General features: G+C 55.8%; 95 protein-coding genes, 5 tRNA genes and 2 rRNA genes. 81 read left to right on the top strand and 21 right to left on the bottom strand.

The features are described from left to right. The 4 genes from CE168_RS08670 to CE168_RS08645 all read left to right on the top strand — a co-directional run. A 23S ribosomal RNA gene (locus CE168_RS08670) occupies positions 1 to 230 on the top strand; the annotation flags it as partial. A gap of 200 nt (positions 231 to 430) precedes the next feature. Then, positions 431 to 548: ribosomal RNA gene (rrf, locus tag CE168_RS08665) — 5S ribosomal RNA — on the top strand. A gap of 820 nt (positions 549 to 1,368) precedes the next feature. Next, positions 1,369 to 1,456 (top strand) — tRNA-Ser (locus tag CE168_RS08650). Between the two features lie 232 nt (positions 1,457 to 1,688). Then, positions 1,689 to 2,051, top strand: a complete 363-nt coding sequence (locus CE168_RS08645; protein ID WP_099571992.1) for a hypothetical protein — start codon at positions 1,689 to 1,691, stop codon at positions 2,049 to 2,051. Between the two features lie 118 nt (positions 2,052 to 2,169). On the opposite strand, the gene CE168_RS08640 is transcribed toward CE168_RS08645, so the two are convergent. Then, on the bottom strand, positions 2,170 to 3,867 hold the full coding sequence (locus CE168_RS08640) for a sialate O-acetylesterase (RefSeq protein ID WP_180753766.1): 1,698 nt from the start codon (positions 3,865 to 3,867) through the stop codon (positions 2,170 to 2,172). A 433-nt stretch (positions 3,868 to 4,300) separates the two neighbouring features. Next, entirely contained in the window at positions 4,301 to 5,008 is a 708-nt protein-coding gene (locus tag CE168_RS08635; RefSeq protein ID WP_099571991.1) for a hypothetical protein, read from the bottom strand. A gap of 302 nt (positions 5,009 to 5,310) precedes the next feature. On the opposite strand from CE168_RS08635, the gene CE168_RS08630 reads away from it, so the two are divergent. From CE168_RS08630 to CE168_RS08570, 13 genes are all read left to right on the top strand, one after another. Next, complete coding sequence (locus CE168_RS08630) at positions 5,311 to 6,696, top strand: ATP-binding protein (protein ID WP_236824378.1); 1,386 nt, start codon at positions 5,311 to 5,313, stop codon at positions 6,694 to 6,696. Positions 6,697 to 6,927: 231 nt separating this feature from the next. Beyond that, on the top strand, positions 6,928 to 9,267 hold the full coding sequence (locus CE168_RS08625; protein WP_099571990.1) for a GH25 family lysozyme: 2,340 nt from the start codon (positions 6,928 to 6,930) through the stop codon (positions 9,265 to 9,267). Positions 9,268 to 9,346: 79 nt separating this feature from the next. Next, complete coding sequence (locus tag CE168_RS08620) at positions 9,347 to 10,945, top strand: NAD(P)/FAD-dependent oxidoreductase (RefSeq protein WP_229067291.1); 1,599 nt, start codon at positions 9,347 to 9,349, stop codon at positions 10,943 to 10,945. Between the two features lie 76 nt (positions 10,946 to 11,021). Further along, the gene (locus CE168_RS08615; RefSeq protein WP_143433425.1) at positions 11,022 to 12,710 is read left to right on the top strand and encodes a DUF6020 family protein; all 1,689 of its coding nucleotides are present in this window, start codon (positions 11,022 to 11,024) and stop codon (positions 12,708 to 12,710) included. Between the two features lie 61 nt (positions 12,711 to 12,771). Beyond that, complete coding sequence (locus tag CE168_RS08610) at positions 12,772 to 13,881, top strand: acyltransferase family protein (protein ID WP_099571988.1); 1,110 nt, start codon at positions 12,772 to 12,774, stop codon at positions 13,879 to 13,881. A gap of 92 nt (positions 13,882 to 13,973) precedes the next feature. Then, positions 13,974 to 14,996 (top strand): dTDP-glucose 4,6-dehydratase, encoded by a 1,023-nt coding sequence (gene rfbB / locus CE168_RS08605; protein ID WP_099571987.1) that lies wholly within the window; start codon positions 13,974 to 13,976, stop codon positions 14,994 to 14,996. 79 nt (positions 14,997 to 15,075) lie between these two features. Beyond that, positions 15,076 to 16,524 carry a sugar nucleotide-binding protein gene (locus tag CE168_RS08600; protein ID WP_099571986.1) on the top strand — a complete coding sequence of 483 codons (1,449 nt, stop codon included), beginning with the start codon at positions 15,076 to 15,078 and terminating at the stop codon, positions 16,522 to 16,524. 132 nt (positions 16,525 to 16,656) lie between these two features. Beyond that, positions 16,657 to 17,550 carry a glucose-1-phosphate thymidylyltransferase RfbA gene (rfbA, locus tag CE168_RS08595; RefSeq protein ID WP_099571985.1) on the top strand — a complete coding sequence of 298 codons (894 nt, stop codon included), beginning with the start codon at positions 16,657 to 16,659 and terminating at the stop codon, positions 17,548 to 17,550. Between the two features lie 79 nt (positions 17,551 to 17,629). Further along, a complete protein-coding gene (locus CE168_RS08590) occupies positions 17,630 to 18,433 on the top strand; it encodes an ABC transporter permease (protein WP_099571984.1) in 804 nt (267 codons plus the stop codon). A gap of 9 nt (positions 18,434 to 18,442) precedes the next feature. Then, the gene (locus CE168_RS08585) at positions 18,443 to 19,672 is read left to right on the top strand and encodes an ABC transporter ATP-binding protein (RefSeq protein ID WP_099572000.1); all 1,230 of its coding nucleotides are present in this window, start codon (positions 18,443 to 18,445) and stop codon (positions 19,670 to 19,672) included. A 1-nt stretch (position 19,673) separates the two neighbouring features. Then, positions 19,674 to 20,861, top strand: a complete 1,188-nt coding sequence (locus CE168_RS08580; RefSeq protein ID WP_099571983.1) for a polysaccharide pyruvyl transferase family protein — start codon at positions 19,674 to 19,676, stop codon at positions 20,859 to 20,861. Beyond that, the gene (locus tag CE168_RS08575) at positions 20,858 to 22,111 is read left to right on the top strand and encodes a rhamnosyltransferase WsaF family glycosyltransferase (RefSeq protein WP_099571982.1); all 1,254 of its coding nucleotides are present in this window, start codon (positions 20,858 to 20,860) and stop codon (positions 22,109 to 22,111) included. The genes CE168_RS08580 and CE168_RS08575 overlap by 4 nt, the downstream gene beginning before the upstream one ends. Beyond that, positions 22,098 to 23,081 carry a glycosyltransferase family 2 protein gene (locus tag CE168_RS08570; RefSeq protein ID WP_099571981.1) on the top strand — a complete coding sequence of 328 codons (984 nt, stop codon included), beginning with the start codon at positions 22,098 to 22,100 and terminating at the stop codon, positions 23,079 to 23,081. Before CE168_RS08575 ends, CE168_RS08570 begins: the two co-directional genes overlap by 14 nt. A gap of 32 nt (positions 23,082 to 23,113) precedes the next feature. Here the strand turns inward: CE168_RS08570 and CE168_RS08565 are convergent, their stop codons facing one another. Both CE168_RS08565 and CE168_RS08560 read right to left on the bottom strand, forming a co-directional pair. Further along, positions 23,114 to 24,136: a glycosyltransferase family 2 protein gene (locus tag CE168_RS08565; RefSeq protein WP_099571980.1), complete on the bottom strand. Its 1,023-nt coding sequence runs from the start codon at positions 24,134 to 24,136 to the stop codon at positions 23,114 to 23,116. A gap of 41 nt (positions 24,137 to 24,177) precedes the next feature. Then, complete coding sequence (locus CE168_RS08560) at positions 24,178 to 26,805, bottom strand: LTA synthase family protein (protein ID WP_236824377.1); 2,628 nt, start codon at positions 26,803 to 26,805, stop codon at positions 24,178 to 24,180. 437 nt (positions 26,806 to 27,242) lie between these two features. Between CE168_RS08560 and CE168_RS08555 the strand changes: the two genes are divergently transcribed. Next, a complete protein-coding gene (locus tag CE168_RS08555) occupies positions 27,243 to 27,434 on the top strand; it encodes a hypothetical protein (RefSeq protein WP_180753765.1) in 192 nt (63 codons plus the stop codon). A 466-nt stretch (positions 27,435 to 27,900) separates the two neighbouring features. After that, a complete protein-coding gene (gene rfbB, locus CE168_RS08550; protein ID WP_180753768.1) occupies positions 27,901 to 28,950 on the top strand; it encodes a dTDP-glucose 4,6-dehydratase in 1,050 nt (349 codons plus the stop codon). 235 nt (positions 28,951 to 29,185) lie between these two features. Here rfbB (CE168_RS08550) and CE168_RS08545 read toward each other — a convergent pair whose 3' ends face one another. From CE168_RS08545 to CE168_RS08535, 3 genes are all read right to left on the bottom strand, one after another. After that, positions 29,186 to 29,494, bottom strand: coding sequence for a type II toxin-antitoxin system RelE/ParE family toxin (locus CE168_RS08545; protein ID WP_226669216.1), 309 nt, complete (start codon positions 29,492 to 29,494; stop codon positions 29,186 to 29,188). Between the two features lie 14 nt (positions 29,495 to 29,508). Continuing rightward, the gene (locus CE168_RS08540) at positions 29,509 to 29,799 is read right to left on the bottom strand and encodes a type II toxin-antitoxin system RelB/DinJ family antitoxin (protein ID WP_034879801.1); all 291 of its coding nucleotides are present in this window, start codon (positions 29,797 to 29,799) and stop codon (positions 29,509 to 29,511) included. Positions 29,800 to 30,197: 398 nt separating this feature from the next. Beyond that, positions 30,198 to 30,671, bottom strand: a complete 474-nt coding sequence (locus CE168_RS08535) for a hypothetical protein (RefSeq protein WP_065438237.1) — start codon at positions 30,669 to 30,671, stop codon at positions 30,198 to 30,200. A gap of 200 nt (positions 30,672 to 30,871) precedes the next feature. On the opposite strand from CE168_RS08535, the gene CE168_RS08530 reads away from it, so the two are divergent. The 4 genes from CE168_RS08530 to CE168_RS08515 all read left to right on the top strand — a co-directional run bounded on the left by CE168_RS08530 (position 30,872) and on the right by CE168_RS08515 (position 35,786). Next, positions 30,872 to 31,930, top strand: coding sequence for a LacI family DNA-binding transcriptional regulator (locus CE168_RS08530; protein WP_099571977.1), 1,059 nt, complete (start codon positions 30,872 to 30,874; stop codon positions 31,928 to 31,930). Between the two features lie 270 nt (positions 31,931 to 32,200). Further along, on the top strand, positions 32,201 to 33,157 hold the full coding sequence (locus tag CE168_RS08525) for a nucleoside hydrolase (RefSeq protein WP_065439609.1): 957 nt from the start codon (positions 32,201 to 32,203) through the stop codon (positions 33,155 to 33,157). A 79-nt stretch (positions 33,158 to 33,236) separates the two neighbouring features. After that, on the top strand, positions 33,237 to 34,688 hold the full coding sequence (locus tag CE168_RS08520) for an MFS transporter (protein ID WP_099571976.1): 1,452 nt from the start codon (positions 33,237 to 33,239) through the stop codon (positions 34,686 to 34,688). Between the two features lie 120 nt (positions 34,689 to 34,808). Continuing rightward, positions 34,809 to 35,786 (top strand): ribokinase, encoded by a 978-nt coding sequence (locus CE168_RS08515; RefSeq protein ID WP_055063702.1) that lies wholly within the window; start codon positions 34,809 to 34,811, stop codon positions 35,784 to 35,786. A gap of 169 nt (positions 35,787 to 35,955) precedes the next feature. On the opposite strand, the gene CE168_RS08510 is transcribed toward CE168_RS08515, so the two are convergent. Then, entirely contained in the window at positions 35,956 to 36,969 is a 1,014-nt protein-coding gene (locus CE168_RS08510) for a ribose-phosphate diphosphokinase (RefSeq protein ID WP_099571975.1), read from the bottom strand. A 264-nt stretch (positions 36,970 to 37,233) separates the two neighbouring features. On the opposite strand from CE168_RS08510, the gene rpsF reads away from it, so the two are divergent. The 6 genes from rpsF to CE168_RS08480 all read left to right on the top strand — a co-directional run bounded on the left by rpsF (position 37,234) and on the right by CE168_RS08480 (position 40,612). Continuing rightward, positions 37,234 to 37,521: a 30S ribosomal protein S6 gene (gene rpsF / locus CE168_RS08505; RefSeq protein ID WP_003810120.1), complete on the top strand. Its 288-nt coding sequence runs from the start codon at positions 37,234 to 37,236 to the stop codon at positions 37,519 to 37,521. 56 nt (positions 37,522 to 37,577) lie between these two features. Beyond that, positions 37,578 to 38,237: a single-stranded DNA-binding protein gene (locus CE168_RS08500; RefSeq protein WP_099571974.1), complete on the top strand. Its 660-nt coding sequence runs from the start codon at positions 37,578 to 37,580 to the stop codon at positions 38,235 to 38,237. 70 nt (positions 38,238 to 38,307) lie between these two features. Beyond that, complete coding sequence (rpsR, locus tag CE168_RS08495; protein ID WP_003833963.1) at positions 38,308 to 38,556, top strand: 30S ribosomal protein S18; 249 nt, start codon at positions 38,308 to 38,310, stop codon at positions 38,554 to 38,556. Between the two features lie 19 nt (positions 38,557 to 38,575). After that, on the top strand, positions 38,576 to 39,022 hold the full coding sequence (gene rplI / locus CE168_RS08490) for a 50S ribosomal protein L9 (RefSeq protein WP_099571973.1): 447 nt from the start codon (positions 38,576 to 38,578) through the stop codon (positions 39,020 to 39,022). Between the two features lie 586 nt (positions 39,023 to 39,608). Continuing rightward, positions 39,609 to 39,682 (top strand) — tRNA-Lys (locus tag CE168_RS08485). Positions 39,683 to 39,883: 201 nt separating this feature from the next. Beyond that, positions 39,884 to 40,612: an MIP/aquaporin family protein gene (locus tag CE168_RS08480; RefSeq protein WP_099571972.1), complete on the top strand. Its 729-nt coding sequence runs from the start codon at positions 39,884 to 39,886 to the stop codon at positions 40,610 to 40,612. Between the two features lie 233 nt (positions 40,613 to 40,845). On the opposite strand, the gene CE168_RS08475 is transcribed toward CE168_RS08480, so the two are convergent. Beyond that, the gene (locus tag CE168_RS08475; RefSeq protein ID WP_099571971.1) at positions 40,846 to 41,949 is read right to left on the bottom strand and encodes a glutamyl-Q tRNA(Asp) synthetase; all 1,104 of its coding nucleotides are present in this window, start codon (positions 41,947 to 41,949) and stop codon (positions 40,846 to 40,848) included. Between the two features lie 208 nt (positions 41,950 to 42,157). Between CE168_RS08475 and CE168_RS08470 the strand changes: the two genes are divergently transcribed. From CE168_RS08470 to clpB, 4 genes are all read left to right on the top strand, one after another. Next, complete coding sequence (locus tag CE168_RS08470) at positions 42,158 to 42,565, top strand: HTH domain-containing protein (protein WP_033501456.1); 408 nt, start codon at positions 42,158 to 42,160, stop codon at positions 42,563 to 42,565. A 220-nt stretch (positions 42,566 to 42,785) separates the two neighbouring features. Next, a complete protein-coding gene (locus tag CE168_RS08465) occupies positions 42,786 to 43,628 on the top strand; it encodes a YggS family pyridoxal phosphate-dependent enzyme (RefSeq protein ID WP_033501455.1) in 843 nt (280 codons plus the stop codon). A 128-nt stretch (positions 43,629 to 43,756) separates the two neighbouring features. Continuing rightward, positions 43,757 to 44,578 carry a fumarylacetoacetate hydrolase family protein gene (locus CE168_RS08460; protein ID WP_099571998.1) on the top strand — a complete coding sequence of 274 codons (822 nt, stop codon included), beginning with the start codon at positions 43,757 to 43,759 and terminating at the stop codon, positions 44,576 to 44,578. Between the two features lie 225 nt (positions 44,579 to 44,803). After that, positions 44,804 to 47,509, top strand: a complete 2,706-nt coding sequence (clpB, locus tag CE168_RS08455; RefSeq protein WP_099571997.1) for an ATP-dependent chaperone ClpB — start codon at positions 44,804 to 44,806, stop codon at positions 47,507 to 47,509. Positions 47,510 to 47,659: 150 nt separating this feature from the next. Here clpB and CE168_RS08450 read toward each other — a convergent pair whose 3' ends face one another. After that, entirely contained in the window at positions 47,660 to 48,553 is an 894-nt protein-coding gene (locus CE168_RS08450) for a copper-transporting ATPase (protein WP_099571970.1), read from the bottom strand. 172 nt (positions 48,554 to 48,725) lie between these two features. Here CE168_RS08450 and rmuC point away from each other — a divergent pair, with 172 nt between their 5' ends. From rmuC to CE168_RS08385, 13 genes are all read left to right on the top strand, one after another. Further along, positions 48,726 to 50,060 carry a DNA recombination protein RmuC gene (gene rmuC, locus CE168_RS08445; RefSeq protein ID WP_099571969.1) on the top strand — a complete coding sequence of 445 codons (1,335 nt, stop codon included), beginning with the start codon at positions 48,726 to 48,728 and terminating at the stop codon, positions 50,058 to 50,060. A gap of 63 nt (positions 50,061 to 50,123) precedes the next feature. Next, positions 50,124 to 50,774, top strand: a complete 651-nt coding sequence (locus tag CE168_RS08440) for an orotate phosphoribosyltransferase (RefSeq protein ID WP_099571968.1) — start codon at positions 50,124 to 50,126, stop codon at positions 50,772 to 50,774. Between the two features lie 140 nt (positions 50,775 to 50,914). Then, complete coding sequence (locus tag CE168_RS08435) at positions 50,915 to 51,865, top strand: TrmH family RNA methyltransferase (protein WP_099571967.1); 951 nt, start codon at positions 50,915 to 50,917, stop codon at positions 51,863 to 51,865. Between the two features lie 680 nt (positions 51,866 to 52,545). Then, complete coding sequence (gene gatC / locus CE168_RS08430; protein WP_003833990.1) at positions 52,546 to 52,842, top strand: Asp-tRNA(Asn)/Glu-tRNA(Gln) amidotransferase subunit GatC; 297 nt, start codon at positions 52,546 to 52,548, stop codon at positions 52,840 to 52,842. 1 nt (position 52,843) lies between these two features. Then, a complete protein-coding gene (gene gatA, locus CE168_RS08425; protein WP_099571966.1) occupies positions 52,844 to 54,373 on the top strand; it encodes an Asp-tRNA(Asn)/Glu-tRNA(Gln) amidotransferase subunit GatA in 1,530 nt (509 codons plus the stop codon). A 25-nt stretch (positions 54,374 to 54,398) separates the two neighbouring features. Beyond that, positions 54,399 to 55,895, top strand: a complete 1,497-nt coding sequence (gatB, locus tag CE168_RS08420) for an Asp-tRNA(Asn)/Glu-tRNA(Gln) amidotransferase subunit GatB (protein ID WP_099571965.1) — start codon at positions 54,399 to 54,401, stop codon at positions 55,893 to 55,895. A 283-nt stretch (positions 55,896 to 56,178) separates the two neighbouring features. Then, on the top strand, positions 56,179 to 57,279 hold the full coding sequence (locus tag CE168_RS08415) for a GNAT family N-acetyltransferase (protein WP_099571964.1): 1,101 nt from the start codon (positions 56,179 to 56,181) through the stop codon (positions 57,277 to 57,279). Beyond that, positions 57,279 to 57,590, top strand: a complete 312-nt coding sequence (locus tag CE168_RS08410; RefSeq protein WP_003833998.1) for a DUF2469 domain-containing protein — start codon at positions 57,279 to 57,281, stop codon at positions 57,588 to 57,590. Before CE168_RS08415 ends, CE168_RS08410 begins: the two co-directional genes overlap by 1 nt. A gap of 188 nt (positions 57,591 to 57,778) precedes the next feature. Continuing rightward, positions 57,779 to 59,368 carry an NAD(P)/FAD-dependent oxidoreductase gene (locus tag CE168_RS08405; protein WP_099571963.1) on the top strand — a complete coding sequence of 530 codons (1,590 nt, stop codon included), beginning with the start codon at positions 57,779 to 57,781 and terminating at the stop codon, positions 59,366 to 59,368. Between the two features lie 337 nt (positions 59,369 to 59,705). Continuing rightward, on the top strand, positions 59,706 to 61,811 hold the full coding sequence (gene rho / locus CE168_RS08400; protein ID WP_099571962.1) for a transcription termination factor Rho: 2,106 nt from the start codon (positions 59,706 to 59,708) through the stop codon (positions 61,809 to 61,811). 380 nt (positions 61,812 to 62,191) lie between these two features. Continuing rightward, a complete protein-coding gene (locus CE168_RS08395; protein ID WP_099571961.1) occupies positions 62,192 to 62,668 on the top strand; it encodes an Lrp/AsnC family transcriptional regulator in 477 nt (158 codons plus the stop codon). A 24-nt stretch (positions 62,669 to 62,692) separates the two neighbouring features. Next, positions 62,693 to 63,106 (top strand): chorismate mutase, encoded by a 414-nt coding sequence (locus CE168_RS08390; protein WP_099571960.1) that lies wholly within the window; start codon positions 62,693 to 62,695, stop codon positions 63,104 to 63,106. Positions 63,107 to 63,212: 106 nt separating this feature from the next. Beyond that, positions 63,213 to 65,147 (top strand): hypothetical protein, encoded by a 1,935-nt coding sequence (locus CE168_RS08385; protein ID WP_236824376.1) that lies wholly within the window; start codon positions 63,213 to 63,215, stop codon positions 65,145 to 65,147. Between the two features lie 390 nt (positions 65,148 to 65,537). Here the strand turns inward: CE168_RS08385 and valS are convergent, their stop codons facing one another. The 4 genes from valS to CE168_RS08365 all read right to left on the bottom strand — a co-directional run bounded on the left by valS (position 65,538) and on the right by CE168_RS08365 (position 71,563). Next, on the bottom strand, positions 65,538 to 68,270 hold the full coding sequence (gene valS / locus CE168_RS08380; protein WP_099571958.1) for a valine--tRNA ligase: 2,733 nt from the start codon (positions 68,268 to 68,270) through the stop codon (positions 65,538 to 65,540). Between the two features lie 80 nt (positions 68,271 to 68,350). After that, entirely contained in the window at positions 68,351 to 69,901 is a 1,551-nt protein-coding gene (locus CE168_RS08375; protein ID WP_099571957.1) for an ABC transporter substrate-binding protein, read from the bottom strand. A 102-nt stretch (positions 69,902 to 70,003) separates the two neighbouring features. Then, on the bottom strand, positions 70,004 to 70,633 hold the full coding sequence (gene nth / locus CE168_RS08370; protein ID WP_099571956.1) for an endonuclease III: 630 nt from the start codon (positions 70,631 to 70,633) through the stop codon (positions 70,004 to 70,006). Between the two features lie 168 nt (positions 70,634 to 70,801). Then, positions 70,802 to 71,563 (bottom strand): winged helix-turn-helix transcriptional regulator, encoded by a 762-nt coding sequence (locus tag CE168_RS08365; RefSeq protein WP_099571955.1) that lies wholly within the window; start codon positions 71,561 to 71,563, stop codon positions 70,802 to 70,804. A gap of 174 nt (positions 71,564 to 71,737) precedes the next feature. On the opposite strand from CE168_RS08365, the gene CE168_RS08360 reads away from it, so the two are divergent. Continuing rightward, positions 71,738 to 72,499, top strand: a complete 762-nt coding sequence (locus CE168_RS08360; protein WP_099571954.1) for a hypothetical protein — start codon at positions 71,738 to 71,740, stop codon at positions 72,497 to 72,499. Positions 72,500 to 72,647: 148 nt separating this feature from the next. Here the strand turns inward: CE168_RS08360 and CE168_RS08355 are convergent, their stop codons facing one another. The 3 genes from CE168_RS08355 to CE168_RS08345 form a co-directional block, all read right to left on the bottom strand. Beyond that, positions 72,648 to 73,214, bottom strand: coding sequence for a manganese efflux pump MntP (locus tag CE168_RS08355; protein WP_099571953.1), 567 nt, complete (start codon positions 73,212 to 73,214; stop codon positions 72,648 to 72,650). A 558-nt stretch (positions 73,215 to 73,772) separates the two neighbouring features. Continuing rightward, on the bottom strand, positions 73,773 to 74,267 hold the full coding sequence (locus tag CE168_RS08350; RefSeq protein WP_099571952.1) for an inorganic diphosphatase: 495 nt from the start codon (positions 74,265 to 74,267) through the stop codon (positions 73,773 to 73,775). Between the two features lie 140 nt (positions 74,268 to 74,407). After that, on the bottom strand, positions 74,408 to 76,675 hold the full coding sequence (locus CE168_RS08345) for a maltotransferase domain-containing protein (protein WP_099571951.1): 2,268 nt from the start codon (positions 76,673 to 76,675) through the stop codon (positions 74,408 to 74,410). A gap of 277 nt (positions 76,676 to 76,952) precedes the next feature. Here CE168_RS08345 and CE168_RS08340 point away from each other — a divergent pair, with 277 nt between their 5' ends. The 3 genes from CE168_RS08340 to CE168_RS08330 all read left to right on the top strand — a co-directional run bounded on the left by CE168_RS08340 (position 76,953) and on the right by CE168_RS08330 (position 81,174). Further along, entirely contained in the window at positions 76,953 to 77,879 is a 927-nt protein-coding gene (locus tag CE168_RS08340) for a hypothetical protein (protein WP_236824375.1), read from the top strand. A 251-nt stretch (positions 77,880 to 78,130) separates the two neighbouring features. Then, on the top strand, positions 78,131 to 79,906 hold the full coding sequence (gene oxc / locus CE168_RS08335) for an oxalyl-CoA decarboxylase (RefSeq protein ID WP_099571996.1): 1,776 nt from the start codon (positions 78,131 to 78,133) through the stop codon (positions 79,904 to 79,906). A gap of 173 nt (positions 79,907 to 80,079) precedes the next feature. Then, complete coding sequence (locus tag CE168_RS08330; protein ID WP_099571949.1) at positions 80,080 to 81,174, top strand: AEC family transporter; 1,095 nt, start codon at positions 80,080 to 80,082, stop codon at positions 81,172 to 81,174. A 225-nt stretch (positions 81,175 to 81,399) separates the two neighbouring features. On the opposite strand, the gene frc is transcribed toward CE168_RS08330, so the two are convergent. The 3 genes from frc to CE168_RS08320 all read right to left on the bottom strand — a co-directional run bounded on the left by frc (position 81,400) and on the right by CE168_RS08320 (position 83,537). Beyond that, on the bottom strand, positions 81,400 to 82,755 hold the full coding sequence (gene frc / locus CE168_RS08325; RefSeq protein WP_099571995.1) for a formyl-CoA transferase: 1,356 nt from the start codon (positions 82,753 to 82,755) through the stop codon (positions 81,400 to 81,402). A gap of 340 nt (positions 82,756 to 83,095) precedes the next feature. Then, positions 83,096 to 83,206 (bottom strand) — tRNA-OTHER (locus CE168_RS09070). After that, positions 83,181 to 83,537, bottom strand: coding sequence for a helix-turn-helix transcriptional regulator (locus CE168_RS08320; protein ID WP_099571948.1), 357 nt, complete (start codon positions 83,535 to 83,537; stop codon positions 83,181 to 83,183). Before CE168_RS08320 ends, CE168_RS09070 begins: the two co-directional genes overlap by 26 nt. Before the next feature lie 105 nt (positions 83,538 to 83,642). Here CE168_RS08320 and CE168_RS08315 point away from each other — a divergent pair, with 105 nt between their 5' ends. Beyond that, entirely contained in the window at positions 83,643 to 83,915 is a 273-nt protein-coding gene (locus tag CE168_RS08315) for a helix-turn-helix domain-containing protein (RefSeq protein ID WP_099571947.1), read from the top strand. Then, entirely contained in the window at positions 83,912 to 84,112 is a 201-nt protein-coding gene (locus CE168_RS08310) for a hypothetical protein (RefSeq protein ID WP_099571946.1), read from the top strand. The genes CE168_RS08315 and CE168_RS08310 overlap by 4 nt, the downstream gene beginning before the upstream one ends. A 5-nt stretch (positions 84,113 to 84,117) precedes the next feature. On the opposite strand, the gene CE168_RS08305 is transcribed toward CE168_RS08310, so the two are convergent. Continuing rightward, complete coding sequence (locus tag CE168_RS08305) at positions 84,118 to 84,741, bottom strand: hypothetical protein (RefSeq protein WP_099571945.1); 624 nt, start codon at positions 84,739 to 84,741, stop codon at positions 84,118 to 84,120. A gap of 29 nt (positions 84,742 to 84,770) precedes the next feature. Here CE168_RS08305 and CE168_RS08300 point away from each other — a divergent pair, with 29 nt between their 5' ends. The 29 genes from CE168_RS08300 to CE168_RS08170 all read left to right on the top strand — a co-directional run bounded on the left by CE168_RS08300 (position 84,771) and on the right by CE168_RS08170 (position 101,197). Next, positions 84,771 to 84,983 (top strand): hypothetical protein, encoded by a 213-nt coding sequence (locus CE168_RS08300; protein WP_099571944.1) that lies wholly within the window; start codon positions 84,771 to 84,773, stop codon positions 84,981 to 84,983. A gap of 261 nt (positions 84,984 to 85,244) precedes the next feature. Beyond that, positions 85,245 to 85,532 (top strand): hypothetical protein, encoded by a 288-nt coding sequence (locus tag CE168_RS08295; RefSeq protein ID WP_099571943.1) that lies wholly within the window; start codon positions 85,245 to 85,247, stop codon positions 85,530 to 85,532. Between the two features lies 1 nt (position 85,533). Further along, positions 85,534 to 86,109, top strand: a complete 576-nt coding sequence (locus tag CE168_RS08290) for a single-stranded DNA-binding protein (RefSeq protein ID WP_099571942.1) — start codon at positions 85,534 to 85,536, stop codon at positions 86,107 to 86,109. A gap of 9 nt (positions 86,110 to 86,118) precedes the next feature. Continuing rightward, the gene (locus tag CE168_RS08285) at positions 86,119 to 86,496 is read left to right on the top strand and encodes a hypothetical protein (protein WP_099571941.1); all 378 of its coding nucleotides are present in this window, start codon (positions 86,119 to 86,121) and stop codon (positions 86,494 to 86,496) included. 23 nt (positions 86,497 to 86,519) lie between these two features. Next, the gene (locus CE168_RS08280) at positions 86,520 to 87,509 is read left to right on the top strand and encodes a hypothetical protein (RefSeq protein WP_099571940.1); all 990 of its coding nucleotides are present in this window, start codon (positions 86,520 to 86,522) and stop codon (positions 87,507 to 87,509) included. Beyond that, positions 87,506 to 88,888, top strand: a complete 1,383-nt coding sequence (locus CE168_RS08275; protein WP_180753764.1) for a ParB/RepB/Spo0J family partition protein — start codon at positions 87,506 to 87,508, stop codon at positions 88,886 to 88,888. Before CE168_RS08280 ends, CE168_RS08275 begins: the two co-directional genes overlap by 4 nt. After that, positions 88,885 to 89,085: a hypothetical protein gene (locus CE168_RS08270; RefSeq protein ID WP_099571938.1), complete on the top strand. Its 201-nt coding sequence runs from the start codon at positions 88,885 to 88,887 to the stop codon at positions 89,083 to 89,085. The genes CE168_RS08275 and CE168_RS08270 overlap by 4 nt, the downstream gene beginning before the upstream one ends. Further along, entirely contained in the window at positions 89,082 to 89,228 is a 147-nt protein-coding gene (locus CE168_RS09065; RefSeq protein WP_180753763.1) for a hypothetical protein, read from the top strand. Before CE168_RS08270 ends, CE168_RS09065 begins: the two co-directional genes overlap by 4 nt. A 238-nt stretch (positions 89,229 to 89,466) precedes the next feature. Beyond that, positions 89,467 to 90,063 carry a hypothetical protein gene (locus CE168_RS08260; RefSeq protein WP_236824372.1) on the top strand — a complete coding sequence of 199 codons (597 nt, stop codon included), beginning with the start codon at positions 89,467 to 89,469 and terminating at the stop codon, positions 90,061 to 90,063. A gap of 102 nt (positions 90,064 to 90,165) precedes the next feature. Beyond that, positions 90,166 to 90,414 (top strand): hypothetical protein, encoded by a 249-nt coding sequence (locus CE168_RS08255; protein WP_099571935.1) that lies wholly within the window; start codon positions 90,166 to 90,168, stop codon positions 90,412 to 90,414. 11 nt (positions 90,415 to 90,425) lie between these two features. After that, positions 90,426 to 90,707 carry a hypothetical protein gene (locus CE168_RS08250; RefSeq protein ID WP_099571934.1) on the top strand — a complete coding sequence of 94 codons (282 nt, stop codon included), beginning with the start codon at positions 90,426 to 90,428 and terminating at the stop codon, positions 90,705 to 90,707. After that, positions 90,704 to 90,955, top strand: a complete 252-nt coding sequence (locus tag CE168_RS08245; RefSeq protein WP_099571933.1) for a hypothetical protein — start codon at positions 90,704 to 90,706, stop codon at positions 90,953 to 90,955. The genes CE168_RS08250 and CE168_RS08245 overlap by 4 nt, the downstream gene beginning before the upstream one ends. 1 nt (position 90,956) lies before the next feature. Next, positions 90,957 to 91,229 carry a hypothetical protein gene (locus tag CE168_RS08240; RefSeq protein WP_099571932.1) on the top strand — a complete coding sequence of 91 codons (273 nt, stop codon included), beginning with the start codon at positions 90,957 to 90,959 and terminating at the stop codon, positions 91,227 to 91,229. After that, a complete protein-coding gene (locus CE168_RS08235; RefSeq protein ID WP_099571931.1) occupies positions 91,226 to 91,504 on the top strand; it encodes a hypothetical protein in 279 nt (92 codons plus the stop codon). The genes CE168_RS08240 and CE168_RS08235 overlap by 4 nt, the downstream gene beginning before the upstream one ends. After that, a complete protein-coding gene (locus CE168_RS09280) occupies positions 91,501 to 91,635 on the top strand; it encodes a hypothetical protein (protein ID WP_272896523.1) in 135 nt (44 codons plus the stop codon). The genes CE168_RS08235 and CE168_RS09280 overlap by 4 nt, the downstream gene beginning before the upstream one ends. Further along, positions 91,632 to 92,081: a hypothetical protein gene (locus CE168_RS08230; protein WP_099571930.1), complete on the top strand. Its 450-nt coding sequence runs from the start codon at positions 91,632 to 91,634 to the stop codon at positions 92,079 to 92,081. The genes CE168_RS09280 and CE168_RS08230 overlap by 4 nt, the downstream gene beginning before the upstream one ends. Further along, entirely contained in the window at positions 92,078 to 92,317 is a 240-nt protein-coding gene (locus CE168_RS08225) for a hypothetical protein (protein WP_143433423.1), read from the top strand. Before CE168_RS08230 ends, CE168_RS08225 begins: the two co-directional genes overlap by 4 nt. Positions 92,318 to 92,523: 206 nt before the next feature. Beyond that, positions 92,524 to 92,997, top strand: coding sequence for a crAss001_48 related protein (locus CE168_RS09200; RefSeq protein ID WP_236824371.1), 474 nt, complete (start codon positions 92,524 to 92,526; stop codon positions 92,995 to 92,997). Between the two features lie 46 nt (positions 92,998 to 93,043). Beyond that, positions 93,044 to 93,346, top strand: a complete 303-nt coding sequence (locus CE168_RS08215) for a hypothetical protein (RefSeq protein WP_099571928.1) — start codon at positions 93,044 to 93,046, stop codon at positions 93,344 to 93,346. Positions 93,347 to 93,484: 138 nt separating this feature from the next. Then, positions 93,485 to 94,180, top strand: coding sequence for a hypothetical protein (locus tag CE168_RS08210; RefSeq protein ID WP_143433421.1), 696 nt, complete (start codon positions 93,485 to 93,487; stop codon positions 94,178 to 94,180). A 56-nt stretch (positions 94,181 to 94,236) separates the two neighbouring features. Continuing rightward, positions 94,237 to 94,309 (top strand) — tRNA-Lys (locus tag CE168_RS08205). Positions 94,310 to 94,401: 92 nt separating this feature from the next. Further along, positions 94,402 to 94,734: a hypothetical protein gene (locus CE168_RS08970; protein WP_143433419.1), complete on the top strand. Its 333-nt coding sequence runs from the start codon at positions 94,402 to 94,404 to the stop codon at positions 94,732 to 94,734. A gap of 118 nt (positions 94,735 to 94,852) precedes the next feature. Beyond that, positions 94,853 to 95,263, top strand: a complete 411-nt coding sequence (locus CE168_RS08195) for a hypothetical protein (protein WP_099571925.1) — start codon at positions 94,853 to 94,855, stop codon at positions 95,261 to 95,263. Then, positions 95,223 to 96,680, top strand: a complete 1,458-nt coding sequence (locus tag CE168_RS08190) for a phage terminase large subunit (protein WP_099571924.1) — start codon at positions 95,223 to 95,225, stop codon at positions 96,678 to 96,680. Before CE168_RS08195 ends, CE168_RS08190 begins: the two co-directional genes overlap by 41 nt. Then, the gene (locus CE168_RS08185) at positions 96,677 to 98,149 is read left to right on the top strand and encodes a phage portal protein (RefSeq protein ID WP_099571923.1); all 1,473 of its coding nucleotides are present in this window, start codon (positions 96,677 to 96,679) and stop codon (positions 98,147 to 98,149) included. The genes CE168_RS08190 and CE168_RS08185 overlap by 4 nt, the downstream gene beginning before the upstream one ends. Next, positions 98,082 to 99,425, top strand: coding sequence for a VG15 protein (locus tag CE168_RS08180; protein ID WP_099571922.1), 1,344 nt, complete (start codon positions 98,082 to 98,084; stop codon positions 99,423 to 99,425). The genes CE168_RS08185 and CE168_RS08180 overlap by 68 nt, the downstream gene beginning before the upstream one ends. Positions 99,426 to 99,489: 64 nt before the next feature. Beyond that, positions 99,490 to 99,575: transfer RNA gene (locus CE168_RS09060), tRNA-Tyr, on the top strand. 59 nt (positions 99,576 to 99,634) lie between these two features. Further along, on the top strand, positions 99,635 to 100,219 hold the full coding sequence (locus tag CE168_RS08175; RefSeq protein ID WP_099571921.1) for a hypothetical protein: 585 nt from the start codon (positions 99,635 to 99,637) through the stop codon (positions 100,217 to 100,219). A 21-nt stretch (positions 100,220 to 100,240) separates the two neighbouring features. Further along, positions 100,241 to 101,197, top strand: coding sequence for a major capsid protein (locus CE168_RS08170; RefSeq protein ID WP_099571920.1), 957 nt, complete (start codon positions 100,241 to 100,243; stop codon positions 101,195 to 101,197). Positions 101,198 to 101,315 lie beyond the last annotated feature (118 nt).

The following is a 101,315-nucleotide window of genomic DNA, read 5'->3' as shown; positions in this document are numbered from 1 at the left end:
TGGACGGACCTCTGGTATGCCGGTTGTCGCGCCAGCGGCATGGCCGGTTGGCTACGTTCGGGAGGGATAACCGCTGAAAGCATCTAAGCGGGAAGCCTGCTCCAAGATTAGGATTCCTTGGCACTTCGGTGCCTGTAGCCCGCATGTGGAACACGTGTTCGATAGGCCGGAGGTGGAAGCCTTGCGAGGGGTGGAGCCGACCGGTACTAACGGGCGATCGCGGCACATCTTTCCAATCCCTGTTGGGTTGGGTCTCGTCCTGTGGTGGTTTCTCGTTGGATGGCAAGGAATGCTGTTTCTTGTGGTCACGACGACGATACTGGTAAGGCGTTTTGCTTGCGTCCGTTGTCCGGTTCCCGGACCGCCACGATCGGAATCGTGGTCGGTTCCGTTGCCGGCCGATCCTTGTGGTTGGCCGTTACATTGGTTTTGCGGTGGTCATGGCCCAGGTGAGACGCCCGGTCCCTTTCCGAACCCGGAAGCTAAGGCCTGGTCGCGGCGATGGTACTGCACTCGAGAGGGTGTGGGAGAGTAGCACGCCGCCGCATTCAACGTCGGGGTTCCCGTCGAGCGTGACGCTCCGGGAACCCCCGTTTTTTTTTATCTTTCAAACGCAAACTCAAGTTGCGCACTCTTCCTTACTGTAATCGTACTTTGTATCACCGGCTGTGTGATGGCGGCCTACACATTGAACTTTCCTATGCGTTGATGACCGCGCGAATTCTGCAAGGCACGGGAACGGGAGTCGCACTGCCGCTGATGTTCAATATCATTCTTGAATAGTCTCCGAAAAGCAAAATCGGCATGCTGATGGTTGCGCAGGCTGGGCACGGTTCGGCCGGAGACACACAATTCGTGACTGCCACCCAATCGGATGCGCACCGGGGCTTTGTGTTCCTCCCAATCGTGATGGCATGCGCCATGCTCGCCACCTACGCGCTTCCGTGTCCAAACACTAACTACATGACACGTAAACGTCCCATTTCCTCCATCCGCTGGATGAAACCGGACAGTAAGGGGGCGTATGTACGTCCAGATTCATCCACTCACTGGATGAATCTGGACGCCGGAAGGCCTGTCAACGTACCGATTCCTCCAGCGGCTGGAGGAATCCGGACTGTGAGAGGCTTGGCAGCGGGTGGATTCATCCAGTGAGTGGAAGATTTGGGACGCTGAGAGGTGAGTTGGCAGGTGAATTGTCCCAGGGGGTGGGGGATCCGGTACGCGGGAAGTCCGCATGTAGGCAGATTCCTCCAGCGGGTGGGTGATTTGAGACGTTGCGACACGCCGATTTGGGTTTTAGGAGAAACTGTTGTATTCTAATTAAGTTGCGTTTCACGGATAGACACTGTGAGATGTTGCATAATTGGAGAATTCGCCTAGTGGTCTATGGCGCACGCTTGGAAAGCGTGTTGGTGTAACAGCCTCACGAGTTCGAATCTCGTATTCTCCGCCAGTAGGGCTTCCGGATGATTCCGGAAGCCTTTTTTTATACCGAAAAACGGTGATTCCCCCAATGGTCTGTTGTGTAGATGTGCGACGAAGAAGTTGCGAAACAGTGGGGGAGTTGCGCATATCGCTGATTTCGTTCGCAGTGGCATGCCGCCTTGCATTACGCTCAGAACGGTGACCGTTACCAGTGGAGAGAGATTACCGGTGGAGATTGCCGGAAAAGAAGGAGGGCGGCGATGGTTGAATCCGACGATGAGCTAGATATTCAGCGTGAACTCGATACCCGCGATTCTCTGGCTTCGATGGCTCGTTATCATGCATCATCTCCGAGCGCCATCACTACGCAAGTGTTGCCGCCAAGCTTCATTCCCACGGCGACTGGGCGTATTCGTCCTGTGACCGGTGCGTTTCCTGCAATCCAGTCGGACGTGCAGGAAAGGCAGTCGCAGCTTGGTCGCTCCGTTCGATCCATACGTTCATTGGCTGCGGGATCGCTTCGTAAATCGCAAGATTCCACTGCGGACGGTAATAACGAAGACAACGGCAATAACGGCGTTACGCCCCGCATAGCATCCAGCGCCCCGCACTACGTCGACTGACCGTCGACATTGCTTCGACTTAAATTTGATAAAACAGGCCTGATTTCAACCTAACTACAGTCCGCTTTATCGATTAGTCATTACCGCCGGATAATGCCCCGACTATCAGTTGGCCGACCTACTCAACAATCGCAATAAATGGGCTTGCCGGCAATCCAAGATCGTTGTACAGCAGACTGGAAATAGCCGGATTTCCGCTCCACCAATAACGCACTTGAGTTACTGCATTAAGATTCGAACTTCCACCAGCGGCACTCAGCACAATCTGATCACCCTTGATTGCAGCCGCTGCCGAACCCCATTTTCCGGAAGTGTCAGCAATTTCAAAACCTTGCAATGATTCGGAAGTCGGTGTTGCAACATTAGCAATACCATCCAAAGGCGTCGCGTTCGAATTGGCTGTGTAGTCAGGTACGGTCGCGCTCGCAGTCTTCGAATAATTGGGTTTTTCCGCCTGCAAACCAGTTGCGGTGCCCTTTTGGAACGACAATACGACCGTACCGTCGGAAGCGTGCTTCGCATGTGCGATAAGAGGTCCGTTGGGAATGGTTTCGCCCTCCGACATTGCCAGATACTGCGCGGCCATGCGCGCGCCAAGAATATCCTTGCCAAGCGGATGTATCAACGTTGAAGTGCCCTTGTCCGTATCTAGCGACACTGTCATTGCAACGTTGGAAGTATTGTGCAATCCGACGTTGTTTAACGTGCTCAACTGTGCGAATCGCACGTTCTGAGTGTACTGATAGCCAGGCCAACGCGCCAACTGCACATACAGGAACGGCAGATCATCCTGGTCGAACACTGCACGATACTGGTTGATCAGCGACGTCATCTGAGATTCGTATGCCAATGCGGTCGCCTCGTTCATGGAATCATCGCACCCCTGATACCACAGCACGCCCGCCACATGGAAGCCCTCCAAAGGCGCAATATGGTTCGCGTAAATATCGCCGCCCTTCACATGGTTTCGAATCGGCGTACCGCCCCATGCGGTTTGAATAATACCGACGGGAACATTCGGATGCGCGGCGCGAAGCTGCATGGCGAACTGCTGTGCCAAATAGCTGAAATGCTGCGAATTGTCGGTGGTTGCCTCAAGCCAGGAATCGGCCTGCTCGTTCACATCGCGTAACGGAAAATCAGTACCTTTCGAGGAATTGGCGCTCGCCACGAAATGCACGTTTTTGTCGGAAAGCTGCTTCGGCAAATCGTCGGTCGTTACCAAACCACCGCCGAAATTATAGGCATTGCCTGAACCCTCGTAGTATTGCGAATAATTCAATTCCATATTCGACTGTCCAGCAGCAACAAATACATCGCCTACATACACGTTTTTCAGAGTCAACAAAGTGGTTTCGTTGTACGAAATCGTTAATGAATATGGCTTAAGACTTGTTTTCTGCTTAGGTAAAGTGCAAGTGAAATCACCGTTTTTGGAAATTTTTGCTTGTGCTGATGATGATTTCTTTCCTTGGGAAATCGTTGTGACCAGCTGTGTTGGGTTAACGGTTTTTCCACGTTGTGAAGTCTGCGCAGTTCCTTTGATTACCAGCGTTTTTCCACGTTGGAAAACCATGTTCTCCATGTAGTAGGAGGGGAGTTGTACCGATGCGCGGGTCGCATAGTTTGCGGACGAATCGTCGCTTGTGCTGGAGGAGCTGGAGTCGCCGGAACTGTTCGAGCTGCTGACGTTACCGGCGTTGGAATTCGCTGAACCGTCGCCCCATTTCGGTCCGCAGCCAACGATGATCGCCACAAGTATCGCCATGGTCACTACGGCGGCAATAATCACGCGTGCCAGTCGTTTCCTGTTCAAAGCAGCCCCTTCCGCATGACGTGGTTAAAGCATGTCTGCATGTCGTAGCCTAGCCATTTTTGCTACGATACGCACGAATATGGTCATCCGATCGTTGTTTGCCTGTTGTATCGTCGGAGTCGTTTTTGCCGATCATTTGACTGAGGGGCGGTTTTCTTTTGGGCCGTCAACGCTTGTTGCGTTTACGAAGTCTTGAGAATGGCGGAATTTCAGCGTTTCTTCTTTTGTCTGCCGTTTGCCTTTCTTTTGATCTTAGGATCAAAAGAAACGTTGAGTGTGTGAAATAACGCGAAAGAGAGTCGGGAGAAACGTAAAGCGGTAAGGCTGATGATAAAGCGGTAAGGCTGATGGCCGGTTTGATTGGTCGCGTTGCGATCAACTGATTTACTGGAGGAATTAATCGTCCAGCGTCGGTTGCGTCGGTCGCGTCGGATTAGTCGGCAGCGCCGTCCGTGGCTGCGGCTCCGTTCGTTCCATCAGCGCCGTCACCGTCATCGGTGGCCTCGGACTCGTCGCTCTTCTGCAAAGCCTGCTTGAACTGCTTGGCCTGTTTGTCGTACTCGGCTTTTGCGGCGTTGGCTTTGCTGATGGTAGCGGAAGTGTCTGCTGCGCAGCTCAGCGTTTTCGGCGCGGTAACTTCCGTCTGGTGCAGTTCGGCAAGCTTGTCGAGATCGTAGGACTCATCGAGGCTGGTGAATGCTTCGGAGATCTTTGCTTTCAGCTGGAACGCCTTCGAATAGGAGGTGTTCATGGCTGTAACGGCTTCCTTGCAGTCGTTCAGCGCGGCCAGACCGCGCATTTGCTGCGAGGCACGCACGCCTGTGAATCCGAAGATCGCGCCCAGAACGACGACCACGACGACCACGGTGATAATGATCTGGCGGTAGATGCGCTTTACGTGCTGGTTCATCCAAGCGTCACCGTCGCTGACGCCTTGCGCTATGGCTGCGTCGAACAGGTCTTGCGGCTGGCAGGATTTGCTGTCAAATGTTCTGTTGGCGGTCGAGCTGTTGACTGCGATACCGCTGGCAGCGGCGTCAGTGCTGTCGGCAGAAGTGTTGGTCGTTGCGCTTCCGGCAAGTGTTCTCGGTGCGCGTGGCGAGGTGCTTTCCTCGCTTGGCTTCTTGCCATGCCGTGCCATAACCCCTCCAGAATCTGCCTACTATTCTGTACTCCCCGGTGACAGCTCCCCGTCCGATCAATGCTGACCGCGCCGAGCGTCCACCTGAAATGCCAATATACAGCGTACGATACCCGTCCTTCCCCGATGCATCGCTTCCGTGTTGTAGAGGTTAATGCTTTTGTAATTCTTTCGACTTTCGAAAGCTTGTTGGAACTTCCTAAAAATTTTGATAAGTGTTGGTGGAAACTTATTAAAATTTTTGAGAAGTGTTATGCTGGGATTGTTGGGTGTTTCGCAATGGACGGCGAAAGGAAGAACTTATGGTGCCGGATAATCCACATGAATCGTATGCCATGCTGGTTCGTGAGTCCATGCAGTTTGACATTCCTACGCCGTCACGCCGCATCGAAATCATACACGAGCTGCCGCAGCCAGCAGTGTTCAATGCTGTGCACATCATCACTGGCATCCGACGTTGCGGCAAAACGTTCTATCTTTTCCAGAAAATTCATGATTTGTTACAAAACGGCGTCTCGCGTAATGATATTTTCTATTTCAACTTCGCTGACGATCGTTTGCAACCAATGCAAGACACCGTGCTCAACGATATTGTTACGGAATACTGGCGGCAATATCCTGACTCTCGTGACCATGGCTGCTATCTGTTCCTTGACGAAGTGCAAGAATGCGCCAATTGGCAGGGATTCTGCCAGCGCATAGCCGAACATGAAGCTGTGACGCTAGTCATTACTGGATCGTCTTCGAAACTGTCCAGCGAGGAAATCGCAACGAATTTCCGAGGAAGATCGCATCCGCATGCCATGATGCCACTGTCTTTCCGAGAATTCTGCGACTTTCGAGGAATCGAAACGCCTTCAAAAGGCAGTACTCTTGCCGATGCCGTGTTTTCTCCGCGAGAGATTACTAGATTTGAAGCCGCATACAACGATTATTTGACTATTGGTGGCTTCCCTGCAGTGCAACGTATGGTTGAAGCTGATCGTATTGAAACGCTCCAAGGTTACGTGCGGGACGTGGTTGCGCGTGACGTTGCCGAGCGTCTTGGTCGTGAAAACATTACTCTCGCCACGCAGATAGCGCTGTTTTTGCTGCGCAATACGGCCTGCGAGCTGTCTACCAATGGTCTTGTGGAAACGTTGCGAGCGGTCGGCTGGAAAATCTATTGGGATAAGGCGAATACGTTACTCGAGCTGTTCAAGCAGGCATTTCTGGTGTATCAGCTTGAGGAGTATTCCACCATGCTCAAGCCGGGTAGTACTGCGGTGCCGAAAATGTATGCCGTCGATCAGGGTATGGTTTACGCGGTGTCACGCGCCAACCAGCAAGATATTGGAAAACGACTGGAAACTGCAATTTTCTGCGAACTGCAGAGACGAACTTCCGGCAGGCGTACGGAAACAATCACTTCGTACACTATGCCGACGTCCAAACAGGAGAAAGTTGACTTTCTTATCGGCGATGCTCTTGCTACGGAACCGTATGGGCTTATTCAAGTGTGTGCCAATATGGGAAATGAGAAAACCAGGGCGCGAGAAATCGGCTCTCTGCAAGCGGTTATGCAACGTACCAACGTTGATTCTGGCCTGATTCTCACGCTTAACGAGGAAGAAACCATTGAACTTCCCGATTCCACTGGCACGATCCACGTACTCCCCTCCTGGAAATGGTCCCTCTACGAAGCGTGATGGGAAGGTCAGCGAGAATGCTGGAAAGGAGATATGGAAATGGATGATGTCATGTCGGATGTCTCTAACGAGCTAGTCGATTCTTATCAGTGTGTAATGCGTGAGATGTGGGGACCGGGATGATTTTGGAGTTGGGGATGGACGGGGTTGTGGGTTGCAGTTAGAGTTGACGGTTAGGGCGTTTGCGCCGAATATTTGGGGTTGATGACTTTATTCAAGAGAGGCTGACGAATGGTTTCGCCACATCATGTTGTGAAGATCGTGACTGCGCTGTCTGCGGTTGCGTTGACTGCTTCCGTTGCGGTTGCGCCGGCTTACGCATTGCAGGATATTGCGATTGAGGATTCTGTTGCACGCAATGCAGTGCAAGGCGGTACCAATTCTGCGCAAAATGGCGTTGTTGTGCAGTCTGACGATCAGTCGGATGATCAGACGGGCGACCAGCAATCGCAAGACAGCATGCCCGACAATCCGAATGCGAAACTTCCGGATAACGTCAGTGACGAGATTTCCGACGATGCCACCGTGGTTTCGGAAGACCTGGCCGTCACCCCCGAAGGTGAGGTCAAGAATATTGAAACCGGCGAAACCGTAACCGATGCGACGCTGGTCGGTACGCAGGATCAGCAGCCGGATCCGCTCGCCAAAACTAACGGCGAATCCTTCATTCCGGTAAGTGCGGAAGATGTCAAAAATGCTGTAGCCGACGTGAACGTACAGCTCTCCAAATTCGAAAGCAATGAATACGGCGCGCACTGGGGCACCTACAACAATTCGAAAGCCTTCTTTGATTACCAGAACAACCTGTTCGTGCAGCAAGCCAAAGGCGTGATCGACGTTTCCGGATGGCAAGGCGACATCGACTGGGCCAAAGCGAAAGCCGACGGCGTGGAAGGCGTGATCATCCGCCTCGGCTACGGCGAAGGCAACAATGCCGACAAGAAAGCGCAACGTAACATCAGCGAATGCAAGAGACTTGGCATCCCGTTCGGCATCTACTGGTATTCCTACGCGGACACGCCGGCGCTCGCCAAAGAAGAAGGTGCCGACGTGGTCGCCAAACTCAAACAGTTTGGCGTGAATCCGAGCGATCTGGCGTACCCCGTGTACTACGACCTGGAAAAGTGGACCTGGGAAGGCCACAAGCCGCCCACCGATCCGAACGTGTACAACAATATCGTCAACAATTGGTATAGCGCGCTGCAGTCCGCCGGATACAAGAACCTGGGCGTCTACTCGTACACCAGCTACCTGCAAGGGCCGCTGAAACATGCCGACATTTACGCCAAAACCACGTGGGTGGCGCAGTATGGCGCTCGCATGGGATTCGACTCATTCCCGACCAACAGTCGCGGATGGCAATACACCAGCTCCGGCAAGGTGGACGGCATCAGCGGCAATGTGGATATGAATGCGTTTGGGAATAAGGAGTATGTGAATGGCGGGAGTAGCAATAGCGCAACTTCCTATGAAGTTAAGGGCAATATGGGAGTTGAGTGGCGCTCGATTGGCGCGGAGAAAAGCGTTATTGGCAAACCAATTGCGAATGAAGTTTGCGATTGGACTCAGGGTAGGGTGAACTGCTATCAGAATTTCGAAAATGGTGCGATTTCCTGGACTCCGTCAACCGGTGCGCACTATACGACTGGTGCAATACGCAAGGAATGGGCTCGTCGTAATTATGAGCATGGCGTCTTGGGGTATCCGATCGAAGACGAGAAGAAGTTGTCGAATGATTGGAAATATCAACGTTTCCAGAATGGCGATATCTGGTCTCGCGGAACGAAAGAGAGCCGCATTGTTCTGTACAACTTGCGTGATTCTTTCTATAAGAATGGCGGGTATTCGTCGTTGGGTGGTCCCGTGGCGGATGAGGAGAGCATGGGCCGTGGCTGGTGGCGCCAGCGTTTCCAGTATGGCGATGTGTGGAGCAAGGACGGCACGAATTATCGTTTCGTGATCAAGTTCGATCTGCGTGATTCGTGGAACCAGCATCGTGGTTTCTCCTGGTTGGGCGCGCCTGTGGCGAACGAGGAGAACATGGGCAACGGGTATTGGCGCCAGCGTTGCGAGAACGGTGATGTGTGGACCCGTAACGGGGCTTCCGAGAAGTACATCGTGATGCTGAATCTGCGTGATTCTTTCTATAAGAATGGCGGGTATTCGTCGTTGGGTGGTCCCGTGGCGGATGAGGAGAGCATGGGCCGTGGCTGGTGGCGCCAGCGTTTCCAGTATGGCGATGTGTGGAGCAAGGACGGCACGAATTATCGTTTCGTGATCAAGTTCGATCTGCGTGATTCGTGGAACCAGCATCGTGGTTTCTCCTGGTTGGGCGCGCCTGTGGCGAACGAGGAGAACATGGGCAACGGGTATTGGCGCCAGCGTTGCGAGAACGGTGATGTGTGGACCCGTAACGGGGCTTCCGAGAAGTACATCGTGATGCTGAATCTGCGAAAAGAGTACTACGCTAAGGGTGGTTTCTCGAAACTTGGAGGACCGGTTTCGGAGGAACGTAACTTGGGCTCGATCTGGAGACAAGATTTCCAGAAAGGGTCGATTTACGCACATTAGAAATGGTGTTTCGACTCTGTAGTAGAGTTTGTTCCCGTAAAGAATTGATACCAGCTTTATGCAGGTAAGGAATTTCATAATGGCTAAAAAATCCATTGTAATTATCGGCGGCGGTCCCGCTGGCTTGACTGCGGCTTACGAGCTTCTTAAGGATAACGGCTCCGAGCAGTATGATGTCACTGTTCTTGAAGCTTCCGGCGAGTTTGGCGGTATTTCCCGTACTGTGCGCCACAACGGGAATCGTATGGATATCGGTGGTCATCGCTTCTTCTCGAAGGATGACCGTGTGATGAATTGGTGGAAGACCATTCTTCCTCTGCAGGGTGCTCCGTCTTACGACGACAAGAAGCTGAATCGTGCTCATGACATGGAGCCTGGCGGCCCTGATCCGGAGAAAATAGACGAAGTGATGCTGAAGCGTCACCGTGTTTCCCGTATTTACTGGCATGGCAAGTTCTTCGATTACCCTGTGAGCCTGAAACCGCAGACCCTGAAGAATATGGGCTTCATTCAGACCATGAAAGTGGGTTTCTCCTACCTGAAGTCCCTTATTCATAAGCTTCCGGAAGATAATCTGGAAAACTTCTATATCAATCGTTTTGGTAAAGCCCTCTACGGAATGTTCTTCGAAGGATATACGGAGAAGCTTTGGGGCCGTCACCCGTCTGTTATTTCCGCTGATTGGGGCTCGCAGCGTGTGAAGGGCATCAGCATTATGGCGGTGCTTAAGGATGCTTGGGGCAAGCTTGTTGGCAAAGAAAAGAAGGCTGGCGAGGGTGAGACCTCATTGATTGAAGAGTTCTGGTATCCGAAGTTCGGTCCGGGCCAGCTGTGGGAAACCGTCGCTAAGCATGATGAAGAGTTCGGTGCGCATATTATTAAGCATGCTGAAGTCGTGAAGATCAACGAAACGGCCGAAGGAAAGATCGCTTCTGTTGTTTATCGCGATAGCGAAGGGCATGAGCAGACTCTTGTGGGTGATGAGTTTATTTCCTCCATGCCTGTGAAGGATCTGGTTGATTCCATTGCAGCGGGAGACCAGGCTACGAAGCCGGTTCCGTCGGATATGAAGAAGATTGCCGATGGTCTTCCGTATCGTGATTTCGTGACGGTTGGTTTCCTTGTTGATCACCTGAATCTCAAGAATGAAACGGATATTCCGACCTTGGGCAATCCGCAAATCGTTCCGGACTGCTGGATTTATGTACAGGATACCAGCGTGAAGGTTGGACGTATTCAGGTGTTCAACAACTGGAGTCCGTATCTGGTTCAGGATGTCGACAACAAGGTCTGGATTGGTCTGGAGTATTTCTGCAATGAAGGCGATGCTTTCTGGGAAATGACAGATCAGGAGTGCATTGATTTCGCGGCTGATGAGCTTGTGAAGATGGGAATTATCGCATCAAAGAACGATATTCAGGATTCTCATCGTGAACGTGTGAAGAAGGCATATCCTGCTTACTTTGATACCTGGTATCAGATCGATGATCTGGTGAAGTGGCTGGATTCCTTCGGAAACCTGTATTGCGTTGGACGTAATGGCCAACACCGCTACAACAATATGGATCATTCCATGGCTACTGCTTTTGAAGCAGTCGATAACATCAAGAGTGGTCGTGGAGATAAAAAGAACGTCTGGAATGTGAATACCGACAAAGAGTATCACGAAGAGAAGTAAAAAATAGAGTGGCGCATAGTGGGTGATGTACCTCTATGCGCCACTCTATTTTAAGAGAGAATGAAATGAGAAAATTTTGGAAAAACATGTTGTTAGTTTCCGAAGGAAAATGATTTTTTCAAGTCTTTTTTCTTTACTGTTCTCCTTTTTAATGGTATTAGGATACTCTTTTTCTAAAACGCATAGTTTTCAGTTTTTTGATAGTTGTAAATCGTTTATCTCATTCTGCGTTATCTCGTTAATAGCATTTGGGATTATGTACGCGGTTCTTTCTCGTATGAGCGTGCCTAAAGAATCGGAATTGTCGAAGAACTGCAGGAAAGTACGTCACCCATTTTTTTCTGCTTGGGTACTGATTATTGTTGCTTGGATTCCTTATTATGCGTTATTTGCGCCGGGACTAGGGTTTTATGATAGTCTCTGGCAGCTGTCGCAGTTTTATGGCTATACTTCATATAATTCTCAGCACCCTGTCTTGGCAACTCTTGTTATTGGTGCTTTATTTTCAATTGGGAAACCGTTGGGAGCAAATTTCCAGTTCTTTATCTACACGAGTATTCAAGTACTGCTTGTTTCCGCTGTTCTAGCGTTTATAGCATGGTTTGTATATCAGCGTCTGCTTGTTGCAGGAGGTGAAGAGGGGATCAATCGAGTCTTTTGCTTGTGGTGTGTGCTTGTTGGTTTTTCCGCGCTGAACCCGCTTTTCCCGCTGTACTCATTGTCTGTTTTAAAAGATGTACCTTATGCTGCCGCGATTGCGGTGATGACGGTTTTACTCGTGGAAGTGATCGGTGACAAGAAAGTGATAAATGAAAGGACGTTTGTCGTCCTCTTTTCTTGTGCCTTTATGGTGATGAGTGTCTTCCGCAATGAGGGTTTGATTATTGCGATTGCATGTGCCGCTCTTGTTTCTTTTGTCCAGGTGAAAGATAAAAAGAAATTATACACTTTTCTTTCCGTGGGCTTGGTTGGTGTCGTTGCTGTTGCGTCATTGATGAGCTCGGCATTGATTAATCCGCAGAAGGGGAGTCGTATTGAAATGTTAACGATTCCTGTTCAGCAGATTTCGAGGGAGGTTCGGGATAATCCATCTTCGTTTACGGCTGATGAAAAGAAAAAGTTAAACGAGATGCTTGTAGATGATGCGCTATGGAGTGATCTTGGTGCTAAATATTCGCCCGAACTCGTTGATCCTGTGAAAGTTCTTTTCAGAAAAGATTTTTCGTTGAGAGCATTTCTGAAGGTATGGGGCCGTCATCTTGCTATACATCCAGATACCTATCTGTCGGCGACATTTTCTGGAACATTTGGTTTCTTCTACCCATGTAGGGCAAGTATTGGACAAGGCTCTGTATATGACAGTTTCCAATGGATGAATTCTCAGACAGTTAGTGGGTGGAAACAGTATATGGGTGTTCCGGATGAAGAATTGTATCCGACATATTTAGGGGAAACGGAAAATCTGCGTGAGAAATTCTTGCAGTCATTTGCGAAGCTGTATAAAATCCCGGTCGTAAATCTGATTGTAAAACCAGGAACATATTTTTGGATTGGGTGTCTTGCTATATGTTTAGCTTGCTTTAAGCGCAATTATAAGCTATTGATTGCAATGGTTCCTTGTGTTCTGGTTTTCTGCGTATGTCTGTTGTCTCCCGTGAATGAGAGCGCAAGATATGCTCTTCCTCTAGTTTTTTCGGCACCAGTACTTTTGATTATTTCCGCGTGTATGCCCTTTAATAGGTTGGAAAACGGTAGTGGAAAGTAAGGTCTATATTTGATTGTGTCGAGCAGAGCGACATGACAACCATTCAGAAACCAAATAACAGATGAAGACAGAGAAAAACAGAGAATCCGGGTTGGAGCTTCTCCGGATAATTGCAATCATTCTTATTGTTTCTCATCATTTAGTTGTTCATTGTCCCTTTGATTTGTGGGCAGAACCTTTTTGTCTGAAACGTCTCTTTTTCCAGTTTCTCTACAGGGCGTCAGGAAAGATTGGAATCGCTTTATTCCTTCTTATCACCGTTTGGTTCCTTGCCGATAAGGAAATATCGCTTCGACAGGCTGCGAAAAAAATTTGGTCGCTGTGGAGCATCCTGTTTTTCTGGAATCTGAGTTCTTTGGTGTTGCAGCTTATTATTGATCCGACTTCTGTAATTGACTCGACATGGCTTGACCTTTTGTTCCCGCTTACTCGAAATGAGTGGTGGTATGTAAGCAGTTACTCGGTTTTCATGCTTCTGCTGCCTTTTGTGCGAACGTCTTTACAGAAGATGGGCAAAAGGCCTCACCTGCAATTATGTATTTTAATGATTGTCTTGTGGGGACTTTTAAGGTTTGTTCCCGGGGCGAATCTAGGTATGGGGCTTAATTTTGTTGGTTTCTGTTATGTTTTCACGTTACTTGCTTACTATAAGTGGTATTCATTGAGGCTATCTCGGTTCGCTTTAAACGTTGCGGGTTTGCTGGGGCTATTCGCTATTGTGATTTGGAATGCTGTCTTGTCGGCGGTATGGGTCGGAGATGCGGACAATCTTCCCATCTATCTTGAACCGGTTCAGGACGAATGGTCGATTCCTATTCTCGCGGTAAGTTTTGCCTTGTTTGGTCTTTTTCGTGGGATGCATTTCCATTCAAAGATAGTGAATCATATTGCTTCGGCATCATTTGGTGTTTATCTGATTACTGAGCAGCCGTTTATTCGTAAGCAGCTATGGTTCAATTGGGTCAACCTGTCTGTTTTTTATAACGACAAATACGCGATTTTGCTGTCTGTGTTGTCGATATTCGTTGTTTTTTGTGTTGCGACTGTGTTGGAGCTTGTGCGAAAGAGTTTGTATAGGGTTGCTGTGGATCGGTTGTGGACGAAGCTCTTCGATAGAGTATGGCCGAAAAAATCTAGTGACGGATATTGGAACGCCTTTGCTGTTCTTTAGCCGAAGGCAGTGTTCCTTCGCTCAGAATTCGAAATCTGGTCAATGAAGTGTTTAGTGTGCTTTTGACTAAGAGGGAAAGTACTATTGCACATATGGCTGAAGAGACGTTTACTCCTAAGAACATCATCGTGACCGGTGGCTGTGGTTTCATCGGGTCGAATTTCGTGCATTACGTGGTCGACCATCACCCGGACGTGCACGTGACCGTGTTGGACGCTTTGACTTATGCGGGCAACATCGAGAACATCGCGGGCCTTCCCGAGGACCGTGTCGAGTTCGTGCATGGCAACATCTGCGACGCCGAGCTGCTCGACAAGATCGTGCCGGGCCACGACGCGATCGTGCACTACGCGGCCGAGTCCCATAACGACAATTCGATCGCGGACCCGGAACCGTTCCTGAAGACGAACGTGGAAGGCACGTTCCGTCTGCTCGAGGCCGTGCGCAAGTACGGCATCCGCTACCACCACGTGAGCACGGACGAGGTGTATGGCGACCTCGCTTTGGATGATCCGGCCAAGTTCACGGAGTCCACCCCGTACCATCCGTCCAGCCCATACTCGAGTACGAAGGCCGCGTCCGACATGCTGGTGCGCGCGTGGACCCGCACGTACGGCCTGAGGACCACGATTTCCAACTGCAGCAACAATTACGGTCCGTACCAGCATGTGGAGAAGTTCATTCCCCGCCAGATTACGAACATCCTCGAGGGCGAGAGGCCGAAGCTGTACGGCAGGGGCGAGAACGTGCGCGACTGGATCCACACTGAGGACCATTCCAGCGGCGTGTGGACGATCCTGACCAAAGGCAGGATCGGCGAGACCTACCTGATCGGCGCGGACGGAGAGAGGAACAACATCACCGTGTTGCGCATGATCCTGAAGATGATGGGCCAGAGCGAGGACGCATTCGACTGGGTGAAGGACCGTCCGGGCCACGACCGCCGTTACGCGATCGATTCCACGAAACTGCGGACCGAGTTGGGTTGGACGCCCACGCACACGGACTTCGAGTCCGGCCTGAAACAGACCATCGACTGGTACACGGACAACCGCTCCTGGTGGGAGCCGGCCAAGGCCGCCACTGAAGCCAGGTACAAGCAGCAGGGCCAGTAAGACGCATACGAGAACGGCCACACCCCAAAGGGCGTGGCCCCATGATGATTCCCATCTACGGCAAAGGATTTACGAGGGTATGGATTTCGAGAAGGATCTGAGGGTCGAGGAGACGAACGTTCCGGGACTGCTGGTGTTCGACCTGCCGGTGCACGGCGACAACCGTGGCTGGTTCAAGGAGAACTGGCAGCGCGCGAAGATGACCGCGCTAGGTCTGCCGGATTTCGGTCCGGTGCAGAACAACATCAGCTTCAACGCGAAGAAGGGCGTGACGCGAGGCATCCACGCGGAACCGTGGGACAAGTACATCTCGATCGCCACTGGCTCCGTGTTTGGCGCTTGGGTGGACCTGCGTCCGGGCGAATCCTTCGGCCAGGTGTACACGACCGTGTTGGATCCGTCGAAGGCGATCTACGTGCCTCGCGGCGTGGGCAACAGCTTCCAGGCTTTGGAGGACGGCACCGCGTACACGTATCTCGTGAACGCGCATTGGAGCCTCGAGCAGAAGAAGACCTACACCTTCGTGAACCTCGCGGACCCGGAGCTGAACATCCAGTGGCCGATCCCGCTGGAGGAGTCCGAACGCAGCGAGGCCGACCTGCACCACCCGATGCTCAGGGACGCCAAGCCCATGGCCCCGCGCCGCACGATGGTCACCGGCTGCAACGGCCAGCTCGGCCACGCCATCCGCGACTACGTGGAGGAGCACGGCCTCGAGGGCTTCGAGTTCAACGACATCGACACGTTCGACTTCTCCGACCCGGCACAGTACGGCCGGTTCGACTGGAGCCTGTACGGCACGATCATCAACGCGGGCGCGTACACCGCGGTCGACAAGGCCGAGACCCCGGAGGGGCGCGTGCTGGCGTGGAAGGCGAACGCGCAGGGACCCGCCCTGCTGGCGCGCGTGTGCGCGGAGCACAACATCACCCTGGTGCACGTGTCGAGCGATTACGTGTTCGACGGGACCGCCGAATTGCATGACGAGGAGGAGGCGTTCGCGCCGTTGGGCGTGTACGGCCAGTCGAAGGCCGCCGGGGACATCGCGGTCGCGAATTGCCCGCGTCATTATATCCTGCGTTCGAGCTGGGTGATCGGCGAGGGCCATAACTTCGTAAAGACCATGATGATGCTGTCCAACCGCGTCGCCGACCCCGGGGACGGCCTGAACGAGGTGACCGTGGTGGACGACCAGTACGGGCGCCTCACGTTCACTTCGGATATGGCGGACGCGATTTTCCACCTGTTGGATTCCGGTGCCGGGTACGGCACGTACGATCTGACCGGTTCCGGCAGGGTGGAGAGCTGGGCCGGCATCGCCAAGGCGGTGTTCGATCTGATGAACGGCAACGGGGACAGGGTACGCCCGATCTCGACCGAGGAATACTTCCGGAACGCGAAGGCCCCGGTCAGCCCGCGTCCGACGCATTCCGCATTGGACCTCAAGAAGATCGAGGCGACGGGATACTCGGCTCCGGACTGGGAGGAGTTGCTAAAGGCATACGTCGCCAAGGAACTGGCCGAGTGATCCACGGAGAAGAAACTTCCTGATAATGCGATGAAACCGCGCAGACTCTTCTGCGCGGTTTTTCAATATTGGATTGACCTACTAAGCTGGAAACGCTTATTACCCAAAGATACGTCAGAAAGCAGGACGATTATGAAGGGCATCATCCTTGCCGGTGGTTCCGGTACCCGCCTGTATCCGTTGACTACGGTCACGTCGAAGCAGCTGCTCCCGGTGTACGACAAGCCGATGATCTACTATCCCCTGAGCGTCCTGATGATGGCGGGCATTCGCGACATCCTGATTATCAGCACACCGCATGATCTGCCTAATTTCGAGCGTTTGCTGGGCGATGGAAGCCAGTATGGCGTGACTTTCTCCTACAAGGTCCAGCCGAGCCCGGACGGGCTGGCACAGGCGTTCCTGCTGGGTGAGGAGTTCATCGACGGCGAGCCGTGCGCGCTTGTGTTGGGTGATAACATCTTTTATGGCAACGGGTTGGGGCGTACCCTGCGCAAGGCTGTCGCAGTGGAGCATGGTGCTACAGTGTTCGGCTATTACGTGGATGACCCGGAACGCTACGGCGTGGTCGAGTTCGACGAGAACAAGAAGGCTATCTCTATCGTAGAGAAGCCGGAACACCCGGCATCCAACTATGCGGTGACCGGCCTGTATTTCTATGACGAGCGTGTGGTCGAATTCGCCAAGCAGATCAAGCCGAGCGCACGCGGTGAATTGGAGATTACTGACCTCAATAGGATGTATCTTGAGGATGGCTCTTTGAATGTGCAAACGTTAGGTCGTGGTTATGCATGGCTGGACACGGGCACGATGGATAGCCTGTTTGAGGCTGGCGAGTTTGTGCGTACGGTTCAGAGAGCGCAAGGTCTGCCGATCGCAGTGGCTGAGGAAATTGCATTCGAGAATGGTTGGATTACTCGAGAGCAGTTGATGGCAGCCGCCGAGAAATACGGCAAAAGCCCATATGGTAAGCATCTCAAGGATGTCGCTGAAGATAAAATCATTCTCAAGTCAAAGAAAGATTAGAAACTGTGGTCCTTTATTTTAGAAAGACTTCGGTAAGCTGATGATCAGTGTCTGAGTTCAATTACGATTTGGAGGAAGTTTGAACCTGTTTAGCAAGCGTAACCGTGTGCTTCTTCGCGAGCTCACCGTTACAGATTTTAAATTACGTTATCAGCAATCTGCTTTAGGATATTTGTGGTCTATCCTGAAGCCTCTGATGCTATTTGCGGTTATGTATATAGTGTTCGCAAAGTTTCTGGCGATGGGAGGGGATATCCCTAACTACGCTGTGTATCTTTTGGCTGGTATTTCTTTTTGGACTTTTTTTGCGGAGGCCACAACACAGGGCTTGCAGGCGATTGTCTCGCGTGGAGATTTGATTAGGAAAATCAATTTCCCTAAATACATCATTGTTCTGTCAGGAACAATCTCTGCGTTGATTAATCTTTTCTTCAACTTGATTGTGGTCTTTGTCTTTGCCTTGTTGACAGGGGTTAAGTTTCGCTGGACAGTGTTACTTTTGCCATTGAACATTCTTGAGATGTATCTGTTGGCATTAGGCATAGGTCTCTTTTTAGGATCTCTTTTCGTGAAGTATCGTGATGTTGGGTATCTTTGGGAAGTGGCTTTGCAGCTGTTCTTCTACGCGACCCCGATTATTTATCCGATAACGATGGTGAGTGCTACGCATCCTTTCATGGCAAAATTAATGATGTTGAGTCCTATGGCTCAGATAATTCAAGACATCCGGTATAACCTAGTTACAGACTACACGCAGACGCTTTGGTCGATGTGGAACAATCCGCTTATTGGCCTGGTTCCGCTGTCGCTTGTCGTGATAGTGCTGGCAATCGGTTCTTGGTACTTTAACAAGAGCTCCAAGCAATTCGCTGAGGTGATGTAAGTGGTAGCGATGAATGACGATATTGCGATTGAAGTCAAAGATGTTTCCAAAAGCTTCAAGTTGCCGCTTGAGAAGGCCTCTAGTCTGAAACAAGCGATCTTTAACGCTGTAAGTGGGAAAAAGGGGTATGAAGAACATCAGGTTTTACGTGATATTTCCTTTAAAATCAACAAGGGAGATTTTATTGGAATTGTAGGACGTAATGGCAGCGGAAAGAGCACGTTGCTGAAGTTGATGGCGCAAATATACTATCCTGATTCTGGAAGCATCAACATTAACGGCGTTTTGGTGCCATTTATTGAATTGGGCGTTGGCTTTAGCCCTGAACTAACCGGACATGATAACGTTTATCTCAACGGAGCCCTGATGGGTTTTTCAACCAAAGAGATTGACGCAATGTATGACGATATCGTTGATTTTGCCGAACTTGGTCAATTTATGGAACAGAAGATCAAGAATTACTCCAGCGGCATGCTTGTCCGTTTGGCGTTCTCTATGGCTATTCGTGCTCAGTCCGATATCCTCCTGCTAGATGAGATCTTGGCGGTTGGAGATGAGGCTTTTCAGCGTAAATGTTATGCGTATTTTGCTAAATTGCGTCGCGAGAAAAAGACTGTTGTACTTGTTACTCATTCCATGGACTCGGTGCAACGTTTCTGTAATCGCGCTATTTTGATTCATGATGGTGATCTTAAAATTGACGGTACTCCTTTGGAAGTCGCGCAAGCATATCAAGAGTTGAATAGTCAGCGTCTTGATCTCGCTAACCTTGAATCTCAATTTTCTGGTGGCGACACTGAGATGTCGATCTCCGAGAAAGAGGAGGAAACTCGTCAACGAAGGGAGAATGTTGATTTCAAAATATCCCATGAGATTACTGACAGCGAGCTTATCTTTAATCTAGATATCCTCCCGAAGAGAAATTTAGAAGATGCGGTTTTGACTTTTGTTATTAATAGCGAGGTCGGAGAGATTGTTTTCCGTGTCGCCAGCGATGATAAGAACGTTAATCAGAAAATCGTGTTTTCCGAAGGGAAAAATATGCATCTGCGCCTTTCTGTAGATAACATTTTTCCTAACGGCATTTTTTCAGTGCAAGTAGCAGTGAAAAAGGACGATAGAAGCGAAAACTATTTAATGGCAAACAATGCATTGTTGTTCGAGGTTCATGCTCCTGTCGACGTGAGCCAGAATTGGAAGCCTGACTTCGATTTCGTTCTGTCTCCAATGGAGGGATAATATGAAATACGGCCTTTTCAAATATGAGACCGAGAACATCGGGGATGAAATTCAGAGCATAGCGGCAAGGCGTTTTTTGCCATCGGTGGATACTTATATAGACCGAGACAGACTGGGTGAATACTGTCCTGATGAAGAGACAAAAATAATCACTAATGGATGGTTTATGCATGCGCCGTACCAGTGGCCTCCGAAGTCCAATAAAGTGATTCCCCTCACTGTATCAATGTATATTGATCAGGCTGACTCTAAGGTTCTTGATACTTTTTTTAACGATACGAGCATTCATTATCTTAATGACCATGGTCCTGTAGGAGCGAGAGACCTTTCAACGTTGGAGCTTTTGCAGAAACATGGGGTTGAGTCTTATTTTTCAGGTTGCATGACTTTAACTCTGCAAAGAGACCCGGGTATTCCCAAAGGCGACTTTGTTTTAGCGGTGGATGTTCCTCAGCCTGTTGTGGAGATGGTTCAGAGTCATACTAACCGCTCAGTCATACAGGCATCTCCGTATTTTGATGCAGATATGAGTCAAGACGATCGTCTTCAGTTAGCTGAATATTTCTTGTATTTGTATCAATCGGCTTCTGCTGTCATTTCTACGAGGCTGCATGCCATGCTTCCGGCACTTGCGCTTGAAACGCCGGTCTTTTTAGTCAAGGATCGGAATAAATACGATGAAAAAAGGTATGCCGGATTAGCTGAGCTGGTAAACAGTGCGACTGATGAAGAATATCTTAATGATTATTCACTTTTTGACGTTGATACACCGAAGGAAAATCCTAAATCGTATCTAAAAATACGTGAACAGCTAATTAAAAGAGTCACTGATTTCACAGGTTATGATAGTGGCAGCTCTTTTCGAACGGTTGATTTTTCTCATATCGCAGATAATGAATCGTATATAAGGCTTTTTACAAGAGGTTTTCATTCCCTGAATCGTGCACTTCTTTTGGAAGGTGATAAAGAGTGGCTCCAGGAGCAGTGTGATGATTTGCGCAGAATTCAGCAGCATCTTGATGAGGAACTTCAGGACGCTCGAAAAATGCAGGACGATCTTTCTCTTCAGAATGATATTTTGCGTAAACGCATAGAGGCAATGGAAAAATCTAGTTCTTGGAGGATAGGTAGGACGATTACTGCTCCTGGACGTAAGCTGAAAGATATGATCAAGGGGAACCAGAAGTGAAATATATCAGCGTTTTTTTTCAATACCTTCGGTCTAACGGAGTTAAGGTCACTTTTGAGCGGTGCATTTCTTTTATAAAACGTAAGCTGAAGCGTTCTCATGCGGTGCAAAGCGTTATTTCGAAGCGCCCTATTGACGTTATGACATCTGTGGAAGATGTTGTCAAAGCTGATTTTGTTGCTGAGCCGTATGTTGCGCCTAAGAAGGTTGATAAGGCAAAGTTAAATATTGGGTGGGTTCTTTCGCCTATCAGCATTGGTAGCGGCGGTCAGCATACAATCGCTCGTTTTGCGAAATCGTTGCAAGAGCGCGGACATAATGTCACCTTTTTCATCTACGAGAGCATCTCACAACAGCCAGCTGATTATTCTCACCAGTTGCTGAAAGAGCATTTTGATATTGATGTTCGTTGTCTGCCTATGAGTCAGGCTGAAAAAGAAGACATCGACGTCCTGTTCGCGACGGGATGGGAAACCGCTTATCCTGTTTTCAATATGAAGAATCCTGCCCATAAAATGTATTTCGTTCAGGATTTCGAGCCGCTCTTTTACGGAATGGGCTCTAAAGCGGTGTTAGCTGAGAACACTTATCGTTTTGGTTTTTACGGTATTACAGCTGGGCGTTGGCTGACGAAAAAAGTCGGAGAATACGGTATGAAAGCTGATTTTTTCGACTTCGGCGCAGATCTAGATATTTATCGTCCTACTGGAAAAACTTCAAAAAAGAAGCAGATTTGTTTCTATGCAAGACCTGTAACCGAGAGACGCGCCTTTGAAATTGGCGTCTTGACTTTGGCGAAGTTCCACCAAATACATCCTGACTACAATATCGTTTTCTTTGGTTGGGATGTATCTGACTATGACATTCCATTCCCGTACGAAAATCGAGGAATCGTCAGTCCTGTGGAGCTTTCTTCGATTTACCATGACTCTCAGGCATGTTTGGTGCTTTCTTTAACGAATGCATCGCTTCTTCCTCTTGAGCTCCTTGCTGCAGGATGCGTTCCTGTAATGAACGATGGAGAGAACAATCGTTTGGTAATTGGAGAGAACTCGGACATTGTCTACACTCTGGACTCGCCAATCGAATTGGCCAAAGGATTGGATGAAGTTGTCTCTGATCCTGACATTGAAGCAAGATGCCAACGCATTTCTAAGAGCGCGGAAAGCTCATCATGGGATGCGTCATATGAGAAGTTTGCGAAAATTATCATGCGAGAGGTGACTACTGCCAGCCATGAGCGAGATTAAAGCCACTGTTTTCATTCCTACTTATTATGGTGAAGACAATCTTGATGAGCTTTTTGGAAGCCTAATTAAGCAAAAGACAAATTTCGAATACGAGATTCTTGTCGTTGATACGAGCTCAAAAGATCGTACTCCTGAAATAATTAAAGCCTGGTTGCCCAAGTTTAAGCATTTTCGGTATGAAACCATTGCAAAGCCTGATTTCTCACACGGAAGGGTACGTCAGCAGGCGGCTCAAATGGCTCAGGGCGAGTATGTTGTGTATCTGACTCAAGATGCAACGCCTGCTCATGATCGGTGGCTGTACGAGATTATTCAGCCGATGGAACGGTTCCCGATGGTTGCCGGTGTCATGGGCAAGCAAGATCCTCGTCCTAATGCTCTTCCCCTGCTGAAAGAGGAGATAATACGGACCTTTAAGCAGTTTGGTCCAGACTTCGGAACGACGCTTTTCTATGAGGATGACTTTATCGACTCTCAACAAATTTTTGATCTAGTTACATTCTATTCAGACGTTAATTCGGCGGCTCGTAAGTCTGTGCTCCTTGGAGACGTTCCATACCAGGACGTGCCGTATGCTGAAGATCAGAAGTTTGGCGAGGATCTCGTCAAGCACGGTTATGTTAAAGCTTATGCGCCAAGAGCTAATGTGTGGCATACTAATGAGATCAAATTACGTGATTACAAGAAACGTATGTTTGATGAGATTGTCGGCGTACGACGTGTTGGCAAAACAATGGACCCAATTTCCATGCCATTCGTCATTAAACAGATGATTCGTGCCTATACGTTAGGCTCAAAGTTCATCCTGCAAGATCATCAATATTCATGGAAACGCAAATTGTATTGGCTGGTAGTCAATCCACTTTTTGTCGCTGAGAAATGGAAAGGCGTGCGAGCAGCTATTGCTGTTGATTTAAACGATCAAGCGACAATCGATGCAAATTCTTTGGAAAAGCAGCAAGAGAAATAGTAAACGTGCGGCATTAAGTTGCCGCACGTTTACTATTTCATATTCTTAATTTTCGCATCGTATATTCTTTTTTCTATCAGTCTCATCCGCTTAAGCGAATTGCAAATCATTCTATCTTTAAGAGAAAGAGACTTGATTAGATTTGAAACTTGCAATTGGTCAATTCTAAACTGTTGCTTTTCAGCAGAACTCTTCGCAGCCTTTCCCTCATCTTTAAGATTGCCCGTAAGAGTGTAGTAGCTTCGCGCTGGTATAACACTATTCTCTTGACACAGAATGAAGTTTTTCTTAGCTGCGACGATGTGATCATGATAGAACGAGGCACTACGCATCTTATGTGTAACAGAGTCAGGCCTCTGCAACCAGTAGTACAGGGTTGCATCAACGTCAACTACCGTTTCCATCCGAAGATATAACTCTCCGGCTATTGCAGTGTCCTGAGCGTAAATACCCTCGGGAAACCGAACTCCATCCCATACTTTTCGTGCATACAAACGGCACCAATTCGCCTCATTAAAATAACGAGCTTCAGTGTTTTTGCCAGCCATCTTTCCTAGAACGCGAAATAGCTTGCTGAAAACAGTTTGATATGACTGCAGAGGATTGCTAAAAGATGTTGTTTTGCCTGTAAGAGCTGTGCCATTTGAAGCTTTCGTTTTGATTTTTTGGATCTGCGAAATGCCAAACTGTTGCCAACGGGCTTTGCTCATATCAGCATGATTGGAGACTAACGCATGAAATAAAATTTCAATATTGTCTCGTGCCATTATGTCATCATTATCAATAAAAGCGATGTAATCACCTTTCGCCAAATCCAGTCCAGCATTCTGAGCTTTGGCAATACCTCCATTTTCTTGGTGTCTTACGATAATTCTGTTGTCGGTAGAAGCATACAAATCACAAATTTGCGGCGAAGAATCAGTGGAACCATCGTCGATAAGAATAATCTGGAGATTGCTCCAAGACTGGTTTTTGACTGAGTCGAGACAAAATGGCAGATATTGTTCTGCATTATAAACGGGGATAATGATTGAAACGAGTGGCGTCTTATCCATTGTTTCCTTCTATCGTGTTGTCTTCGGACTCAAAGCTTTCTTCAGTCTACACTCATGAAGTCGCTTTCTTTTAGATAGTTCTTTCCGGAGGTCTGATCGTACTGTACAAGCTTGTAGTCTGCTAGTAGTTGCTTTTGCGTCTTGCTCATGCTGGCAGAATCAGTCACTGTGCCGTCGGATTGAAGATAAGTTGCTGTTCCGAGCCCGATTCCGCCCCTATTCGAGATGACACGGCTGATCGCAGGTATTTCCTCGTGGAGTTTAGTTAGCAAAGCTAGGTATGGCGAAATTTTTGCATTCATATGCTCAGCTGCGGATGACATGAAATAATTAGATGAAGAAAAAGCTGCTTCAGAGTCGTCAAGCTTAACATTTGCAGATGGTGACGCATCGTTTGACCAAATGAAATAATCGGTTTCATGAAGTAGGAACGAATCGTCCGGATTTTGTTCTTCTTTTAAATAGATGCCTGGAAGATGATCTCCATAGAAAATGACTGTAATAGGCTTGTTGATCTGGTTCAACTGGCTGAGGAAGTCAAGTGTTGCTTGATCCGTGTATTTCAGGCCCGTAGAAAAAACGTTAATCGCACTATGCTCATCGTCAGGTGTGTCATCGGTAACAGAAGATTGGAGGACGTCTTCCGCTTCATAGTAGTTGCTGTAAGGCATGTGGTTTTGCATAGTGACGACTTGCAGAAATTCTGGATTCTTTTGATTCTTGATCAAATCCAAAACATCTTGATAGGTGGAGGAATCACTCACATATGGTGATTCTCCTATTTTTTCGGTATGCTCGACAGGGGTTGCGCTGTCGAGAGAATAAAGGTGCGAGAAACCAAACTTTTTATAATTTGTGTTTCTTAGATACATGCTTTGATAGTAAGGGTGCACTGCCTCGGAACCGGATTCTCCATATTTCTGTGTCCAGATCTGATTAAACGAATATGGGTTAGATTGAGTCGGTACGAGTTGCTGATAAGGAACAATCATTGAATCGCTAAAATTCGCCAAGGAAAGACCTGTGAGAGCTTGGTATTCAATGTTGGCGGTTCCACCTCCATAACCAGGCGAAAGCATGGTGCCGGATGTAGTGGTTCCCATGATATTTCGAATATTCGGAATGGGATCTTCATCAAAAGTAATATCAGGGAGTCTGGTAGGGTCGGCAAATGTTTCTGACAGTATCATGATGACAGTGCTGTCGGTCAATTGCTGCGTTCGGGACTTATTTATGGTATTTGCAAGCTTTGAATATTTCTTTGAAATTGCCTGCATCTTCTGTTTTGAATAACCTTCAGGTTTATCCATCGTGGGAGCTTTTGTCAGGCTTAAGAAGGTCGTCGCAGGACCGTTATTCCGGGCATCTTCTGCTGCGTCGAAAAGTGTGGGCGTATAACCTTGTTTGGCTGCCCACATATTTGACCATGACCCACCAGTTCCTAAGTTTGTTGCATAGGATGCCAGGATGACTACGCTAACCACGGCGGCGAGGGCTCGGCTGAATGTGCCGACGGTGTTTTTCGCACTGGCGAATGGTTTGCGCCATGAACAGCAGATAAAGCATTTACGTCTATCGAGTAGGAAGAGCAACAAACAGATAGCAATTATCCAAATGACGACTGTGACGGCATTTTCGACGAATTGCTGTGAATTGTCAGGAATAAATGAAGCAATATTGCCGGCGTCTCCTCCAGATATAAAAGTAAAATCCGCTGGAATGATTGGTTCATTGCGTAATTGTATTTTTATGCTGTTTGCTACGCCAAAAGCTGTTATAGCTGTTCCGAAAAGAAGTGTCGCAATCCAGAATCTGTTGGTGACAAAAATGAGTGCGAGATAAATAAGACCGAGCCCGACAAAATTAACCAAAAAGAGAGATTTCTGCTCAAGCCACATTTGACTGACGAATTTGGTGACTTGCCCTGCGACGCTGTTCAGAATTTTGGTTGTCTGATCGACTTCGTCGCTTTTATCATATGCTGGTTCGCTATACATACCCCACTGAAGGAAAATGACCTCAGCAGAAATCAATAAGGTGAAGACAATGGCGTAGAACGCATAGGAGAACCTCATGCGTTTCTTCCAGAGGCCGTACGCCTTTTTGAAGAATTTGATGATGAGTTGAACGGCTTTGAAATTAATAAAAGTATGCCATGCGTTTTTTACTGCTGTGGCAGCGGTGTGGATGGCGTGGCCAGTAGTTTTGGCGGCTTTTGCGACTGCGTGCCCTGCGGTGGAAAGCGCTTTTGTTGTGGTGCGGGCTGCTTGCTTGCAGACTTCAAAGGCCTGCATCAGAGGATGTTCGTCAGTTTGCGCGAGTTGAATTTCGGCAGATAGGGGGGTGAAATGGATATTGTCGTTCCCTGCTTCGCCAAATGCTCCGTTGCCGGACTTGTTATCAGCCGTTTCTGGCAGATGGAGCGCGTCGACGTTGGGAATGAAAACGCTTGTGTTGTCGGAGGTGGTGTGAATTGCCGACTTCTGCGTATACAGCCTTGAACTGTGGTGACCTGAAAGGGTGGAAGGAGCACAGGCGTTGCTGCCTTCGTTGTCCGCAAGAGGGCGATATGTTCCACCCGCAATCGGCTGCTTAGTAAGTTTTACGTATGAAGGAACGTGAGCATGACAGTCAGGCGAGAAAATAGGCATCGTCGCATCCTTCAACAAGATAGCCCCTTGTAATTAGGGGCTCTGTACAATTAAACCGGATATATTCTAGTGTTCAGCTGTGGACGAACGGGTACCTAGCGGATGTCTTAAAGGTAGCTGGAAGGTTAACTGTGCTACGTGGGGTATCTGCCTACAACGTAAGTGGGAAAGGGCAACAAAATGTATGCGAAATCTGAAGGGTCGTAGCGCAGGAATTGGTTGATTTGCAGACTGGGGGAGAGGCTCGATATGCGGATCTTTTTGCTCAATTTGCTGCGAGCGACGGTCGGCAGACGGATTTGGTGTTCAAGGTGGACGACTATATGCGCGCGCAAGTGTTGGATGCCACCAGCTGATAATGCGCCGAAAGCGTGGCTTGTATGGGGCGACGAGAAGGCGGGCGGCGGATTCGGTGCGTGGCTTGGCGCAGTTAGACCGTTGACGTGAGGTGTAACGTGGTTGCCATGACAGACCATGAACGCACTATTCCGACTTCTGGACATATTGCTGCTGAACATGCCGTTCCAACTTGTGCTCGTATGAAGACCATTGCTGTTCCGGATTTTGAAGTGTTGTTTGCCGACTATAAGGGTTCCAAGCCGCAGAAAGACGAATTTGTGAAGTGCGTCGGACGGGAACGCTTATGACAGTTCGCCATGGCGATGTGACGCAGTCTGACAACTGAGATTCGGTAAGCGTCGCTTTTGAAGATGTCACGCTGCAAGCGAGTCGGCTTCACTGGAGACAGAAGCGGGACCTGACTCATACTTGGCCTAGAGCCCGAATCTTGCCATGTAATCCAGAAGTTCTCTTCTGCCAGGACCTAAATTTTAGGGTGCTCGTTTGAGTTCAATGGGTGCTCTGCTTGAAAAGCCAATGATTATGCGGTTTTTACACCAAATCAAGGGTTGCGAAAGCCGCTCTCATACACCAAATCAAGGGTAACTGAGGTGCCGTTCATACACCAAATCAAGGTTTGGAGTGCGAAAAACCTGCTGAATCTGTCATAGATATCGCATCCGCCACGGGGGAAGCCGTGCAACCATTGAACTTTTCGGCTTGCGCGGGTTACGTGAATTAGTGATTCGAGACATCGCCCACGAGCGCTCCATGATGCAACCCTGCCGGTACCCTGAAATCGTGAGTAGTGAGATTTTCAAGCCGCGCAACATCATTGTGACCGGCGGATGTGGGTTTATCGGAGCCAATTTCGTGCGCTACGTGGCACACAACCATCCTGACGTGCACATAACCGTGCTTGACAAGCTGACGTATGCCGGAAATCCGCAAAATATCGCAGGTCTTCCGCAATCGCAAGTCGAACTCGTGCAAGGCGATATCTGCGATGCCGCATTACTGGAACGTATCGTACCGGATCATGACGCGATCGTGCATTTCGCAGCCGAATCACACAACGACAATTCCATCGCCAATCCTGAACCCTTCATCACAACAAACGTGGAAGGCACGTTCCGCCTGCTTGAAGCGGCACGCAAGCATGACGTGCGATTCCACCACATCAGCACCGACGAAGTGTACGGCGACCTCGCGCTCGACGATCCACACAAATTCACCGAAAGTACGCCATACAAGCCGTCGAGTCCGTATAGTGCGTCGAAAGCGGCGTCCGACCAGCTGGTGCGCGCATGGGTGCGCACGTACGGGCTTCGCGCCACGATTTCCAACTGTTCCAACAATTATGGGCCATACCAGCATGTGGAAAAGTTCATTCCGCGGCAGGTCACATCCATCATGGAGGGTGTTCGGCCGAAACTGTATGGCACTGGTGAGAACGTGCGCGACTGGATTCATACGGAAGACCACTCTTCCGCGGTGTGGGAGATTCTGACGCGCGGGCAAATCGGCGAAACGTATCTGATCGGCGCGGACGGCGAAATGAGCAACATTGCCGTAATGCGTATGATTCTGCGGCTTATGGGGTGTGCGGAGGACGCATTCGACTGGGTGCGTGACCGTCCTGGGCATGATCGACGTTACGCGATCGATTTCAATAAGCTGCGTACCGAACTCGGCTGGCGGCCCGTGCACACCGATTTCGAAGCCGGTTTGCAGGCGACCATCGCTTGGTATACGGACAACCGCGCCTGGTGGGAGCCCGCCAAAGCCGCCACCGAAGCCCGCTACCGCGCCCAAGGCCAGTAAAGCGCGTCGGATGGGAACGTTTGTGACGGTGCGTCATGGTGGATGCGGCGCAGCCTGGCAATTGGGTTTGGTAAGTGGCTATTGGAAAATAACGTGCTGCAAGTAGCCGATTTCGTCAGGAAATGCCTCCGGTCGGACTGTCGAATCTGCCATATATAAGCCCGATATGGTGGGAAAAAGTTTTATTGGGCGGAAATCGATGGCTGAATCTCGTTGGGTCCTACGATGGACTCATCTAAAGCAACGGACCGTCAAACAGTTCGTCGTGGGATCCCATGCGAATGAATCGGATTGTCGACGCTTCCGGCCGCTCCGAGTAGATCACCAACACATCCATTTTCCCTTCGGCAAGATGGAATTCCGCATATCCCGAGTAGATTCCTCGTGGGTGATCAAGCATGTGAGGATTATATGATTCCGGAACGTGTCCGTACTCCTCAATAGCTTCGATTACATATTCGAGTTCCGTTACGATTTGAGGTATCCGTCGTGAGATGCGTTTGAAGTCGGTCTGAAATTGTTGGTCGAATTTAATGGTAATCATGGCGCTTTGCCTGTTCAGCCGTGATTGTTGTGCAGCCAGGCGATGGCGTCTTGCGCGCTGTTGAAGGTGGCCGCGTCGTCTGGGAGGATACCGCGTTCCTTGGCTTCGGCTTCGAGCATGGCGCGCTTGGTCTGCTCGTTTGGTTCCGCGGCGCGCGCGGAAGTATCGAAAGGCAGGCGCTGCTGGTTCACGAGCTGGATGCTCGCCATGGTCACGTAAGTGTTGAAATTCATGCCTATGGCGTCGAGTGTCTGGTTGACCCGAGCTTTCAGATCGTCGTTCATGCGAATGGTAATATTGCCCATCTGAATCACCTGCCCTAATCTTGCGTGCAATTAATGTGTATTCTATGTCAAATGCACGCATAATGCAAAATAAAGGAAAGTCGGCAGATGGTATCTCGCTTATGTATGGCAGATTTTGGGGTTTGTACGGAGGCATCTCGCCTATGTATGGCAGTCTGTTTTTGAAACAAGCTAGTTAGGGGGTAATTGTGTACCCTCTAACTGCGGTCTTTCCGGAATGACCTGCCATATATAAGCGAAATGTCTCCGGGCGACCTTCCGAATCTGCCATATAAGCCCGATGTGGTGCGAAAGCGCTTGTAATGGGGGCGAAGTTGCAGACTTGGATGACTTTGGCCCCGTTAGACGTAGGGTTTGGCGCTGACGTCGGCGCTAACCGTCGGGGCGGCTTACTTGACTTACTTGGCGGACTCGAGTTTGAGTTCCTGGCTGGCGATCACCGACTTGGCGGCCGCGTCGAGTTCGTTGGTGATGTTGCGCAAGTTGTCGGCGTACGTGCGAATATCGTCTGTCGCCTTGGTGAAGTCGCTGGCATTGCCGTTCGCGGGGCATGTTGGCGCGTTTTCCACGGCTTCGGCCAGCGTGATCGCATCCTTCAGGGTTTCCAGCGTGGTGCCGTCGGCCACGTCGTCCACGGTGAGTTTTGCCGCATCTTCGGCTTCTTTCTGAGCCTCTTCGAAGTTTTGCTGATGCGTGGCGAGCGCCTTCGCGTTCAACGTGCAGGTGTCGCTGGCGGCTTGCGTCATTTCGCGCTTATTGGCGACTGCGATGATGGCAACGGCTGCGAGCGCAATGGCAACCACTGCTATCACGGCGACGATGGCGATGGTTTTGCGCTGTTTCGCATTGTTTTTCTGTGCTGTTGGTTGCATTGGGGTTCCTCTCTTCTCTGTGGCTTTCGTATTAAGCAAAACGTTGCGAGTATACAAAAACATTTCTGAGAAACGATTTACCACTGGAAATAATGTGGATTATTTTGCTATGAAAGGAATTTGTTTGTGGATGGGGGTGCTGGGCGCGTCAGGAGTGCGTGGCATTTATGCTGGAAGGAGAAACGTTTTAAGGGGTTTGAATGGCGTATCGTGCGACGTTGAAGGATGTGGCCGCTGCTGCGGGGGTGTCTGTGACGACGGTTTCGCTGGTGTTGAATAATCGGCCGGCTCGCGTGTCTGAGGAGAAGCGTAAGGCCATTGCCGACGCGGCGAAGAAGCTGAATTATGTGCCGAATCAGAGCGCGCGTAGCTTGGTGACCAAGCAGTCCCAGCTGGTTGCGCTGATCGTGCCTGATATTGAGAACCTGTTTTTCGCGGCGCTTGCCAAGTGTGTGGAGGATGAGTGCGCCGCGCAGGGGTATTCGCTGATTGTGGCCAATTCCGATGATTCGCGTGCTGCGGAGCATGAGTTGTTGCAGCGTCTTCCTGCCCGTGGGGTGGATGGGGTGATGTTGATCCCGGCGCGTGAGTCGTGTGTTGGGAGTGCTGTTGAGCAGCTGTGTGAGGATGTGGCGATCGTGTCGTGCCCGGTGGTGCTGATCGACCGTTTGACGCAGTGCGGCTGGTGCGATGCCGTCGGTTTTGACAACTATCTTGGTGGTCGTTTGGCTGCCCAGTATCTGTTGGAAGGTGGTCATACTCGTATTGGCATTGTCACCGGCGATATTGCGGAGTCGAGTGCCGCGGAGCGTCGTCGTGGTTTTGTGGATGCCATCGAGCAGTCGGGGAAGCATTTTGATTCTTCGCTGTGTGTTGAGGGTGATTACCGTTTCGATAGCGGCTATCGTGCCGCGAATCAGATCATCGATGGCGGGGCGACGGCCGTGTTCTGCTGCAACGATGTGATGGCGCTTGGCTTCCGTCAGCGTATGGCGGAGCGTGGGTTGCATGTTACTGAGGATATGCAGGTGATTGGTTACGACAATATTCTCAAACGATTCGGTCTTGGTTGGCGTATGACCACCGTTGAGCAGAGCGTGACTGATTTGGCCGCCGCTTGTTGGGGTATGTTGCGTAAGCGGATTGATGTTGCGGTTCGTGCCAAGTCCGGTACGGAATCAGGGGATGCCCGTCCGTGGCTTTCCGATCCGCAGGTTGAAGTGCTTACGCCGAAACTGGTGCAGGCGGCCTGCGCGTAAACCGCCATTTTTAGATGCTGCAGACTGGTGCGAAACGGGTGGTGCAGATCAATCTCGGTATGTGGTGACGTAAGCATCTCCAATATGCTGTAATCGTTGGGAATACAGGCAACACGCCGTGTATAGGTGAAGAATTTGCGTTCTTGATAAAACGCTTTATCATAAATCTTGTCAACACAACACAATCGAGAATGCGCTCGATGTATAACTGACGACGCACCCGTATGGTGGCGGACCGTCGTCAGGCCGTCAAAGAGGAAAGGCACACACATGAAAAAGATGATTCTTGATCTTGATACCGGCGTTGATGACGCGCTTGCCATTTCGTATGCTCTGGGAAGCCCGGAGATTGAACTGATCGGCATCACCGGCACCTACGGCAACGTGCTCGTCGAGCAGGGTGTGCGCAACGCACTGGCCGTGACCGACCTGCTCGGCCACCCGGAAGTCAAGGTGTATCAGGGTTTGCCGCACTCCAGCACCACCGACCATTTCGAAGTACTGCCAATCTCCGCGTTCATCCACGGCGACAACGGCATCGGCGATGTGGAAATCCCCGATTCCAACCGCTCCGTCGAAACCGAATCCGCGGTAGACTTCATCATCGACGCAGTGAAGACCTATGGCAAGGATCTCGTCTACGTGCCGACCGGCCCGATGACCAACATCGAAGCCGCACTGAAGAAGGCTCCGGAAATCAAGGATGAAATCGGCCAGATCGTGCTCATGGGTGGCGCACTGACCGTGCCCGGTAACTGCAACGCCTGCATGGAAGCCAACATTTCGCAGGATCCGGAAGCCGCCGACTACCTGTTCCGTTCCGGCGCTCCGACCACCATGATCGGCCTCGACGTGACCCTGCAGACCCTGCTCACCTACAAGGAAACCCAGCAGTGGCGCGATCTCGGCACCAAGGCCGGCAAGTTCCTGGCCGACATGACCGACTTCTACATCAAGGCTTACGAAACCACGTCCCCGCATCTGGGCGGCTGCGGCCTGCACGATCCGCTCGCCGTTGGCGTGGCAGTGGACCCGACCCTCGTCACCACCCTCGACATCAATATGAAGGTCGACGTGGAAGGCCCGACCCGCGGACGCACCATCGGCGACGAAACCCGCCTGAATGACCCGGCCAAGACCATGAAGGTTGCCGTCGGCGTCGATGTGCCGCGCTTCCTGAACGAATTCATGACCCGCATCTCCGGCCTCGCAGCCAAGGCTGAATAGGCGTAACCGGCCAAGCAATCGCGTATCGCATATTGCGTATCGCATATCGCGCAATTCGAGAGAATCAAGGATTTTTATTATGTCTAACAACACAACCGCTGTGACCGGCACCGCATCCGCCGATCCGTTCGATGATCCGGTGACCAGCAACAAGATGGCCATCCGCGCCCTGATCCCGCTGCTGATCACCTTCGTGCTCGGCACCCTGTGCCTGCAGGGCTTCAACCTGGTGTTCCAGCAGGTCGGCGCCGACGTCGGCGCACCGAACCAGGCGTCCCTGATCACCGCATTTCCGAGCATCGTGCTCGGCATCGTGTGCTTCATCTACGGTTCCCTGGGCGATTTCGTCTCCCTGCGTAAGCTTGTGACCGTCGGTCTCGTGACGCTGTTCGTCGGCTCCATCTTCGGTTTCGTGGCAAACTACTTCTTTGCCGCAAACCTGTGGACCGTGATCATCGCACGCGTGCTGCAGACCGCAGGCGAACAGGTGGCAGGTTCCGCCTTCCTGGTGGTGGCCACCAAGTACCTGCGTAACGATTTGAAGGTCATCTTCTTCGGTCTGTTCACCGCAGCATACCAGCTTTCCGCATCCATCGGCGTGTTCGCAGCCGGCATGCTCAGCTCCATCGCATGGCAGTTCCTGTTCCTGATCCCGTCCGTCACCATCCTGTTCCTGCCGATCCTGCTCAAGACCCTGCCGTCCAAGAGCGGCAACGGCCAGAAGGTCGATGCATTCGGCTTCGTGATCTTCGGCTTCGCCACCGCATTCCTTACCCTGTTCTTCTCGTACATGGCATGGTGGATGCTCGTGGTCTCCCTGCTGCTGTTCGTGGCATTCGCCTTCTACATCAACAAGGCCTCCAACCCGTTCATCACCCCGGCGTTCTTCAAGAACACCCGCTGGCTGCGCGCCATCTGCCTGATCCTCGTGTTCTACTTCGTGAACTACGCACTGAGCCCGATCTTCAACGCCATCGGCACCAACATCTACGGCATGACCACCACCCAGGTCTCCCTGCACATTGTGTGGGCCTTCGTGGTCGCCGCCGTGGTGGGCACCTGCTCCGGCATGATCATCCGCAAGATCGGAATCAAGGCCGGCATCGTGACCGCAGGCACCCTCATGTTCCTCGGCTGGACCGGTGCGGCATTCTGCGTGAACTCCGGTTTCGTGGTGCTGACCCTGTGCGCATGTGTGTTCTACGCAGGCTGCGGCCTCATGTACTCCCCGGTGGTCTCCACCGTGCTGGGCACCATTGAAAAGGACGAATCCGGCCGTGGCGTCGGCATGAACGATCTGGCCATGAACGTTTCCCCGTCCATCGGCATCGCCATCATCGGCAGCCTGCTCGGATCCAACGCCCTCGCAGGCGGCTCCATCACCGGCGCAACCGGCGCTGCCGCCAACTATGCCAACCTGTTGCTGATTGCCGCCGGTACCGCGCTGCTTGGCCTGATCGTGTTCTTTGTCTTCAAGAAGAAGATCTACGAAGGCAACCATGCGCTGGAAACCGAGGAATCGGCAAAGTAATCGCACATTACATCCTCAATATAATAAAAATGGGGATTTGCGATAATTGCGATTACTGAACAACACTATTTCGCAAATCTCCATTTTCATAAATCTTCTTTTGATGTAAGGAAGGTAAAGATGAGCGCGACTGAAGTTCTCTCCGCATTGGACCGTATCCACGGCACAGTGTCCGTAATCGGCTCGATGAACGCGGACTACACCGTCACCGCACAGCGTCTGCCAGGGCCGGGGGAGACCATCACCGGCGGTCCGCTGCAGCTGCTGCCGGGCGGAAAATCCGGCAACCAGGCGGCCGCCGCAGCGCGCATCGGCGCAACCGTGCAGATGTTCGGCGCGGTCGGCTCCGATTCCAACGCCGACTTCCTGCTTGGCGCTCTGGGCGAGGCTGGCGTGAACACCACGCATGTTCGCCGCGTGCTCGGACCATCCGGCACAACCGTGATTACCGTGGACGCAGCCGGCGAAAACACCATCGTGTACTCGCCGGGATCCAACGCGCAGGTCACCGTGGATTATGTGGAATCCGTGCGCGATGCGCTGGCACGGTCTTCCGTACTTGGCCTGTGCTTGGAAAGCCCGATCGAAACGGTGACGGCCGCCGCGCGCATGTGCCATGAAGCGGGCGTGAAAGTGCTGCTCAACGATTCGCCGTTCACCCCGTCGCTGCCGGCCGAACTGGTGGAAGCATCCGATATTCTGCTCGTCAACGAGCATGAGATGGTGCAGCTGCTCGGCATTGACGAGCCGGAAAACGACGATTGGGACGGTTTCGATTGGAATCATGCGCTGGAAGCAATGCGTGGATTCGGTTTCGAACAGGCGATCGTGACGCTCGGCGGCGATGGTTCCGTGGTATTGGATTCCACTTCGGCAACGCCGATCCAGCGCATTGCCCCCGTGCGTGTGAACGCGGTGGACACCACCGGCTGCGGCGACTCCTTCATGGGCACGGTGCTGGCCGGTCTTGCCTCGGGCATGGCGCTTTCCGAAGCGGCCGAGCTTGCCTCGTATGTTTCGGCATACGCCGCCACAGGGTATGGTGCGCAGGCCTCCTACGGCAATGCCGCGCAAATCCGCGAAGCATTCGCCAAATAACGGAAGCGAGGACGCCTATCGGACGCTAGTCAGATTTCTCTCTTGATACGCGGGGTGCCGCATCCTACCGACGTAGGATGCGGCACCCCGTTTTTGGGAAGATCTGACATTAAAAAACTCGCCGACCGGATGGGGGCGAGTTTTTGTTGCGTTGAAAAGATTGCGCGAATCAGGCGTAAATGTTGCGCGGACGCATGTCTTCGGGCAAGCCGTTGAGCAGCGTGGAAACGGAGCCGGATTCGAACACGGAACGGATGCCGGCAGCCAGCAGCGGAGCTACGGACAGCACGGTCATGTTCGGCAGACGCTTCTCCTCCGGAACTGGCACGGTGTCGGTGAGCACGATCTCCTTGGCACCGCAATTCCTCAGGCGTTCCACAGCCGGGCCGGACAGCAGACCATGGGTGGCAACCAACGTCACGGACTTCGCGCCGGCATTGTTCAGCGTGCGCACAGCTTCGCAAATGGTGCCCGCGGTGTCGATCATGTCGTCAACCACCACGCAGTCGCGGCCTTCGACTTCGCCGATAATGCCATGTGCCTCGGCATGGTTCGGGCGAGTGATGTCACGAGTCTTGTGGATGAACGCGAGCGGCAGATTGCCCAGCTTCGCGGCCCACTGTTCGGAAACCTTGATGCGGCCGGCATCCGGAGACACGATGGTGGTGTTCTCAAGCGGCATGTTGTTACGCACGTAGTCGAGCAGCACCGGAGTGGCGGTGAGGTGATCGACCGGACCATCAAAGAAACCCTGCTCCTGGGCGGCATGCAGGTCAACCGTCATAATACGGTCGGCGCCGGCTGCGCGGAACAAGTCGAAAATCAGGCGGGCGGTGATGGGTTCGCGGCCCTGATGCTTCTTATCCTGACGAGAATAGCCAAGGAACGGTGCGACCACTGTGATGGAGCGGGCGGAAGCACGCTTCATGGCGTCAACCATGATGAGCTGTTCCATGATCCACTTGTTGATCGGCTCGGTGTGCGCCTGCATCACGAACGCATCGGCACCACGCACCGGTTCGGTGTAGCGCACGTACATCTCGCCGTTAGCGAAATCGTAGGCCGTGGTTTCAAGCACGTCGATTCCCAGGTATTTCGCGGTTTCATGGGCTTGATCAGGGTATGCACGACCCGTTACCAAAGCCAGTTTTTTATCCGGAGTGCCTTCGAGAATCGCCGACATGCTTCGCCTTCCACAAATCTAGAGTCGCGTAAATACGGTATGCCAACCGTACAAAAGTAGCTGTATTCAATATAACAATGCGGGTGCCCATGACGCGCCTGTTTTGCGGAACGTGCGCGATTGCCGCTCGTCCAGCAGAAGGGCTATGCTGAACAGGTTGTCTGAAATGCATCTTTATACCTCTTATATAGATGTGTGAAGGCAGTACGCATACACACTCCTGCCATGGAAGGTCCATGGCCGATAGTCCGAAGGAGGTGGGTGATGTCTGCGCATAAGTACGAACTGATGTTCATTGCCGATCCTGAGCTGGATGAGCGTGGTCTGAAGAAGCTGACCGAGCAGTATCTGGAAACTGTCACCAAGGAAGGCGGTGCTGTCGAGAACATCGACATCTGGGGCCGTCGCAAGCTTGCCTACGAGATCGCTGGCAAGACCGAAGGTAACTACGTTGTGGTCAACTACTCCGCTGAGCCGGCCACCAGCGACGAACTCGATCGTCTGCTGAACCTGAACGAATCCGTCATCCGCACGAAGATTCTTCGCAAGTAAGTAATTCCAAGCTTTTCAAGCTGCAAAACAACAAGCTGCAAAGTAAGTAGGTAACGATGGCAGGCGAAACGATTATCACTGTGGTGGGTAACCTCACCGCTGATCCCGAAATCCGTACAGTTGGCAACGGCTCGTCCGTGGCCAGCTTCACGATTGCCTCCACTCCGCGTACCTGGAACCGTAATACGGGCCAGTTTGAAGATGGTCAGGCCCTGTTCATGCGCTGCTCCGCGTGGCGCGATATGGCCGAACATTGTGCGCAGAGCTTAAGCAAGGGCATGCGCGTGATCGCGCAAGGTCGTTTGCAGCAGCGTTCCTACCAGGCGAACGATGGTTCCCAGCGCACGGTCGTCGAGCTTCAGGTCGATGAGATTGGCCCGTCCCTGCGCTATGCGACCGCCCAGGTCACCCGAACCTCCAGTGCTAACAGTGGTAATTTTGCCGGCAATCGTGGGGGCAACAATTTCGCTGGTGGCAATGGCGGATTCAACAATGGTGGCTTCGCCGGCAATGCCGGTGGCTATCAGGGTGGTGCCGGATATTCCGGTGGTGCAGGCTATCAGGGCGGAGCTTCCGCTCCAGCCAACGCCGCGCCCGCCGTGCAGCCCGCTCCGGCATCGGATCCGTGGGGCAGCTCGGATAATTCCGGTTCCTCCTCATTCGGTTCGTTCGGTTCCTCCGAGTTCGGCGGAAACAGCGACGAACCGGAATTCTGATCCGATCTGGATCGCAGCTTAAAGCAGCTTAGAAGAAAAGCGATTTCCAGTTTTTAAGGAGAACATCAAGATGTCACGCAAGAGGCCGCAGCCGCCGGTCAAGCCGTTTAAGAAGAAGCCGAATCCACTGAAGGCCGCCAAGGTCACCGAGATCGATTACAAGGACGTTGCCCTGCTGCGCAAGTTCATTTCCGATCGCGGCAAGATTCGTTCCCGTCGTATCACCGGTGTTTCCGTGCAGGAACAGCGCGAGCTCGCCAAGGCTATCAAGAACGCCCGCGAGATGGCTTTGCTGCCGTACGCCACTTCCGGTCGCTGATCTGAGAGAGGTTTGAACAATGGCTGAAGCTAAGGTTATTCTTACCAAGTCCGTCAATCACCTGGGTCACCCGGGCGACGTCGTGACCGTCAAGGCCGGTTACGCTCGCAACTACCTGATCCCGCAGGGCCTCGGCTTTGCTTGGTCCAAGAACGCTGCTGCCCAGATCGAGGCCATGAAGCGCGCTCGTCTGGCCAAGGCCGTCGCCACCCGCGAAGAGGCTGTTGCAGCCAAGGGCCTGATTGAGGGTTCCGTCGTCGAAATCGCCGCCAAGGTCTCCGAGTCTGGCAAGCTGTTCGGTGGTGTCTCCGCCGACAAGATCGCCATCGCTCTGTCTTCCAAGGCTGCCGTCAACCCGAAGAACATCACCGTGGATCCGATCAAGACCACCGGCGAGTTCGCTGCGACCGTCGCTCTGCACCCGGAAATCACCGCTTCCTTCACCGTGAAGGTTGTCGCTGAGTGATTTCGGCCCCATTCATCAAGACTGCATTCGTTGCAGCCATGATGAATGACTTCAGACTGAGATACGTCTGAGCTTAAGCATGGAAAATCCCCTTGCACCAGCTGAAAACAGTTGTGCAGGGGGATTTTCATATTTGATCAGTTGTAGCCACCGTCATTAGTTGGTTTGTCGCAACTTGGGCACGTCATGGTCGTTACTTTCCTTCTCTCGTGCGGAAACGGTGCTTGGAAGCAACCTAAGCTCAATCCTTAAGTGGGTGTTGCGTGAAGCATGCTGATTCACTCAAGAAGAGCGATTTACCGTCAGTTTTCATGCATGGCTGTGCAAATGAATTAGCGGGAGCGTTTGGGGCAACTGGATTGCAAGGAACTGAATTTGTGAAGAAATTGTGATTTCCTGCCTTGATTGTGCTCTTTAGGTAGGAAATATGATGGTTGAATCGCGTTTTTCTGCGATTTGCGCAATATGTCGAAATCGTTGAAAAATAGCGGTTTTACAACCGCGACACGCCGAAAGTTGCATTCTTCTCGATTCCGAGTATATTTACTTCTCGTGCTCAGCGAGAACAAAACCTCGCAAGACCAACGCCCCTTTAGCTCAGTTGGTTAGAGCAGCTGACTCTTAATCAGCGTGTCCAGGGTTCGAATCCCTGAGGGGGCACAGATAAAGCCTTGGAACTTCGGTTCCAAGGCTTTTTTTGTTTTCCGATTTCCGTATGACTGTCCGGCAAGCCGCCGGCCTGTCAAACCTTTTTGTGCTCGACTTCCAGTGTGGGGAGTAGTGTTGGACGCTGTTGTCCGCCGAGAGCGGAATCGACATCAATCTGATTCTTACAGAGAAGAAGCAATAGAGGAAACAGCAGTGGAATACTCGACTTTTGTCAAACTTGCGGCCGAATTCTTCGGTACCGCCATTCTGATGATCTTCGGCAACGGCGCTGTCGCGAACGTTGAACTGAAGAACACCAAGGGCCACCATGCAGGCTGGCTGAACATCGCCATGGGCTATGGCTTCGGCGTGATGTTCCCGGTGCTCATGTTCGGTGGCGTTTCCGGCGCGCACATCAACCCGGCCATGACCATCGCCCAGGCGGTGAACGGCCTGTTCGACTGGAATCTGGTGCTGCCGTACATCATCGCTCAGCTGCTCGGCGCCGCAGTCGGTCAGCTCGTGGTATACATCACCTACTATCCGCACTATAAGGACACCGAAGACGCCGACGCCATCCTCGGCACTTTCTGCACCACCGACGCTCACAACGATCGCGTGAACTACTTCGTCAACGAGTTCTTCGGCACCCTCGTGCTCGTGGTCGGCGCACTGTGCTGTCTGTCCCTGCCGTGGGGTGAGGAAGACCATGCTGCCGCATCCATCGCGGTTGGTTTCATCGTGTGGGGCCTCGTGACCTCCATGGGTGGTCCGACCGGTCCTGGCCTGAACCCGGCCCGCGATCTCATGCCGCGACTGCTGCACGCCATCCTGCCGATTCCGTCCAAGGGCTCCTCCCGCTGGGACGAGGCTTGGATTCCGGTCGTCGCCCCGGTTCTGGGCGCTATCGTCGGTGTGGCCATGTTCAAGCTGTTCGTCTGATCGTCTGCAGTCATTCGTGATTTGTTTGTCTGACTGTCACATAAGTTGCGTTTGACATATAAGAACTGACATGCAAAGCCTGTTTTCCTCGGAAATTTTCTGGTTCGGGGGAAACAGGCTTTTTGCATGCCCATTATTGGCTGGTAGCGTTGCCTTGGAAGAGATATGCTGCCACCCGCGTGACGTCAGCATAAGACTGCGGAATAAGCGGAAATAAAACTGCAGAATAGGGCCTATAGTCCGAAATACGCGTTGAACTCGGCTTGGTCGAGTACACGATCCGAAGTGTTGGCGCGAACGGCGCTCCAACTGAATTCGCCAAGCGCTTCGGCGGCGTTCATAGGCTGCGGCTTGGTATGTTCCGGATTGCCTTGCAATCCAAGCAGCCATGCGCAATAGCCGATGATCTGTTGCGCGGTGACGCCATGTGCCGTGAGAATACCGAGATCGAGCGAGCGTTCGCGTTTGGCGAGGCGTTGACCGGCCGCGTTGTCGATAAGGGGCAGATGCGCGTATGAAATGGCCGCATCGGCAGGTTCGGAAGACTGGAATCCCGCAGCGATAAGGGCTTTGCGGATATAGATTTGCAAAGCGTTGGAGCGTAGCAGGTCGCGGCCGCGCACAATGTCGGTGATGCCCATGTCAAGATCGTCCACGGTGACGGCCAGCTGATAGGAGTAGATGCCGTCCGATCGGCGGACGATGGTGTCGCCGATGTCTTGGGCGAGGTTGTAATGCTGGTTGCCGAACACTTCGTCGTGAAAGGCGATGGTGGTGTCGGTGGTGGCGATGCGCAGCGAATGGCGGTCTCCGCTGGCGAGACGTTGCTTCACGCGTTGCGGGTCGTTGGCGATGAGTCGGTGGCATGTTCCCGGATATACGGTGAAACGGTCGCCTTCCTGCGGTGCCGACGCGGCGCGGATGTCGGCGCGCGAGCAGAAGCAGGGGTAGATGAGCGGCGTTGCGCCGGGTGTGTTTATGGTGTTGTTTGCGGTAGTGCCGTAGGAATCGGAATCGTAGGAACCGATGCCGATAGTGCTGATAGTATCGCTGATTTCGTCAATGTTGAGGTTGGTGAGAAGATTGAGCGCTTCCTGATATAGGGTGTGTCGCGCCGATTGGAATACTGGTTCGCCGTCCCAGTCGAGACCGAGCCAGCCGAGGTCGTGCATCATGGTTTCGGCAGCGCCGGGAACGACCCTCGGTTCATCGATGTCTTCAATGCGCAATCGTATGGAATCGCCTGTTTTACGTGCGGAAAGCCAAGCTCCAAGCATGGCGTAGACATTGCCGATATGCATGCGGCCTGATGGGGTGGGTGCGAATCGGCCGGTCATGGTGGCTCCTTTGATACATCGATGGTGACAGTATGCAACTGTACCTTCTGGGACTCATTCAGGTTCAGCGTAGGGCGATTCGGGTGGCGCAAACCCCCATACCAGTGTGTATAAGGTGGTAGTATGTGCCGTTCCGGTACGTTCGTTTGCGAAGGTAATCTGCGAGCGTGGAAAAGGTATTCCGTTTTGTCGGGTGAATGAGGTCGATATGACGAAAAGGCAGTTTAGCAACACGGAGGTCGAGTATCTTCGTGCGTTGCCGGCGGTTGAGTCGGTTACGCAGAACAGAATCACGTATTCGCGTGATTTTCAAATCAGCTGCATGCGCAGATATTTGGATGGCGAGAGGCCAAGTTCGATTTTCACGTCGGCTGGATTGAGTCCTGCGATTGTCGGTCGCAAGCGTGTGGAGCGTAATATCGCGCGCTGGAAGGTGGATCCGGATATCATGGCCGCCGCGAAAAGCGGAGGTTCGTCGGGGCCGTTGTCTGCCGAGACGCGCGAGCGACTGGTGTCCGTTCAGCTGGGGCAGATTCGGTCGTTGACATGTCAGGTACTTGAACTGAAGGATCGCATCGACGTTTTGGAACGGCAATTGAAAGAAATACAGAGATGAAGTGCGATAGCTGAAAAAAATAGATTGTTTTTTCGGCGCGTGTTTAGTAAATCTTCCATATAGTGATTGTCGGACGGAGTCTTTGAAGTCCCTCTTCTGCTGACGTCTGTTTTATTGGCCCGTGCGAATATTGGTTGCTTTATCGCTTCGCTTCAGACCGTCGTACGGGCTTCTTCTTACTCTGGTAGAGGTAGTTGGGATTAAATGTAAGAGGCTGAACATGACCGCATATATGGATCATAAGAATCTTGCCAATGAGGTGATCGACGACGTGCGCGCCGTGCAGATCGCCGATGGCGTGCATCGCGTGTTGGATCGTATCGCGTCGGCCGAGCAGCATGCTGGTCGTGACGCGGGTTCCGTGCGCCTGCTTGCCGCTACGAAGACGCGCGATGTGGGCGAGATCATGGCGGCGATCGACGCGGGCGTGCGCATGATCGGCGAGAATCGTCCGCAGGAAGTGACGGCGAAGGCCGAAGGGTTGATGGCGCGTTGCGCGGAACGCGGGTTTGCGTTGGGTGTTGCCGACGATTCCGGCATCGCGTCCGCTTCAGACGATTCCGAAGTCGCTTGCGAGCGCATTCCGTTCCATCTGATCGGCCAGCTGCAAAGCAATAAGATCGGCAAGGTGTTGCCGGTCGTCAATGCCATCGAATCGGTTGATTCCCTTGATCTGGCGGAAAAGATTTCACGTAGGGCGGTGGCGCGCGGCATCACCGTGGGTGTGCTGCTGGAAGTCAATGAATCGGGCGAGGCGTCGAAATCCGGTTGCAATCCGGCGTATGCCATTCGCGTCGCGCAGAAAATCGGCACATTGGACGGGCTTGAATTGCAGGGTCTGATGACCATTGGCGCGCATGTGAGCGACGAAACCGCCATTCGCCGGGGATTCGAGCATCTGCGTAGAACTCGCGATCATATTCTCGAATCGGGGGAGCCTGGCACGCAGTCTTGCCGTGAACTGTCGATGGGTATGACTGGCGATATGGAACTTGCGATTGCGGAAGGATCCACTATCGTGCGCGTCGGCACCGCGATTTTCGGTGAGCGTGCTTTTATCTGACGTTTTCTTCCTGTGACGGGCCTTCGCATGATGTGATGGCCCTTTTTTTTTTCGATGTTTTTGATTGTCGGGCGTCGCATGTCGATGATATGGACGATTCGACGATTGTTGCGGGTAGACTGGCAAGCATGAGAATCGCACGTTTTTCGCATAATGATGTACCGCAATACGCTTTCGTGCAGACCGATGAAAGCGACGGTAAGGACTATCTCGTAGCGCTTGAGGGGCATCCTCTGGCCGGTGCCGGCGTGAAGCCGACCGGCGAGCGTTTTCCGGTGGACGGCGATGGCATCCGTCTGCTCTCTCCGGTGATTCCGTCGAAGGTGTATGGTCTGGCCAAAAATTATGAGGCGCACGCGCAGTTCATGCATGAAGCCGGCCATTCCGATATCAAGCATGCTCCGGAAGACATGGTGATCTTCTCCAAGCCGAGTACGTCGGTGATCGGTCCGGATGATCCGATTGTGATTCCGTCATATTCGAACGACATGAATTTCGAGCCGGAAGTGGCTGTGGTGATGGGCCGCATCGCCAAGAATGTGTCGGTCGAACAGGCCATGGACTATGTGCTCGGTTTCACCTGCGTGAACGATGTGACATTGCGCGATCTGCAGGGGCTTGACCCGATGTGGACGCGCGCGAAGGGCTTCGACACGTCCTGCCCGCTTGGCCCGTGGATTGTGACTCGTGACGACTTGGATTGGAAGGATGCGAAGATCTCCTTCACGCTGAATGGCGAGGATGTCGAGTTGGCTTCCGGCACCACGGCGAACCTGATTCACGGCATTCCCGAGCAGATTGCCGCGATTTCCAGCTTTACGACGCTGCTGCCGGGCGATGTAATTCTGACGGGCACCCCGAACGCTTCCGGACATCTCGATCCGGGCGACGAGGCAATCGTGCACGTCGAAGGCATCGGCAGCCTGCGCAATGTGGTAGTGCGCGGCTGATCGTCGATTGGCATATTGCGGATATGAAGGCCGTCATCTTTCGTGGATGGCGGCCTTTTCGCGTTTTTTCACGACTTTCCGTGCGGTGAATAAAAGTTGAGTGTTGCGGACTCAACTTTTGGGAATAGAATGGTGGTGAAGTCGGTTGAGCATATCAGACAACGACATATGCGTCGACGCAACCGTGCGAAAACCGGACGTTCGACGCGAACCATGGAGGATGATATGGAACAGAAGTTCACCACAATGGCGCAGGAAGCCATTTCCGACGCCGTGCAGAACGCGTCGGCTGCAGGCAACGCGCAAGTCGAAACCCTGCACCTGCTTGACGCGCTGCTGCGTCAGGAAAACGGCGTAATCCGCGGACTGATCGAAGCTGCGGGAGGCAACGCGCAGAACATCAGCGCAGCCGTGCACCAAGCGCAAGACACGCTGCCGAGCGCCAGCGGATCGACCACCGCGCAGCCGCAGGTCAGCAGGCAACTGTCCGCCGTGCTTGCACAAGCGGGCAAGGAAATGCAGCAGATGGGCGACGAATACGTCTCCACCGAACATCTGCTCATCGCCATCGCAGCGGCAAAACCAAACCAAAGCGCGCAAATCATGGAACAATACGGCGTGACCGCCGACGCGCTACGAAAAGCTGTGCCATCGATTCGAGGAGGCGCGAAAGTGACCAGCCCCGATGCTGAAGGGTCGTACAAAGCCCTCGAAAAGTACTCGACCGACCTGACCGCGGCCGCGAAAGAAGGCAAACTCGACCCGGTGATCGGTCGCGATCAGGAAATCCGCCGTGTGATCCAGATCCTGAGCCGCCGTACCAAAAACAACCCGGTCCTGATTGGTGAGCCGGGCGTGGGCAAAACCGCTGTGGTGGAAGGCCTCGCACAGCGCATCGTCGCCGGCGACGTGCCGACAACCTTGCAAAACAAGAAGCTCATTTCGCTTGATTTGGGCTCCATGGTGGCCGGTTCAAAATACCGTGGCGAATTCGAGGAACGTCTGAAGAGCGTGCTGCAGGAAATCAAGAACGCCGACGGGCAGATCATCACCTTCATCGATGAGATCCACACCATCGTTGGCGCGGGCGCGGCCGAAGGATCCATGGATGCGGGCAATATGCTCAAGCCCATGCTTGCACGCGGCGAACTACGCCTGATCGGCGCCACTACGCTCGATGAATACCGTGAGAACATCGAAAAGGACCCGGCGTTGGAACGTCGTTTCCAGCAAGTGTTCGTAGGAGAGCCGAGTGTTGAAGACACCATCGCCATTCTGCGCGGCATCGCGCCGAAATACGAAGCCCACCACAAGGTAACCATCGGCGACGACGCGCTCGTGGCCGCGGCAACACTGTCGAACCGGTATATTTCCGGCCGTCAGCTGCCAGACAAGGCCATCGACCTGGTGGACGAGGCCGCATCCCACCTGCGCATGGAACTCGACTCCTCGCCTGAGGAAATCGACGAACTGCAACGCCAGGTCGACCGACTCAAAATGGAGAAGTCATACCTGCTTGGCAATCCGAAAGACGATGCCGCCGCAAGCAAAGCCGAAAGCGAGCTTGACGAAAGCGCTAAGGAACGTCTCGACGACCTCAATAAGGAAATCGCAGACAAAAGCGAAAAACTCAACGGTCTGAAAGCACGCTGGGACGCCGAAAAGAACGGACACAACCGCATCGGCGACCTGCGCAAGAAGCTCGACGAACTGCGCACCCAAGCCGAACGGTACGAGCGCGAAGGCGATCTGGCGAAATCCTCCGCCATCAACTATGGCGAAATTCCGGCCATCCAGAAGGAAATCGCACAAGCCGAACAAAACGAGGCGGTGGCCAAGAATGGTGCGGCCGGCGTGACTGGCGACGACGGCGCGGCGGATGACATTCCGATGGTGCCGGACCGCGTCGACGCCGATTCCGTGGCCGAAATCGTGTCCGACTGGACGGGCATTCCCGTCGGCCGCCTCATGCAAGGCGAAAACGAGAAGCTGCTGACCATGGAAGATTACCTCGGCAAGCGTGTGATCGGCCAGAAAGAAGCTATTCAAGCTGTTTCTGATGCAGTACGCCGATCGCGCGCGGGCATTTCCGATCCGAACCGCCCGACGGGATCGTTCCTGTTCCTTGGACCGACCGGCGTGGGTAAGACGGAACTTGCCAAGGCGCTCGCCGACTTTCTGTTCGACGATGAAAAAGCCATGGTGCGCATCGACATGAGCGAGTACATGGAGAAGGCCTCCGTGTCTCGTCTGATCGGTGCTGCGCCGGGCTACATCGGCTATGAGGAGGGTGGTCAGCTGACTGAGGCCGTGCGTCGCCGCCCGTATTCGGTGGTGCTGTTCGATGAGGTTGAAAAGGCCAATCCTGAAGTGTTCGACGTGCTGTTGCAGGTGCTCGACGACGGCCGCTTGACCGACGGGCAGGGTCGAACCGTGGACTTCAAGAACACGATTCTGATCATGACCTCCAACCTTGGCTCGCAGTTCCTGGTGAACACCGAACTGGATGACGAAGCCAAGAAGAAGGCCGTGATGGACGCCGTGCACATGCAGTTCAAGCCGGAATTCATCAACCGCTTGGATGAACTGGTCATGTTCCACCCGCTTACACGCGAAGAACTTGGCGGCATCGTGGACATTCAGGTGGCGCAGGTTTCGGCCCGCTTGGCGGATCGCCGCATCAAGCTGGATGTTACCGATTCGGCGCGCGATTGGCTCGCCAACACCGGTTACGATCCGGCGTATGGCGCTCGCCCGCTGCGTCGTTTGGTGCAAACCGAAGTCGGCGACCAGCTGGCGCGCATGCTGCTGGCTGGCGAAGTGCACGACGGCGACACCGTGCTTGTGGACCAGACCGGCGGCGACCATTTGGAGCTTTCCTCGTGGGCGCCGGGGCAGATCGACGACGATTTTTCGGCGGAAGCTAAGTGACGGTCGGAGTCATTCGGCTGATCGGTTTGGCCTGACTGACTGTCGCTTGGCCGAGTCGCGAAAACGGTCTAACCGTTGACGATGGGCGGACTGCGCATATGCGGGTCCGCCCATTTTTCGCGACTGCGCGATTTTCTGCGAAAACCGTTTTTACCGTGACGGTTGGCGGTCGTATGCCTGCAAAACCAAGCCTGCGACCGTCAAAACCGTCGCACCGATCAACACGGCAATCGTAAGCTTCGGCTGAAGTCCGAAAATCAGCCACAAAGCGAACGTCCAAACCGCGATGACCATCGTCACGGTCGCGGTAATCTGCGTTACCCGCGTGCGAATCTCATATACGATGCTGGCTTGGATAAGCGTATCCGTGCTTTGCTGTGTTTCTTGTGTTTTTTGCGTTTCCTGCGATTGTATTTCCTGCGTCTCTTGCAATTGTGCGGTCGGAATATCGCCTTCCGATGCTTTCTTTGCCGTGGGGCGTTGCTCGATCATCGAAATTGCAAGCGCCAGCACGGCGACCATGCTTGCGAAAGCGAAACATTGGTTGCGTGATCTTTCGGGGGAAAGCCACGACACCACGCACGCCAGCAGGCTGTAAGCGTACACGATGGTCATGGCGAGTGACAGCAGCGAATCCGCGTTAGGCGTGCGGCTTTTCAAGGCGGCGGTGCCATGATTGTGCATCGGCGCGGCGCAATAGAACATGACCGGTGTGGCGATGATGGCGTGCAGCCATGGATTGGTCAGCCAGTGGGGGAGTGCGATGCCGCCGAATGTCAGCATGGTTACGGTGAATGTGGGAATGGTCGATATGGTTGCGATGACGAGACGCTTGGCAATGTCGCTTCTGTGTGTTTTGCCGGCTATCTCGTCTGGATTTTCGACGTGATTTTCGGTGGGTTTTTCGGTGGGTTTTTCATCGGTGATGTGCTGGTGGGAGGGGGCTGTGACATCGTTTTCTCTTAGGAATAGCCTGAGGATGGCCCAAGTGGCCACGGCCGCCGCAACAATTGCCGCCACCGTCATGAACAAATCGAATCCCATGTGTTTCCGAACCCCCGGATTGCCTCTTGAATACCTCTCGAATATTCAGCGTGCTCGCGTTGCCGCCATGTTCGTGAGCACGCTTCGGCTCCAAGCATAATGCAGCTGGGCGCGGTTGTCTTGCGAAGCTTGATCTTTCAAGATGTCCTGGGCATGCTGTTATATAGAACATATGTTCGACAATCCTGTGTTTGTGGTGATTCTTCTGGTGGTTGTGGCCGCGCTTGGAGCTGCGGCCGGCTTTTTCGTGGGCCGCGCTAAAGGGCAGGAAATGGCCCGTGATGCGAAAACCGCTGATCTTAACGAGGCAAAAGCGCAGATCGAAGCTGATCGGCAGGAAATCAGCGAATTGTCCACATCGGTGACCCAATACCGTACGCAGGCGGAAGGGTTGGCCCAACAGTTGACCTATCTCAAATCGCAGCTCGCGCAGGCCCAGCGGGCCGAACAGGAACGTGTGGAGCGTGAGCGTGAGCGTGCCGCGGCCGAAGCGGAACGCAAGCAGGCCGAAAACGAGCGAAAACTGCAGGAGCAGAGCAAGGTATTGTCAGCGCTCGCGCCCGTGCAGAAGAATCTTGATGCCCTGCAGCAGAAGGTTTCACAAATCGAAGAGGGCCGCAAGCGGGAAATGGGTGCGCTTGGCGAACAACTCAAGGGCCTTGGCGAACAGCAGGCCCGTCTTGACCGCGAGACCAACGCTCTGTCGTCCGCGTTGCGCAACAACAAGGTGCGCGGCGCGTGGGGTGAGGCGCAGTTGAGGAATATCGTGGAATCCGCCGGGCTGCTGGAACACGTGGATTTCGATACGCAGGTGGTCGTCACCGATGCGGACGGTCGCGCGCAGCGTCCGGATATGATCATCCACATGCCGGGCGGCAAGACCATTCCGATCGATGCAAAGGCCCCGTATGCCGATTATCAGAAAGCGTGTGAAATTCCCGACACCGCCACGCCTGAGGAGTTGGCACGAAAGTCGGAATTGCTGCATGCGCATGCCAAAGCGGTGCGCGATCATGTGAAAACCTTGGGCGACAAGGCCTATTGGAATGCGTTCGACGACGCGCCGGACTTCGTGATCGCCTTCATTCCCAACGAATCCTTGTTGCAGGCGGCTTTGGAAACCGATCCGACGCTGATGGACGACGCGTTTGCGCGCAAGGTTGCCTTGACTTCGCCGATTACCTTATGGGCGGTGCTGAAGTCCGTGGCGTACGCGTGGCAGCAGCAAAGCCTGACCGATGACGCGAAAATGCTGTTCGACCTGTCCCGCGAATTGTATGAACGGTTCGCCGTGCTCGGGGACCGTGCCACCAAGCTGGGGTCCGCCATCACCAAAACGGTCGGCGCCTACAATGCGTTCGCCTCGTCGTTGGAATCACGCGTGTTGGTCACCGCACGCAAGTTGCAGCGCGTCGACCAGAGCAGAATCATCGAACCCGTGAGCATGATCGCGCCCGAAAAGGCCGATGTCCGCGAACTCAACGCTCCCGAAACCAGTGCACAGTAATCTTTGCCTGATACGTGTCGGTATGAGATAAGGTTTGACGAGCCGAAAGGATAGGCTAGGAGCATGACCGAAGAGAAGACTTTCCGTAAGACCAAGTCGGTTGCTGCGACCGCCGATGCTCCCGCTCATAGCGACATCGATTTCGCCATGCTTGAGCCGCGTGACCAGCTGAAGTCGCTGTTGCAGGCTGAAATGGCCGACAAGCCATTCTCGGAGCTTTCCTCCGTGCTGTTCGACCATCGTGGCGCTTCGATCGTTGGGCATATCCTGTTGGACACGTTGGAAGAGGCCGGTTATTCCGTGGACGATTTCGACGCGGTGGGTGCGTTGACCGCGGCCGCGGTTCCGCTGGTGTCCGCCATGATTCAGGCGGCCGCTTCTCGTGGGGAGAATCTTAACGGTTTCGTGATGGATTTCGTGTATCCGTCCATCAAGGGGCCTTCGATCGCAGGCAAGCGCGTGGTTTTGTTGGATTCCTGGTTATCTGAAAAGTCGTATGTGCAGACGTCCTCGTTGGTTACGTTGCGCAATGGCAACGAGTTGAGCCTTGACTTCTCCGTGGTAAAAAACGAGGGTGCTAAAGTGCTTGCCGTCGCATCGCTGATTGGTGGCGTCGATATGGCGTCGCCTTCTATCAAGGTCATCAATCCGGTTGACGGAAGCGAATCCGATCTGCCGTTTGTGGAAGTATTCAAGGAATCGGAACTTCATTAAGCGTCACAACACTGAGTATCGAAGTGTTGCAGCTTTTCGGTTGCATTGGTGGTTCGGTGACGCTAAATAGCGTGTTTCACGGAACGTTTTACGACTTTGCGTCTAGTTGGATCAATTAATGAGTTGTGAGGAGGAATCGCGTGCATCAGCCTAATCCCATCGATATTGCGGCGAAAGCATCCGGAGAGCCGGTCTTTCGTGAAGTGGGCGTAGGACCATGGGCTGAAGCGCATCTTGGCGAGCCCCGTCCGGATGATCCGCAATCGCCGAATTATGATCGTCGATTCGATTCGTCTCTGCTTGATGAGGGTGATCGCCGCAACGTGCTTGACCGGTATCGTTACTGGACGGTTTCGGCCATCAAAGATGATCTTGACGCTCATGGTCGCCATGATTTTGAGGTTGCCGTGGAAAACTGGACGCACGATTTCAACATCGGATCGATGGTGCGCACTGCCAACGCATTTCAGGCAAAACGCGTGCATATCGTCGGTCCGCATAAATGGAATCGCAAGGGCGCGTTGATGACGGAACTGTACCAGCACGTCGAAAACCACCCTTCCATAACCGAACTGGTCGAATGCTGGAAGCTGCGCATTGCCGGAGAAATCGCGGCGGCGCAATCGCAAGCCTCCGCAATCGCATTACATATGCACGAAAATGCGAAAAGTGGGCACGGTACCGGTATGAACGATGCTGCTTCGCTGAATGAGGGCCGTGCTACTGAGTGTGCTCCAGCTGGCAATTCAATGGATACTTCAACCGCATGTGGCGCTGAAAATGGGAACAGGCTGTCCTATATGACGCAGCTGGCAGCGATCGATCAGCGCATTGCCGAGTTGAAGGCTGCGCGGGTGATTGCGCTTGACATCATTCCGGGTGCGGTGCCGATGGAAACGTATCGCTTCCCGAAGCGATGTCTTATGTTGTTTGGTGCGGAAGGTCCGGGACTGTCCGAAAAGGCACTTGAGCTGGCGGATGACGTGGTCTACATTTCCCAATTCGGTTCGGTGCGTTCCATTAACGCCGGAGCTGCCGCCGCGGTTTCCATGCACGCCTGGATCGCCCAGCACGCCGCACCCCAGTCCTGACCGGCTCCTATCGTTCCAAATCCTCCAGTCACTGGAGGAATCCTCCTGCTGGCAGACTACTCAGCGTCCCGATTTCTCCAGCGATTGGAGGAATCTTCCCGCAGAAAGCCTCACCAGAGACCCAAATCCTCCACCTACTGGAACAATCCTTCCGCTGAGTGCCTTGCTAGAGTCTAGATTTCTCCACTCTCTGGAGGAATCTTCCCGGTGGCGAGCTTTTCAGCGTCCCGACTCTTCCACCTACTGGAGGAATCTTCCCGCAGAAGATCACCCTATGAAACGCAAGGAACCCCAGCGCGCCGCAGTTTCGCAATCAGCGGTTTTGCCGGACTGCATCGTCAAAAATCGGTAGAGAATGGACGAAATCTATCGTGCGTCCGCAATCTAGCAGCGTACGAGAGGGATTCGTGACGACAATTCCGTTTGCGATTACCGCTTTTTCTCTGGGGTATGGACTGTATATGATATTGAGTTTTTCGTGCGGTCGGTATGATCCGTGACTGGGCAATGTTATGGTCAGTCCTTGCCGGTGCAAGATTCGCGGATGATCGAATCCATGGGCTGCGGCGGCTGGTGCGGCGAGGCTGTTCCGGCTGGGCTGGTGCGGCTGGAGCGTGAGGCTGGGGCGATAGGCGAAATGGGTGGGGCGCTAGTCACACAGACGCGTTAATGTTAGGGACATGCCTACTTTCACCAAAGAAGAAATCGTGCATCTGGGCGATTTGGCCCGAATTGCACTCACTGACGAGGAGATCACCCGTCTGCAGGGCGATCTGAACGTCATCGCAGAATCCATCAACAAGGTCCAGGAAGTCGCTACCGACGATGTGGAACCGACTGCAAACCCGATTCCGCTGGAAGCCTACCTGCGCCCGGATGTGCCGGAAACCCCGCTGACTCAGGAAGAAGCAACTGCGGGCGCCCCGGTTTCTGAAGCCGGCATGTTTGTTGCGCCGCGCATTCTAGGGGAGGAGTGACATGAGCGAACTCGTCAAGCTTTCCGCCGCTGAGATGGCGGCCAAGATCAAGACCAAGGAAGTTTCCAGCCGCGAGCTGGTCGAAGCGCACCTCGAAGTCATCGAAGCCGCCGAACCGAGCATCAAGGCCTTCCTGAAGGTATCCGGCGAACAGGCCCTCGAACAGGCCGACGTCTTCGACGCCAAGTCCGATGAGGAAAAGGCTGCACTGCCGGAACTCGCCGGTGTGCCGATCGCCATCAAAGACATGATCGTCACCAAGGGCATCGAAACCACCGCAGCCTCCAAGATCCTCGAAGGCTGGGTGCCCCCGTACGATGCCACCGTCATCGAGAAGCTCAAGGCCGCAGGCATGCCGCTGCTGGGCAAGACCAACCTCGATGAGTTCGCGCAGGGCTCCTCCACCGAACACTCCGCCTACCAGACCACCCACAATCCGTGGGATACCGAGCGCGTCCCGGGCGGTTCCGGCGGTGGCTCTGCAGCTGCCGTGGCTGCATTCGAAGCTCCGCTCGCTTTGGGTACCGATACCGGCGGTTCCATCCGCCAGCCGGGTTCGCTGACCGGTACCGTCGGCGTCAAGCCGACCTACGGCGGCGTCTCCCGCTTTGGCGCGATCGCCATGGCTTCCTCGCTCGACCAGATCGGCCCGTGCTCGCGCACTGTGCTCGACGCGGCCCTGCTCCAGGAAGTGATCGGCGGCCACGACAAGCGTGATTCCACGTCCATTCCGGAAGGCCCGCGCCCGATGGTGGCGGCCGCCCGCGAAGGCATGAAGCGTGATCTGAAGGGCCTCAAGGTCGGTCTGATCAAGGAGCTCGGCGGCGAAGGCTTCCAGCCGGGCGTTATGGCACGTTTCAACGAAGGCGTCAAGAAGCTCGAGGAAATGGGTGCTGAGATCACCGAGGTGTCTCTGCCTCACCTGCCGTACTCCCTCGGCGCGTACTACATCATCATGCCATCCGAGGTCAGCTCCAACCTGGCCCGTTACGATGGCATGCGCTACGGTCTGCGCGTCATGCCGCCGGCGGGTGTTCCTCAGACCGCTGCCAACATGATGGCCTACACTCGTGAAGCCGGCTTCGGCGACGAGGTCAAGCGCCGTATCATCCTCGGTACGTACGCCCTGTCCGCTGGCTATTACGATGCATGGTACGGTTCTGCGCAGAAGGTGCGCACCCTGATCATCGATGACTTCAAGAAGGCTTTCGACAAGGTCGACGTGCTTGTGGGCCCGACCAGCCCGGTCACCGCATTCAAGTTCGGTGAGAAGACTGAGGATCCGATGGCTATGTATGCCATCGATATCACCACCATTCCGGCCAACCTTGCCGGCGTTCCGGCTATGAGCATTCCTGCTGGTCTGAGCGACGACGGTTTGCCGGTCGGCTTCCAGTTCCTCGCTCCGCAGCAGCGCGACGAGGCCATGTACAAGCCTGCCGCAGCTCTTGAAGCAGCTCTCGAGGAAGACTGGAACGGCCCGATCTGGCAGTCCCTGAAGACCCCGTGGCTCGACGGCTCGAACAAGTAAGAAGCATCGGAGGAAAGAAAACAAAATGGCTGAAAAGTTGATGAAGTACGCCGATGCCGTCAAGAAGTTCGACCCGGTCATCGGTCTGGAAACCCATGTTGAGCTGAGCACCACCACGAAGCTGTTCTGCCCGGCCGAAGTCTCGTTCGGTGGCGATCCGAACAGCCAGCTCACCCCGGTGAGCCTTGGTCTGCCGGGCTCTCTGCCGGTAGTCAACAAGACCGCCGTCGATTACGCGATCAAGCTGGGTCTTGCTCTGCATTGCGAAATCGCTGAATGGAGCCAGTTCGCACGTAAGAACTACTTCTACCCGGACATGCCGCGCGATTACCAGATTTCGCAGTACGACAAGCCGACCAACGGCAACGGCTATCTTGATGTGGAACTTGAAGACGGCACCGTGTTCCGCGTGCCGATCGAACGCGCCCACATCGAAGACGACGCCGGTAAGAACACCCACGTCGGTGGTGCTGACGGCCGTATCGAAGGTGCCGATCACTCCTTGGTCGACTACAACCGTGCAGGCGTGCCTCTGATCGAGATCGTGACCAAGCCGATCGAAGGCGCCGGAGACCGTGCCCCCGAAATCGCAGGCGCCTATATGCGCGCCATCCGCGACATCGTGCGTGCGCTGAACATCTCCCACGCTCGTATGGAGCAGGGCAATATGCGCGCCGATGTGAACGTGTCGCTGCGCAACAGCCCGTCCGACCCGTTCGGCACTCGTTCCGAAACCAAGAACGTGAACTCGTTCCGTGGCATTGAAAAGACCATTCAGTATGAGATTCGCCGTCAGGCGGCCATTCTGAGCGAAGGCGGCGAGATTCTGCAGGAAACCCGACACTGGGATGAGGCTTCGCAGACCACCGCCGGCGGCCGCGTGAAGTCCGACGCCGACGATTACCGTTACTTCCCGGATCCGGATCTGGTGATGCTGCACATCACCAAGGAGCACATCGAAGAGATGAAGGCCCAGATGCCGGAAATGCCGCGTGAGCGCCGCAACCGCCTGAAGGGCGAGTGGGGCTTCAACGATCTGGAGATGCGCGACGTGCTTAACGCCGACGCTCTGGACCTGCTTGAGGAAACCGTCAAGGCCGGTGCCACTGCAGCCGGCGCCAAGAAGTGGTGGCTGGGCGAGCTGAGCCGCGAAGCCAACAACAAGGGCGTGAGCCTCGAAGAGCTGCCGATCACTCCGACCGATGTGGCTGAAGTTGAGAAGTTGATCGCCGATGGCAAGCTCAACGACAAGCTGGCCAAGCAGACCGTCGCAGGTGTGCTCGCCGGCGAGGGCACTCCGGATGAGGTCGTCAAGAAGCATGGCTTCCAGGTCGTGTCTGATGACGGTGCTCTCGAAAAGGCCGTGGATGAGGCTCTCGCAGCCAATCCTGACATCGTTGAAAAGCTCAAGAGCGGTAACATGAAGCCGATGGGCGCCATCATTGGTGCCGTCATGCGCGCCACTCGCGGTCAGGCTGACGCGAAAGCCGTCACCAAGATCGTGATGAGCAAGATTAAGTAACGTTTACAACGATTACTCGCGATTGCTGAATCGCACGAAAACGCACGTTCCAAAAACTTGGGACGTGCGTTTTCTTATCTTTCCAGAAGAAAGGGAAAGAGCTAATCACCAGTTGTTTTTCTTACGATTACCGACGTGTCTTTCAATATCAAGTTATGCTGGTAGAGGAAGATTTATAACGATTGCCGCCGCGCTAATTCACAGCTGACATACAGTCGGGTACAATACCCTCGGTACAGGTGCGGCGACGGTCGTACCTGCAATGACGTAGGGGGCGGGAAAAATGCCAGAGAATCTTGAGGCTGCAACACAGGAGCAGTCGGACCGGCAGTCGCGTGAGCTGCCGAAACGTATCGTTGTGCCGCCTATCAAAGGCGAGATGGTGCATCTACGCCCGGCCGTGATCGAGGATCTCGACCGCATGGACGCCATCGAGGCGTACGTCGGCGCTTCCGGAATCACTGGTAAGGACCGAGTCGCCGAGCGTGGCGCGGTGCGTGCGTGGGTACGTCGTTCCGTGGCATGGTCCCAAGGCGAGGCTCCGTCCGAATCCGGTGTGGGGGACCCGGAATCACGTCGCACAATCGCATGGTCCATCATCACCGAAGCCGACCATGATGGCGATGGTAGGATTGATGCCGCGAATTCCGACAATGTGATCGGCATGATTTTCCTGATCGATATTGACGGTTGGGCCCGTTCCGCCCGCATTCAGGTGGTGCTTGGAAAGGATTACAGGGGCCGTGGCTATTCGCGAGACATCATGCCGCGCGTGATGACGTACGGTCTTGCTCCGGAGCCGGCAGGCCTTGGCATGCATCGCATTTGGGTCGCAGTGCCCGAACAGAACACGCGTTCCGTGTCCGTGTACCAGTCGTTGGGATTCGTGCCTTCCGGTCGCTCCCGCGACGCCCTGTGGAACGACTCGCAGAACCGTTACCAAGATCTGATCGTTATGGACACGCTGGTTGACGAGTTTGATCCGATCCGCTCGCTTGACGCGTTCGGCATGCACGTGATCGAAGACAATCCGGGCGTCAAGGAGGCTTTGAGTGCACGCGAGCATTCGATTGCCATTCGACTGAATGAGAAGAATGCCACGAAACCTGATGCGGAAGGCGTGGGCGCCGACGATGCTGCGGCGGCGCAATCCGTGCGGGAAGTTCCTTCTGACGGTATGGATGATGTGGCTGCGTCCCAGCAGAAGAACGTCGAAAGCGTGGATGCTGCGCGGCAAAGCGAGCGTGACGACCGCAAGTCTGTTAATGGTGATGCCGATGTCGAAAACAGCTGGCCGTATACGGCTGGCGAGCGCAAGACGTCGAAGGAAGCTTGGTGGCGTACGCTCGGGCGTGGTCGCAAGCGTGATGTGGAAGGTAAGTGATGAGCGCCGAGGATCTCGATAATTACGAAACCGACGCAGAACTGGCTCTGTATAAGGAATATCGCGACGTTATTAAATTATTTACTTACGTTGTTGAGACGGAACGTCGTTTTTATCTGGCAAATAAAGTCGATTTCAATGTGCGTTCCGCCGGTCAGGATGTGTATTTCGACGTGCGTTTGACCGACGCGTGGGTGTGGGACGTCTATCGTTCCAGTCGTTTCGTCAAGAATGTGCGTATCGTCACTTTCAAGGACGTCAATGTCGAGGAAGTGCAGAAAACCGATATCGACATTCCTGATTCCATATAGTCGATATGGTCGTGCGTGGTCGCGTATCGTTTTGCTCGGCCTGATATTGTCTTGTTTGTTTTAGACCGTTCGGCTTGGTATTGCCTGACTTGGCTTGATTTTGTAAGCATTCGCACAAGTTGCGATGTTCGTTTCCCTACCATCGGGTAGACTATCAGGGATTTTTGTTTTCATAAGGAGACCTCAAAGTGACGCAAAAGCGATCCGTGGTGATTATCGGCGGTGGCCCTGCGGGCCTGACTGCCGCTTGGGAGCTCGTCAAGGACGGTGGCTCCGAGAACTACGATGTGACCGTGCTGGAAGCAACCCGCGAATTCGGCGGCATCTCCCGCACCGTCAAGCATGATGGCAACCGTATGGATATTGGCGGCCATCGTTTCTTCTCGAAGGACGAACGCATCATGGATTGGTGGAAGGGGGTCCTGCCGCTGCAGGGCGCGCCAAGCTATGATGACAAGAAGCTCGGTCGTGAGCACGATATGGAACCGGGCGGGCCGGATCCGGAAGTCGAAGACAAGGTGATGCTCAAGCGCCATCGTGTGTCTCGTATTTACTGGAACCGACACTTCTTTGACTACCCGATTTCCCTGAGTGCCAATACGTTGAAGGCCATGGGTCCGAAGCTTACGTTGGTTGCCGGTTTCAGCTATCTGAAGTCCATGGTGCACAAGCTGCCGGAAGACAATCTGGAGAACTTCTACATCAATCGTTTCGGCCGCAAGCTGTATTCCATGTTCTTCGAGGGGTACACCGAGAAGCTGTGGGGACGTCATCCGTCCCAGATTTCCGCCGATTGGGGTGCGCAGCGCGTCAAGGGCCTGAGCATTATGGGCGTGCTGAAGAATGCGTTCCAGAAGCTCCTGCCGAAGAAGCGCAGCAATGCCGAGGTCGAAACCTCGCTGATCGAGGAATTCTGGTATCCGAAGTATGGTCCGGGCCAGCTGTGGGAAACCGTGGAGGCTAACTGCGAGGCCGCGGGCGTGAAGGTCATTACCGACGCCAATGTGGTGGAGATCCGCCAGTCTGACGGCAAGATCGCTTCCGTGGTGTATGAGGATTCCGAAGGTAATCGCAACGAAATGGCTGCGGACGATTTCATCTCCTCCATGCCGGTCAAGGACCTCATCAACGCAGTGGACGCTTCCAGCAAGCCCGCGCCGAAGGATATGACCGAAATCGCCAACGGCCTGCCGTACCGTGATTTCGTGACCGTCGGTCTGCTCGTCAATCATCTGCGCTTGCCGAACACCACCGACATTCCTACCCTTGGTAATCCGCCGATCGTGCCTGATTGCTGGATTTACGTGCAGGATCCGGGCTATAAGGTCGGCCGCCTGCAGATCTTCAACAACTGGAGCCCGTATCTGGTCAAGGATGTTGATAACACCGTGTGGATCGGTCTTGAATACTTCTGCGAGGAGGGTGATTCCTTCTGGAACATGTCTGACGAGGAGGCGAAGAAGTTCGCCATCCAGGAGCTCACCCGCATGCAGGTCATCAACGGCCCTCAGGATGTGATCGATTCCCATCGCGAGCGCGTGAAGAAGGCATATCCGGCCTACTTCGACACGTACGACCGCATGCCTGAGCTCGTGGAATACCTCGATTCCTTCGGTAACCTGTACTGCGTCGGACGTAACGGACAGCACCGCTACAACAACATGGATCATTCCATGGCCACCGCCATCGAAGCTGTCGGCAATATCAAGAATGGCAAGACGTCCAAGAAGAACGTGTGGTCCGTCAATACCGACAAGAGCTATCACGAGGAAAAGTAGGTTTCGGTAGGATCTCTCGGTAGGATCGGCAAACCGTTGTTTTAGTGCGACGCTCGCGTTGTTTGCCGGCGAAGACCCGTCATGTGATTGCATGGCGGGTCTTTTGCATTGCGATTTGCGATTGACTTGCAATGCTTGATTGACTTGCAATGCTTGATTGGCTCGAATACGTTGGCACGCCTGCGTTGCGTTGGTCTGGATAACGTTGTATGGTTAGAAAAGTTCGAAAACCGTGGTATTTCGCGGCGGACTTTCAGTGGCGGAACATTTTTCCGTATCTCTTTTTTACAGCTGTCGTGGGCGTGTGCCTGCGGGAAGCTAGGGAAAGGCAAAACTAGTGGCAACCAGCCCGAATCTTGAAGATATGAAACTGCCTGAGCTCAAGGAGCTTGCCAAGCAGATGGGCCTTCGTGGCACCTCCACCATGCGTAAGCCGGAACTTATCGCGACGCTTCAGGCTGCTCGTTCCGGCGGCGAGGCGCCGGCCGGCGTGACCGTTCGCGCCCCGAAGTCCGCAGCGTCCGCAGCTTCGGCTGACCCGGCAGCTCAGGTCGCAACTCCATCCGCAGACGCTGAGGTCGCGGCTGGTAGGGCCGAGAATGCCGGCAAGCCTGCTGAGGTTGCCGAGGTCAAGGCCGATGATGCTGAGGATTCTGAAAAGTCGGTTTCCAAAACCTCTAGGAGGACCCGCGTCGAGCGTACTGAGCGTTCCGAGCGCTTCAGCCGCCGTAAGCAGGACGAAGCGCCGGCAAGCGAGGATGCCGTGGGCGTCATGGTCGCTGTGAACGCTTTGGACAGCCTCGACGAGGCTCCGAAGCGCCGTCGTCGCCGTGATACGGAAGCAGCCGCCGATCTGCTCGCCGAATTGGGACTGGATGATGCTTCGCCGAAGCAGGATGACCATCGTCGCCATCGCAAGGATGATGAGGTCAATGCCGAGCCGCGTCGACGTCGCCGTGCGGTGGAGGAGCTGAAGGATGAGGATGTCGTGCGTGATCTCGACGATATTCTCGCCACGCTGCCTTCGCAAGGCAACGAGGGCGACGAGCGCCATGACGAAGCCGAGGATGGCGATTTCACACGTCGTGGCCGTGGCCGTGCCGGTGACAGGGGCGGCGATCGTATGGATCGTCGCGGACGCCGTCTGCGTGGACGTGACCGCGATTATGACGAGCGTGACGATCGTCGTGGCCGCAACAGCGAGCGTAATGACCGCACTGAACGCAACGATCGCACGGATCGCAATGTCGAACGTGTCGAACGCGAACAGCGCCACGAGGAGCCGAAAGAGGATCTCGTGCCAGTCGCAGGCATCGTCGACGTGCTCGACTCCTACGCTTTCGTGCGTACTTCCGGCTATCTGCCGGGTCCGAACGACGTGTACGTTTCCATGGGCCAGGTCAAGAAGTATGGCCTGCGCAAGGGCGACGCCGTGCACGGTTCCATCCGCACTCCGCGTGAGGGCGACCGCCGTAACCAGCGTCAGAAGTTCGTGCCCCTGCAGTCCATCGACTCTATCAACGGCATGACCGTCGAGGCAGCGCAGAACCGCCCGCACTTCAACAAGCTCACCCCGCTGTACCCGCAGGAGCGCCTGAAGCAGGAGACCGCGCCGAACAAGCTCACCGGCCGTCTCATCGACATTGTGGCGCCGATCGGCAAGGGCCAGCGTGGTCTGATCGTGTCTCCGCCGAAGGCCGGCAAGACCATCACCCTGCAGAACATCGCCAATGCGATCGCCACCAACAATCCGGAAGTCCACCTGATGGTCGTGCTCGTGGACGAACGTCCGGAAGAGGTCACCGATATGGAACGCACGGTGCAGGGCGAAGTGATTTCCTCCACCTTCGACCGCCCGGCCTCCGACCACACCACCGTCGCCGAACTCGCCATCGAGCGTGCGAAGCGCCTCGTGGAGCTCGGCCAGGACGTGGTGGTGTTGCTTGACTCCATGACCCGTCTGGCACGTGCTTACAACGTCGCGGCTCCGGCTTCCGGGCGTATCCTTTCCGGCGGTGTTGACGCTCAGGCGCTGTACCCGCCGAAGAAGTTCTTCGGTGCCGCCCGCAATATCGAAAACGGCGGTTCCCTGACCATCATCTCCTCCGCTCTGGTGGAAACCGGTTCCAAGATGGACGAGGTGATTTTCGAGGAGTTCAAGGGCACCGGCAACATGGAATTGCGTCTGAGCCGCGAACTGGCGGACAAGCGCCTGTTCCCAGCCATCGACGTGAACGCTTCCGGCACCCGCCGCGAGGAGCTCATCACCGATCCGCAGGAACTGCCGATCATCTACCGTCTGCGCCGACTGCTTGGCGGTCTCGAGCCTGAGCAGGCCTACCAGACGCTCGTGCCACGTCTGAAGAAGACCGCGACCAACCGTGATTTCATGGCGTCGCTGATTCAGCAGAGCAGCAATAACGCGAATAATGGCAACAATTGATCGCAATTAGTCGCGAGTGATCGCAATCTGCGGTAAGCAAGCCAAGGGTCGTATGGCAATCGTCATACGACCCTTTCGTATATCCGCAAGGCATTGCAGATGTATGGATGATCACGTTGTGGACATGCGATACATAAATTCCGACATCCTAAAAAATACGAAATCAAAAGTTGAAAGTCGAAAATTGTATTGCCATATAAGGGGGTATGTGTAAATATTAAAAGATAAGTGATTGAAAATCGAAATTCGTCGGAAGCGTTACGAAAATGCGGTTGACGGTTTGTGTGTTGGGGTGGGTATCGTAATGGACGAACTGTGAGCTGCATAGGGGAGTCGGTCCTGCCGGGCCGATGCAGAATGCTTGTTGGAAAGGGGTATGCATGACAGGCAACGGCAACGAACCCGACACAACGTACGCTAACGTGGGTCAACTTGACGACATCGACGAGACCATCCTCCGCATGTTGGAGGAGGATGGCCGCGCCACGCTATCCCAGCTTTCGGACGCTACGGGACTGTCGATTTCCGCGGTGCAGTCGCGCGTACAGAAGCTGGAACGTCGCGATGTGATTCTCGGCTACAAGGCCGTCATCGATGATGAAAAGCGCGGGCTCGGCGTGCGCGCCTACATTGCGGTGACCCCGATCGACTATTCCAAGGAATCCGAGATTCCCTGCAAATTGCAGGATATCGACGGCATTATGTCGTGTGATTCCGTTGCCGGTTCTCCCAGCTACATGCTGACGGTGCGCGCGGCTTCGCCAAGCAAGCTTGAGGATCTGCTGAATGTCATTCATCAGACGGTGCCGGTGAGCACGGAAACCTCGATTGTGCTGCAACGGTACTTCTCCAAGTGACATTCGCGCGGTAGTCTTGTACGCATGAGCGATAGCGAACACGACTGGCTTCGGCCAGAAGAAGAACACGAAACCGAAACCATCATCGACGCGGGTACCGCGCAAAACAATCCTGAGGTTGCCGACGCCGTGGCGAAAATCGCCGCGTTGCGCCAGTCGATCGACAATGTCGACACGGCCATCGTCTCCCTGCTGGCGGAACGCTTCAAATACACGTCCCAAGTGGGCGTGCTGAAGGCACGTGCGGGCTTCGCGCCGGCCGATTACAAGCGTGAAGACTATCAGATCGAGCGTCTGCATCGCAATGCCGTCGACGCGGGTCTTGACCCTGATATCGCCGAAATGTACCGCGAATTCGTGGTGACCGAAGCCAAGCGTAGGCATAAGCGCATCGCCGAAAACGGTGGAGATCCGGGCGTGCTCGACGTATTCGCCTGACCTGTCTGTTTTCGGCAAAAACAAGTATTTCGGGGCATGCCGGGCGCTACATTGAATGCTTTGGAAAGTATTTCAGGCATTTGTAATTGCGATTGAGAGGCTCGGCATGCATCACGCACTTACGATTCATCCACGGGACATCCGTCGCCATCTTTCCGCGGCTACTGCTGTGGCGCTTGTCGCCGCGATTCCGGTCGCGGCCGTCGATGCGGCCAATGTGGCGACGTTCGTTCGGCAGAACAGGCAATATGCGGTCGAGGCGACGCAAAGTGACGTGATGAGCGCGTATGAATCCATCGACAAGCCTGGCCGTCTTTTCCTGACCCAGAGCGGAACTTCTGCATCGCACGCATCACAGCGCGTTCCCAAAGGCACTGTGGCAATGCCGTGGAAAGTGTCCGCCACGTTCACTCTTGACGGTCCCAATGTGAGCGCTTCCGAAATTTCCGGCGCTTCCGGAATGGTTGGCGTTCGCATCGCCCTGCATGCCGTTGATGCCGACAAAACGGCCGATTTGACACCGATCGTCGCTTTCACCATCCCCAGCCGCGTCGGCAATGACGTGACCGCTGATGACGGTGTGGCCGTTTCGTCGGACAACACTTCGACACTGGTGGCCGCAGCCGGCAAACCCGGTGAGGATCTAACATTTAACACGTATGTGACGGCGAATCGTTTCTCCATGAGCTCGCTGGCCGTCGCCGCGGTGGATGGCGATGCTGGCCAATCGCTGCCTGATCTCACCAAGCGTGCGGCGACGCTGGTGGACGGGTTGACCAACGTTGGTTCGCAGCACAACCGCAAGCTCATTTCTCAACTGGAAAGGCTTCGGGACAACGAAAAAGCGATCGCCAAACAGACCATCTCAACGCGTTCCAAAGCGCATGAGCAGGCGTTCGACGCCTATGTCGAGGCGTATGTCGGCTCGTATACCACGCATCTGTCCGGCTCACTCGGCAATTCCACGCAGCTGTCCGCCATTCTCGGCACCGCATCCGAGTTGAACGGCGACACTCCCGTAGCCAAGTCCGTGGCGGATCTTGCCAACGTCGTCAACGACGTGAGCGCCGCCTACCGACATATTGGTGCCGCTGATGCGGTCGACGAGGTGATCCGCACCATCGAACAGCGCGGCACATCCGGGCTGGTGAGAGAGCTCGGTAAACGCGCGGGTGAGGAGCAGCAGCGCGGCTCCAAGGATTACAGCGTCGGCCAGTCACAGCTGTCCTCCGCGATGATTCCGTATTCGATGGACTTCACCGACGCATACACGGCTCGACTCAAGGAACTGGGCGCCACCACCGGCACCGCGTCCGAATACGAAAACCAGGCGATCGCCGACGTGCGTGCCGGCATCAAGGGCAATGAGAAGCTCAAAACCGCATCCGACAAAGTCTCCGCCGCGATGACCGCGCTGGCGGACGCTAGCGAGCATATCGGGCAGGCCAGCGCGTTCCATCAGATCATCGTGCGGTTTGCTGACCAGCTGGATTCGGATGACGAGACATCGGATTCCAACGCTGCTGACGGCTCTTCGGTGCTTGATTCAATGCGCGCCGTTTCGGCTGGGCGTGCGTTGTGCGCGAAGGCCGAGAAGTCGCGCGCCAAGGCTCAGCACAAGGCGGAACGGGTGCAGACCAAGGGCGATGCCGCCGATTCCTCCAGCTTGGTTGACGACAAGAACGCCATCAGCATGGACGATGTGATGAGCTATGCGGGTGGATTGCGTCCGTCATTCGGCGCGGCCGCGGACGTCACGTCGAAGAACGTGGCGAAGGTTGGGGGAGTGGATGGCTCCACGAAGAAGGGCGATTCCGTCGCTTCGGATGGCGGTTCCGAATCCGCCGGCTCGATGCCGATTTCGGGCTACGGTTTGGCGAAAAGCGAGTTTGCGCCAAATAATGGCGATTTGATCGACGAGACGGTTGAGTTGGCTGCCGCGGCCGAGATTTTGGACGGTGCGATGCAGTCTGGACTGTCGGCTGGCCCCGCAAAGGCGACTGGCGTCGCGCAGTATTTGCTGGCTGTCCCGATACTGTAGATTGGCTGTTTCCGCTGATGGGTGTGATTTGTGGTTGTTTTGGCGCGGCCCCCATTCATGAATAAGATCGATCTGGATTGGTTTTCCCGGTTTTTCGGATACGGGGGTACGTATTTCGGCTTGGAACGCCGCTTTGATGCCCTCTTGCGTGCGTTGACTGCGATTGCACATCGGGAATGCGGCTTTTTCGAGTACGGGGGTGCATATTCTGGCAGGGAATGTGATTTTCGCAACCCCGACCATGCATCGATTGCGATTTGGAAAAGCATAAGAATACGATAAAACCTCCTTTTGCGATACCGAAATCCGCAATGCGGGGCAATACAAAAGGAGGCTTTACCGTCAGCCGGCAGTCCTGTGAGAACCACCGGCCGATATGATTTCAGAAGATTACTTCTTAGGTTTCTTTGCCGGCGGCTCGCCCAGCTCGCTTTCAGCGATTGTCACGTCGGTTGCGGCCTCGTCCTCGCCTTCGGCTGCTGCAGGCGAGGTGAAGGAGATGCGTCCGACCACGCGACCGGCTTCGGCAATATCGCCCAATGCGCTTTCGATAGACTTGCGCGCCTCGTCAGAAACGCCTAGCTGCACGGAAAGGATCGGGGTCTTCATCGAAACCTTGGCCTTCGACTTGATGCCACGCAGCGCGGCCAGCGCTTCACCGGCATGGGTGAGCAGCTCCGGGGAGACGGCTGCGGCGGCCGCATCGTACGTTTCAGCCTTCGGCCATGCGGCGTGGTGCACGGAGCCTTCGCCCTCATGCATCCAGCTCCACACTTCTTCGGTGGCGTACGGCAGGTACGGTGCCAGCAGGCGTGCGAAGGCATCCAAGCCCAGTCCCAGTGCGGTGCGGGCGGACTTCACGGCCTTCTCGCTCGGCACTCGGCCGGTGGCGTCGGCGGTGCCGTACGCGCGGTTCTTGACCAGTTCGATGTAATCGTCGCAGAACTGCCAGAAGTAGTTCTCGATGACTTCCAAAGCCTTGGAATGCTCGTAGTTGTTGAGGTTTTCGGTGGCTTCGCGCACCACGAGAGCCATCTTGGCCATGGCTGCGCGGTCCAGCGGCTCGGTCACGTCGGCCGGGTTCCAGCTTGCGGTTGCCGGAGCGCCCACATGATGGTTCTCATCCTCACGTCCGATGGCCAGTGCGAACTTGGTGGCGTTGAGCAGCTTGATGGCCAAACGGCGGCCGATCTTCATCTGGCCTTCGTCGTAGGTGGCATCCAGGCCCAAACGTGCCGCAGCGGCCCAATAGCGCACCGCGTCGGCGCCGAACTGCTTGATCGGCTTGTCTGGCACGACCACGTTGCCCTTGGACTTCGACATCTTCTTGTGGTCCGGATCGAGAATCCAGCCAGACAGGGTGGCGTTGGACCACGGCAGACACTTGTTTTCAAGATGCGCGCGATCCACGGTGGAGAACAGCCAGGTACGGATGATGTCCTGACCCTGCGGGCGCAGATCCATTGGGAACGTGGCGTTGAAAATCGCCTGGTTCTCTTCGCCTGGCTCTTCCCAACGGGTCACGATCTGCGGGGTGAGGGAGGAAGTGGCCCAGGTGTCCATGATGTCGGGCTCGGCGGTGAAACCGCCGGGTACGTCACGCTGGTCTTCGGTGTAGCCTTCCGGCACATCGTCGGTCGGATCGATTGGCAGACGATCCTCGCTCGGCACGATCGGATGATCGTAATCGGCGGTGCCATCTTCCTTCACCGGGTACCACAGCGGGAACGGGACGCCGAAGAAGCGCTGGCGGGAAATCAGCCAGTCGCCGTTCAGGCCGTGCACCCAGTTCTCGTAGCGCACGCGCATGAAGTCGGGGTGGAAGTTGAGTTCCTTACCGCGTTCGATGAGTTCGGCGTTCAGCTTCTCGTCGGTGCCGCCGTTCTTGAGGTACCACTGGCGGGAAGTGACGATTTCGAGCGGCTTGTCGCCCTTCTCATAGAAGTTGGTCATACGCTTGGTTGGAGTCGGCTCACCGTCAAGATCGCCGGATTCGCGCAGTGCGTCGACGATGACCTTGCGTGCGGAGAACGTCGTCTTGCCGGCGGTCTCTTGGAAGATGCGCTGGCCTTCCTCGTCTTCGATCCAATCCGGGGTGTCCATGACGATGCGTCCGTTGCGCTGGATGATGGAGCGCAACGGTAGGTTCAGGTCGCGCCACCATTCGACGTCGGTCACGTCGCCGAACGTACAGCACATGGCGATGCCGGCGCCCTTGTCCATTTCCGCGGCCTTGTGGGCGAGGATCGGAACCTTGACATGGAACAGCGGCGAGTAGACGTACTGGCCGAAATACGACTTGTAACGCTCGTCGTCCGGATGCGCGATCAGTGCGCCGCAGGCCGCCAGCAGTTCCGGACGGGTGGTTTCGATGTAGATCGGAGTGCCGTCTTCGAAACGGAAGGCCACCTTGTGGTAGAAGCCCGGGTATTCGCGGGATTCCAGTTCGGCCTGAGCCACTGCGGTCTGGAAGGTCACATCCCACAGGCCCGGAGCGTCTTTCTGGTACGCTTCGCCGCGGGCCAGATTGCGCAGGAATGCCTTCTGGGCCACGCGCTGCGGGTGCTCGCCGATGGTGTGGTAGGTCTGCGTCCAGTCGATGGACAGGCCGAGGGAACGCCACAGCGCCTCGAACTGCTTCTCATCCTGAGCGGTGAGCTTTTCGCACAGTTCGATAAAGTTCTTACGGGAGATCGGAACCTGATCCTTGGCGTCGATCTTCTTGCCATCGGTGCCTTCGAACGGCGGCACGAAATCAGGATCGTACTTGAGGGAGGTGTCCACGCGCACGCCGTAATAGTTCTGCACACGGCGTTCGGTCGGCAGTCCGTTGTCGTCCCAGCCCATCGGGTAGAACACGTCGTAGCCGTTCATGCGCTTGAATCGCGCGATCACATCGGTATGCGTGTATGAGAACACGTGGCCCACGTGCAGGTGACCGGAAACGGTGGGCGGCGGGGTGTCGATGGAATAGACGGCCTTGCGGTCGCGGGTGCCCTGGAACTTGTAGACTTTGTTTTCGTCCCAGACTTCGCGCCACTTGTCTTCGAGACCGTCCACGCCGACCTTATCGGGCAGCGGCGTGAGATTCGCGTTGATGGTATTATCTTGGCTTTCAGTCATAGACGCTAGTCTAGAAAGCGAATGTGACAACTTACGGCACTGCAGCCGAATGCCGAAATCGCGAAATAATCGCAGGAAAATCAGTGCAGTTTTATTCTGTTCAACGGAAGCAGTCGGTCAGTCAGATTTTTCGGATATCCCTGCAACTGGCCGCTTACCGCAATGAAATTCTTACGCGTGTACAGCCAGTCGCTTGCCGCGCTCTCGCTGACGGTGCGTGCATACGTGCGCATGCGATCCTGATAATCGTTGTCGTTGGTGGCCGCCATCGCATTCGCATATGCTTGCTGCGCATCGCCATTTTCGAAATGGAACACGCTTTGTCCGTCGGTGAATACGCTCGCATCGTTTTCGCCACTCATGGTGGTGAGCGCGATATTGTACGTGCCGGCGTTCATACGTTCCGTGACTTGTGCCGCGGAATCAAGCACTTCCATATTGACGCCGATATTGAGCTGTTCGATCGCCGATTTCACGGTATTGCCGATCTGCTCGTATTCCTTGGGTACCAACAGATTGATGTCTGCGATATAGTTGGCGCCGAAATAGCTGCGCATCTGCTGGCCCTGCTCAAGATTGTAGGGGAACAGTTCGCTCAAGTCCTCATAGCCGTCTTCCAGCGGGCTGATCGGACCGCCGAGCGGCGAATAGGCGTCCGGAGCGTCTTTGGCGATGGATTGGGCGTCGATGGCGTACCGTGTCATTTTGCGGATCTGCTCGTCGGAGAATGGGCTTTCAGTGCCGTTGTTGAAGGCGAGCATCACTTTGTCGAAGCTGATGCCGCTGTCGGAGTTGATGCCGCTTTGCTGGTTGAGCTCGTCTGCCGTCGATGCGCTCAACGGCAATGCCATGCTGATTTTCTTGGCTTCCATGGCGCTGACCAGCGAATCTTCGGAAGCATAGTAATACAGCGTTATTTGCGATGCGGCGGCTTTGGTGCCCCAATACGAGTCGTTGCGCTGCAGCACGATCTGTGTTTTCGACGAGGCTTCCACGGTGAACGGTCCCGATCCCACGGCCTTCTTACTGTAATCCGCCTTGCTTTCCTCGTCGTAGACGATGCCGGCGCGCCCGCTGAGTGCGCGCAAAAGCCTTGGATTTGGCTGATTAAGGGTGATGACTACTGTGTTTTCGTCGGGATTGGTGATTTCCTTGAGATCGCCGAGCTGGTCGGCGTCCACGTAATTGTTGTTGATGACGTTTTGCAGCGACCAGACCACGTCCGACGAGTCGAGTTTGTGACCGTTGGCGAAGGTCATGTTGGTGTTGAGCGTGAACGTGTAGGTCAGTCCGTCGTCGGAAATCTGCCATGATTTGGCGATTGACGGCTGCAGTTTGTTGGTTTCGCTGCGTGACACCAAGGTTTCGTACACGTTTTCGAGCAGTGCCTGCTCTATTGCAGTGCCCTGTTCGCTGCGGATGTCAAGCGATTCCGGCGCGCTGCCTTGGATGCCGATGGCGACGGAGGAGTCGGAAACGAGCGTGGTGAATGATGCGATCGGGCTTTTGCGGTTCGTCAGCGACCAGCCCAGCCAGGTCATGACGCTGAGCATGATGGCGACGCCGAAAAAGATCAGCCACCGCGTGATTTCGTCTTTCAGCTTGGCTTCCCGCCCGTTTTCTTCTTCCATGCTGCCGAGTCTAGTTGACACGTGCTACAGCGGGTGCCGCATCTACGGGATGATTATTCCAGTGAGTGGGAGAATCACCCCATTGGGAGGGCCGATACGGAACTATGCTGCGAATGCGCTGGGGCAGGTGTCGTTAAGCGGGCAGTTCAGGCAGTCCGGCTTACGAGCATGGCATATGGCACGACCGTGCAGTATCAGCCTGTGAGACAGATCCGTCCACTCCTCGGGCGGGAAGCATGCGGTGATCTCACGCTCAATGGCCTTGGGATCAGGAGAGCCGCTCGCCCAATCCGAACGCCAGCGCAGTCGACCGGTCACACGAATCACATGCGTGTCAACAGGAAAACCCGGCACGCCAAAAGCGTTCCCAAGCACCACATTCGCGGTTTTGCGCCCCACGCCCGGCAGACTTGTCAAAGAGTCCATATTTTGCGGCACTTCGCCATCGAACCGTTCGCACAATGCGTAAGAAAGTCCGATAATGTTCTTTGCTTTCGTGCGATGAAATCCGATGGAATGAATGATGCTTTCCACATGTTCGGGATTGGCGCTCGCAAGTGCGTCTGGACCTGGATATTCGTCGAATAATTCCGGCGTGACCATATTCACCCGCTTGTCGGTGGTTTGCGCGCTCAATACGGTCGCCACCAGCAATTCAAAAGGATTCGAAAAATTCAGCGCACATTTCGGATGCGGAATCTCCTCGCACAACACTGCGTATTCCTGATGCATGCGTGACAGTCGCGCTTGTTTCGATTCCTTGGGCACGCTACCAGTCTACCGTCGCATGAGCAACACAATCGCACGCACGAAAGCAAAACGGCCGACAGTCAAATCGCAGGCAATTGTAAAAAGCGGATATTGCAAACCGTCTGCAAAGCAAACGGATAGTAAGAAAAATCAGTCTTCTTCCGAAGCGTTACGGGCTGCGGCATCCTTGGCTGCAGCTTCGCTCTCTTCCTCTTCGGGAGGGTCGAAACGATAGCCGACATTGCGCACAGTGCCGATGACATGCTCGTATTCGCCGCCCAGCTTGGCACGAAGGCGACGGATATGCACGTCAACCGTACGGGTTCCGCCGTAATAGTCGTAGCCCCACACCTCCTGCAGCAGTTGCGCGCGGGTGAACACGCGCCCCGGATGCTGCACGAGATACTTGAGAAGCTCGAACTCCTTGTATGCCAAGTCGATCGGATGCCCGTGCAGACTTGCCGTGTAGCCGTTGGTGTCCACCACCAAGTCTCCGGAGCGGATCATGCCGTCTTCGTTCTGCACGCCCGATTCGCCGGAACCGTACACTGCGTTGATCGGCGAGTTGCCGCGTTCCGACACCAGGCGAAGGCGCCCCTCGACCTCGGCCGGAGAGGCGGATGCCACTACCACGTCGGCGATGCCCCACTGCGAATTGACCACGGTGAACCCGCCCTCGGTGAGGATAAGCACGATTGGCGTGGAAAGTCCGGAGGCGTGGATCAGGCGGCACAGCGTTTTCGCCGTGGCCAGGTCGTCTCGCGCATCAAGGAAAAGAACGGTGTTTTCCGGCATTTTCACCAGGCTCGCCGCATCCATCGGCAGAACGCGCACGCGGTGGGAAAGCAACGCCAGAGAAGGAAGCACGGTAGCTGGGTCGCTAGCGAACGTCATAAGCGTCAGATCCGTCACGTTAGCTCCCTTTGTCTCTTGCGTTGGTTTTGCGTTGTTGCCGCGATTGTACTCTTGTTGTGTGTTATCGGCGTTTCGTTAATTTTATCTGAACTATGTGGACACTTGCGGCTACATTTAATGGTATTGCATACGTAATGACCACATTATGGAAAATCATGAAAAGGGGACGAAATGACCGCCTCTGAAAAAGTTGCCGTCAAGTCGGCTCAGAAAGCCTCGTTCGGCAAGGTGCTTACCATCCAAATCGCCGCATATGTGGTGCTGGTTGTGCTTGCGCTGATTCCCGGCATTTCCTATGGGAATACGGAAGAGCCTGCGATCGTGTCGTTCACTGTTGCGGCTTCCGTGGTGATGATTGCGCTGCTTGCCGTGTTCAACCCGTTCCGCGATGGTGTTGCGGGGCATGCGATTTCCGTGGTTGCGGGCTTGCTTTCCGTGATGTGCGCCACGACGGTGATGCTTGGACGTGCGATTTTCCCCGCCGATTTGGGTGGCGAAGACACATTTTGGATGCAGGAAGGTTGGATTGCCGGTGTTGGTGGTCTGTTGATCCTGCTGATTGTGGTTTCGTTCGGACGTCAGATGGCGCGTGAGAACCGTACGCATCTGATTCGTTCGCTGTCGCACAATGTTGTGGAAGGCGTTGCCATGATTGGCAGCGCGGGCTGGTGTTTCTTGTCGACGCTGCTGCCGATTCGTTCCGGTGAAAACGCGGCTTCCACCGAGTTTGCCGTGAATCCTGCGTGGATTGTCTCCGTAATCGTGTCGCTGTTGCTGATTGTTGCGCTCGATGCGTGCTCGTATTGGTGGAATCGTAATGCCGATCCCGATCCGCAATCCAAGAATCCGTGGATTGGCATCGCGCTGTTGCCGGTTATGATTTCCGGAATTGTGGTCGGCCTTGCGTCGTATGCGAACGTCATGCTTTGGTAATGCGATTCTTACGATTCCTTCAATTATGGGAAAATAGTCGTAAGAAAATAATCGTTTGCAATAATGTAATGCAAAAGCCCGTAATCATGTGCGATTACGGGCTTTTACTGTAAGTTTGTATATTTATTGTATATCTGATTTGCGATTATTATGCGAGGAATCCGAGATGTTCCAGCAATACTTTCACGCCGATCAGAATAAGCACGACGCCACCCGCGATCTGTGCGGGCTTCTGCCAGTGCGAGCCGAATGCGCGGCCGATATACAGGCCGGCTGCGGAGAACAGGCCGGTGGTGATGCCGATGATGATCACTGAAATCCAAATATTCAGCGACATGAATGCGAAGCTGACACCAACGGCGAATGCGTCGATGCTGCAGGCCACGGCGAGCGGAAGCATGTGCTTCCAATCGAAATCAGCGTTTTCCTTGGCGTTTTCCTCATCCTCTTCGAATGCTTCACGCACCATGTTGCCACCGATGAGGGCGAGCAGGACGAAAATGATCCAATGATCGACTGTGGTCACGTATTTGCTGAACGTGGAGGCGGCAAAATAGCCGAGCAGTGGGAAAAGCGCCTGAAATCCGCCGAACCAGAGGGCGGTTTTGAACGCGTCGAGGTCACGCAGTTTTTTGACGGTGAGACCTTTGCCGATGGAAACGGCGAATGCGTCCATCGATACGGAAACGGCAATAAGTAATGTTTGAATCAACATAGCTGGTATATAGGTTCATCCCGCCGGTTGTCCCACGGGATGGGCCTCGACGGAGTCTCACGTCCGCCTACGCCTAGGGGTACCGACATAGAACTGCCGCGCCAGCCAGCGGGCTTTGAATTCTGCGAATACTGTTCGCATGCCGTGAATTACGTGCTCCACTATAGCGGCGCCAGCGAATATGCGTGTACGGTATGAGTACATCCCGTCTGCGGGCTGTTTCTTCCACTCGCTGGAGGAATCCGGACACTTGGAGGGTATGGTTTTGTCCGTTTTCCTCCAATCGGTGGAGGAATCTGCCCGCTGAGAAGTTGATTTGCGGGCATTTTCTTCCAGTGACTGGGGAATCTGCCCGCTGGAAGCCGTGTTAGTGGGGTGATTGTTCCAGTGAGTGGAGGTTTTTGCCCGCTGAGGGGCTGGTTTGCGGGAGAATTCTTCCAGTGACTGGCGGAATCTGGACGTTGGAAGGTATGCAAAAGCCCGTTGACGTGTGCGAGTGCGTACGTCAACGGGCTTTCCTTGGATTGCTACCTAAAGCTATCTAGAAAGGCGTGGAAATCACTTCTCGGATTCGGCGAGGCGCTTGCGGGCGGCCACGATCTCAGCTTCAGCCTTCTCGACGCCGGTCCAATAATCGCCCGGCAGCACTTCCTTGCCCGGCTCCAGAGCCTTGTACTGCTCGAAGAAGTGCTTGATTTCAGCCTTGTGGTACTCGGAAACGTCTTCGACATCCTTGATGTCGTCGAAACGCACGTCAGCCGGCACGCACAGCACCTTGTCGTCTCCGCCAGCCTCGTCGACCATGTGGTACAGGCCAACGGCGCGGCATTCCACCACGCAGCCCGGGAACACGGAGTTCGGGATCATGACGAGTGCGTCGAGTGGATCGCCGTCCTCGCCCAGAGTGCCGTCGATGTAGCCGTAGTCATCCGGGTAACCCATGGAAGTGAACAGGGTGCGGTCCAGGAACACGCGGCCGGTCTCGTGATCCACTTCGTACTTGTTCTTGGAGCCGCGCGGAATTTCCACCACGACGTTGAAGGTTTCTGCCATGTCATTTCTCCTTGAGATTGGGCAGTTTACATTACCAGTAACCACAATACCGCTTTCCGCCGAAGTGGAACCGGTATTGTGGCATGAATCGAAACGAATTCCTAGTTGAGCTGACTGAGATTAATCAGATCGATTGAAAATCAGTCTTCGACAACGGTGAGCACGTGTGCCACGTCGGCCCATGGGGCGAGCGAAACGTAGTTGTCGTAACCCCATTCGAAGTCGCGGCCGGTCAGCTCGTCATGCACCTTGAGCGGCTTGTCGGTGGCGAAACCGAAGTCGCCAAGCTCCACATGTACGATGGACTGGTGCGCGTTGTGGCCGTCGAGGTTCACGATCACAATCACCGTATCTGCCTTGCCGGTACCGGTCAGTTCGGCCGGGGTCTGGCGCAGGAATGCGATCACGCCCGCATCGTCGCTCGGCAGAATGTGCAGATTGTGGTAGCTGCGGCATGCCGGGTGAGTGTCACGAATCTTGTTGAGCGAGGTCAGCAGTTCGGCGATACCGTACTTTTCGGTGCTGTCCCAGTCGCGCACCTTGACTTCGTACTTCTCATTGTCAATCTGCTCTTCGAAGCCCGGACGCTGCTTGTTTTCGATAAGCTCGTAGCCGTTGTAAATACCCCAGCTCGGGCTGCCCATAGCGGCGAGCACCGCACGCACTGCGTGACCGGCGATGCCGTTGTCGCGCACGTAGGCGGTGAGAATATCCGGAGTGGTGGGCCAGAACGTGTTGTGCTGGTAGAAGCCGCCATCGCCGTTGGTCTCTTCGAAGTACTCTTCGAGCTCTTCCTTGGTGTTACGCCATGGGAAGTAGCAGTGCGACTGCGTGAAGCCCGCATAGCTCAGCGCGCGCATCATGCCCGGGCGGGTGAACGCCTCGGCGAGGAACAGCACTTCCGGGTGCTTCTTCGTGACGGCGGCGATCACATCCTGCCAGAAACGCACCGGCTTGGTGTGAGGGTTGTCAACACGGAAGATCGTCACACCCGCCTTGACCCACAGGTCCATAATGCGTTCGACTTCTTTTTCGATGCCTTCCATGTCGGCATTGAAATCGATCGGGTAAATATCCTGATACTTCTTCGGCGGATTCTCGGCGAATGCGATGGTGCCGTCCGGCTTGGTGCGGAACCAGTTCGGATGCGCCTTAACCCACGGGTGGTCAGGAGAACACTGCAGAGCGAAATCAAGCGCGATTTCCAAGCCCAGCTCGTGGGCACGCTCGCAGAATGCCTTGAAATCGTCCATGGTGCCAAGCTGCGGGTCAACGGTGTCGTGGCCACCCAGTTCGGAACCGATGCCGAACGGAGAGCCCGGATCGTTCGGGCCGGCTACCAGGGAATTGTTGCGTCCCTTGCGGTTGGTCACGCCAATCGGGAAGATCGGCGGCAAATACACAATGTTGAAGCCTTCGGCTGCGGCACGTTCCAAGCCGGCGATTGATGTCTTGAGGTTGCCGGGAACGATCTTGCCGTCTTCGCCGTAGTAGGCACCTTCGGAACGCGGGAAGAACTGATACCAGGAAGCGAAGCTGGACTTCGGGCGTTCCACGCGGAAACGCTGCGGATTCGACTCGGACAGGCCGTCGCGCAGCGGGTTGGTTTCGTGCAGCTGCTCGATGTCGCTGCTCTGGGCTGCGGCGAGACGCTCTTCGGCGCTCAGCGACTTGTTTTCTATGGTCTTGGCAGCGTCGCGCAGCACCTTCTTGTCGGCTGCGGAAAGCTTGGAATCCTTCGCATCGGCCCAACGTGCGAGCAGTCGTGCGCCGGATTCCAGCGCGTTCTCCACGTCGTCGTTCACTTCAACCTTGATGGCGGCGTCGTGCAGCCAGGATTGGTAGGTGTCTTCCCAGCCTTCAACCACGATCTGCCATTCACCCAGCTGGCGCTTAACGGCGGCATAGTCGGAATCCCACGGCTTCAGATCGCTGTGCTCGCCGATCTTGACCATGGCTTCCCAACGGTCAAGACCCGGATTGGTGCAGGTCATGGCGAAACGTTCAACCTCGCGGCCGCGTGCGCTGCGCACGGACACGGTCGCTCCGGCCTTGGTACGGCCTTCGATGAACACTTGGGCGGTGACGTTGAATGCTTCGCCGAGCTCCACGCGTGCCGGGAACAGGCCGTTCTCAACGTTCGGGGTGATGTCGAGCACGTTCACGCGGCCGAACTGTTCGGGGCTGGTGCGTTCGATGACGGGGGCTGGGGCTTCACCTACGACTTGCGATGAGGCGGCCTTCGCCTTAGTGGTGCGCTTGCGAGCGGTGGATGCCGTAGGTTTTTTGGCGGCAGTGCGCTTGTGAGGCGTCTGAGATGTTGATGACTCCGCCTTGGCGGTCGTCTTCTTGACGGTTGATTGTTTGGTTGTGGTGCGCGGTTCTGCGCTCTTATCTTCTTCTGCCATACCGCCGATTATAGAGGAGAAAAGGTGGATTTGGGTGAACTATCTTCCGACCAGCGATTTTCCACCCTTTGTGGATAACTTGTTTACCTACGATTGGTAAAACGTTTTTTGTGGATAAGTTACGTTTGCTGATAAGCGAAGTTGTCCACAAAACGGCAAAAAGAACGTCCTCCGACCACAACCCTTGAAAAAGACCATGTGGTAATCGCAAGTATGCAAGTCTGTTGAATCACGGCAACAACGACGTGCATATCGAAAGGACGATGCAATGAATGCGATGAAGCGACGTATGCTTGCGATTCAGGCCGCGGTATTGGCGGTCTGCGCCATCATCGTGACGATGACATGCCCGGCAGCGCTGGCCGCCGAACAGCTGCTACGTGCGAACGGCAAGCATTACGAATATTTTCTTGATGGAAAACCGTATGTGATCGGGGTGAACGCGGAATCGAAATCGGGCAAATTCTATTATTGCCGGCAAATCGAAAGCGTGACAGACTATAAGGTGACTGAAACCACCACCGTGGAAAATACGGAAGCGGCGCGGCGCCTCGCATGGCTGCTGTCCGAATATCAATATGACGGGGAGCCGGTGCTTACGTATGCGGCGATCGGCGTGCTGGTGCACCGCAACTATGATGACCAAAAGGTGTGGGCCAGGCATGAGCAATACCTCTTCTCAGTAATGGACGGGCTGGAAAGCAAGGTCAACGAGCTTTGGGAGGAGGCCGCGAACAAGCTGCCGGTTTCTTCGAGGGTGACGCGTGATGATCGGCAGGGATTGCGGTCCGGAAGCCTGTTCGTGCAGTTGCTGGATGCGAGTGGCCAGCCGGTCGAGGGCATATTCACGGCGACGATCGAAGGCCCGGCCGTGTTCGACGAAGATGATGAGCCCACGGCAGTCGGCTGGGCCGAACCGGAGGGAACCACCGTGTATTGGCATGCAACGGGCGCCGGCGAGGTCAATATCAAGGTCGGATACCAGTCCGTGGGATTGGATGAGGCCGTCACCGCGCAGAAAATGATGGTGCTGAACGATGTGGTGGAACGTGAGGATAGCCTGCTGACGTTCAATGTCGATAACCTTTATGCCCCCGATCAGGAAATGCCGCAGACAGGAAGTCCGATGGGGCTGGTGTTGGGTTTGGCGGCTGCCGTGATGTGCTGCGGGGCGTTCATGCTGTATGCGGTACGGCGACGATGATATGCGGCGATGATGTCGTCTCGCGGAGGTGAGGCTTCTCGATGAGAGTTGCGATATTTCAGCTGCAATATATTCCGCATGTGCGTGAGAATACGTCTATATCATGCTGAAAACGTTGAAATTAAGCCGCAGACGAACAGATTTTTCTGCTGACGAACTCCCATTTTCACGTATCTACAATCATGGCGTCGTCGATACGAATGGAGGTTGCGATGACAGAAGAACATGCAGATGAAACGATGGTCGCGAGCATGCGTGCGGATGCCGAACGGCAGGGAGCCGATGATCGGAAGGTCACCGATGCGCCGCATTATCTGGCGCGGGTGCTGATGGCCAACGGCATACGAAACATGTATGGCGTGGTCGGCATTCCCGTCACCGATTTCGCGCGCATCGCGCAGGGTATGGGTATGCGATTCGTGGGCATGCGCCATGAGGAAGACGCTGTGAACGCGGCCGCGGCCGACGGATTCATCACCGGTCGGCCGGCTGTCACGTTGACGGTATCTGCTCCTGGATTCCTCAACGGTCTACCGGCACTGCTGGAAGCCACGGTGAACGGCTATCCGGTCATCATGATCGGCGGCTCCTCAACCCGCCATGTGGTCGACCTTGAGGAAGGCGAATACGAAGGCCTCGACCAGATGAACTACGCCAAGCAGTTCTGCAAGGCTTCGCTGCGCATCGACCGCATCGAAGATATTCCGCTCGCGGTGGCCCGTGCCATGCATATCGCCTCTTCAGGACGCCCAGGCGCGGTGTACATCGATTTCCCCGATGACACCGTGGCACAGACCCTGAGCCAAAGCGAAGCCGACCGCCTGATGTGGACGGCAACCGACCCGGCCCCTGCCATGGTGCCGGCACGCGAATCCATCGACGCGGCGCTCGCATTGCTGCAGCAGGCCGAACGTCCGCTCATGGTGATCGGCAAAGGCGCCGCAATCGCCCGCGCCGAAGAGGAAATCCGCGAATTCGTCAAGAAAACGGATATTCCATTCCAGCCAATGTCCATGGCCAAAGGCGTAGTGCCCGATACCGACCCACACAGCACGGCAAGCTGCCGTTCCACCGCGCTACGCAACGCCGACGTGGTATTGCTGGTCGGCGCGCGACTCAACTGGATGCTGTCGTTCGGCCAGGGCAAAACGTGGAACGAACATGTGAAATTCATCCAAATCGACATCAATCCGGAAGAAATCGAAAACACGCGCAGTATCGACGTACCAATCGTGGGGGATATTCGTTCCGCCATGACGCTGCTCAACGGATCTCTGGAAGAATACCCGTTCAAAGCTGACGAAACCTGGCTGAACGTGCTGAAGGAAGCCAGCGCGAAAAACGTGGCGAAATTTGAAACCCGCGAACAATCCGATCAGCTGCCCATGAGCCATTTCAACGCCTTGAGAGCCATCAAAAAGGTGTACAACAAACACCATGAAGATCTCATTCTCACCAATGAGGGAGCCAATTCGCTCGATGATTGCCGCAACATCATCGACATGCTCGAACCGCGCCATCGTTTGGACTGCGGCACGTGGGGTGTGATGGGCTGCGGCACCGGCTATGCGATTGGCGCGGCGCTTTCCACTGGCAAGAAAGTGCTGTACATCGGCGGCGATTCCGCATTCGGCTTCGATGGTATGGAAGTGGAGGTGGCCTGCCGCTACCAGCTGCCCATCACCTTCGTGGTGCTCAACAACGGCGGTATCTACCGCGGCGACTTCGAAAACCTTGGAGCGGACGGTGATCCGTCGCCGCTGACGCTTACCTACAACGCGCATTACGAGAAGGTCCTCGAAGCGTTCGGGGGTAAAGGTTACTACGCCACCACTCCGGAAGAAGTCGAACGCATGGTCGGCGAGGCGGTCGAATCAGGCAAGCCAAGCTTCGTGCATGTGCAGATCGCGCAGTATGCGGGCAAGGAATCCGGCAATATCGGAGCGTTGAATCCGAAGCCGGTGGTCGGAGCCCTCGTTGATTCCGAAGTCACCATGTACGACTACGCGACCGGCGCTCGCATGTAGCGCATCGGCTGTCGGTATGACATGTGGGCGTGCGAACGGTGGAATGCGTGCGCCCACTTTTTCTGCCTGAAAACCAATGATCCGATCAACGTATCTGCAATATCCGGAATATCAGCAATCAAACAATATTGCAGAAGATTGCAGATGGAAAAAAATATAAAGAAAGAACGACAGTGATAAACATACTTGTTGACGACATCGTGCCAATTATTGTCATTATGGCATTAGGGTATATTTGTGGAAAATTCAGTTATTTTGATGACGATCAGCGGCAGGGACTTAATAAACTTGTGTTGAATATCGCGCTTCCTGCGGCGTTATTTGTGTCCATCATCAAATCGACCCGTGCAATGCTTGCGAAAGACGCAACATTGACCGCCATCAGTTTCATCGGCGTCATCGTCATGTTTATGGTGAGCTATTACCTGTGCCGGTTGCTGTTCCACCACAGCATTCAGGAGGCGTCCGTCTGTGCTCTGATCGCAGGATCTCCGACGATTGGTTTCCTTGGATTCGCTGTGCTTGATCCGATTTACGGCAACACCGTCAGCACGAATCTCGTCATAGCCATTATTTCCATCGTGGTCAACGTGGTGACCATTCCGATCGGCATGTATCTGATCAACCTCGGCCAGGCCAAAGACCGAGCGAAGCTTAGCGTGCAGGCCGAAAACGCGGTCAATGCAAAGGTCAATGCAAAAGGCGATATCACGCTTGACCCGGCGCGAGATGCCGCAACCGACAAAACCGCCGAACTTATGGTGCATGGCACGTCGAATACGGGAAAGAACCGCAACGGCAATCTGCAGGCGTTGCTCGACGCACTGAAGCAACCGATCTGCTGGGCGTCGTTATTGGCCATTTTCCTAGTGTTGGTGGGCATTCATGTGCCAAGCCAGGTGGCGCCGACCTTCGATCTGATCGCCAAAGCGAATTCCGGTGTGGCCGTGCTTTCCGCGGGCCTCGCGCTTTCCACGGTGAAATTCTCGCTCGGTTGGGAAACCATCTGGAACACGTTCTTCCGCCTGATTCTGACGCCTGCAGTGTTCCTTGGCGTGGCGCTGTTGTGTGGCATGGGCGGTGACATGAACAAGATTTCGATGCTGGTGATGGCGGTCGCGTTGCCGCCGGCGTTCTCAGGCATCATTATTTCCAGCCGTTACAACATTTATGTAAAAGAAGGCGCCTCGACCACGGCCGTCGCCACGGTGGCATTCGCGGCCACCTGTCTGCTGTGGATCTGGCTCGTCCCCTTCTGCGTGGGCTGATTCAGTATCCTCACTGTAGCTCACGAAGCGCATATAGTAACGGAACGTTGAAATTCCAACGTTCCGTTACTGCATGCGCTTTTTGTGACGGTAAACCGTAAGACGTAAGACATGTGATTGTGTGCGGAAGTGCGGGGCGTGGACTGCAATGGATGTGACGCATAACAAATAAGGGCGAATCTTGTGATCCGCCCTTATTCGTGCGCCAGTGCGCGCTAACTTGCGTTACTTCAAATCAGCCTGCGCACCATCGTTGCCGCCGATCACACCGGAATCACGCAGCGAAGCGATCTGATCGTCGTCATATCCCAACGCATGCAGAATCTCACGGTTATGCTCGCCCAGCTTCGGCGCACGCTGGTAATCCGGCACGAAATTACTCATCGTAAACGGCATGCCGATCGTCTTGAAATCGCCGCGCGCATCCTGCTGGTCAATGGTCACAATCGTGCCATCCCCATTCAAATCAGGATCGTTCTCCAACTCATACCAATCCAACACCGGGCCGACCGGCACGCCCTTCGCACCTAATTCCTTGGTCAGCGTGTACTTGTCGAACTGCATGGTGTACGCCTCAACACGCTGGTACACCTCGGTTTTATGCTCGTCACGCGCATTGGCGGTATTGAAACGCGGGTCGGTCAGCCAATCCTCGAATCCCATCGCATGGCAGAAATTCTCGAAGCCCTTCTTGGACTGTTGAACCACTATATATACGTAAGCGTTCGGGTCATGCTCCCAGCCTTTCGCGCGGTAGCACCAGCCAAGCACCAAACCACCCTCCGCATTCGCTGCGCGCGGAATGGCTTTGCCTTGCTTGCCCCACTCATAATTCGGGTAGCAGTCGTAGTAGGAAAGCTTGCCCAAACGGTCGAGAATCAACTGGTCGCGCAGCTTGACACGGCACAAGTTCAGTACCGCATTCTGCATCGACTGGTACACATAGCAACCCTCACCGGTATGCTCGCGCTGCAACAGCGCCGAAAGAATGGCGATCAGCAGATGCATTCCGCTGTTGGAATCGCCCAATGCGGCGCCGGACTGCGTGGGCACATTGCGCTCGCCGTCATACCAGCCGGTGGTGGAAGCGGCACCGCCCGCGGACTGCGCGACCGGCTCGAACGCCTTGACATGCTCGAACCGGCTGCCCTTGTTGAAGCCCTTCAGCGACGCCATGATCAGACGCGGATTGATCGCATGTACGTCATTCCATCCGAAGCCAAGCTTTTCCACGTCTCCCGGGCCGATATTCTCTACGAACACGTCGGCTTTCTTCAGGAGTTCGGCGAGGATTTTCTTGCCTTCCGGATCTCTCATGTTCAGCGTGATGGATTTCTTGTTGGCATTGAGCTGAAGGAAGTACAGGGAGTACGAGCCATCCACGTCGTTCATTTCATTACGTGTCGGATCTCCGCCCTGCACCTTCTCCACCTTGATGACGTCGGCGCCCATCCATGCGAGCATCTGGGTGCACGACGGGCCGGACTGCACCTGCGTCCAGTCAATCACGGTGATGCCTTTCAATGGCGCGGTGTCCTGCGTTGCCTTTGTTGCCGTATCGTGCGTTGCGCTGTCTTGCATTGTGGTGTCCTGCGTCGCGTTGTGCGCGTTCGCTTGATTCATATAATGCATTGCCTTGTTCTCCTTATATCTGGTGATATGTGGTTGGCGAGGTCAACGTAGCGCATGCAACCTTGGAGAACGTTGGATTTTCAGCCTTGAGCGGCAATCTTCGCTTTCGGCACATGCGATTGGCGGATCCGGCGCATTTTCGCCATACTTTCGGCACATGCGATTGATGAACTCGGCTGATATACCCGGTTTTTGTCGGATTTTGTCCAGATTTTGTCCAGAAATTGGTTTTGGTGAGATTTGACGGAAAACAAAAAAGCTAGGAATTGTTGCAATTCCTAGCTTTCATTGGTAGCGGGGCATGGATTTGAACCATGGACCTCTGGGTTATGATGTTCGACCCCAGAGGGCCGGTCGCGTGGCCTGGGCAACTGTCAGGCCGCGAGTATCCAACCCCGTCGTAATCGACCGTCGCTGATCAAGTCAGCGACAGGCAGACCTCCTTCGTCATCGTGACGCTCGCCAATTATGTCCAGCGCCTTCGATGGTGTGAGAGACGGATCAAGCAGAGTGCTCAGCGGCACGCCAATGAAGTCGGCCGCTTTACATGTGTCGTTAATGCTCCAAGCACTTCCGCTGATGAACATGCGAGATACGGCCTGTGGTTTACGACCCATATACTCGGCTAGATCCTTGCGATACAAGCCTTTTAACTGCATGAACATGTTGAGGTTCAGCAGCATCACAGACTGTGGATCTGTGGTGATTTTCTGTGCGATTGTTGCTGTCATGCGATTAATACTAATCGAAATCGGTTAGTTACGCAAATTCGTTTACTTGACTTGAATACGACACGCCGATAAACGAAAACGTGTAGTGCGTGTATAGTTGCAGCCATGAACACTAAACGAAATCGTATCGCGGGAGACGTTCTCGTTGAGCGACTGGATGAACTGGAAAGCCAGCGCAACCTAACTCAGCGAGAAGTCGCCGAAGCGATTGGAATGCCAGAGCAGACCTACAGCAACAAAAAGAATCGCACCGGTCGCTCATTCACTCTCAAAGATATGAACGCGCTCGCCGACTTCTTCAACGTTTCCACTGACTATCTGCTCGGCCGCATTGATACCCCGTGGCCGGATCCATGGGAAGAAAAGGAGAACAAATGAAAAACATCCGCAAAGCCTGCGTCGAAGCGATATTTAGGGAATTTGAGAACGAGGGCGACGCCATCCGTCCGGCCGCCGGCGACGGGTGGGGCGAAATCGAAGCAAGACGTTCGCTCGGTCACATCGTCGGACCGATGGACATCGACGTGACCGACCTCGTGGACATCGTCATCGACACCATCAACAAGGAGCTGTGATGGAATCAATGCCTTTGGCCGTTGGTCAGGCGCTGCTCGATCTCAGTGTTGCGTCTGCTGCCCAGTTCGGTGGTGTATGTGACGTGTACAGTGACGCGGCATGTTCCGATGCTGGCAAAGAAGAAGCCGTTTCTGGAGTTGATGGCGTCGATCTCGGATTGGTCTTTGATTATCTGCTTGGAGAAGAACTTGCTTTCGAGCGCAATCTCGCAGAACGGCATTGTCTTGTCGACGCGCGCCTGCGCAATGGTCTGGTCTTCAAAGCGGACGAACACATGAACGTCTCGTGCGATGTTGCCGCAATCGTTGACAAGGAAGATGGTGGAAGTTTCTCCATCGTACTCGACCCTCCACTTGTAAACCGTCTGGTCGGCAGTGACTGCCAACGCCCGTTGGCTGATCGCGTTCGCGTCTGCAGCTATCTCGTTCGCTTTGCCGGCAAGGTCGTTGGCGTGTTCGGCGATCCCCTTCGAGTCGGCGGCGATCCCGTTGGCTTCTTCCGCCGAGTCGTTGGCGTCCTTGGCGAGCTTGTTTCCAGCATGCGTTTGGAACAAGGCGACGCATCCGGCGACACCGCCAACCAATCCCGTGATGGCGCCGACGACGCCGGTGACCGCATTGATGTCCATTCCACTGATTCTAAAGCAGAGGCAAAACGATGAAAGCTCTTGTCCGCATCATCCTGCACCAACTGCTGTTCTCGGTGTGGCTACTGGCCATGTGGGTGCTGTACTGCACGCCGGCCTGTACTCACCCGATCGAACATCTCATCGCCGCGCCGTTCGCGGTGCTCATCCCGACGGCCGTCATCATGCGCCGCCTGTGCTCCGACCCCCGCTTCGCGCGCTGGCTGGACGAGCAACGGCAGTGAAGGACTTGGACGGTTCCGCACACATTGCGGCATGGACGTGGTTCGTCATGCGCGGCCATGCCGGAACCGCCCGCGCGTCAAGGAAAAGACGTTAAAACCAGCCGGACGGGTCATCTTCTCTCTTCTCCTCCCGTCCGGCCTTCGCCGGGGCCCGCGACAGGATGCGGGCGCCATGGATCGGCGTGTTGAGGTCACGTCGGCGGATGGATGCACGGTTCGACTCCGCGCCCCGGCACGACACCAATCCAAAGGAGGCAAACGTTGCCAAGCAAAACACCAAGCAGACCGGAAGGCGAGAAGTGGTTCGAATGGCCGCTCACACCCGCCAGCGTAGGCATGACGCCCGCCGAACTCCTCGCCGAACTGTACGAGACCATCAGCCAGCTCAACCGCGACCGTGGCTGGAACCTCACCATGGTCGCACCGGCGCGCTTCGGCGAGATCGTCATCGACCGCGAGGCCGGATGCCTGCGCGCCAAGTGCGCGTGGAAAGCCAAGGATCCCAGCCAGCTCGGCCCGGAACCGGCCGGATACGTGAGGGGGGAGTGACATGGCCATAGGGGAGACCGTCATCACCATCGTCGGCAACCTCACCGCGGATCCCGAACTGAGGACCACCGGTCAGGGCGCGCAGGTCGCCAGCTTCACCATCGCAAACACCGCGCGCGTATATAACAAGCAGACCGGCCAGTACGAGGATGGGCCGGCGCTGTTCATGCGCTGCTCGGCATGGCGTGACATGGCCTCGCATTGCGCGCAGAGCCTTGCGAAGGGCATGCGCGTCATCGCGCAGGGACGCCTCCAACAGCATTCCTACCAGGCGCAGGACGGCACCAACAGAACCGTCGTGGAGCTGTGGGTCGACGAAATCGGACCAAGCCTGAGATACGCCACGGCGCAGGTCAGCCGCATCAGCCGACAGCCGCAAGGTCCCGTCTACGGCAATCCCGCCGCGCAGACGCCGACCGTCAACACCGGCGCAGGCGGCTGGAGCCAACGGTCGCAACAGCCGGCGCAGACACAGCAACCCGCCCAGCCTCCGGCCGATGATCCGTGGGGCGCGCCGTCGGACGACCAGTCATCATTCGGAGACTTCGGCAAACCGGAATCCGAACCGGAATTCTAAGGAGCAGCAATGAAAGCCAGCGCACAACAGGCGCTCATCCCGCAGGAGGCCACGCCCGACACGCTCATCGACCTCATCGGCAAGACCCAGCAGGTCACCAAGGCCGCGGCCGTGGTGCTCAAGGCATGCCGCACCGTCATGGACACCCACACCAAGAAGGAGCACATCGACAAGTGGGGCGGCATCCACGCCATCACCGAAGCCGTGTACGACTGCGCAGACCTCGCGCAGCGCATTCTCGACGCCGGCCTGGCCATGGAGAACATGTGCGCGAAGCCCGCCACGTCACGGCAGATGATCCTCATCGATGACCTGCGCCGCAGCCTCGACATGGACGACAGTGACGTGGAGGCGACCGTCGATCCGGACACCGGCGAGATCGACTGAACCACGGAAGGAGCAAGAGAGATATGTGGTTCATCATCGACGACCAGATGGCCGACGACAGGCGCATCCGCCGCCTGCCGCTCGCCACCGTGGGCCTGTGGGTCAAGCTGTGCGTCATCCACTCCAAAGGCGTCTCGATGCAGGCCAAGGACCCGGCCGCATACCCCGGCCACTTCGACAAGCTCGACCTCAAGGACGCCGGCGGCACCATGAAACAGCTCCAGCAGCTCATCGACTCCGGCCTCATGGAAGAGCACGACGGCGGCTGGCGCCCCGTCTACGCCGAAGGCATATGCAGGGAGCCCAGAGTGTTGACCGAAGAGCAACGCGAGGCGCGCCGCAAGGCCGGAAGCAAGGGAGGACGCCGCAAGGCCGCCAACCAGAAAGCCAAGCAAACGTCTGGCGACTTGCCAGAAAACAGCCAAGCAAACGGAGAGCAAAACAGTAGCGAGACAGGTAGCAAACCTTCTAGCAAGTTGCTAGAAGACAGCCAAGCAAAAACATGGCATAAAACCGATACCTATACCGATAATCCATCTCCGACCCCTCCCGCCGGCAAACCGAAGCAACCCGCCACGCCGGAATCCGGCTTCGACCATTTCGCCGAAGCCTATCCCGGATCCGTCGGCGCGAAAGGCCGCAAGACCGAAGCCGAAGCCAGAGCCCTGTACGCGGCCATCGCCGGAAACCCCGTCGAACTCACCCGCCTCCAAACCGCGCTCCGCCGCTACAAGCACGCCGTCAACGACGGTCAAGTCCGCACCGGCCACATCCCACGGCTCAACACATGGCTCCGCCAATGGGAAACCTGGGCACCCGAGCCAATCTCGCCGCCGCCAAGCCACAAGCACACCTGGAACTGCGAACACGTCCACCAGCTCATGGATCCGCATGAGGACGAATACGACCACACCGGCAGCCTCCGCACCGGCAACCCAAGCGAATGGTGGAAGGCATGCCAAGCGTGCGCAGACGAACTCAACCAACAACAAACCAGCAAGGAGAAGCAATGAGCAGCTACCAAAGCAACGAAATCAAGCTCATCAACACGAGCCTCATCGACCCACACCCCGACAACCCACGCAAAAACATCGGCGACGTGACCGACCTCGCCGCCAGCATCAAAACCAACGGCCTCCTCACACCCCTCAGCATCGTACCCAACGGCAGCCGCTACCGCGTCATCGCCGGACACCGCAGACTCGCCGCATGCAAACAGGCCGGAATCGGAGCCGTCCCATGCTTCGTGCTCCAACTCGACCCATTGCAGCAGCTCGAGGCCATGGTCACCGAGAACTGCCAGCGCGAACAGCTCACCGTGTTGGAGGAGGCCGACGCCATCCAGGGCATGCTCGACCTCGGAGCCACCACCGCCAGCGTCGCCCACCGGCTCGGCCGAAGCGGCGCCTACGTGCGTGACCGCGCCAAGGCCGCCAGCATCGGCAACGAGGTCAGAGCGACCCGCGACGATTTCAGCCAGCTCACCATCGGCCAGCTCGTGGCCATAGCGCGATATGACGGCCAGCCGGACAGGCAGAAGAAGCTCGCGCAGGCGGCCGGCACCTCGAACTTCGACTACATCCTCCGCAACATCGAACGCGACGACCGCGACCGGCAATGGGTCGAATCGGTCGCCGCGCTCCTCGTGGAGTCCGACAACGGCATCAACCTCATCCCCGACCCACCCTACAGCAACCCGGAATGGCGCTTCATCGGCTGCATGTCCCCGTCCACCAGCACCCCCGAAGAAGCCATCGAGAAGATCCGCGATCAGAACCCCGCAGCCGTATCCATCCACACGGTCTCGCAGCAGGTCTACCTCTGGACCCGCCGCGACAAGACCGCCGACGCCGAAAAGGAAGCCCGACGAGCCGCCGAACAAGCCGAACGCGACGCCCGCCGGCACGCGCTCGAGGAATACGCCGCCACCTCGGCCGACAAGCGCATGGCATGGCTCCACGCCAACCTCTACGCCATCAAACGCGCCCAGCTCATCGAAACAGCGGCAAAGCTCGGACTCCTGCAGATCATCGACCCCTTCCCAGGCGGTCTCATCGACGCCCTCACCAGCTGGAACGAACACAGCGGCAGCCGCAAGGAATACGAGAAGATCAGCGGCATCACAGCCGAAGACGCCCCCACGGCCGCGCGCATCAGCCTGCAGACCGCCGACTGGCCAATGGAAGCCGTGACCATCCTCGCCGCACGTTTCGAATGGTTCATCGACCCGACCGACTGGACCGTCGTCAACGACACCAGCAGACGCATCCCCGGCTACTACCAGATCCTCCAAGACCTCGGCTACACGCCCGCCGACGACGAGACCAGCCACCTCGACCAGCTCATCGCCGCCATCAGCGAAGCCGACCAAGACGAGGAGAACAACCAATGACCAGGAAACAACTCGAAAGACTCGCCCAACTCCTCACCGACACCGCCCAGACCGCCAGCACAATCGAACTGCGAGCGCTCGCCGGCGGCAAGGCGGATGACGGCATCGTGGCGATGGCGGCCGGGTTGAGAGCCAATTGCACTGCTTGTTTGGTGTTGGTCGACGGTCTGATGCAGGAGGGGGTGCGTTGTGAGTGAGTTCGATGATTCCAAGCGTGCCGCGTTGGAGCGGCAGGGATGGCATTGCCTGCGGTGCGGGACGAACATCCATGACCCGTCACGCTGGCCTGGGCGTTCCGGCCATCACCGTCAACTGCGGCGTGCGGCGGATCCGGATGTGAGGCACAGTCCGGCCAACATCGTCGAGTTGTGCGGTTCGGGCACGACCGGCTGCCACGGCTGGGTCCACCAGCACGTTAAGGAGGCCGAACGCCTCGGGCTGATAGTCCCGCTCGGCAGAGATCCGCGCACCACCCCGGTGCGCGACTGGCAGGGGATATGGCTCCGCCTCAACCAGGACGGGACCGCGACCCCGCTCACGCAGACCGAAATCATTCTCCTCCAAACGAAAGGAAACCAATGATGAGCGAGGAAAAAGCCAAAGAGGACATGCTGCTGTGGATGGACGTGGAGACCACGGGTCTCGACCCGGACCATGACAGGATCCTCGAGGTGGAAATGCGTTGCACCGACATGAGAGGCGTGCGGTGCGTCGGAGGTTTCCGCCGCGTCATCGGGTTGAAAGGCCGCAAGGCATCCGTTACGGACGGGAACCTCGAGGCGTGGCGCATGCACTGCGCCAACGGACTGCTCGAAGTCGCGCTCGACGGCGGATATACGGAAGAGGCGACGGCGAACGCGCTCGAGGAATACGTCGACAGCCTCGCGCAATCGTTCACGCTCCATCCGGCAGGCAGCAACCCGCAGTTCGACCTCGACTTCATCGGCCGACTCTGCCCGAACCTCCCGCTGCACCACCACCGCATCGACATGGCCACCCTCCGTGCCGGTCTCGAAGCCGCCGGCTGGGATGTGAGGCCGGAAGAGGAGACGCCTATTGCCAGCGCCCACCGCACCGGCACATGCCTCGACTGTGACATCCGTCAATACGCGCGCATCATCCGCCACCTCTCCGAACATCCGGTCCGATACGTCGCCACGAAAGCAGCAAGGTGATGAGCATCTCGGCAGTGATCCTCCTATGCGCCGCCATCCTGATCGGCTGGATGGCCAACCGGCCATGAACCGTACCAAGCCAACTATGAAAGGAACCTCGGAATGAAACAGACCATCAACCGCATCTCCAACCGCATCGCCGACCGGTCCGCCACGCTGTTCGCCCTCACCGCGATGCTGCTCGTGCCGCACGCCATCATCCGGCCGATCATCGGCATCGGCCTCCACCACTGGATCCCCATCCAATGGCTCGCCCTGCATGTCCTGCTCATCATCCTCACCCTATGCGTCGCGCTCGCCGCCTACATCATTGCGGACCGCACCGCGCCGGAACCGCCGGAAACATACTGAAAGGAGCCATCATGGCAGACCAGGAGAACATACCGATCGGTCTGGAGACGCAGAACAAGGTGGCCGAGGCCATCTACCTGCGCTGGTATAGCAACGGCCGGCGCCATCCACGCCCATGGAACGAAATGCCCATGGAGGGCAAAGAGCCATGGAGGCGCGTGGCCAAGGACGCCATCAGAACGTTCTTCGCATCTCCCGAGTTCCAGACGCTGCTCGACGACGTGTACGACGAAGGCTACGACGCGGCCGAAAAGGACGCCCAAGGCGAAAACGAAGGCGAGGAACCGCGGTGAGCGTCAACGTCCCACTGCATAAATGGCGGTCGGCCGACCCGGCCATCCTGATCGGCCGCCGCTGCATCGCCCAAACCGACCAGGACGTCATCATCGACGGACGACTCGAACTCATCCGACATCCGGACGGCGCCGCCACCCTCCGCTTCCAAGGCATCGGAAACGACATCATCGACCACGATCCGAACACATGTTCCAACAGCATGAGCGACGGCATACGAAGCCTCGCCATCTACGGAAAGGAATGAAATGCACCACACAGACACCGTCAGAATCGCCACCAACCCACGCAAATGGCGCAGACCTGCACCCTGCCCGGCATGCCGCAAGTCCCGGCCGCTCATCCTGACCCTCGGCACCATCTACAAACTCCGAACCCGCAAACCGGTCAACACCATCTACGGCTGCATCTGCCCCAACTGCCGGCACAAATGCATCCTCCACGTCGACGGCAGAAGCCTCAACAAGGCCATCCGCCTCTGGAACCACCACGCCAGCCACCATCAAAGGAACGAACAATGAGAAACACCATCTGCGCCACACTCACCGCCATCACCCTCACCCTCTGCACCGCGCTCGCAGGATGCGGGAGCGCGTCCAAGACGTCGACCCCGGCCCCCGTCATCGCCGCCACCGGCACTACATGCTCCAAAATGTCCAGCGACGACATCAAGGAATGCATCGTCACACTGTCCGACACGAGGAAAGTTGACTGCGTCGTCTACTCGGGCTACAAGCAGGGCGGCCTGTCATGCGACTGGAATCACGTCAGCGGAGCGGACAAGGAACCACGATGAAAATCAGAATCCAGGACGGCGCCATATACATCGCGCCGGAAGACGACGAGGAACGCCAAGCGGTCGAAATCACCATCAACACCCTGCTCAGATGGGTGGCGGAACACGACAAGGAAAAGAGACAGCAATGAACAACACGGGCGCAGACATCGCCATCAGCACGCTCAACAAACTCATCGACCAGGAACTCGAAGCCGTCCGCGCCGCGACAAGGGACGGCAATACCACCTTCGGCAGCTACGCCCAGACCCGACACAACGCCTTCCTCTACGCCAGGGACGAGATCAGGAAGGCGCTCGCCGATGCCATGGAGGAAAGGGATGCGGGGAATCCATTCCTGCCGCAGCGCGACGAATTGGTCACGCAGGATATGCACACCTGCGATTTGTGCGGCCGGTGGTGTTCAAGTCCCGTCTATTCCATAGGCCTCATCTACGGCGGCCAGGCGAAGACACTCACCGAGGTGTGCGCCGACTGCATGTGGCGTCTCAAATTCCAGCCGGTCAAAACCATCCCACTGGACAGCTACCGGCTTTTTGAGAAGTGGCTGGACGAGCAGAAGGAGACGGAGCGGTGAGTAGGAAATTTAAGGTAGTGCCGGTTATGTACGCGGCAAGCGGAAGCGCGTACACGCTGAAGCTGCAGAATACGGAAGCGCTCGCCGGTCTGCTTTCCGACGGATGGAGCGTGATGCGCACCGACGTGTTGCCGGGACTCGGCGGCAAAGGCGAGTACAAGGTGGAGCCGAACACATGCTATGAGCCATCATTCCCGCCGACAATCGTCTACATCCTTGAGAAGGAGTCGGAATGATGAACAGCATCAGTCGTAACAAACGGCGCAATACGAGGTCAGCCTGCGCAGGATAGAGCATTGCGTCATCTGCAGCAGGTGATGGAAGCTGTACGCCGCGTCCTCGCGTCTGACCATCTGGACCGAACTGTGCCCGGATGGGTGATGTGGCTGCTGCGGCACAAGACCCGGAAGACCATGCACAATCAACAGAGAAAGGAATTGAAATGAGCGAGGAAACACTGGAACCGCCGCTCCCGCCTATCGACGCGCGCACCGAAGCCGTCGCCGAACGTCTGTTCGGACTCAAATGGGCACTCCGCAAGGACTCCACCGAAATCATTCACGAGGAATGGCAGACCGCACCCGAATGGGTCCGCGACGGATACCTGCGCCAAGCCATCGAAGTGCTCGCCACCGCCGACCAAGCGCGACCCGCGAGCGCCGAAGGATCCGATTATAAGGAGCGGATGCGCTTCGAATACCGTGATTTGACCGCTCGTGCCGGCAGGCTCAGGGACATGCTGCAGCGGTATGCGGACGGCACGCTTGACTTCGAGCTCGTCTGCCCGATCGCTCTGTTGAGCAGGCAGCTTGACGTCATGGATGAATACGCGCTCATCCTCCGCAGGCGCGCAAACATCGAGCGCATCAGCCTCGGCTACCAGCGCATCGACACGGCCGCCAGGGACACCCGATGAGCGACACGGCCGACCCCACAAACGAACCAACAAAGGAGAACAAGCAATGAGCAACGACATCGACAAAAGCGTAAACCGCCTCAACGCAGCTGAAACCATCCGCCGCCAGGCCATCGCACTGCAGAAACACATCAGCGAAGCGCTCGCCGACATCCAAACCCTCAGCGGCAGCGAGGACATCCAGATCAGCCACGCGCTCACCATGGCCACCATCCAAGCATCCAAGGCACTCAAACAAGCCCACCTGATGCAGGACACAGCCGACATGCTCGACCAAGCCGACCAACGGGACGAGGAAAACAAAATCAGCCGCATGCTCATGCATAAGATAGCCCAACAAGGAGAATAAAAAAGAGAGGCCCCACCAGCCGGCAGAACCTCCAAGAAACCAACCACCATTCTAGCCGAAAGCGGGACCATCATGAACAAATGCCAGCAATGCGGCACCGAAGCACAAACACCTCTCTGCAAAACCTGCGCCAAACACATGCGACGACAAATCACCAGCCTCGCCAAAACCATCCCCGAACTCCGCGCGCTCGCCGAACGCAAGGCCCATATCGGCGAGCGCTGTGGTGGTGTTCGTGGAGGTTCGGTCGGTCTGCCGGTGAGTGTGCATTGGTTGGAGGTGTATGAGGAGGCGGCTCGCCTGATGCTTCGGTTGGCTGGTTGCGTGGATTTGAAGTGGATGCTGTTGCCGGTCGAGGGGTGGCGTCCGGCGTATCGGGCGGTGTGCAGGTCGTGGTCGCGTGTGGTGTGTTCTCCGGCTGCGGGCGAGCTGGCCGATCGGCTGGATAGGATGCTTCGGCGTATCGATAGGTTGTGCACGCCTTCGGATGGGCGCGTGACCGTCGTGCAGTGTCCGGATTGTTCGGCGTCGTTGGCGGTGCCGCAGGGTATGCGTGATGGCTGGTGCCCCGGATGCGGCGAGCGTCTCGATCTGGACATGCTGGTGGCGGGCCGTGTGGATGCCGCGGGCCGTGCGGTCATGACCTGTTCGCCTGCGGAGGCGGCGGACTGGCTGACCGACCGTGCGGGACTGCGGACCACGCGCAAGCAGGTGTCCAATTGGCTGGCGCGCGGCAGACTGGCGGAGGCGCGCCGGATCGGCCGTGGCGTGTGGGAATTCAATCAGGCCGAGCTGGTCGACACGCGGCTTGCGCAAGAGGGTGAGTCCGCGTAATCTGTAAAGAACTTGCACCATGCCCGGAGGGGCTGGTGCTTTTCTTTTACCATCCAGCCCCTGTAGCTCAATCGGTAGAGCAGCGGTCTTTTAAACCATGGGTCCTCGGTTCGAGTCCGAGTGGGGGCACCGCAAAAGGGAGGCGGCATGGACATGCTCATCCTAACCATCGGCTCGTGCGTGGTGTTCGCCGCCTGTCTCATCGCCCTGTGGCTGATGCCATGAGCAATCCACGCTACCGTAACGGCCACCGCCGGCGGGAGGTGCAGGCGTACTATCGAGCTCGCCGCGCCGACTGCTACATCTGCGGCAGGCCAATCGACTACAGTCTGCGGCCTCCGGATCCGTGGAGCTTCGTCGTGGACGAGACCGTGGCCATCGCCAACGGCGGCCGCGTCTGCCGAGCGAACAGCGGGCCGGCGCACCGCTGGTGCAACGCGGTCAAAGGCACGCACACGCTCGAATGGGCGCGCGCCGAAGTGAAACGAAGACTCGCCGGCGGCAAACCCGCCGCCGCGTCGAAGCCGCGCGACTTCGAGGCCGCCGACTGGTGAAGCCCACGGGAGGATACCCCCGTCATCGTTTCGGCGGCGACCTCGTGTGCAGCGCCTATCTCTCTCCCCGCGAAAAATAATCGTCGCCGGCGACACCATCGACGGCAAAGGAGGCGCCATGCCGATCCGGACCTGCGCGCAATGCGGCCACGCCATGCCGAAAAACGCCAGCGCCAAACGCAAATACTGCTCCGACAACTGCCGCAAGCTCGCCAGCAAACACAGACACTCACCACAACACCAAACGTCGCCCACGACGCCGCCAGCCAACGAACCGTCGCCACAGCAGCTGACCGCGCCGGCCACATACCGCGACCTGCTCGAGGTCAGCAGAACCGCGCTCATGCGCAACCTCGAGGACTCGCACTGTCCGGCAACGGCCGTCGCCGGACTGAGCAAACAGCTCCTCGCCGTCGGCAAGGAACTGCTCGAGATGGACCGGGAGAAGGAACCAGATCCGATACTCGACGACCCGGAGGAGATGGCAGATGGCATCGAAGATGACCCCTTCGACGCCGAAACTATCTGACGCCGCCCGAATCCTGAACATCCCCGACGGCATCGCCACCACCGGCTTCGGCCGCGTCCGCCGCGTCGCCGACCGGCTCGGCATCCGGTTCGACCGATGGCAGGAAGGCATCGGCACGCTCATGCTCGCCAAACGCGCCGACGGCACCTACGCCAGCTCGGTCGGCGGCATCGGCATGAGCATCTGCCGACAGACCGGCAAGACATTCACCGTCGGCACCATCATCGTCATCCTGTGCCTGACCACACCAAACCTCAAGGTCATCTGGACCGCGCACCGCACCAGAACCTCGGCCGAAACCTTCAAATCGATGCAGGCGCTCGTCAAACGCCCCGGCCTATCACGACACTGCAAAGCCATCCGCCAGACCAACGGGCAGGAGGAGATCGCCTTCGCCAACGGCAGCCGCATCCTCTTCGGCGCCCGCGAACAAGGCTTCGGCCGAGGCTTCGCCGCAGTCGACGTCATCATCTTCGACGAGGCCCAGATCCTCACCGAAAAAGCCCTCGAGGACATGATCCCGACCGCCAACGCCGCGAAAAACCCGCTCATCATCCACATGGGCACACCACCCAGACCGGTCGACCCCGGCGAAGTGTTCACCAACCGCCGCACCGCCGGCCTCGCGCACGACCCGGACAGCACATGGATCGAGTTCGGCGCCGACCGCGACTGCGACACCGCAGACCCCGACGCATGGGCCCAGGCCAACCCGAGCTACCCGCACCGCACGACCGCCAACGCCATGCTCCGCATGCTCAAGAACCTCGGCGAGGACAGCTTCCGCCGCGAGGCCCTCGGCATCTGGGACCAGGACACCGAACACGCGGCCATCGACCCGGAACTCTGGGCACAGGCCGCCACACCGGAACGAGCATCCGGCGGATGGACGGCCATGGCCATCGACATGCCGCCCCACCGCGGATGGATCACCATCGGCGCATGCCAGGCATACGAGGACGGCACCGCGTACATCGACATCGCCGCCCTCAAAGGCGTCAGAAAACACGGCACCAAATGGCCCGTCGACTTCCTCGCCAGCCGCTGGCCGCACCTCGCCGCCGTCGTCATCGACGCGCAGTCGCCGGCCACCGTGCTCATCCCGCCACTCAAGGCCGCCGGCATCGACGTGACCGTCACCAGCGCGAGCGACATGGGCAAGGCATGCGGCCGCCTCCTCGACATGCTCCAATACCACGAACTGCGCCACAAGCCGGACGTGCGCCCGCTCGACCAGGCCGTCGCCGGCGCGACGGTCCGCAAGATCGGCGTCGAGGGCGCGTTCGGATGGAACAAACTCGGATCCGACGTCGACATCAGCCCGCTCGTCGCCGCGACCCTCGCCCTGCACGGCGCCGTCACCAGCACCCGACGGCCGGGCGACGAACCAGAACAAAGGATGATCGAACTGCCATGACACTCCTCGAACCGCTGCCGGCCACAGTCGCCGGCCTGACGCCCGACGAAGACGACGCCTTCCGACGCCTCACCGCGAAAATCATCCGCCACCGCACACGCAACCGCATCCGCACCGTCTACTACAACGGCCGCAACGAACTCCACGACCTCGGCTACAGCCTCCCACCAATCGCCAAAGACGTGGAAATCGTCGTCGGATGGCCGGAAAAAGCCATCGAAGGACTCGCCAACCGCGTCGTGCTCGACGGCATCACCACCCAGGACGGCAGCGACCTGAGCAAACAGGTCAGCGACCTGCTCGACGCCAACGACCTCGCGCAGACCGCCGAAAACGCGCACACCGACGCCCTTGTGCACTCCTGCAGCTTCGTCGCCGCGCTCCAAGGCACGCCGGACAGGGGAGAGCCCGCCGCGATCATCCAGGAGTTCCCCGCCGACGTCGCCACAGGCACATGGGACAGCCGCATCCACGGCCTCACCGAAGCCCTGCTCTACGACATAGACGAGGACGAGACCTACGGCCGCCAGATCCGCGCATGCTACCTCATGCTCCCCGGCAAACTCATCGGCTGCGCGATGCGCGACTGGCAATGGACCGTGTACGCGCGCACCGCATGGCAGGGCCGACTGCCCGTCGAACTGCTCGCATACCGGCCGGACAGCAAACGACCGTTCGGCCGATCACGCATCAGCCGCACCGTCATGAGCCTGACCGACAGCGCCGTGCGCACCTTCCTGCGCAGCGAAGTGCAGGCCGAACTCTACTCGGTCCCTCCCAGATACTTCCTGGGCGTCACCGAGGACATGTTCCGCGGCAAGGACGGCAACCTCAAGCCACGATGGCAGATCATGCTCGACCAGGTGCTCGCGCTGCCGCGCGACAAGCAGGGCAACCTGCCACAGGTCGGCACGTTCACCCAGGCGAGCTTCGAGCCGCACGCCGCGCAACTGCGCCAGACCGCCTCGATGTTCGCCGCGGCCACCAGCCTGCCGCCCGACTCCATGGGCGTGCTCACCGACAACCCAAGCTCGGCCGAGGCGATCGACAAGGCGGTCAAGGAACTCTGCCTGAACGCCGAAAGCTGCCAGAGACGCTTCGGCCCAGCATGGGAACGCATCATCGCCACCGCCGCCCGCATCGCCGGCGACGGCCAGGCCACAGCGGTATCCAGCCAATGGCGCAACCCCGCCACACCAAGCCGGGCCGCCGCGGCCGACGCCGCCGTGAAACTAGTCGGGGCCAACATCCTGCCGGCCGACAGCGACGTCACCTACGACATGCTCGACCTGAGCGACCGGCAACGCCAGACCCTCCGGCGCGAGCAACGCGCCAAACGAGCACAGCAGGCGCTCGACCGCATCGACCAGACCATAGCCACCCAGCAGCAAGGAGCCGACAATGCAAACGGACAGCCAGCTGCCGAAGACGCAGGAAGCCCTGGACGAACGGCTCGACCAACTGCATGACGCCTACCTGCAACGACTCGAACGCCTCAAACTCGAATCGGGATGGAGCCTGGATTCGATATGGGGCGACGAACACTGGTATCCGGACGACGAAAGCCGATGGGAAGCCGCCTGCAAAGAAGTGGAAAGCTACAATGACAAGGCGGCGCAGGCCGCCGCCGACTACTTCGAGCAGATCCGAAGCGAATGGTCGAACTACCTCGGCAAGGACCTGCCGGACTTCGACCGCCAGCCACTCCCGGACGCCGGCCGCGCGGTCTGGAAACTCGCCGGAGGATCCAACAACACCGACTATCCAGGACTCAGGTACGAAGACGTCATCCCCGACGCCAACGGCCAGGTCCACAACAAATACGGCCTGCGCATCGACGACCTCTGGCCGAAACACGCGGACCTCGACCAATGGAAGACGTACCTGCGGCACGTCGTCTCCACAAGCAGCCGCATCGGCATGCTCGACCAGATCGGATCCGACCCGTCGAAACCGCGATGGGCCAGGGTGCCGGTTGGGGAGACGTGCGAGTTCTGCGTCATGCTCGCCTCACGCGGCTTCGTATACCTGACACGCGAGACCGCCAGCCTCGGCGGCGGCTTCCACAACGGCCGATGCGACTGCAACATAGTCCCGTCATGGGGCGAACGGCACATCGCCGGCTACGACCCGGACGCGCTCTACAGGCAATACAAGTCATGCGCCGACACCATATCCACCCTCACCACCCAGGACAAATACAAGGAATACCTCTCAGCCCTCTCCGACAAAGAGAAGGCCAAAACCCCCGAATACAAGAAATGGAAACGCGACCTCGAACTCGCAGAAATGCGATGGCGCGACCGCACATGGCTCAACACCGGCACGCCGCCAGCGGTCGGCTACAACCCGCCGGAACTCCAGAAGAAAATATCAGACATCCGCCCGCACGAAATACGAACGGCGCAGCGCCTCGCCGACAACGGAGTAAAGGCAACCTTCAAGATCGACGTCAAGAAGGTCCCCAACGAAAACGGCAAAGGCACGCACGACATAGGATATGCGGACCTCGAAAACGGCATCGAGATCAAGACGCTGAACAACACATCATCGACAAACACCATCAACTCGCATCTGAAATCGACATCGAAGAAACCGGACGCCAAAACGGTCGTCATGGACAACAGCGAAAACGACGGAATGTCAGACGAAGACCTCATCGCCTGCATCAGAAGATGCCTGGCCTTCCGCGACGGAAAAGTCTACATCATCCGCCACGACGGAAAACTCGCCAGAGCACGATAAAGGCCTCAATGTCACCAAATGGTGTCAATGAGACCTTTATCAGCATCAATCATAACACAGCCAAGGCTGGCTACCGAAGAGGCCGAACGGAGCCGACTGTAAATCGGCCGCGCCACACGCGCCACGCAGGTCCGAATCCTGCGCCAGCCACTCACCGCGGACCCCGCACGCCGCGTCGCTAACCGTGCGCAAAAACCAAAGGAGCACCAATGAACTTCATCCCCCGCCACCGCCGCAACCTCATGCGCCACCTCCTCCTCATCGAAGGCGGAGAACCGCAAGGAGGCGAAGGCGAACCACCCGCAGGCCAGAACACCAACGGCGAAGGCGACAACGCGAAGAACACCACGACCAGCAACGCCAAGGAGTTCAGCCACGCGCTCGCCGCCCGCGTCGAAGAGGAAAAAGCGAAACTCGAAGCCAAATACGCCGGATACGACGAATACAAGGCCAAAGCCGCCAAATACGCCGCCGGCGAAAGCGACAACGCCGCAAAGCTCGAAGCGGCCGACAAGAAGATCGAATCGCTGACAAATGAGATCGCCACGCTCAAGGCCACCGCCGAACGCGAAACCCTCATCAGCCAGATCGCCAAGGACACCGGCCTCGACCGCGACGTCATCGACCGGCTCAAAGGCGACGGAGACGAACTCAAAGCAAACGCGAAGGCGCTCAAGGACAGTCTCAGGCAAAACATCGGACTGCCCACCCCACCAGCCAGCAAAACAGCCACCGCAACCACTGGCAGCATGACGCCGCTGCAGCTCCTCTCGCAAGCCTACGCGGCCAAATAACCATCAGAAAGGAACACAACCATGGCACTCAACCTCACCGAGGCCGCGAAGCTCTCCACCGATACCCTCGCCAAGGGCGTCCTCGAGACCTTCACGCAGGTCAGCCCGATCCTCGACCGCATCCCCCTCATGAACATCGACGGCAACGCCTACGCATACAACGAGGAGGCCACCCTTCCTGGCGTCGCCTTCCGCGGTGTCAACGAGTCCTACACCGAGTCCACCGGCACCTTCAACCAGAAGAGCGAGAAGCTCGTCATCCTCGGCGGCGACGCGGACGTCGACAGGTTCATCCAGCAGACCCGCAGCAACGTCAACGACCAGCGCGCCGAACAGACCACGCTCAAGGTCAAGGCGATCAGCTACAAGTACCAGGAAACCTTCTTCAACGGCGACTCCGGCGTCGACACCAAGAGCTTCGACGGCCTCAAGAAGCGCCTCACCGGCAAGCAGGTCATCGACGCCGCCACCAACGGCATGCCGATCCTCGGCGACTCCAACGCCGACATCCACAAGTTCTTCGACAAGCTTGACGAACTGCTCGGCGCAGTCCCCGGCATCAACCCCACCAACGGCGCCATCTATGCCTCCGCCGCCATCATCCGCAAGATCGGAAGCGCCATGCGCCACATCTCCTACGACACCACCCTCCAGCAGGACATCGTAGGCAAGCGCGCCATGCAGTGGAACGGCATCCCGCTGCTCGAGGCCGGACAGACCACCGCCGGCACGGAGATCCTCGACAACAACGAGACGCAGGGCACCAATTCCCACACCACCAGCATCTACGCCGTCAAGTTCGGTTCTAGCGAGGGCGACCAGGGCGTCACCGGCCTGACCAACGGCGGCGTGCAGGTCGATGACCTCGGCCAGCTGCAGGAAAAGCCCGCCTACCGCACCCGCATCGAGTTCTACTGCGGCCTCGGCGTGTTCTCCGGCAAGGCCGCAGCACGACTGAAGGGAGTCGTCAATGGCTGACAGGAAGCTCGACGTCACCCCACAGGAACCGGCCGAGGAAATCGGCGGCGACACCCCGGCACAGCCGGAGGAGCCCGTCACCACTCCGGACCCGCAGCCGGAGGAGCCCGCCCCGTTC

Origin of the sequence: Bifidobacterium sp. N5G01 (assembly GCF_002742425.1) — a bacterium.
Classification (GTDB): Bacteria; Actinomycetota; Actinomycetes; order Actinomycetales; family Bifidobacteriaceae; genus Bifidobacterium; species Bifidobacterium hominis.
The sequence above is the reverse complement of the archived record's forward strand: the minus strand, read 5'-3'. Positions and strand labels throughout refer to the sequence as shown.

Coding starts and splice junctions, on each gene's coding strand:
- CE168_RS08645 (WP_099571992.1), top strand. CDS start 1,689: ATGGTTGAATCCGACGATGAGCTAGATATTCAGCGTGAACTCGATACC.
- CE168_RS08635 (WP_099571991.1), bottom strand. CDS start 5,008: ATGGCACGGCATGGCAAGAAGCCAAGCGAGGAAAGCACCTCGCCACGC.
- CE168_RS08630 (WP_236824378.1), top strand. CDS start 5,311: ATGGTGCCGGATAATCCACATGAATCGTATGCCATGCTGGTTCGTGAG.
- CE168_RS08625 (WP_099571990.1), top strand. CDS start 6,928: ATGGTTTCGCCACATCATGTTGTGAAGATCGTGACTGCGCTGTCTGCG.
- CE168_RS08620 (WP_229067291.1), top strand. CDS start 9,347: ATGGCTAAAAAATCCATTGTAATTATCGGCGGCGGTCCCGCTGGCTTG.
- CE168_RS08610 (WP_099571988.1), top strand. CDS start 12,772: ATGAAGACAGAGAAAAACAGAGAATCCGGGTTGGAGCTTCTCCGGATA.
- rfbB (WP_099571987.1), top strand. CDS start 13,974: ATGGCTGAAGAGACGTTTACTCCTAAGAACATCATCGTGACCGGTGGC.
- CE168_RS08600 (WP_099571986.1), top strand. CDS start 15,076: ATGGATTTCGAGAAGGATCTGAGGGTCGAGGAGACGAACGTTCCGGGA.
- rfbA (WP_099571985.1), top strand. CDS start 16,657: ATGAAGGGCATCATCCTTGCCGGTGGTTCCGGTACCCGCCTGTATCCG.
- CE168_RS08585 (WP_099572000.1), top strand. CDS start 18,443: ATGAATGACGATATTGCGATTGAAGTCAAAGATGTTTCCAAAAGCTTC.
- CE168_RS08580 (WP_099571983.1), top strand. CDS start 19,674: ATGAAATACGGCCTTTTCAAATATGAGACCGAGAACATCGGGGATGAA.
- CE168_RS08570 (WP_099571981.1), top strand. CDS start 22,098: ATGAGCGAGATTAAAGCCACTGTTTTCATTCCTACTTATTATGGTGAA.
- CE168_RS08565 (WP_099571980.1), bottom strand. CDS start 24,136: ATGGATAAGACGCCACTCGTTTCAATCATTATCCCCGTTTATAATGCA.
- rfbB (WP_180753768.1), top strand. CDS start 27,901: ATGCAACCCTGCCGGTACCCTGAAATCGTGAGTAGTGAGATTTTCAAG.
- CE168_RS08545 (WP_226669216.1), bottom strand. CDS start 29,494: ATGATTACCATTAAATTCGACCAACAATTTCAGACCGACTTCAAACGC.
- CE168_RS08540 (WP_034879801.1), bottom strand. CDS start 29,799: ATGGGCAATATTACCATTCGCATGAACGACGATCTGAAAGCTCGGGTC.
- CE168_RS08535 (WP_065438237.1), bottom strand. CDS start 30,671: ATGCAACCAACAGCACAGAAAAACAATGCGAAACAGCGCAAAACCATC.
- CE168_RS08530 (WP_099571977.1), top strand. CDS start 30,872: ATGGCGTATCGTGCGACGTTGAAGGATGTGGCCGCTGCTGCGGGGGTG.
- CE168_RS08525 (WP_065439609.1), top strand. CDS start 32,201: ATGAAAAAGATGATTCTTGATCTTGATACCGGCGTTGATGACGCGCTT.
- CE168_RS08520 (WP_099571976.1), top strand. CDS start 33,237: ATGTCTAACAACACAACCGCTGTGACCGGCACCGCATCCGCCGATCCG.
- CE168_RS08515 (WP_055063702.1), top strand. CDS start 34,809: ATGAGCGCGACTGAAGTTCTCTCCGCATTGGACCGTATCCACGGCACA.
- CE168_RS08510 (WP_099571975.1), bottom strand. CDS start 36,969: ATGTCGGCGATTCTCGAAGGCACTCCGGATAAAAAACTGGCTTTGGTA.
- rpsF (WP_003810120.1), top strand. CDS start 37,234: ATGTCTGCGCATAAGTACGAACTGATGTTCATTGCCGATCCTGAGCTG.
- CE168_RS08500 (WP_099571974.1), top strand. CDS start 37,578: ATGGCAGGCGAAACGATTATCACTGTGGTGGGTAACCTCACCGCTGAT.
- rpsR (WP_003833963.1), top strand. CDS start 38,308: ATGTCACGCAAGAGGCCGCAGCCGCCGGTCAAGCCGTTTAAGAAGAAG.
- rplI (WP_099571973.1), top strand. CDS start 38,576: ATGGCTGAAGCTAAGGTTATTCTTACCAAGTCCGTCAATCACCTGGGT.
- CE168_RS08475 (WP_099571971.1), bottom strand. CDS start 41,949: ATGACCGGCCGATTCGCACCCACCCCATCAGGCCGCATGCATATCGGC.
- CE168_RS08470 (WP_033501456.1), top strand. CDS start 42,158: ATGACGAAAAGGCAGTTTAGCAACACGGAGGTCGAGTATCTTCGTGCG.
- CE168_RS08465 (WP_033501455.1), top strand. CDS start 42,786: ATGACCGCATATATGGATCATAAGAATCTTGCCAATGAGGTGATCGAC.
- CE168_RS08460 (WP_099571998.1), top strand. CDS start 43,757: ATGAGAATCGCACGTTTTTCGCATAATGATGTACCGCAATACGCTTTC.
- clpB (WP_099571997.1), top strand. CDS start 44,804: ATGGAACAGAAGTTCACCACAATGGCGCAGGAAGCCATTTCCGACGCC.
- CE168_RS08450 (WP_099571970.1), bottom strand. CDS start 48,553: ATGGGATTCGATTTGTTCATGACGGTGGCGGCAATTGTTGCGGCGGCC.
- rmuC (WP_099571969.1), top strand. CDS start 48,726: ATGTTCGACAATCCTGTGTTTGTGGTGATTCTTCTGGTGGTTGTGGCC.
- CE168_RS08440 (WP_099571968.1), top strand. CDS start 50,124: ATGACCGAAGAGAAGACTTTCCGTAAGACCAAGTCGGTTGCTGCGACC.
- gatC (WP_003833990.1), top strand. CDS start 52,546: ATGCCTACTTTCACCAAAGAAGAAATCGTGCATCTGGGCGATTTGGCC.
- gatA (WP_099571966.1), top strand. CDS start 52,844: ATGAGCGAACTCGTCAAGCTTTCCGCCGCTGAGATGGCGGCCAAGATC.
- gatB (WP_099571965.1), top strand. CDS start 54,399: ATGGCTGAAAAGTTGATGAAGTACGCCGATGCCGTCAAGAAGTTCGAC.
- CE168_RS08415 (WP_099571964.1), top strand. CDS start 56,179: ATGCCAGAGAATCTTGAGGCTGCAACACAGGAGCAGTCGGACCGGCAG.
- CE168_RS08410 (WP_003833998.1), top strand. CDS start 57,279: ATGAGCGCCGAGGATCTCGATAATTACGAAACCGACGCAGAACTGGCT.
- CE168_RS08395 (WP_099571961.1), top strand. CDS start 62,192: ATGACAGGCAACGGCAACGAACCCGACACAACGTACGCTAACGTGGGT.
- CE168_RS08390 (WP_099571960.1), top strand. CDS start 62,693: ATGAGCGATAGCGAACACGACTGGCTTCGGCCAGAAGAAGAACACGAA.
- CE168_RS08385 (WP_236824376.1), top strand. CDS start 63,213: ATGCATCACGCACTTACGATTCATCCACGGGACATCCGTCGCCATCTT.
- valS (WP_099571958.1), bottom strand. CDS start 68,270: ATGACTGAAAGCCAAGATAATACCATCAACGCGAATCTCACGCCGCTG.
- CE168_RS08375 (WP_099571957.1), bottom strand. CDS start 69,901: ATGGAAGAAGAAAACGGGCGGGAAGCCAAGCTGAAAGACGAAATCACG.
- nth (WP_099571956.1), bottom strand. CDS start 70,633: ATGCATCAGGAATACGCAGTGTTGTGCGAGGAGATTCCGCATCCGAAA.
- CE168_RS08360 (WP_099571954.1), top strand. CDS start 71,738: ATGACCGCCTCTGAAAAAGTTGCCGTCAAGTCGGCTCAGAAAGCCTCG.
- CE168_RS08355 (WP_099571953.1), bottom strand. CDS start 73,214: ATGTTGATTCAAACATTACTTATTGCCGTTTCCGTATCGATGGACGCA.
- CE168_RS08350 (WP_099571952.1), bottom strand. CDS start 74,267: ATGGCAGAAACCTTCAACGTCGTGGTGGAAATTCCGCGCGGCTCCAAG.
- CE168_RS08345 (WP_099571951.1), bottom strand. CDS start 76,675: ATGGCAGAAGAAGATAAGAGCGCAGAACCGCGCACCACAACCAAACAA.
- CE168_RS08340 (WP_236824375.1), top strand. CDS start 76,953: ATGAAGCGACGTATGCTTGCGATTCAGGCCGCGGTATTGGCGGTCTGC.
- oxc (WP_099571996.1), top strand. CDS start 78,131: ATGCGTGCGGATGCCGAACGGCAGGGAGCCGATGATCGGAAGGTCACC.
- frc (WP_099571995.1), bottom strand. CDS start 82,755: ATGCAAGACAGCGCAACGCACGATACGGCAACAAAGGCAACGCAGGAC.
- CE168_RS08320 (WP_099571948.1), bottom strand. CDS start 83,537: ATGACAGCAACAATCGCACAGAAAATCACCACAGATCCACAGTCTGTG.
- CE168_RS08315 (WP_099571947.1), top strand. CDS start 83,643: ATGAACACTAAACGAAATCGTATCGCGGGAGACGTTCTCGTTGAGCGA.
- CE168_RS08310 (WP_099571946.1), top strand. CDS start 83,912: ATGAAAAACATCCGCAAAGCCTGCGTCGAAGCGATATTTAGGGAATTT.
- CE168_RS08305 (WP_099571945.1), bottom strand. CDS start 84,741: ATGGACATCAATGCGGTCACCGGCGTCGTCGGCGCCATCACGGGATTG.
- CE168_RS08300 (WP_099571944.1), top strand. CDS start 84,771: ATGAAAGCTCTTGTCCGCATCATCCTGCACCAACTGCTGTTCTCGGTG.
- CE168_RS08290 (WP_099571942.1), top strand. CDS start 85,534: ATGGCCATAGGGGAGACCGTCATCACCATCGTCGGCAACCTCACCGCG.
- CE168_RS08285 (WP_099571941.1), top strand. CDS start 86,119: ATGAAAGCCAGCGCACAACAGGCGCTCATCCCGCAGGAGGCCACGCCC.
- CE168_RS08280 (WP_099571940.1), top strand. CDS start 86,520: ATGTGGTTCATCATCGACGACCAGATGGCCGACGACAGGCGCATCCGC.
- CE168_RS08275 (WP_180753764.1), top strand. CDS start 87,506: ATGAGCAGCTACCAAAGCAACGAAATCAAGCTCATCAACACGAGCCTC.
- CE168_RS08270 (WP_099571938.1), top strand. CDS start 88,885: ATGACCAGGAAACAACTCGAAAGACTCGCCCAACTCCTCACCGACACC.
- CE168_RS08260 (WP_236824372.1), top strand. CDS start 89,467: ATGATGAGCGAGGAAAAAGCCAAAGAGGACATGCTGCTGTGGATGGAC.
- CE168_RS08255 (WP_099571935.1), top strand. CDS start 90,166: ATGAAACAGACCATCAACCGCATCTCCAACCGCATCGCCGACCGGTCC.
- CE168_RS08250 (WP_099571934.1), top strand. CDS start 90,426: ATGGCAGACCAGGAGAACATACCGATCGGTCTGGAGACGCAGAACAAG.
- CE168_RS08240 (WP_099571932.1), top strand. CDS start 90,957: ATGCACCACACAGACACCGTCAGAATCGCCACCAACCCACGCAAATGG.
- CE168_RS08235 (WP_099571931.1), top strand. CDS start 91,226: ATGAGAAACACCATCTGCGCCACACTCACCGCCATCACCCTCACCCTC.
- CE168_RS09280 (WP_272896523.1), top strand. CDS start 91,501: ATGAAAATCAGAATCCAGGACGGCGCCATATACATCGCGCCGGAAGAC.
- CE168_RS08230 (WP_099571930.1), top strand. CDS start 91,632: ATGAACAACACGGGCGCAGACATCGCCATCAGCACGCTCAACAAACTC.
- CE168_RS09200 (WP_236824371.1), top strand. CDS start 92,524: ATGAGCGAGGAAACACTGGAACCGCCGCTCCCGCCTATCGACGCGCGC.
- CE168_RS08215 (WP_099571928.1), top strand. CDS start 93,044: ATGAGCAACGACATCGACAAAAGCGTAAACCGCCTCAACGCAGCTGAA.
- CE168_RS08210 (WP_143433421.1), top strand. CDS start 93,485: ATGCGACGACAAATCACCAGCCTCGCCAAAACCATCCCCGAACTCCGC.
- CE168_RS08970 (WP_143433419.1), top strand. CDS start 94,402: ATGAGCAATCCACGCTACCGTAACGGCCACCGCCGGCGGGAGGTGCAG.
- CE168_RS08195 (WP_099571925.1), top strand. CDS start 94,853: ATGCCGATCCGGACCTGCGCGCAATGCGGCCACGCCATGCCGAAAAAC.
- CE168_RS08190 (WP_099571924.1), top strand. CDS start 95,223: ATGGCATCGAAGATGACCCCTTCGACGCCGAAACTATCTGACGCCGCC.
- CE168_RS08185 (WP_099571923.1), top strand. CDS start 96,677: ATGACACTCCTCGAACCGCTGCCGGCCACAGTCGCCGGCCTGACGCCC.
- CE168_RS08180 (WP_099571922.1), top strand. CDS start 98,082: ATGCAAACGGACAGCCAGCTGCCGAAGACGCAGGAAGCCCTGGACGAA.
- CE168_RS08175 (WP_099571921.1), top strand. CDS start 99,635: ATGAACTTCATCCCCCGCCACCGCCGCAACCTCATGCGCCACCTCCTC.
- CE168_RS08170 (WP_099571920.1), top strand. CDS start 100,241: ATGGCACTCAACCTCACCGAGGCCGCGAAGCTCTCCACCGATACCCTC.